Origin of the sequence: Flavobacterium covae (assembly GCF_001534645.1) — a bacterium.
GTDB lineage: Bacteria > Bacteroidota > Bacteroidia > Flavobacteriales > Flavobacteriaceae > Flavobacterium > Flavobacterium covae.
Genome location: NZ_CP013992.1, coordinates 2,300,139 through 2,415,481 on the forward strand (window position 1 = coordinate 2,300,139; position 115,343 = coordinate 2,415,481).

102 protein-coding genes, 6 tRNA genes and 1 pseudogene are annotated in these 115,343 nt (G+C 29.6%); 24 read left to right on the forward strand and 85 right to left on the reverse strand.

Annotated elements, in window-relative coordinates:
• The first annotated feature begins 56 nt into the window (after positions 1 to 56).
• From AWN65_RS10130 to AWN65_RS10145, 4 genes are read left to right on the forward strand one after another with little or no spacing between them, the layout of a single operon-like run.
• Positions 57 to 1,976 (forward strand): BatA domain-containing protein, encoded by a 1,920-nt coding sequence (locus AWN65_RS10130; protein ID WP_060383052.1) that lies wholly within the window; start codon positions 57 to 59, stop codon positions 1,974 to 1,976.
• Complete coding sequence (locus tag AWN65_RS10135; RefSeq protein ID WP_060383881.1) at positions 1,973 to 3,229, forward strand: dihydroorotase; 1,257 nt, start codon at positions 1,973 to 1,975, stop codon at positions 3,227 to 3,229. The genes AWN65_RS10130 and AWN65_RS10135 overlap by 4 nt, the downstream gene beginning before the upstream one ends.
• Positions 3,229 to 3,564 carry a hypothetical protein gene (locus AWN65_RS10140; protein WP_060383053.1) on the forward strand — a complete coding sequence of 112 codons (336 nt, stop codon included), beginning with the start codon at positions 3,229 to 3,231 and terminating at the stop codon, positions 3,562 to 3,564. The genes AWN65_RS10135 and AWN65_RS10140 overlap by 1 nt, the downstream gene beginning before the upstream one ends.
• Positions 3,564 to 4,214, forward strand: coding sequence for an alpha/beta hydrolase (locus AWN65_RS10145; RefSeq protein WP_060383054.1), 651 nt, complete (start codon positions 3,564 to 3,566; stop codon positions 4,212 to 4,214). The genes AWN65_RS10140 and AWN65_RS10145 overlap by 1 nt, the downstream gene beginning before the upstream one ends.
• 47 nt (positions 4,215 to 4,261) lie before the next feature.
• Here AWN65_RS10145 and AWN65_RS10150 read toward each other — a convergent pair whose 3' ends face one another.
• Entirely contained in the window at positions 4,262 to 5,197 is a 936-nt protein-coding gene (locus tag AWN65_RS10150; protein ID WP_123910347.1) for an FKBP-type peptidyl-prolyl cis-trans isomerase, read from the reverse strand.
• A 76-nt stretch (positions 5,198 to 5,273) separates the two neighbouring features.
• Here AWN65_RS10150 and AWN65_RS10155 point away from each other — a divergent pair, with 76 nt between their 5' ends.
• From AWN65_RS10155 to AWN65_RS10165, 3 genes are read left to right on the forward strand one after another with little or no spacing between them, the layout of a single operon-like run.
• Positions 5,274 to 5,669 (forward strand): RNA-binding S4 domain-containing protein, encoded by a 396-nt coding sequence (locus AWN65_RS10155; protein ID WP_060383056.1) that lies wholly within the window; start codon positions 5,274 to 5,276, stop codon positions 5,667 to 5,669.
• Positions 5,656 to 6,237, forward strand: a complete 582-nt coding sequence (locus tag AWN65_RS10160; RefSeq protein WP_060383057.1) for a class I SAM-dependent methyltransferase — start codon at positions 5,656 to 5,658, stop codon at positions 6,235 to 6,237. The genes AWN65_RS10155 and AWN65_RS10160 overlap by 14 nt, the downstream gene beginning before the upstream one ends.
• A 9-nt stretch (positions 6,238 to 6,246) precedes the next feature.
• Positions 6,247 to 6,744 carry a phosphoribosyltransferase domain-containing protein gene (locus AWN65_RS10165; protein ID WP_060383058.1) on the forward strand — a complete coding sequence of 166 codons (498 nt, stop codon included), beginning with the start codon at positions 6,247 to 6,249 and terminating at the stop codon, positions 6,742 to 6,744.
• Here AWN65_RS10165 and AWN65_RS10170 read toward each other — a convergent pair.
• Positions 6,732 to 7,253 carry a shikimate kinase gene (locus AWN65_RS10170; protein WP_060383882.1) on the reverse strand — a complete coding sequence of 174 codons (522 nt, stop codon included), beginning with the start codon at positions 7,251 to 7,253 and terminating at the stop codon, positions 6,732 to 6,734. The two genes, AWN65_RS10165 and AWN65_RS10170, sit on opposite strands and share 13 nt — an antisense overlap.
• 124 nt (positions 7,254 to 7,377) lie before the next feature.
• Here AWN65_RS10170 and AWN65_RS10175 point away from each other — a divergent pair.
• From AWN65_RS10175 to AWN65_RS10205, 7 genes are all read left to right on the forward strand, one after another.
• Positions 7,378 to 7,450 (forward strand) — tRNA-Lys (locus AWN65_RS10175).
• A 21-nt stretch (positions 7,451 to 7,471) separates the two neighbouring features.
• Positions 7,472 to 7,544: transfer RNA gene (locus AWN65_RS10180), tRNA-Lys, on the forward strand.
• A gap of 21 nt (positions 7,545 to 7,565) precedes the next feature.
• A tRNA-Lys gene (locus tag AWN65_RS10185) sits at positions 7,566 to 7,638 on the forward strand.
• 20 nt (positions 7,639 to 7,658) lie between these two features.
• Positions 7,659 to 7,731: transfer RNA gene (locus AWN65_RS10190), tRNA-Lys, on the forward strand.
• A gap of 38 nt (positions 7,732 to 7,769) precedes the next feature.
• Positions 7,770 to 7,854: transfer RNA gene (locus tag AWN65_RS10195), tRNA-Leu, on the forward strand.
• Between the two features lie 31 nt (positions 7,855 to 7,885).
• Positions 7,886 to 7,958: transfer RNA gene (locus AWN65_RS10200), tRNA-Lys, on the forward strand.
• Positions 7,959 to 8,387: 429 nt separating this feature from the next.
• Positions 8,388 to 9,335, forward strand: coding sequence for a M43 family zinc metalloprotease (locus AWN65_RS10205; RefSeq protein WP_081078431.1), 948 nt, complete (start codon positions 8,388 to 8,390; stop codon positions 9,333 to 9,335).
• Positions 9,336 to 9,515: 180 nt separating this feature from the next.
• Here the strand turns inward: AWN65_RS10205 and AWN65_RS10210 are convergent, their stop codons facing one another.
• Both AWN65_RS10210 and AWN65_RS10215 read right to left on the reverse strand, forming a co-directional pair.
• A complete protein-coding gene (locus AWN65_RS10210) occupies positions 9,516 to 10,259 on the reverse strand; it encodes a glycoside hydrolase family 25 protein (protein WP_317043930.1) in 744 nt (247 codons plus the stop codon).
• Between the two features lie 114 nt (positions 10,260 to 10,373).
• Positions 10,374 to 11,114: a CDP-alcohol phosphatidyltransferase family protein gene (locus tag AWN65_RS10215; protein WP_060383061.1), complete on the reverse strand. Its 741-nt coding sequence runs from the start codon at positions 11,112 to 11,114 to the stop codon at positions 10,374 to 10,376.
• Positions 11,115 to 11,227: 113 nt separating this feature from the next.
• Between AWN65_RS10215 and AWN65_RS10220 the strand changes: the two genes are divergently transcribed.
• Together AWN65_RS10220 and AWN65_RS10225 are read left to right on the forward strand one after the other, a co-directional pair.
• Positions 11,228 to 12,304, forward strand: a complete 1,077-nt coding sequence (locus AWN65_RS10220) for a putative type IX sorting system protein PorV2 (protein ID WP_145902559.1) — start codon at positions 11,228 to 11,230, stop codon at positions 12,302 to 12,304.
• Positions 12,305 to 12,362: 58 nt separating this feature from the next.
• Positions 12,363 to 13,511 (forward strand): lipoprotein N-acyltransferase Lnb domain-containing protein, encoded by a 1,149-nt coding sequence (locus AWN65_RS10225; RefSeq protein WP_060383062.1) that lies wholly within the window; start codon positions 12,363 to 12,365, stop codon positions 13,509 to 13,511.
• A 34-nt stretch (positions 13,512 to 13,545) separates the two neighbouring features.
• Here the strand turns inward: AWN65_RS10225 and AWN65_RS10230 are convergent, their stop codons facing one another.
• From AWN65_RS10230 to AWN65_RS10365, 28 genes are all read right to left on the reverse strand, one after another.
• Positions 13,546 to 14,937, reverse strand: coding sequence for an exopolysaccharide biosynthesis polyprenyl glycosylphosphotransferase (locus AWN65_RS10230; RefSeq protein WP_060383063.1), 1,392 nt, complete (start codon positions 14,935 to 14,937; stop codon positions 13,546 to 13,548).
• A gap of 84 nt (positions 14,938 to 15,021) precedes the next feature.
• Positions 15,022 to 16,029 carry a glycosyltransferase family 4 protein gene (locus tag AWN65_RS10235; RefSeq protein ID WP_060383064.1) on the reverse strand — a complete coding sequence of 336 codons (1,008 nt, stop codon included), beginning with the start codon at positions 16,027 to 16,029 and terminating at the stop codon, positions 15,022 to 15,024.
• Position 16,030: 1 nt separating this feature from the next.
• Positions 16,031 to 16,708 carry a class I SAM-dependent methyltransferase gene (locus AWN65_RS10240; protein WP_060383065.1) on the reverse strand — a complete coding sequence of 226 codons (678 nt, stop codon included), beginning with the start codon at positions 16,706 to 16,708 and terminating at the stop codon, positions 16,031 to 16,033.
• The gene (locus tag AWN65_RS10245) at positions 16,709 to 18,295 is read right to left on the reverse strand and encodes a hypothetical protein (RefSeq protein ID WP_060383066.1); all 1,587 of its coding nucleotides are present in this window, start codon (positions 18,293 to 18,295) and stop codon (positions 16,709 to 16,711) included.
• Positions 18,282 to 19,238, reverse strand: a complete 957-nt coding sequence (locus AWN65_RS10250) for a glycosyltransferase family 2 protein (protein ID WP_060383067.1) — start codon at positions 19,236 to 19,238, stop codon at positions 18,282 to 18,284. The genes AWN65_RS10245 and AWN65_RS10250 overlap by 14 nt, the downstream gene beginning before the upstream one ends.
• On the reverse strand, positions 19,228 to 20,133 hold the full coding sequence (locus tag AWN65_RS10255; protein ID WP_158447605.1) for an O-antigen ligase family protein: 906 nt from the start codon (positions 20,131 to 20,133) through the stop codon (positions 19,228 to 19,230). Before AWN65_RS10255 ends, AWN65_RS10250 begins: the two co-directional genes overlap by 11 nt.
• 425 nt (positions 20,134 to 20,558) lie before the next feature.
• Complete coding sequence (locus AWN65_RS10260; RefSeq protein ID WP_060383069.1) at positions 20,559 to 21,620, reverse strand: glycosyltransferase; 1,062 nt, start codon at positions 21,618 to 21,620, stop codon at positions 20,559 to 20,561.
• Positions 21,617 to 22,750 (reverse strand): glycosyltransferase, encoded by a 1,134-nt coding sequence (locus AWN65_RS10265; protein WP_060383070.1) that lies wholly within the window; start codon positions 22,748 to 22,750, stop codon positions 21,617 to 21,619. Before AWN65_RS10265 ends, AWN65_RS10260 begins: the two co-directional genes overlap by 4 nt.
• Positions 22,751 to 22,761: 11 nt before the next feature.
• Positions 22,762 to 23,751, reverse strand: a complete 990-nt coding sequence (locus tag AWN65_RS10270) for a glycosyltransferase family 2 protein (RefSeq protein ID WP_060383071.1) — start codon at positions 23,749 to 23,751, stop codon at positions 22,762 to 22,764.
• Positions 23,741 to 25,285: a glycosyltransferase family 2 protein gene (locus AWN65_RS10275; RefSeq protein ID WP_060383072.1), complete on the reverse strand. Its 1,545-nt coding sequence runs from the start codon at positions 25,283 to 25,285 to the stop codon at positions 23,741 to 23,743. Before AWN65_RS10275 ends, AWN65_RS10270 begins: the two co-directional genes overlap by 11 nt.
• Entirely contained in the window at positions 25,282 to 26,385 is a 1,104-nt protein-coding gene (locus tag AWN65_RS10280; protein ID WP_317224508.1) for a glycosyltransferase family 4 protein, read from the reverse strand. Before AWN65_RS10280 ends, AWN65_RS10275 begins: the two co-directional genes overlap by 4 nt.
• Positions 26,386 to 26,428: 43 nt before the next feature.
• Positions 26,429 to 27,307 carry a hypothetical protein gene (locus AWN65_RS10285; RefSeq protein ID WP_060383074.1) on the reverse strand — a complete coding sequence of 293 codons (879 nt, stop codon included), beginning with the start codon at positions 27,305 to 27,307 and terminating at the stop codon, positions 26,429 to 26,431.
• An 87-nt stretch (positions 27,308 to 27,394) separates the two neighbouring features.
• Positions 27,395 to 28,795 carry a glycosyltransferase family protein gene (locus AWN65_RS10290; protein ID WP_060383075.1) on the reverse strand — a complete coding sequence of 467 codons (1,401 nt, stop codon included), beginning with the start codon at positions 28,793 to 28,795 and terminating at the stop codon, positions 27,395 to 27,397.
• An 11-nt stretch (positions 28,796 to 28,806) separates the two neighbouring features.
• Positions 28,807 to 29,679 (reverse strand): N-acetylneuraminate synthase family protein, encoded by an 873-nt coding sequence (locus tag AWN65_RS10295; RefSeq protein ID WP_060383076.1) that lies wholly within the window; start codon positions 29,677 to 29,679, stop codon positions 28,807 to 28,809.
• Positions 29,669 to 30,829, reverse strand: coding sequence for an acylneuraminate cytidylyltransferase (locus tag AWN65_RS10300; protein WP_060383077.1), 1,161 nt, complete (start codon positions 30,827 to 30,829; stop codon positions 29,669 to 29,671). The genes AWN65_RS10295 and AWN65_RS10300 overlap by 11 nt, the downstream gene beginning before the upstream one ends.
• A complete protein-coding gene (locus tag AWN65_RS10305) occupies positions 30,830 to 31,903 on the reverse strand; it encodes an acyltransferase family protein (RefSeq protein ID WP_060383078.1) in 1,074 nt (357 codons plus the stop codon).
• Between the two features lie 2 nt (positions 31,904 to 31,905).
• Positions 31,906 to 32,766 (reverse strand): FkbM family methyltransferase, encoded by an 861-nt coding sequence (locus tag AWN65_RS10310; protein WP_060383079.1) that lies wholly within the window; start codon positions 32,764 to 32,766, stop codon positions 31,906 to 31,908.
• A complete protein-coding gene (locus AWN65_RS10315) occupies positions 32,759 to 33,550 on the reverse strand; it encodes a glycosyltransferase family 2 protein (RefSeq protein ID WP_060383080.1) in 792 nt (263 codons plus the stop codon). The genes AWN65_RS10310 and AWN65_RS10315 overlap by 8 nt, the downstream gene beginning before the upstream one ends.
• Before the next feature lie 349 nt (positions 33,551 to 33,899).
• Positions 33,900 to 34,778 (reverse strand): glycosyltransferase family 2 protein, encoded by an 879-nt coding sequence (locus AWN65_RS10320; protein WP_060383081.1) that lies wholly within the window; start codon positions 34,776 to 34,778, stop codon positions 33,900 to 33,902.
• On the reverse strand, positions 34,757 to 35,923 hold the full coding sequence (locus AWN65_RS10325) for a glycosyltransferase family 4 protein (protein ID WP_060383082.1): 1,167 nt from the start codon (positions 35,921 to 35,923) through the stop codon (positions 34,757 to 34,759). The genes AWN65_RS10320 and AWN65_RS10325 overlap by 22 nt, the downstream gene beginning before the upstream one ends.
• A 4-nt stretch (positions 35,924 to 35,927) precedes the next feature.
• A complete protein-coding gene (locus AWN65_RS10330; RefSeq protein WP_060383083.1) occupies positions 35,928 to 37,094 on the reverse strand; it encodes a glycosyltransferase family 4 protein in 1,167 nt (388 codons plus the stop codon).
• On the reverse strand, positions 37,087 to 37,743 hold the full coding sequence (locus AWN65_RS10335; RefSeq protein ID WP_060383084.1) for a methyltransferase domain-containing protein: 657 nt from the start codon (positions 37,741 to 37,743) through the stop codon (positions 37,087 to 37,089). The genes AWN65_RS10330 and AWN65_RS10335 overlap by 8 nt, the downstream gene beginning before the upstream one ends.
• On the reverse strand, positions 37,740 to 38,774 hold the full coding sequence (locus tag AWN65_RS10340; protein ID WP_060383085.1) for a glycosyltransferase family A protein: 1,035 nt from the start codon (positions 38,772 to 38,774) through the stop codon (positions 37,740 to 37,742). Before AWN65_RS10340 ends, AWN65_RS10335 begins: the two co-directional genes overlap by 4 nt.
• Position 38,775: 1 nt before the next feature.
• Positions 38,776 to 39,705, reverse strand: a complete 930-nt coding sequence (locus tag AWN65_RS10345) for an NAD-dependent epimerase/dehydratase family protein (RefSeq protein WP_060383086.1) — start codon at positions 39,703 to 39,705, stop codon at positions 38,776 to 38,778.
• A gap of 76 nt (positions 39,706 to 39,781) precedes the next feature.
• Entirely contained in the window at positions 39,782 to 40,915 is a 1,134-nt protein-coding gene (gene wecB / locus AWN65_RS10350) for a non-hydrolyzing UDP-N-acetylglucosamine 2-epimerase (RefSeq protein WP_014166574.1), read from the reverse strand.
• Positions 40,916 to 41,359: 444 nt separating this feature from the next.
• On the reverse strand, positions 41,360 to 42,244 hold the full coding sequence (locus AWN65_RS10355) for a hypothetical protein (RefSeq protein ID WP_060383087.1): 885 nt from the start codon (positions 42,242 to 42,244) through the stop codon (positions 41,360 to 41,362).
• Between the two features lie 10 nt (positions 42,245 to 42,254).
• Entirely contained in the window at positions 42,255 to 43,541 is a 1,287-nt protein-coding gene (locus AWN65_RS10360) for an ABC transporter ATP-binding protein (RefSeq protein WP_060383088.1), read from the reverse strand.
• A gap of 2 nt (positions 43,542 to 43,543) precedes the next feature.
• A complete protein-coding gene (locus AWN65_RS10365; RefSeq protein ID WP_060383089.1) occupies positions 43,544 to 44,407 on the reverse strand; it encodes an ABC transporter permease in 864 nt (287 codons plus the stop codon).
• A 119-nt stretch (positions 44,408 to 44,526) separates the two neighbouring features.
• Between AWN65_RS10365 and AWN65_RS10370 the strand changes: the two genes are divergently transcribed.
• Together AWN65_RS10370 and AWN65_RS10375 are read left to right on the forward strand one after the other, a co-directional pair.
• Entirely contained in the window at positions 44,527 to 45,264 is a 738-nt protein-coding gene (locus tag AWN65_RS10370) for a tyrosine-protein phosphatase (protein ID WP_060383090.1), read from the forward strand.
• A 241-nt stretch (positions 45,265 to 45,505) separates the two neighbouring features.
• Positions 45,506 to 46,696, forward strand: coding sequence for an acyltransferase family protein (locus AWN65_RS10375; RefSeq protein WP_060383091.1), 1,191 nt, complete (start codon positions 45,506 to 45,508; stop codon positions 46,694 to 46,696).
• 457 nt (positions 46,697 to 47,153) lie between these two features.
• Here AWN65_RS10375 and recQ read toward each other — a convergent pair whose 3' ends face one another.
• Positions 47,154 to 49,349, reverse strand: a complete 2,196-nt coding sequence (gene recQ / locus AWN65_RS10380; protein ID WP_060383092.1) for a DNA helicase RecQ — start codon at positions 49,347 to 49,349, stop codon at positions 47,154 to 47,156.
• Positions 49,350 to 49,583: 234 nt separating this feature from the next.
• On the opposite strand from recQ, the gene AWN65_RS10385 reads away from it, so the two are divergent.
• From AWN65_RS10385 to lptB, 4 genes are all read left to right on the forward strand, one after another.
• Positions 49,584 to 50,549, forward strand: coding sequence for a KpsF/GutQ family sugar-phosphate isomerase (locus AWN65_RS10385; RefSeq protein WP_060383093.1), 966 nt, complete (start codon positions 49,584 to 49,586; stop codon positions 50,547 to 50,549).
• Positions 50,550 to 51,368 carry a twin-arginine translocase subunit TatC gene (gene tatC / locus AWN65_RS10390; RefSeq protein WP_060383094.1) on the forward strand — a complete coding sequence of 273 codons (819 nt, stop codon included), beginning with the start codon at positions 50,550 to 50,552 and terminating at the stop codon, positions 51,366 to 51,368.
• The gene (locus AWN65_RS10395) at positions 51,361 to 51,705 is read left to right on the forward strand and encodes a carboxymuconolactone decarboxylase family protein (protein WP_060383095.1); all 345 of its coding nucleotides are present in this window, start codon (positions 51,361 to 51,363) and stop codon (positions 51,703 to 51,705) included. Before tatC ends, AWN65_RS10395 begins: the two co-directional genes overlap by 8 nt.
• A gap of 161 nt (positions 51,706 to 51,866) precedes the next feature.
• Positions 51,867 to 52,607, forward strand: coding sequence for an LPS export ABC transporter ATP-binding protein (gene lptB / locus AWN65_RS10400; protein WP_060383096.1), 741 nt, complete (start codon positions 51,867 to 51,869; stop codon positions 52,605 to 52,607).
• Positions 52,608 to 52,810: 203 nt separating this feature from the next.
• On the opposite strand, the gene AWN65_RS10405 is transcribed toward lptB, so the two are convergent.
• The 26 genes from AWN65_RS10405 to AWN65_RS10530 all read right to left on the reverse strand — a co-directional run bounded on the left by AWN65_RS10405 (position 52,811) and on the right by AWN65_RS10530 (position 86,166).
• Positions 52,811 to 53,791, reverse strand: a complete 981-nt coding sequence (locus tag AWN65_RS10405; RefSeq protein WP_060383097.1) for an FAD:protein FMN transferase — start codon at positions 53,789 to 53,791, stop codon at positions 52,811 to 52,813.
• A complete protein-coding gene (locus tag AWN65_RS10410) occupies positions 53,791 to 55,986 on the reverse strand; it encodes a PepSY domain-containing protein (RefSeq protein ID WP_060383098.1) in 2,196 nt (731 codons plus the stop codon). The genes AWN65_RS10405 and AWN65_RS10410 overlap by 1 nt, the downstream gene beginning before the upstream one ends.
• 7 nt (positions 55,987 to 55,993) lie before the next feature.
• Positions 55,994 to 56,470 (reverse strand): DUF2271 domain-containing protein, encoded by a 477-nt coding sequence (locus AWN65_RS10415; RefSeq protein ID WP_060383099.1) that lies wholly within the window; start codon positions 56,468 to 56,470, stop codon positions 55,994 to 55,996.
• A 3-nt stretch (positions 56,471 to 56,473) separates the two neighbouring features.
• Complete coding sequence (locus AWN65_RS10420) at positions 56,474 to 57,952, reverse strand: ankyrin repeat domain-containing protein (RefSeq protein ID WP_060383100.1); 1,479 nt, start codon at positions 57,950 to 57,952, stop codon at positions 56,474 to 56,476.
• A 92-nt stretch (positions 57,953 to 58,044) separates the two neighbouring features.
• The gene (locus AWN65_RS10425; protein ID WP_060383101.1) at positions 58,045 to 60,336 is read right to left on the reverse strand and encodes a TonB-dependent siderophore receptor; all 2,292 of its coding nucleotides are present in this window, start codon (positions 60,334 to 60,336) and stop codon (positions 58,045 to 58,047) included.
• A 558-nt stretch (positions 60,337 to 60,894) separates the two neighbouring features.
• Positions 60,895 to 63,264: a GumC family protein gene (locus AWN65_RS10430; protein ID WP_060383102.1), complete on the reverse strand. Its 2,370-nt coding sequence runs from the start codon at positions 63,262 to 63,264 to the stop codon at positions 60,895 to 60,897.
• A gap of 7 nt (positions 63,265 to 63,271) precedes the next feature.
• Entirely contained in the window at positions 63,272 to 64,048 is a 777-nt protein-coding gene (locus AWN65_RS10435; RefSeq protein ID WP_060383103.1) for a polysaccharide biosynthesis/export family protein, read from the reverse strand.
• 3 nt (positions 64,049 to 64,051) lie between these two features.
• On the reverse strand, positions 64,052 to 66,001 hold the full coding sequence (locus tag AWN65_RS10440; RefSeq protein WP_060383104.1) for a polysaccharide biosynthesis protein: 1,950 nt from the start codon (positions 65,999 to 66,001) through the stop codon (positions 64,052 to 64,054).
• Between the two features lie 44 nt (positions 66,002 to 66,045).
• Positions 66,046 to 67,173, reverse strand: a complete 1,128-nt coding sequence (locus AWN65_RS10445) for an aminotransferase class I/II-fold pyridoxal phosphate-dependent enzyme (RefSeq protein WP_060383105.1) — start codon at positions 67,171 to 67,173, stop codon at positions 66,046 to 66,048.
• Entirely contained in the window at positions 67,166 to 67,783 is a 618-nt protein-coding gene (locus AWN65_RS10450) for an acetyltransferase (RefSeq protein ID WP_201025131.1), read from the reverse strand. Before AWN65_RS10450 ends, AWN65_RS10445 begins: the two co-directional genes overlap by 8 nt.
• Positions 67,773 to 68,375, reverse strand: coding sequence for a sugar transferase (locus AWN65_RS10455; RefSeq protein ID WP_060383106.1), 603 nt, complete (start codon positions 68,373 to 68,375; stop codon positions 67,773 to 67,775). Before AWN65_RS10455 ends, AWN65_RS10450 begins: the two co-directional genes overlap by 11 nt.
• The gene (locus AWN65_RS10460; RefSeq protein WP_060383107.1) at positions 68,368 to 69,519 is read right to left on the reverse strand and encodes a glycosyltransferase family 4 protein; all 1,152 of its coding nucleotides are present in this window, start codon (positions 69,517 to 69,519) and stop codon (positions 68,368 to 68,370) included. The genes AWN65_RS10455 and AWN65_RS10460 overlap by 8 nt, the downstream gene beginning before the upstream one ends.
• Entirely contained in the window at positions 69,520 to 70,521 is a 1,002-nt protein-coding gene (locus AWN65_RS10465) for a hypothetical protein (protein ID WP_145902560.1), read from the reverse strand.
• A 112-nt stretch (positions 70,522 to 70,633) separates the two neighbouring features.
• Positions 70,634 to 72,526: an asparagine synthase (glutamine-hydrolyzing) gene (asnB, locus tag AWN65_RS10470; protein ID WP_060383109.1), complete on the reverse strand. Its 1,893-nt coding sequence runs from the start codon at positions 72,524 to 72,526 to the stop codon at positions 70,634 to 70,636.
• 11 nt (positions 72,527 to 72,537) lie between these two features.
• Positions 72,538 to 73,587, reverse strand: a complete 1,050-nt coding sequence (locus AWN65_RS10475; protein WP_060383110.1) for a glycosyltransferase — start codon at positions 73,585 to 73,587, stop codon at positions 72,538 to 72,540.
• 5 nt (positions 73,588 to 73,592) lie between these two features.
• Entirely contained in the window at positions 73,593 to 74,810 is a 1,218-nt protein-coding gene (locus AWN65_RS10480) for an O-antigen polymerase (protein WP_060383111.1), read from the reverse strand.
• Entirely contained in the window at positions 74,807 to 75,499 is a 693-nt protein-coding gene (locus AWN65_RS14925; RefSeq protein WP_158447607.1) for a hypothetical protein, read from the reverse strand. Before AWN65_RS14925 ends, AWN65_RS10480 begins: the two co-directional genes overlap by 4 nt.
• A 491-nt stretch (positions 75,500 to 75,990) precedes the next feature.
• Positions 75,991 to 76,863, reverse strand: a complete 873-nt coding sequence (gene rfbA, locus AWN65_RS10490) for a glucose-1-phosphate thymidylyltransferase RfbA (protein WP_060383113.1) — start codon at positions 76,861 to 76,863, stop codon at positions 75,991 to 75,993.
• 68 nt (positions 76,864 to 76,931) lie between these two features.
• Positions 76,932 to 77,981, reverse strand: coding sequence for a dTDP-glucose 4,6-dehydratase (gene rfbB / locus AWN65_RS10495; RefSeq protein WP_060383114.1), 1,050 nt, complete (start codon positions 77,979 to 77,981; stop codon positions 76,932 to 76,934).
• Between the two features lie 10 nt (positions 77,982 to 77,991).
• Positions 77,992 to 79,359 (reverse strand): UDP-glucose 6-dehydrogenase, encoded by a 1,368-nt coding sequence (locus AWN65_RS10500; protein ID WP_060383115.1) that lies wholly within the window; start codon positions 79,357 to 79,359, stop codon positions 77,992 to 77,994.
• Between the two features lie 25 nt (positions 79,360 to 79,384).
• Positions 79,385 to 80,656 carry a nucleotide sugar dehydrogenase gene (locus AWN65_RS10505; RefSeq protein WP_060383116.1) on the reverse strand — a complete coding sequence of 424 codons (1,272 nt, stop codon included), beginning with the start codon at positions 80,654 to 80,656 and terminating at the stop codon, positions 79,385 to 79,387.
• A 12-nt stretch (positions 80,657 to 80,668) separates the two neighbouring features.
• On the reverse strand, positions 80,669 to 81,634 hold the full coding sequence (locus tag AWN65_RS10510) for an SDR family oxidoreductase (RefSeq protein WP_060383117.1): 966 nt from the start codon (positions 81,632 to 81,634) through the stop codon (positions 80,669 to 80,671).
• A 1-nt stretch (position 81,635) separates the two neighbouring features.
• Entirely contained in the window at positions 81,636 to 84,101 is a 2,466-nt protein-coding gene (locus tag AWN65_RS10515; protein ID WP_060383118.1) for a polysaccharide biosynthesis tyrosine autokinase, read from the reverse strand.
• Positions 84,101 to 84,886, reverse strand: coding sequence for a polysaccharide biosynthesis/export family protein (locus tag AWN65_RS10520; protein WP_060383119.1), 786 nt, complete (start codon positions 84,884 to 84,886; stop codon positions 84,101 to 84,103). Before AWN65_RS10520 ends, AWN65_RS10515 begins: the two co-directional genes overlap by 1 nt.
• 142 nt (positions 84,887 to 85,028) lie before the next feature.
• Positions 85,029 to 85,649: a recombination mediator RecR gene (gene recR, locus AWN65_RS10525; RefSeq protein ID WP_060383120.1), complete on the reverse strand. Its 621-nt coding sequence runs from the start codon at positions 85,647 to 85,649 to the stop codon at positions 85,029 to 85,031.
• A gap of 82 nt (positions 85,650 to 85,731) precedes the next feature.
• Complete coding sequence (locus AWN65_RS10530) at positions 85,732 to 86,166, reverse strand: hypothetical protein (RefSeq protein ID WP_060383121.1); 435 nt, start codon at positions 86,164 to 86,166, stop codon at positions 85,732 to 85,734.
• Between the two features lie 282 nt (positions 86,167 to 86,448).
• Between AWN65_RS10530 and AWN65_RS10535 the strand changes: the two genes are divergently transcribed.
• Entirely contained in the window at positions 86,449 to 87,966 is a 1,518-nt protein-coding gene (locus tag AWN65_RS10535; protein ID WP_060383122.1) for a sodium:solute symporter, read from the forward strand.
• 155 nt (positions 87,967 to 88,121) lie between these two features.
• Here the strand turns inward: AWN65_RS10535 and AWN65_RS10540 are convergent, their stop codons facing one another.
• Positions 88,122 to 88,478, reverse strand: coding sequence for a CoA-binding protein (locus AWN65_RS10540; protein WP_060383123.1), 357 nt, complete (start codon positions 88,476 to 88,478; stop codon positions 88,122 to 88,124).
• A gap of 110 nt (positions 88,479 to 88,588) precedes the next feature.
• Here AWN65_RS10540 and AWN65_RS10545 point away from each other — a divergent pair, with 110 nt between their 5' ends.
• Entirely contained in the window at positions 88,589 to 89,224 is a 636-nt protein-coding gene (locus tag AWN65_RS10545) for a MarC family NAAT transporter (RefSeq protein WP_060383124.1), read from the forward strand.
• A 261-nt stretch (positions 89,225 to 89,485) separates the two neighbouring features.
• Here the strand turns inward: AWN65_RS10545 and ctlX are convergent, their stop codons facing one another.
• From ctlX to eno, 25 genes and pseudogenes are all read right to left on the reverse strand, one after another.
• Positions 89,486 to 90,421, reverse strand: a complete 936-nt coding sequence (ctlX, locus tag AWN65_RS10550) for a citrulline utilization hydrolase CtlX (RefSeq protein ID WP_060383125.1) — start codon at positions 90,419 to 90,421, stop codon at positions 89,486 to 89,488.
• Between the two features lie 87 nt (positions 90,422 to 90,508).
• A complete protein-coding gene (rocF, locus tag AWN65_RS10555; RefSeq protein WP_060383126.1) occupies positions 90,509 to 91,465 on the reverse strand; it encodes an arginase in 957 nt (318 codons plus the stop codon).
• 115 nt (positions 91,466 to 91,580) lie between these two features.
• Positions 91,581 to 92,864: a citrate synthase gene (locus tag AWN65_RS10560; protein WP_060383127.1), complete on the reverse strand. Its 1,284-nt coding sequence runs from the start codon at positions 92,862 to 92,864 to the stop codon at positions 91,581 to 91,583.
• Positions 92,865 to 93,200: 336 nt separating this feature from the next.
• A complete protein-coding gene (locus tag AWN65_RS10565) occupies positions 93,201 to 93,413 on the reverse strand; it encodes a hypothetical protein (protein ID WP_060383128.1) in 213 nt (70 codons plus the stop codon).
• A 76-nt stretch (positions 93,414 to 93,489) separates the two neighbouring features.
• A complete protein-coding gene (locus tag AWN65_RS10570; RefSeq protein WP_060383129.1) occupies positions 93,490 to 94,524 on the reverse strand; it encodes an endonuclease V in 1,035 nt (344 codons plus the stop codon).
• A 7-nt stretch (positions 94,525 to 94,531) separates the two neighbouring features.
• Positions 94,532 to 94,771, reverse strand: a complete 240-nt coding sequence (locus AWN65_RS10575) for a hypothetical protein (protein ID WP_060383130.1) — start codon at positions 94,769 to 94,771, stop codon at positions 94,532 to 94,534.
• 410 nt (positions 94,772 to 95,181) lie between these two features.
• On the reverse strand, positions 95,182 to 95,442 hold the full coding sequence (locus AWN65_RS10580) for a hypothetical protein (RefSeq protein ID WP_060383131.1): 261 nt from the start codon (positions 95,440 to 95,442) through the stop codon (positions 95,182 to 95,184).
• A 5-nt stretch (positions 95,443 to 95,447) separates the two neighbouring features.
• Positions 95,448 to 96,137, reverse strand: coding sequence for a hypothetical protein (locus AWN65_RS10585; protein WP_060383132.1), 690 nt, complete (start codon positions 96,135 to 96,137; stop codon positions 95,448 to 95,450).
• Between the two features lie 344 nt (positions 96,138 to 96,481).
• On the reverse strand, positions 96,482 to 96,709 hold the full coding sequence (locus AWN65_RS10590) for a hypothetical protein (protein WP_060383133.1): 228 nt from the start codon (positions 96,707 to 96,709) through the stop codon (positions 96,482 to 96,484).
• Between the two features lie 131 nt (positions 96,710 to 96,840).
• Positions 96,841 to 97,341 carry a hypothetical protein gene (locus AWN65_RS10595; protein WP_060383134.1) on the reverse strand — a complete coding sequence of 167 codons (501 nt, stop codon included), beginning with the start codon at positions 97,339 to 97,341 and terminating at the stop codon, positions 96,841 to 96,843.
• Between the two features lies 1 nt (position 97,342).
• A complete protein-coding gene (locus AWN65_RS10600) occupies positions 97,343 to 97,909 on the reverse strand; it encodes a hypothetical protein (protein WP_060383135.1) in 567 nt (188 codons plus the stop codon).
• A gap of 183 nt (positions 97,910 to 98,092) precedes the next feature.
• The gene (locus tag AWN65_RS10605; RefSeq protein WP_060383136.1) at positions 98,093 to 98,695 is read right to left on the reverse strand and encodes a hypothetical protein; all 603 of its coding nucleotides are present in this window, start codon (positions 98,693 to 98,695) and stop codon (positions 98,093 to 98,095) included.
• A gap of 142 nt (positions 98,696 to 98,837) precedes the next feature.
• Positions 98,838 to 99,356: a hypothetical protein gene (locus tag AWN65_RS10610; protein ID WP_145902561.1), complete on the reverse strand. Its 519-nt coding sequence runs from the start codon at positions 99,354 to 99,356 to the stop codon at positions 98,838 to 98,840.
• 953 nt (positions 99,357 to 100,309) lie between these two features.
• On the reverse strand, positions 100,310 to 101,014 hold the full coding sequence (locus tag AWN65_RS10615; RefSeq protein ID WP_060383138.1) for a hypothetical protein: 705 nt from the start codon (positions 101,012 to 101,014) through the stop codon (positions 100,310 to 100,312).
• 193 nt (positions 101,015 to 101,207) lie between these two features.
• Positions 101,208 to 101,363: a hypothetical protein gene (locus tag AWN65_RS14635; protein WP_235588310.1), complete on the reverse strand. Its 156-nt coding sequence runs from the start codon at positions 101,361 to 101,363 to the stop codon at positions 101,208 to 101,210.
• Positions 101,364 to 101,700: 337 nt separating this feature from the next.
• Positions 101,701 to 102,408 carry a hypothetical protein gene (locus tag AWN65_RS10620; protein WP_060383139.1) on the reverse strand — a complete coding sequence of 236 codons (708 nt, stop codon included), beginning with the start codon at positions 102,406 to 102,408 and terminating at the stop codon, positions 101,701 to 101,703.
• A 1-nt stretch (position 102,409) separates the two neighbouring features.
• The gene (locus AWN65_RS10625) at positions 102,410 to 102,964 is read right to left on the reverse strand and encodes an AHH domain-containing protein (protein ID WP_060383140.1); all 555 of its coding nucleotides are present in this window, start codon (positions 102,962 to 102,964) and stop codon (positions 102,410 to 102,412) included.
• A 736-nt stretch (positions 102,965 to 103,700) separates the two neighbouring features.
• Entirely contained in the window at positions 103,701 to 104,117 is a 417-nt protein-coding gene (locus AWN65_RS10630) for a hypothetical protein (RefSeq protein WP_060383141.1), read from the reverse strand.
• Position 104,118: 1 nt separating this feature from the next.
• Entirely contained in the window at positions 104,119 to 104,622 is a 504-nt protein-coding gene (locus AWN65_RS10635) for a deaminase domain-containing protein (protein ID WP_060383142.1), read from the reverse strand.
• Between the two features lie 57 nt (positions 104,623 to 104,679).
• Positions 104,680 to 105,234: pseudogene (locus AWN65_RS10640) on the reverse strand (REP-associated tyrosine transposase).
• 260 nt (positions 105,235 to 105,494) lie between these two features.
• Positions 105,495 to 106,082 carry a hypothetical protein gene (locus tag AWN65_RS10645; RefSeq protein ID WP_060383143.1) on the reverse strand — a complete coding sequence of 196 codons (588 nt, stop codon included), beginning with the start codon at positions 106,080 to 106,082 and terminating at the stop codon, positions 105,495 to 105,497.
• Complete coding sequence (locus AWN65_RS10650; protein WP_145902562.1) at positions 106,079 to 107,758, reverse strand: hypothetical protein; 1,680 nt, start codon at positions 107,756 to 107,758, stop codon at positions 106,079 to 106,081. Before AWN65_RS10650 ends, AWN65_RS10645 begins: the two co-directional genes overlap by 4 nt.
• Positions 107,759 to 107,765: 7 nt before the next feature.
• Complete coding sequence (locus AWN65_RS10655; protein ID WP_060383145.1) at positions 107,766 to 108,158, reverse strand: hypothetical protein; 393 nt, start codon at positions 108,156 to 108,158, stop codon at positions 107,766 to 107,768.
• Positions 108,159 to 108,166: 8 nt separating this feature from the next.
• Positions 108,167 to 113,329, reverse strand: coding sequence for a fibronectin type III domain-containing protein (locus AWN65_RS10660; protein ID WP_060383146.1), 5,163 nt, complete (start codon positions 113,327 to 113,329; stop codon positions 108,167 to 108,169).
• Positions 113,330 to 114,009: 680 nt separating this feature from the next.
• On the reverse strand, positions 114,010 to 115,305 hold the full coding sequence (gene eno / locus AWN65_RS10665) for a phosphopyruvate hydratase (protein ID WP_060383147.1): 1,296 nt from the start codon (positions 115,303 to 115,305) through the stop codon (positions 114,010 to 114,012).
• Positions 115,306 to 115,343 lie beyond the last annotated feature (38 nt).

The following is a 115,343-nucleotide window of genomic DNA, read 5'->3' on the forward strand; positions in this document are numbered from 1 at the left end:
AATCTATTCATAAGATTCAATCTAAAAAATGTATCTTTGACAAACTCAAAATATAAATGCAATTTAAACATCCTGAAATTCTTTATTTTCTTTTTTTACTGATTATCCCAGTAATTGTGCATTTATTCCAATTACGTAAGTTTAAAAAAGAATATTTTACAAATGTTCGCTTTCTAAAAGAACTGATTGTTCAAACACGCAAAAGCTCTAAAATAAAAAAATACTTACTATTAGCAACTAGGCTGTTATTATTAACAACTCTTATCATTGCTTTTTCTCAACCTTTCTTTAAGGCCGTGGATCAAACGGGTAAGAACAATGAACTGATCATACTATTAGATAACTCTTTTAGTATGCAGGCGAAAGGAAAAAAGGGAGAGCTACTTAAACGTGCCATACAAGATTTATTAGAAAACGTACCCGAAGAAACAACTTTCTCAATTCTAACAAATGATACTGATTTTTGGAACACTAATATAAAAACTATTTCCAAAGAACTTCAAAATCTAAATTATAGTCCAATTCCTTTTTCTCTTGAAAATTCTTTGATTAAAACAAAATCACACAATAATAACCAAGGAAAAGACATTCTTGTAATCACAGATGCAATTGGATTACAAACAGAATCTCTAACAAAGTCTCCCACAACTAATAAAACTTTTTTCTTAATTCCCGAAGCTGAAAAAACAAGTAATGCAGCTATTGATAGCGTTTTTATAAATCAAACTCTTGATCATTTTTATGAAATTGGCGTATTAGTTTCTTCTAATTTTGAAGAAGCTAGATCAATACCTGTTTCCTTATATAATCAAAACAATTTGATAGCAAAAGCAATCATGCCTCTAAACAAAAGTAAACAAACCTTACTTTTTACAATTCCTAAAGAAACCTTTAGTGGGTATGTTTCATTACAAGATAACAGTTTAGCTTTTGATAATACTTTTTATTTTAATTTTTTGAAACCTAAAATTCTAAAAATCCTGAGCATTGGAGACCCTTTTAAATCTAATTTCCTTTCTCGAATTTACACACAACCTGAATTTAATTTTTCTAATACTCCTCTTAATAGCTTAGATTATAGAAATATCGAAAACCAAGATTGTATTATATTAAACGAATTAGAAAATATTCCTTTAGCCATGCACACTAACATAAAAAAGTTTGTAGAAAAAGGAGGCAGTTTAATAATCATACCTTCTGAAAAAATCCCTCCTTCCAATCTAAATTCTTTTTTAAAAAATTTTGCAAACATCCTATTTCTTAATTCACAAAATGAAGAGAAGAAAATAAGTAAAATTAACTTTTCAAATCCTTTATATAATAATGTTTTTGAAAAAAAAATTCATAATTTTCAATATCCTATTACAAAACAATCTTTTGAAATAAGAAGTAATCTTCCTCATGCTCTTTCTTATGAAGATCAATCAGCATTCTTAAGTACATTATATAAAAACACAGGAACTGTTTTTATTTTCTCAGCCCCTTTAAACAAAGAAAACTCTAATTTTCAAAACGCACCATTAATTGTTCCTACCTTTTATAAAATGGGTACTTCAACTAATGAAAATGGAATACAATATCAAATAATTGGTCAAAATAAAACTTCTATAATTAATGTTGATCTCAACAAAGATGAAATAGTTTCTATTACCAATAAAGAAGAAAACTTTATTCCTATCCAGCAAGTTTTGGAAAACAAACTTAAATTTAGCTGTGGAGATAATCCTAAAAAAGCTGGTAATTATCACATCTACCAAAACAAAAAAAATCTTTACCCTATTAGCTTTAATTATGATCGTAAAGAAAGTCAATTAATCGCTACTAACCATAATAAAATCAATACTATAAACAGCTTAAATAACTTCTTTGAAACCCTTCAATTAGAACGTACTGACCAGCAAATATGGAAGTGGTTTCTTATTTTAGCTTTATTCTTTTTGATCATCGAATTGCTCATTCAAAAATTTGTAAAATGAATTTAATTATCCGTAATGCTCGAATTATTGAAAAAAACCATCCTCTAAATCAAGAAATCACTGATATTCAAATCAGCCATGGAAAAATAGAAAAAATTGGTAAAAACCTACCTATTCTAAACGATTATGAGGTCATTACATTCCCTGATTTACACATTTCAAAGGGGTGGATAGACACCAGTGTATCTTTAGGAGAACCTGGCTTTGAAGACTGTGAAACCATTAGTAACGGATTACAAGTAGCAAGTAAGTCAGGTTTTACAGCAGTTCTTCTACAACCTAACTCTTTTCCTATTTTAGACAATCAATCTCAGATATTTTTTGTAAAACAAAAAGCAAATCAAAATGCTACTGATTTATATCCGATTGGAGCACTTACAAAAAACAGTAATGGAAATGAATTAGCTGAACTTTTAGACATGAAAAATGCTGGGGCAATAGCATTTGGGGATTACAATAAAAGTTTAGATAATGCTAATATTCTAAAAATAGCATTACAATATACACAAGATTTTAATGGAAAGGTTATTGCCTATTCAATGGATCACAATATAAAAGGTAAAGGTATTGTAAATGAAGGAATAATCTCTACCCAATTAGGATTAAAAGGAATTCCTTCTTTAGCAGAGGAATTAATTATAGCTCGTAATTTATATATATTAGAATATACTGGAGGAAAACTCCATATTCCAACTCTTTCCACAGCTCATTCTGTAGAATTAATCCGACAGGCAAAAGCCAAAGGTTTACAAATAAGTTGTAGTGTAGCTGTTCATAATTTAACCCTAAATGATGAAGTTCTAACCAGCTTTGATTCTAATTATCGAGTAACACCTCCTATTCGAACAGAAGAAGACCGTAAGGCCCTTATTAACGGAATCCTTGATAATACAATTGACTGCATTACAACGGATCATAATCCTATAGACATTGAACACAAAAATCTAGAATTTGATTTAGCTAAAAACGGAACTATTGGATTAGAAAGTGGTTATGGAATCTTACAAAACATTTTACCTATAGAAGTCATTATCGAAAAATTAACTGCTGGTCGAAAAATTTTCAACATAGAAGAACCAAGTATAAAAGAAGGAGAAATAGCCAATCTGACTCTTTTTAGTCCTACTGAAAACTCATTTTTCCTAAAAGAAAATATTCTATCTAAGTCTAAAAATTCTGCTTTTATAAACCTTCCTACAAAAGGAAAAGTATTTGGAATTATTAACAACTATCAATTTATCAAAAACCAATAATGAAGACTGACTTAAACGATATTAAGAAAGGAAAAAGTACCGCCATAATAAGCTATATACTTATAATAGGACCTCTTATTGCCTTATCAATGAATAGTGGAGAAGACAAAACTCAATTTGGCTCTTTTCATGTACGACAAGGCTTAGGATTAACCCTTACATTTGTAGCACTAGGACTTATGTTATCCAATTTCAACGTACCAATGGCAACAATCAGTATGTGGTTTTTTATAACTTTATTGAGTTTTTACGGCTTGTACACTGCCGGTAAAGGAGAATCACGTCCATTGCCTTTATTAGGTAATTTATTTCAAAAATTTTTAAAAACCATCTAATGAATTTATCTCTATACCATTTAGTCAAAGAACCTAAAATTAAAAAAGACAAAAATCCCTTACTTTTATTACTACACGGTTACGGAAGTAATGAAGAGGATTTATTTTCGTTTGCCTCTGAACTCCCTGAACATTATTACGTTATTTCCGCCCGTGCACCTTATAATCTTATGCCTAATGCCTACGCTTGGTATGCCATCAACTTTGATGCAGATGAAAACAAATTTTCAGATTTAGATCAAGCGCGCAATTCAAGAGAATTAATCATTAGCTTCATTGATGAATTAATAAAAAATTACCCTATAGATCCCAATAAAATAACGTTAATTGGTTTTAGCCAAGGATGTATTTTAAGTTATGCCACCGCTTTATCATATCCTAATAAAATTCAACGAATAGTAGGTATGAGTGGTTACTTTAATCAAGAAATTGCATTAGAAAATTACAATCAAAATGATTTCAGTAATTTGCAAATATTTGCCTCACATGGGAGTGTAGACCAAGTTGTTCCTATAGAATGGGCTCGCAAAGCACAACCTATATTAAATAATTTAGGAATCCAAAACATTTATAAAGAATATCCTGTAGGTCACGGGGTAGCTCCTCAAAATTTTTATGATTTCAAAAATTGGCTTCTAGAAACTGAATAATAATAAAAAAGGGTGTCTTTTGTACACCCTTTTTTATTATTATTTTTTTATTTTCTTCTTCTATCTTCTTTATCTAAATAGTTGGGAATCCCATTACGATTATCATCCCCTTCTGCTTCATATTTAGTAAGTATTCCATCATTATCATCGTCACGATCAACATAATTAAGATACCCATCACCATCTGTATCACGCTTTAAATTAGTCCAAGGAGCATTTAAGTTTGAAGCATCAAAACTATATTCTTCTTCAAAAGTTGTATGACCATCAAAATCATGATCCTTTCTCTTCATTGACATTAATTTTACATTAAAAATTAAAGGCGAATATGCTGGAATATTAACCTGAGTAGTAGAATAATAAGCTAATCCTGAAGGCAAAAACAATACTGCTGCACCAAAATCTTTAAAATTCGGAACATTTGTAACAGCATCTACCTCTGCGGTTCCTGTAGTCATAAAAGATAACATTTTAGACCAACCAACTATTACCTTGTCTAAATCAAATCGAACTGGATACTCTGCTCGGTCAAACAATTGGTTTTTATTAAATGTTGTTTTCTCTTGATCAAAACCTGTTTTTTCTTTTAATAACATACCGTGATAGGCAACCAAAACAGAATCTATAGGACAAGGACTTTTAGAAATTTCAGGCTTTAACTCTCCCCCTCCGTTATGGTTAATATAATATACTTTAAAATCATAATCATTATGGCGTATAATTTTAAACTTTGGGGCATATTGATCTTTTATAGAAATCAGACCTGCTTTAGAGCCAATTCTTTTTACAAATTCAACATTTTTATCCCCATCAACATCCATGTGGTAATCTTCAAAAAACTTCTCTATTTCTAAAATTTCTCCAGGTATTTGCTCTGAATATGCTTTAGGAGGTACTATTTCTCCTGATCCATTATTTTTACTACAAGAAACTAAAGCAGCCATAAAAAAAAAGCCTCCTATTATTTTTTTTATTTTATTCATTCTTTTTAAAAATTTGTCTGCAAGATACAATTTTGAATTATTTTTGTATACTAATTTAACTAAGAATTTTGATTTTATGCGTATTGACAAATACTTATGGTGTGTACGATATTACAAAACTCGCAACATGGTAACTGAAGCCTGCAAAAAAAACCAAATAACTGTAAACGGAATTACAGCAAAACCATCTAAAGAGATTTTCCCTGGAGATAAGGTTACTTTTAGAAAAGATCAGATTACTTACAGCATTCAAGTTTTAGACATTCCTCCAAACCGAATAGGTGCTAAATTGGTTGACATATATCGCAGGGATGAAACTCCTGAAGAAGCATTTGCTCATTTAGAAATGCTTAAGCTCTCGAAAGCACATTATAGAAAATACGGAGAAGGCAGACCCACCAAAAAAGATCGTCGTGACCTAGATGAATTTGAATTAGATTTTGAAAATGAGTTAGAAGATGGATCTGAATAATAACTATTGGGAAAATCGCTACCAAAACAACGAAATAGGTTGGGATGTAGGCTATATTACGCAGCCTTTGAAAGAATATATTGACCAGTTAACAAATAAAGACCTAAAAATATTAATTCCTGGAGGAGGCAACTCGTATGAATTTGAATATTTAATACATAAAGGTTTCTATAATACGTATGTTCTTGATTACGCAAAAACTCCTATTGAAAACATTAAAAAAAGATTACCCTTAGTATCTTCTAATCAGATTATATGCGAAGATTTTTTTTTACATCATAATTATTATGATTTAATTATTGAACAAACTTTCTTATGTGCGCTTCCTCCTTCTTTAAGAAAAGAATATGTATCAAAAATGGTTTCGCTATTAAATCCACAGGGAAAAATAGCAGGTCTTTTATTTGATTTCCCTTTAACAAAACAGGGACCTCCTTTTGGCGGTTCTAGTAAAGAATATCAAATTTTGTTTTCAAATGATTTCTATATAAAAACACTAGAACCCGCCTACAATTCTATCAAGCCCAGACAAAACAAAGAACTCTTTTTTATATTCACAAAAAAATAATAACACACAATGAATACAAATATTATACTTAATAACATCGAAATAGAATTTAAAATTAAACGTATTGCCTACCAAATATATGAAACGTTTATAGATGAAAAAGAAATAATTATCGCAGGAATACAAGGAAATGGAAGCATATTAGCTCAAAAACTCATTATAATTCTAAAAGATATTTCTCCTCTATCTATTCGATTTTGCGAAGTTATAATTGACAAAAAAAATCCCAACTCACCTATACAAACAAGCCTACAAAAGGAAGATTACAGCAATAAAGGACTTGTTTTAGTAGATGATGTACTCAACACAGGAACAACACTTATATATGGCGTAAAACACTTTTTAGAAACTCCTCTTCAAAAATTCAAAACAGCTGTTCTTGTAGACCGTAATCACAAAAAATACCCCATAAAAGCTGATTTCAAAGGTATTTCTTTATCTACTTCTATATTAGAGCATGTACATGTTGTTTTTGAGAACAATAATCAATATGCCTATTTAGAATAAAGAGTTGCCAACTCTTCACAAATTTCATCAATCGTCTTATTATCGACAGAGACTATTTTTTTACAACTATTATAATAATAGTTTCTGTCAAATAGATGTTTTGCTATAAATTCAATCATCTCCTCTTTTTTTAAATTAGCTATCAAAGGTCTTTTATGTGATTCTACTATCAAACGGTCAACCAACAATTGAATTGAAGCCTTTAAATAAATTGAAAGCACATTATCTTCTTGCAACAATAAATGATTTCCCGCATAACAGGGAGTGCCTCCTCCTAGACTTAAAACAAAAGATTCTTTTTTTAGTAATTGAGCTTTCAAAATAGTATGTTCTAACTTTCGAAAATAGATTTCTCCTTCCTTTTCAAAGATTTCTCTGATCGTTTTTCCTGTTTGTTCTACGATTAGATCATCTAAATCTAAAAAATCAAGTTTTAACTTTTGGGCCAAAGTCTTTCCTATACTTGATTTACCAGCCCCCATATAACCAACTAATACAATTTTACACATATAAAACAATTTAAAAATCAACAACTTACAAAAAACTACAAAAAAAAAAGAAATAAAAGCTTCTTTTCTTTGAAAAATCAAAAATAAGGTAATATATTTGCACCCGCAAACAAGTAATGTTTACGACTCCGTAGCTCAGTTGGTAGAGCACATCACTTTTAATGATGGGGTCCTGGGTTCGAGCCCCAGCGGGGTCACAACATATTGCTAAGTTTTTTGACTCCGTAGCTCAGTTGGTAGAGCACATCACTTTTAATGATGGGGTCCTGGGTTCGAGCCCCAGCGGGGTCACAACATATTGCTAAATTTTTTGACTCCGTAGCTCAGTTGGTAGAGCACATCACTTTTAATGATGGGGTCCTGGGTTCGAGCCCCAGCGGGGTCACTACATATTGATATTTTTTTGACTCCGTAGCTCAGTTGGTAGAGCACATCACTTTTAATGATGGGGTCCTGGGTTCGAGCCCCAGCGGGGTCACTGAAGCCAAACAAAAGTTTGGCTTTTTTATTCTCAATGGCCATGTGGAGAAATTGGTAGACTCGCCATCTTGAGGGGGTGGTGTTGAAAGACGTATGGGTTCGAATCCCATCATGGTCACCACATATTTATTGAAAATTAAAATTAAAATATTGACTCCGTAGCTCAGTTGGTAGAGCACATCACTTTTAATGATGGGGTCCTGGGTTCGAGCCCCAGCGGGGTCACTAAAAAAGGTCATTCTATATAGAATGACCTTTTTTATTACCACAAGTTAATCAAATCTAATCTCTGATCAAGTCATAAACCTTAATAGACTAATAATTTTTTACAAAAAATAAGTTAAATAAAACATAAAAAAACAAAAGACAAAAAGCATAAAACCCTAAAATAAAGCAAATTACATTTCACAAACAAGACTAATTCTTTTTTTAACACATAAAAAAACATAAAGTATTATATCTTTGTGCAACCCAAATGGTTCATTATTCTTTTTGTTCTTCATAACAAAGAAACTCCAAATTTGGAAAATCTAATGACACCAAATAACAAAAGCTTTATTTTTTTAATGCTTATCGTTTTCTCCTTAATTGTTTTTTATAATAAATAAACGATAAACAATCAACATAGAATTAAACTAAATTAAATAATATCTTATGAAAAAGTTATTTATTACGATGCTATTTGCATCTTTAGGTGTACTTTCTTGCCAAAAAGAAAACATTACAGAAGATAAAACTGTAAATTATGCAAAAAACACAACTTTTAACAACCTAAAAAACAGGTATGATGACTCTTACGACTCTAAAAAGACTTATACCCTTACAGAAAAAAGAGAAATCCCAGTTCAATTTAATATTTTATACAAAAAAGGAAAAAGAGGAAGTAAAATAACCGATCAAGATATAAGAAAACAAATCGAAATTTTAAATAAATCTTTCGAAGGAAAAGACGACAATTTTGCTAATACTCCTCAGGAATTTTCTAAACTTGCTTCTGGAAATACTAACATTTCTTTTGTATTGAAAGGGATTAATAGAAAAGAAACTGAATTTGATGCTGTATTAGGTCAGCAAGAATGGTTTAAAACAAAAGAGCATGGTTTTCTTGCTGAAAATACTGAAAAAACATTAACAATATGGATTTTAGACAGTTTATATGATGAAGATGGTGATGATTTTGCAGGATATGCTTCTCCACTATCAGGTGATAGAAATTATTGGGGAATTGCATTAAATTCATTATATCTTTACGATTCTGCTCCTCAAAATCCAAGTATCATAAAATTTGGATATACTAAGGGAAAAATACTTGTTCATGAAGTAGGACATTATTTTGGATTATATCACCTTTCTGGACCTACTGGCAATTGTGGTGATGATTTAGTATCTGACACTCCTCTAGCTCCAAAAGAGCATTATGGATTTCAAAAGCATCCTTTAAAAGAGATTTGTCATGGCAAAGAGTATACTCAAATGTTTGTAAACTATATGGATTATGCTGCTGATGAACAAAGAACAATGTTTACAAAAGGACAGGCAAATAAAATGTTTTTTACTTTTCAAGATGGAAAGCCTCATCAAAAACTGGGATCAAAGAAATAAATATTAAAATTTTATTTCTATAAATATTATTCCAAAAAGGTTCATGTAAAAAAGTGGATGTACTAAAAAAATAGTAACTTAAGTTAGTTTATTACTTCAACAATAGAAGAAGCAATATAGTCTATGACAAGATTACAAACTTTTAGGACATCCTCTTTTTACTTAATTAAGGATCTTTTTTTATTTAATCAACAAATCTTTCATTGTTACAGAAGTTCCATTATAAATATTAACATCTACAGAACCTTTAATTCCTAGTATTTTACCATTTTCCGTTAACTGCCATATAGACCATTCTGGATCTATTTCTTTATAGAAGGCGGTATAATTGGCAATCCAAAAAGGGTAGTCTTCAAAATCTTCCTTCAAAAAGTCTTCGTAATAACTTTCACTACTATAAATAATAGGCTTAATTCCGTAATGTGCTTCCACTTTTTCTAACCATCGTTTCAATCCTACTTTTAAACGTTTTATTGATTGGGCTTTGGGTAATTTTTCTATATCTAATACGGGCGGAAAATCACCTTCTACCAAGGTAACTTGTTTTATAAAATTTTCGGCTTGTTCTATTGAATTTTCGTTAGGTCTATAATAATGATACGCTCCTACTAAAAACCCTTTTTCTTTTGCTTTTAGCCAATATTTTTTAAATTTTTTGTCTACTTTATTACTTCCTGCAGTTGCTCTAATAAAAACAAATTCTATAGGATACCCTCCTTCTATTTCTTTTACTTTCGCCCAATTTATATCATCTTGATATTCTGAAAGATCAATTCCGAAAGATTTTTCAATATGCGTATCTAATACTTTATCAATAGGCATAGATCGAGCTTCACTATAAACAATCTTATCTGTAGTAAATCCTAAATAACGAGCAATACTTCTTTTTTGACTATAAAAAAGCACTGCGACACTTAGTATCATGACTAATTTAAAGAATAAAGAGCTCGAAAAAAAAGATACTTGATTTTTTGTTTTTTTTTGAGATCGTGTATTAGTTCGCTTTCTAACTTCTCTAGAATATTTTTTTTGAGTCATTTACCTCTTCTTCAAAAATAAGTTATTAGCAACTGAAAGTAGCACATAGGCAATAATTATTAGAGGGATTCCTAGATATTTAAAAACTAGTAATAAAATAACGCTCAATATCAGAAAGAGAATTTGTAATGTGTTTTTAGACCAAGTAAATTGTTTTATTTTCAGAGAAAACAGTGGTATTTCGGCATTCATAACATAAGCACTTAAAACAGTAATTAATAAAAGAATGTAAGGATTCTGTAAGACATCTACAATAATAGAAATATCCGTAAATTTAATAACTAAAGGCAAACTCATTATAAACAATGAATTAGCTGGAGTTGGAACGCCTATAAATGAATCTGTTTGGCGAGTATCTATATTAAAATTAGCTAATCTAAAACAAGCTCCTAACGAGATAATAAAACCTAGAAAGGGAAGCAAAACAACCGAATTCTCTAAAGCAATATGATTTAACTCCTGCCCTCCGCCTATTGTTTTTAATATCATTTGAAACATAACATATCCTGGAGCAACTCCACTTGTAACCATATCTGCCAATGAATCTAACTGTAATCCTAATGGGCTTTGAACTTTAAAAAGACGCGCAAAAAAGCCATCAAAAAAATCAAAAAATATTCCTAAACACACAAAGAAAAAGGCCCACTCGAACTGTAATTCTGAAACAAAAACAATAGCTATACAACCTGAAAACAAGTTTAATAATGTAATTAAATTTGGAATTTGCGATTTTATTGACATAAAGATGATTTTGTAATTTTTAATTTTAAACTTACAAAGGTAATATAATAACTTTATAAGTTCTAGAGTTTAATATATCAGATTTTTATTTGATATTTGCCAAAACTGTTCCTTTGAAAAAGATATTAACCTTTAGTTTTTTAATTGTCTTCAAATCCTTTCAGGCTCAAACGGCTCGTAAATATTCTAACGAATTTATGAATATTGGTGTTGATGCTAGAGCTTTTGGAATGGCTAATACCATGGTGGCTCATACGAGTGATGTAAATTCTGGCTATTGGAATCCAACTGGTTTATTAAAAATTGAAGATAGTGAAGCGGCCTTTATGCACGCTAGTTATTTTGCTAACATTGCTCAATATGATTACTTAGCCTATGCAAAAAAAATAGATTCTCAAAGTGCTTGGGGAGCATCTATCATACGATTTGGGGTTGATAATATTTTAAACACTACTCAACTAATTGATGCTAATGGTACTATAGATTATAATAGAATTAGCTTATTTTCTGCTGCAGATTATGGGGCAACATTTTCGTATGCTCGTAATTTGCCTATTCAAGGCTTAAAATATGGCGTAAATGCGAAGGTTATCAGAAGAATTATAGGAGATTTCGCGAGTTCTTGGGGCTTTGGTTTTGATGCAGGCATGCAATTCGAAAAAAACAATTGGAAATTAGGTTTTCTAGTGCGTGATATTACGAGTACTTATAATATTTGGATTATTAATGACAAGGAATTCCAAAAGATTCGGGAAGCACAAACTCAAATTCCATTACAAAATCAAGAGTTACCTACAACATCTGAAATTACATTACCGAAGGCACAATTGGGGTTAGCTAAAAAATATAATTTTCATAATGATATGAGTCTTTTAGTTGCTACCAACTTAAATATGGAGTTTCAACGTACTAAAGATATTATTTCTTCTGATTTAGTAAGTATTACACCTGCTATAGGTTTTGAATTAGGCTACAACAATCTTGCTTTTTTAAGAACTGGAGTTGGCAATTTTCAAAACACACTAGGAATAGATGGTAAAAAAAGCATTGGTTTTCAACCGAATTTTGGTCTTGGCTTTCATTATAAAGGTATTTCTATTGATTATGCTTTAACTGACATAGGTAATCAAAGCGTGGCTTTATACTCTAATGTTTTTTCTTTAAAAGTAGATTTATCTATTTTTAGATAATCATAAAATCAGTTATATTACATTTACAAAGAATAAGGTTTAACTAATAGATTAAACAATGAAAAAACAACTTATCTTTTTATTAGTTTTAGTACAACTCTCTTTTTTTTCTTATTCACAAATTCCTAGTCTATCTGAAAAAGCGGTATTCAGCATCTTAACAGTAGATGTTGCTCAAGAATCTCATACATTATATGGGCATACTGCTTTACGTATTCAGGATCCTATGGCTGGGTTTGATGTGGTTTATAATTATGGAATGTTTGATTTTAGAACGCCTAACTTTATATTAAAATTCATTAAGGGTGATTTACAATATTATGCGGCTGTTTATCCTTATGCTGATTTTGAATACGCCTATAGAGACGAAAATCGGAGTATTTATGAGCAAAGATTAAATCTTTCTTCTCTTGAAAAAAATAAATTATTTGAAAAATTAAACCATTCTGTTTTTTCTAAAAGTAAATATTACACTTATAAGTTTATTGATCGAAACTGTACTACTAAAGTAATTGACATCCTCAATTCTACGTTAGAGGATAAGCCTATTATAAATACACTACATAAAGAAGAAACCTACCGAGAAGTGTTGTATAATTATCAAACAAAACAGTATTGGCTAAATTTAGGGATTAATATCATATTTGGTCATCGCCCAGATGAACAAGCAGAACTTTTATTTTTACCACTTGATTTAATGAAAGTACTAGAAGTAACGCAACATAACGGAAAACCTTTGGCTGAAAAACCTCAAACATTATACAAAACGACTCCAAAAGACAAACCTTTTTCTTTATTGAATAGCTGTATTCCGCTGATTATTGTATTACTTATTTTTGTTCTATTGAATAAAAAAGGATTAAATATAATTTTCTTTACTCTAATAGGATGTTTTGGAATATTTTTTATGATTGTAAATGTATATTCTCTTCACCGAGAAGTAACCTGGAATTATAATATCCTTTTATTTAATCCTTTTTACTTGGTATTGGTTTATTTTTTCTTTAAAAAACAAATTCAAATAGCTTCAAAAGTAGCTTTCCTTTGTTTTATCAGTATGGGGATCTATTTAGTTTATATGTTGAATAAACCACATTTATTTCTTATAAGTCCTTTATTTATCACAAATTTAGTTATTCTGCTAAGGTTTTATAAGAAGAACTTAGCAAAAAAAATAAGTTATGATAATAAAACGTTTTTTTGTTAGAAGCACAAAAGTAGGTTGTTATTTTTAATATATTTTACTGTCCACGGTAAAACAAAACTGTACTGATTGTTTTTATCATAATATTAAGATCTATGAAAACACCTCTATGCTTTATATAATATAAATCATATTGTAATTTTACTAAACTATCTTTTAATGATTCTCCATAAGAGTAGTTAACTTGAGCCCAACCTGTTAATCCTGGTTTAATAACATGTCTTGTTTGATAAAAAGGCATCATATTGTTAATTTTATCAACAAAAATAGGACGCTCAGGTCTAGGACCTATAATTCCCATTTCATTTTTTAATACATTAATGAATTGAGGAACTTCGTCTAAGCGTGATTTACGTAAAAATTTACCAAAAGAAGTAATTCGAACATCGTTTGGAGTAGCAAAAACAGCCCCATTCTTCTCAGCATTTACTAACATAGACCTCAGCTTATAAATATTAAATACTTTTCCATTCTTCCCTACACGCTCTTGTTTATATAATAACGGTCCTTGATTGCCTAGTAGGTTCCCAAAAAGTATAAAAGGAAGAATAAATATCCCTATTAGTAATCCTATAGAAGAGATTAAAACTTCCATAATTCGAACATAAATCAGATATAGCTGATTTTGATTATTACGAGAAAATGGAAAATAACGATAAAAATCTCTTTCTGCTAACTGAACGGGTATTCGTTGGGTAATAGCTTCATATACCTGCGAATACTCTCGTACAGAAAAACCATGTTCTACAAGATATAATAATTTTTCATATAATTCTACAGGCATTCCTACTGATCTTGAGGAAGCTACTACTATTTCTGAAATTTGATTTTTTTTAATATAATTAATTAAATCGTTTACTAAAATATTAGCCACCGTGTGATTCGTATCTTTCGCGTAAATTTTGGATAAATTTACATACCCTAATATAATGTAATGTGGATCATTTTTTCGAAGTCCATTTATCAACTCATCTATTTCTTTTTCTTCACAAATTAGTAATGCTTTTTTTACAAAACGATGCGATGCTAAATAATTGGCATACATTAATCGCCATCCCATTAAAGAAGTCGTGATGGCAAGATAAAACAACAGTATTTGCAATCTATTTTCGGGTAGAGAAGGCGTAAGAAAAGGGGTTAAAAGATAAACTAAAACGGTAATAGAACTTGTGAGTACTATACTTTTTAAAATACTGGTTTGATTACTTGCTGTAGGCAAATCGTACATTTCAAAAACAGTTCCAAAAAAAAGCAGATATACTGATAAAACTAACGTCCAATAGAAATTTTGATCTGAAATTTTTAAATAACTGAAATCAAAATGATTTCCTATAAAGTATAGAACAAAAACAACAACAAAAACATCAAAAAATCGAAGTAAAATTTTTCTTTCTGAAATCTCAAAATGCCAATGTTTTTTATTTATCATATTCATTTTTAAAGTTCCTCGCAAATTAAACAAATTCAAGGAGAGAAAAAAATAGAGTCAAATATATTGTCTAGCTTATTATTTTTAAGATAATATCTCTTTCCAAAGATTTTTTACTTGTTTCCAATCAAAAGCTTCGACTTTTTTTCTAGCCTGATTAGCTATATCTAAAGCTTTATCTGGGTTCATCAGTAAAAAATGAATAGCTGATACCATTTGTTTAGGATTGTTATCAGCTACTAACAAAGCATTTTCTTTATTTGAGAGCAATAAAGGTATTCCTCCAACTCTTGTACTCACTACAGGCAATCCTAACGCCATTGCTTCAATAACACTAACGGGTGTATTATCAAAATGGGTTGTATTTATAAAAATAGCATAGTTTTGGGAAATTGTAATCCATTGCTCTTTTGATAATTTTCCTGCAAAAACAATATCTACTCCCTGCTGATGGGCATATTTTTTTGTTTGTTCTAAACTACCGTCTTTATCAGGTCCTATCATACATAATTCTGCTAAGGGATATTTTTTCTTCAATTCAATCAGAACATCTACCGCCATTTTTGGATTATAAATAGAAGCAAAAGCTCTTACCCAAAGCAACTTGGGTTTTAAATCAGTCCTTAATTTAAATTGATATTTTTCTATTTCAATTGAATTAGGAATAAAAAAAATATTTTCAAAACCTGCTTCTGTAAAATATTTTAGCAAATAATTAGAGGGAGCAACATTTTTATAGGCATTTCCAAAAATCAATTGACATAATTTAGGATTTTTCCTTAAACGATTAGGCAAGTTACCTCCATGTAAAATAGGAATATATTCTATATTTAAAATTCTGGCTAATTGACTTGCTAAAAAAGCAAACCAAAATGCCGAAGTACTGTAAGTATCTATTAATAAATAATCTGCTTTTCTGTTTTTAAGAACTACAAACAACATATCCATTAATCTTAATAATGGATTTTTAAGAGAAGATGCTGTTACCAACCTATACCCTTCTAACTCTAACAGAGAACTTAATGTATCAATTGTCGTAACATTATACCCTTTCTTTGATAGTTTATTACCTATGTAAATAAGTTCTTTCAATTTATCCTTTTTTTGTTACAAAAACTTCAAATAGTGTAATTGGCCAAAATATTTTAGATAATATATGGATTTTAGATTTACGTAAAAAAACCTGCTTTATTTTAACTATATCTGTTTCGTGATAGTGTCCTGTAAAATCATTTCCTGCTAATTTTCTTCCTATTTTATAGATAACATTTTCTGTAGGACCTGATATTATTATCTCTCCATTTTCTTTTAAAAGATTAATAAAGAGCTCTAAATAATTATCTAATTCTGCTATAGGAATGTGTTCTAAAACATCTAAAGCTACAATATAATCAAACTTATTTTCTTTGAAGTCTATCTTAAAAATATCATTTTCTATAAAATGTATATTTTGAGGAAACTTTATTTTTTCAGAAAGAATCCTTACTGGCTTTAGATTTAGATCTATCGCTGTAACATGAGATCCTTTAGACGCTAAAGTATAAGAAAAAACTCCTGAACCACATCCAAAATCCAATATTTCTGTTTTTTCTTGTTTCTTTTTAATAATATAATTAACAACAATTTTTAATCTTTTCCAAAAAATATAGTCTATTAATGGATTTTTATGAGCATAAGCAGGAAAAGCAGCTTCAGAGAGTACTTCGTCAGTCCCTTCTTTAACCAAAATTTCTTGAATGGCTGTTTTAAAAATTTTTCTTTCTAATTTCATCTATAATTTATAAAGTTTATATGTTTTTGTTTCAATCAGTTTTTCAAGAAAATATTTTTCTTTACTTATTATATAATTAACCTTTTTTTGTTTTAAAAATTCTAATTGTTTTTGACCATTTAATTTAGTAAACTGATTATAATCATTGTACCAATTCATAAATTTTATTGGATTCCCTTCTATTAACATTCCTGCTCCTTTGCCATCTAAATATACGCTTCTATCTGCTCCAGCACGTACTAAAAAATGTCCGTAAAATAATTCATCTTTAGATGTATTTTTCTTAATATATTCAATAATTGTAATTAAGTCTGATTTTTTATGATTTGTTTTTTGCGTATTTATCCTAAAAATTTCAGGTAAAATTGATTTTCCTAAATCATCTCCAATAAGTGGTAATTTACCTATAACTCTTGTATGTGAAAATACTAACAGAAATACAAAACTAAATATTCCAAACATTTGATAACGTTTTTTAAGCTTAAATCTCTCTATAAATTCTATCAATAGAAAACCAAAACTAATCTCCAAAAGAATTAAAATAATTTTTTGAAATCGTATAAATTGAAAAGCCATCCTTAAACTTGTTCCTGCTATTTGATTTATAAAATTTTCTATATAATAAATTGAATTGGACATTATGAATATAACTATAATAGTAAAAAATAAAATTTTACTTATTTTCTTTTTATGAGATTGATCTAAAAATATAAATAGGAAAAAACTAAATAAAAAAAACCAAAATACCTTTCTATTCCATTGAACAATAAATTGTAAAGGATTAATGAAAACTTCTGGGATTCGGGTCAAAAAAGCATCATTAAAAAGTTGTTTATCCACTTTTACTATATTATCTATATGACTAAAATAATTAGTAATAAAGGGGAAAACGCCTATCGTAAAAAAAAGAGCTATTGAGATACTTTGACCAATTATTTTTTTTTCACATCGTCTTTCTTCTAAAAAACGATAGCTTATATACAAACTCAAGTACATTATAAATCCACCAATTCCCGAAATAGGATGAAAATTGGAAATAATCCCCAAAGATAAAGAAGGAGTTAATATTTTCTCTTTTTTTTGATACGTATAAATCAAAAATGGTAATGGTAAAAATGCTTGGAATAATGTACGAGGCATTATAGTCCATAGTTCTGATATTCCTAATAGTTCTCCTCCTGGAGGCCAAACTATTCCACGAACCAATATAGACATTAAAAAAGCAATCCAAGAAAATCTATACATTTTTAAAAAAGCTAAATACCATAATATACCAAACATGAAATGGGTTATTAAGCCTAATATATTTAATGCTTTTATATAATTGTGATCTACAAACTTAGCTATAAAACGAAGTGTTTCTACATAAAATGGTGTATAATATTCTACATCTTTTATATCTGCTAAAAATAAGTCTTTAGAAAACAAAGATGGATCATCTATTTTTTTACAAATAGGAATTATGTTAGCCAAATCACTTGACAAGTCTAAAACGGTTGCTTCTTTTTGTTGCCAATAAAAACCCGATGCAATCATCAGGTTAAAAAATACAACGAACCAAAAGGGAACATCTTTAATTTTCTTCATTTGCTTTAGGAGCTTGAGATATATCAAATTGGATTGCTTGTAACAGCATTTGAAACCCTAGTATAATGGAAAGTGTGATTATCATAATTGTACCTGTAGGAGCCAACACTTTTTTGAAATAATAGTATATCCAATTGTAAACTCCGTATGTAATACCGAAGAAAAAAAGAGGCACTCCAAAAAACAAATATACTGAGCCTATATTAAAATCATATAAAAAATATTGTTTTACTATTCTCTTAATAAATAGTTTCATTAGTTTAAAACTGAATTCAAAAGGAATTTTCCAAAGTTGCATTTGTGATTTTTCATTTGCATAAATTGCAGGCATAGAAATATCTTTTATTTTAGCACCTGTAAAATACATCTCGGAAAGCAATGAGGTTTCAAAAAAATATCTATTTGATAAATTATTAAAATTTATTTTTTTCAAGGTATTAATTTGAATTGCAAAATAACCATTGGTCGGATCAAAATTATTCCAATAACCTGTAGCCATTTTTGTAATAAAAGATAACATTAAGTTTCCTATTCTTCTAGCAAAAGGCATTTTTGATAAGGCTTTAATATCTCTAAAACGATTTCCTTTTGTCATTTGAATTTTACCTTTTTTCAATGGTTCTATCAGATCAGGCAAATATTTCAAATCCATTTGATTATCAGCATCTACTTTTATAACAATTTGAAAATCATTTTTTATTGCATACAAGAAACCTTGTATAGTAGCCCCCCCTACTCCTAAATTTCTATCATTTTTTAAATAAACGAATTTCACTTGATTATTAAGGTTTTCTAAAACTAATTTTTCAGGAAAAACATCAGGACTTTTATCATCAACAATAATTAGAGCATCAATAAAATCAGGAATTTGAGAAACAACATCTATAATATGCTCTCTTGCATTATAGTAAGGAATTATAATTGCTGTTTTGTCATTTCTCATATTTTTTTTCCGCAATATAACAAAAAACAGGAGAGCTTAACAAAGTTATAATTGAAAAAAATAATCCGAATAATCCAAATAAAGGTCTATATACGTACAAATGTTCTCCAAAAAAAAGTGTTACTATCATAGCAAGAACTATTCCTCTTAAAGCGTGTTCTAATTGAGTAAAAGGCTTTAATTTTAGTAACAAAATAGAAAAAAGCCATCTAAAATAAAAGAAAAAACCTACAAGTCCCACTTCGTTTATTAAACTTAAATAAATGTTATGGGCTGAAAAACCTATAATCAATCTATTATTAAAACCTATCCCAAAAGGTATTATATATGGTTTTTCTAAAAGGTAATTAATATATTCCAATGACAAACCTTTTCTTCCAGATCCCAAATCTTCATATAGTTCATTTACATTTCCTTCCCTTAAGACCTTAGGGTTCCTAATTTTATTTTCTATCCTTTTTTCAAAAGTTTCGCTAATTCTATCTATAATACTAGAATTATAAAAAGAAACGCTAACTAAAATTATGACTAGTAAAACCATAGAAATAAAGAACTTAGATGTATTTCTTAGTGCATAATAGACCATAAAAACAAGCACTCCTACATAAGTAGTTCGAGATCCACTTAATCCAATTGTAAGTAATGAGGTTGCAATTGCCCCTATTAACAGTATGGTGTTTATTGAAACTCTTTCATCATTTATTAATCCTAAAGAAAATACAAAAATAAAAAGAGCCGAAATTCCAACTACTATTTTATTGGGACCAAAAGTTCCTGACAAAAATCCGTGGTAACTTATTAAATATTTATCTGACCACAAAAAAGGAACTACATTTATATTTTGTAATATAACTATTACAAATGAAATAATTGATACAAATAAAATAAATGACACTATATTTTTTAAAAACTTAAGATCTGTTATAAGAATGGAAAGAAATACAGTAGTTAGATAAAAAACCCAAAAATGATATAAATAAAGTACTGATTGAACAAACCATAAAACCCTATCCATAAAAACAGAAAAGAGTAACGTAAATAATATCGTTAGTGTACACCAAAGTATGAACTGATGGAAATACCTATAATAAAAAATCTTATATATATATTTATCAAGCTCTGTTTTGTTTTTAAAATACAATCCAAGTATATAGATGCCTACAAAATCATAAATTCTTAATTCATTATCTCCCTTTAAACTATATCCAATTATGGGAAGATTATAAAAAAAAGAAAATATCATTAAATAGATAGCAATCTTTAATAACTTATTTGATTTTAAAAGAGTTGATATATCTGTTTGTTTCTTCTTTGATATTGTCATTTACAAAATTCAATAAATTTTTTTATTACTTCAGATTCATTAAAAAATTCGTTTACAAATTTTTGAAAGGCCAAACCTTTCTCTAAACGTTTGTCTCCATCTTGAATTAAATCATTTAATTCTTTTATAAATTCAGCTGTTTCTGTTACTTTTATAATTGCACCGAATTTTTCGTTAAAAAAATTCGGGATTTCCCCTACATCTGTTGTTACTGTGGGAAGTCCTCCTGCACCATATTCTAACAACGCAACGGGTAATCCTTCTGAAATTGAGGTTAAAATTCCTATATCACAGCCAGAAATAACCTCAGCTACATTAGATAATCCTCCGTATATAAAGATATTATTGTTTAAATTATAATCTACTATTTTTTCTTTTATAGATTTAGAATACGCATCATTTGTATCTTGTCCCACTAAATGAAAACTCCAATCTGGATGTAATAAAACAATCTCTTTTGCAATTTTTAATAAAAATTCATGATTTTTTTGAGGTCTTAAATTAGCCAGATGCAAAATCCTTTTCCCTTTTTTTCCTCTTAAATTAACTACCTCATTTGTAAACTTCCAATCAAAAAAATTGGGTATGTATATATTTTTTTTACAAAGTAATTTATACTTTGCCCAAGATTCTAATTTTTTATTTACTGAAATTATACTGGTAAAAAAACAAGAAAAATATTTCAAGAGGAGAAATGATCTTTCTTCTATATTTTCGCTAAACCCATAATGATCATGCCAAATAATTTTAATCTTTGGAACCGTTAATTTTAGTAAAACTGCCCAAAAAAAGGACGAACTATGAGCCTGAATATGGGTTATCCTATTTTTTATTAAATAATTCCGTGAAGATAAATACGGTTTAAAATCTAATACCTTCTTTCTATCGATAAACAAATAGTTTACATTCTTAATAATTTGTTCCTTTAATAGTCCTTCACTTCTTGTAGCTATTAGACCTGAAAATTCAACCGTTTTAGATAAAGCATTAGCATAATTTACTGCCATACGCTCTGCTCCACCTATTTCTAAAGTGTCTATTAGTTGTACTATTCTCATGGGATTAATAATTTACTAATTGCCAATTCAAATTGTTCAATGGTATAATATTGTGACCATATTTGTGCTTTTTCACTTTTCCTTTTTAAAAACTTTTCCTTTTGTAAAAAATCAATAATTCTTCTTACATCATCATCAATATCTTCCTTTAATAAGATTCCTCGTTCATCATTATTAAGCATATTAGAAACACATGAAACTCTAGTTACTAAAGGAATAGTACCCCAAAACATGGCTTCTGCTACTGCTTTAGGCCATCCTTCACTTTTAGATGGTAAAATTAAAAAATGACTTTTTATATAGGCTTCTTTTAATTTTTCTTTCGTTTGATTTCCTCTAAAAAAGATAGATTTTTGTAAATGGTTTTGTTTTACATATAATAATAATTCTTCTTTTAATATACCTTCTCCATATAATTCTAAAGAAATATTATATCCTTGTCTAAGTAATTCTTGAACTATTTGTATTGAGTATAGAGGATTTTTACCTAATGTTAAAGTTCCTACGAATAAGATTTTGATTTCTTTCTTTAGTACATTATTGAACTTTTCACTAAAATAACTTTTTACTTTTTCTTTTTCCTCATAAGTTGCAGTAAAAAAAGGTTTTATATTACTCGTTTGATTAGGCCATTCTCCATATACCAACACTTGCATATTTCTCGTAAGAAAAGTATTCGATAAAATCCATTTTTGAAATTTATAAGACCAAGGCTGTTTTGCATTTGGATCCCAATTTCCTGCATATTTTGCTGTTTTTTTCTTTCTTGGAAAAAAAATTTGTATAATAGCTCCCAATAACCCCATGTTTCCTGGACAACGTAAATGTATATGATCTGCTTTTCGAAAACCTTTATTGATCTGATAAATCAGAATAGGTAAACTGATTATAAAGTGAGCGATAGCCTTGAAACTAGTAAGATTAAAACTAGGTACTTCTAGCCATTTTTTTTTTTTATGCTCATAGGATAACCAAATAGGGTCAATATCCCCTTTCGATTTTGGAGCTATTAAAATTAATTCATCTGTATTTTTTATCCATAAATTCATTTCGCGTACATAGGGAGCATAACCATATATTTCGCCCTTTTTTTCTATATGTTGTACGTGAGTAATTATTACAAATCTCATTAACTATTCGTTTATTGAGGTATTTTGACAAATATACTAATCCATCCCCAAATTCTTCCTAAAGATTCCTGAAAGGCTTCTTTCTTTTTACTTCCTTTAAATATATTGGCAATTCTAATCATAAGTAATACACCTGTTATTACGTGCCATTTACATCTGTCTATAAATTTAGGATTAGGATTTTTCACTCTCCAAACATACCATCCGTTTCTTACTACCATTTTGCCATATTTAAACTTATTAGGTCTTCCCGAAGGTGCATGATAATGGGCTAATCTTGCAGCAGTATTACAATACAATTCCCCTAATTGAGAAGTTCTAATAGTAAAATCAGCATCTTCATATAAACCATACCCTTCAAAATAAGTTGAAAACTGAATCTTTTCAAATAGTTTCTTTCTAAAAGAAGAAACTCCTCCCATTAGTTGTTCTACAGGATATGTTTTTCCACTTGGAGGCAAAAAACTTATACTTCTTCCATGAGCAAATAAAGGCAAATATCCTGGAGGACAGTTAGTATCTAACTTCATTCTTTTACGAAATTTGAATCGACTGGGTTCTTTTCTTATAAATCCATCCCAATAAAAGTACTTTAATCCGATGTTTTCTTTTTGGCTTTTTTCCCACTTCACCTCATTGGTTATATAACCTCCTACTCCTAATGCGTCTGGAAAGGTTAGGTATGTTTTTAGTATTTCTTCAAAATAATTTGCTTCCAAAATAACATCATCATCTAAAAAACAAACAATTTCTGTTTCTTTATTTACTTTTGTAATACCAAAATTTCTTTGACGTGTCAGACCTCGTTCTTCTTCAGAAACTTGATAATATGTCAGATTTTTATACTGATGTGTAAAAAGTGTATCCTTTGTTTCGGAATCGGGCGAACCATCTACAATAATTATTTGATGAGGATATGTTTTTTGCGCTTTTATAGACTCTAATAAATTAGTTAAAGAGCTTTTCCTTTTATAGGTGCAGATAATAACACTAAATTTCATTTTCTTTTAATTTTTCAGCCCATTTTTCACTTATTTTCCATTGTTTTTTAAAATTTAAAAAGTATGCAAGGGGATTTTTTATATTTTGAACTTTATAAAATTTTAAAAACAATACTGTTTTATATCCCTGCAATTGCTTTAGAGAACTATATTTCCTTTTTACATACATTATAGTGGGCGATGGTTTAGGTTTATATACATCATTCTCCCATGAATGTACAAACTTAGTTCTAAATCCTCCAACCGGTGCCTTTAAATGTAATATTGATGGTTCTGGTAAATAGATTATATCACATCCTTTATTTCGTAACTGCATTCCAAACTCTAAATCTTCTCCAAAACCAAATTCTATTTTTTTATCAAAATATATAAAATTGTAGAATCTTCTATTAAAAATACTACATCCTGAACCGAAAATAGTGGTTTGTGATATTTCCGTACATTCATTTTTTTGATTTTTCTGTAAACAATTAAAAACTACCGAGTCTATTTTTAAATTGACAATAAATTCAAATCCTTTTTCTAAAAATTTTGGTTCTATTCTAATATCATCATCTGCTAAAAAACACCATTTACTTTTCACTTCTTCTAATGCTAAGTTACGCGCATTACAAGCTCCTACTTGATGAGTAAAAATATGTTTTATAAAAAAAGGCCAAGATTCACTATTAATATACTCAAGTTCCGAAACACTTCCTTGTACTGAATTTTGCTCTACAATAATAACTGTTTTGGGTAAATGTGTCTGTAAACTTAAATCTTTTAATATATCATATAAATATTTCTTCCTCCCTATAGTGGGAATAATCACATCAATCGTTTCTTCTTTATAATCAATACTTTGTGAAATTCTTTTAAAAATTAATTCATTTCCTTTATTTTTAGTCTTTGAATAAAAGAGAGTTTTTACAAGATTGAAAAGAGTTATTCTTTTTTCATAAACAAGATAATTTGTAAAAAGTAAATAACACCATACTATTTTATAGTGTTGACTTACAAACTTAAAAATTTCTCCTTGTGTTCCTTGTTTTTTTGAAAAGGAATTAATAGAATTTAGTAGCAACCTAGGTTCTGAATAACAAAACAAGCCTAATGGTTGATACAACTTAGCTACTGAATTAAGAATAAAATCAATTGAATTCTTAGAATACCATAAAGCAATAGGCATTTGTAATATAATACTACTATTGATAGCTCCCACTAAACTACTCATTTGCCAAGTGGGATATTTTATTTTTTTATTAATATTAATAAATGGTGAATCTTCAATATAGCCTATATCTTCTGATAAATAATTCGTATTGGGAGTATATGAAATCATTAATCGATCAAAAGACATAATTTTCAAAATATATTCTTTATTTATAAATTCTTGAGCGTCTTCATGACTCCATACTATAATTTCCTCAGGATTTTTTTTTGCTACTTTATAAATAACCTCTCCTATCCTCTTTTTTTTGAAAGGATCAATAAATACAGCATCATCATTAATTATTTTTGTAACAAATGAAAAATTATGTACAATTATAATCATAGTAAACTCTTGTAAAATTGCATATTTTTTTGTACTATTATTTTAACATCAAATTTAGAGGTTACAAATTTAGAGGCTTCTATTCCCATGTTTTTTGCAAAGTCTTCCTCTTTTAATATCCTATTTATTCTTTGAGCATATTTTTTATGATTGGCAGGGTAAACTAGAAATCCACTTTTTCCATCTTCCATTAATTCTTGCGCCCAACCAATATTACTATTTACTATGGCTTTTTGCATAGCCATTGCTTCTATAGTAACCATCCCTAATGTTTCTGCATACGTTGGAAAAACACATACGTTTGATTTTTGAATATAATCTTTTACTTCATTATAGGGAATTTTTCCTAAATATTCTATTTTATCAAAGATTTCTAATTTTTTGAATTCGTTTTGCAATAACTCCCATGTAGAAACTGAATTGGTTTTTATGTCGTAGGAATCATTTCCTATCAGTACTAATTTTGCATAAGGGTTTTCTTTAAATACTTTTTTTAAAATATAGGGAAGTTCAAAAACTCCTTTTTTTCTAATTAATGTTCCTATATATAAAATAAGTCCTTTATCAAATTCTATTGAGTTTGGATTTTGAAATTGCTCCAAATCTAAACCATAATATATTGTCGTAACTTTTTCCTTTGACAAACCAAAAAGTCTGGCGGAAAGTTCTCCTGCAAATTTAGTGGGGGCTATATAAGCTTGCGCCTTTTTAACGGCAAGTGTTTCAAAAAGTTTATTTTTAATTTTTTGCTTTCTTTTTTCTAAATGGCAAAAGTAAGTATCACTTCCATGAAAACGAATAATTAAAGGAACTTTAAAATTCATAAAAGCTGTAATTCCTGTCCAATCGGGGGCTTCTATTAAATTAATTCCTTCTAAATCAATTACTTTATTTACGTATTTTTGAATATATTTTCTATAAAGATACCATTTAACAAATAAATATTTTTTATCTTGAATAAGATGAAAATCAATTCCGTCTTCATTAAATATTTCATTTTTTTTTTGTCTATAAACAAATACCGTAACTTTCACTCCATTAATAACTAGAGCGTTTGCTAAGTTTTTAATACTGGTTCCCAAACCTCCTGTCTGTTTCATTTTGACATGCGGGTATTCTGGAGTTAAAAAAGCTATATGCATATTATTTTTTAAAAAAATCTTGAATTACTCTTTCTGTTAAGACTCTTGCGCCTTCTTCATTCATGTGACCACAACTAGAAAAAAAAACATCTTCATCAATAAATTTATCATAACGTATTATCTCTGGATAAATTTCTTTTATTTTTTTAAAATAATTCATTCCTTTTGTATTTGCACATATAGGTGTTGTTATAGCAATACAATTAATTTTGTTTTGTATACAAATTTTTTTTATTTCTTCATAGTATACATTCGTTTTAGCCTTTCTTAATCTTAGATCATAAGCTAATTCAGTTCCTTTTCCTATCAAAGGAGTAAAACCTCCATTTAACAAATAAGCTGATTTTTTTTCTATTAGGTTTAAAAAAAATTCTCTTAATCCTATTTTCGCTTCGTATTTAATATATCTATAAAAAGGTAGGTAACATAACCAATAGTAACTATCTATTTTATTTTCATAAAATTCTGAAATAACTTTTGTTTTTTTTATAAAAGGCATAAACTTTGCTCTTGTTCCCTCTGAAAATCCTTCCGTGCTAAGATTCAGATCTACTTCAATTAGTACATTTTTAATTTTAAATTGATTTTCTATCATTATCTTTAACAGCAATAGCGTTTCTTGTAACGTAGAACCGCTCATACCGTAATTGTATGTTTTTATCCCCTTATCTACAAATATTTTAGTAATGAAATGATTATTAGCTCTAGATGAGCCTACTATAACAAGATCATATTCTTTTTTTTTAGAATTAACGACATTAAAGATTTTATCTCTATTTATTGAATTTAAATAAACAGAAGTATATAAAACATCTAAAAGAAAAGCACTTAAAAAAATAAGTACAACTATTTTAAATACAAAAATTAAAAATTTCTTCATTCATTTAAAAACAAATAAGTTATCACCAACAGTATTTACTTTTTAAAACTCTTTTTTTCCAAGTACTTACTAATAAAATATTTTTTACTACTTTGTTAAAAGGGTTTTTATTTTATTCCAAATTTTTTCCGAAGCTAAAGTTGGTTCTTTTCCAACTACAATATCAAACCATTTTTTTCCTTCTGAAACATTTGATAGCTTCTCATCTAAAATATTTTTTACAATAGCTGTTAAATCTTTTTTGTCATGTACAAATAAAGCTGCTTCTTTGGAAGGCATGGAACGAAAATGAATGTATTTATAATTTTGACCAATATCGCGAATTCCTTTTTTTAGCTGTGGCTGCTCGTAATCAAAGAACAAGCATGAATTATTATGTGCAACAAAATCAAAAACCATTGAAGAAGCTATGTTGCCTACAAATTCCGTGTGCTCACAAATATTTGATTGTAGGGCAAAATCTTCTTTTGTTGGCATAATTTCGTTCCATGTTTTTCCTATGGGACGCCATAAAGGATCTATGGAAACGATAACGTCTTTATATTTATCTAATATTTTTTGATATCTATCTGTAAAATCTACAGGGCATTTACGATATATAATCCCCAGATTATATCCTTGTTGGTTCAATTCTTTAACTGATATTGCTAAGTCTTCTAAATAATATTGATCCAATGGTGATGTTACGATATCATCTCCAGAGAAGCAAATGTATTTTTTTTCTAAATCTAAATGATGTGTCTTATAAAAATCTTCTTTTGATTGCAACAAACTCGTATCAAAATGGCTTTCAAATTGTGGTGTTCCGGTGACCAAAACTTGTTCTGGTTTTACATAAGGACAGTATTGAATCAATTCGTTTTTCATGTAATCGCTCCAAACAAAATAATAGTCTGGTTCTATTAAGGTTGTTGCTTTAGGCAAATTATCCCAAGAAAATATAAAACTAGCTGTAGGTATTCCTAAATCCTGTGCTGCTAAAATAGGTGCTATGGCTTGCGTAGGCCTAGGATTGGTACAAAAAATAAAATCGGGTTTTTGTTCTTGTAGTTGTTTTTTGGAATATTGGTATTTTTCAGTTGTTCGTTCTAATTTTTTTATTTTTTCTCGAATTGTTTTTATGCCTTGTTCATTGGATTTAGTGGCTACTAAAAAATCGACGTATAAACTTTTAAAGGCGTTTTTGAATCCTTTATAGGATTGTGGAAAATTATAGGTGTTGTATACTGTTTCTTTATACTTTTTATCAAATAAATTTAACTCTGTTCTTTTTCTGGCTCTTGTAAAAACAGTAGTGAATGGATGTAATTTATTATTGGTAATTTTTATTTCTTCATATCCTATTTCTTTTTTGATATCAAAAGGGGTGTTGTTCCAATATACAATTTCAAATCCTAAATCTTTTCCTATTTGATTAAAATTTGTAAGTGCAAAATTTCGCAGACCAACCCCATCTGGTAGAAAAATAAATATTTTTTTTTGTGACATAAATGTCTTTTTTAAGCTTTTTTAAATTTTAATTTATCTCTTTGGATTTGTTCTATTGGTAAAATGTCTTGTTCTTTATAAGACAATGCTTTATGAACGGCTTTTAGATCTCTTGCTAATTTTCGCATTCCTTCTGGCTCTAAAGATGCTGCATGGTCAGTTCCTTTCCATGTTCTATCTAATGTATAATGACGCTCAATCACATTTGCTCCTAGAGTAAAAGCAGCTATATCTACAGCAATTCCTAAATGATGTCCTGAAAAACCAATATGTTTTACTTTATCACCGTATTTTTGTATTAAGAAATTAATATCTAAAAGACAAACATCTTCAAATGGGACAGGGTATCCTGATGTACAATTATATAATACAAGATCTTTATTTCTATTTTTTTCTACAAAATAGTTAACTAAAGAATCTACCTCATCCTTTGTGGTCATTCCTGTTGAAATATGTATTTCTCCTTTGTAGTTATCACACAACCATTGTAGCATTTCAAAATTATTATTGCATGCGGATGGTATTTTTATAAACTCTGGTTGTAGAGAAGCTATTTCTTTAGCGGATGTAGTATCCCATACAGAGGTAGAATATACGATTCCTAATTCTTCGCAATATTTTTTTAATTGGGCATGTTGATATACATCAAATTCTAAAAATTCTCTATGGGCTCCATAAGTATCGCCATAAGAATTTATAGGATTGGGATGTGGTGAATTGTATTGTTCTTCGGTTAGGAGTTCTTTGTTGTTTCGTTTTTGAAATTTTACGGCATCTACATTACAATATACTTTTGCCATTTTTATAAGTTCTTTGGCAATTTCTATTTTTCCTTTATGATTACATCCTATTTCAGCAATTACATAGGGTTTTTTAAATATCATATCTTTTATTGTATTTCATTATCCATTCACAGGTTTCTCTTATAGCTCCTTCAGAAGAATTTTTATTTAAAATAATGTCTGCGTTGTTTTTCAGCGTTACCGTGGCGTTTTGTGGTGTAAAAGACCAACCAACGGAACAAATACAGGTTAAATCATTTACATCATCTCCTACATAAGCTATATTTCCAAAACTAGTATTTTTATTTAAAACAAAATCTTTTAATAATGAAAATTTATCTTTTACTCCTAAAAAAAGGTTTTTAATTTGTAATTTCTTCATTCTCTCTTCTACTAGTTTGGAATTTTCAGAGGTTATTACAACAACCTCTACGTTATTTTGCCTAAGAATTTCTAAACCCATTCCATCACGCATATCAAATTTTTTCATTAATTCGCCTTCTTTGCTGTAATATACACATCCATCAGTAAAGACTCCGTCAACATCTAGCACTAAATAATCTATTCTTTTTTGTTCTTTTAGTTGTTTTTGTCTTTTAGCTAAAAGCATTTCTACTATTTCCCAATCTGTTAAGCTGTCGATTTCTGTTAATGATTCTTCTGGCATTTCAACTACTGCTATCTTACCGCTTATTCTATTATTAGATTGCAGAAATTCTTTTTTTGTAGTGGCATATATTGCACCATTTTCTATTAAGAGTCCTTCAAAATCTTGTCTTCTAGGTCTTTTAAATATATCATAATTCTGGGCTTCACCTTCATTAGACCAAATGAATCGGTGTGTTTTGACAACGCTTAAAGCAGCATCATAATTTTCATTGAGTTTATTTAAAACCTTATTAATATCATTGGATGTTGTAAATGGTGATGTTGCTTGTAATAAGCACAATATATCAAAATCGTAATTAATTTTTTCTGCTAATTCTTTTATGGCACTTTCTGTTGATGCGGTATCGTTTGCATTTTCGGCACTTCTTAAAAGGGGATATACTTTATTTGTCCAAGTGTATTCTTTTTCGATGAATGCTAGTATTTCTTCATCATCCGTAAAAACAAAAATCTTATCTAATTCAGAAAAAATTGCTTCTGTTAACACCCAACAAAAGAGAGGCCGTCCAAGCATTTTTTTTTTGTTTTTTCCTTTGATTCCTTTTGATCCTTTTCGTAAAGGTATAATGCCTATTTTTTTCATTTATTTACTTTTAAAATAATATTCTCTAACTTTTAAAAAATACTTTTCTATATAATGAGTCATAAAGTAACCTAAAAAACAACTACAAAACACTACAAAAATAAAGTTAATATAATGATTTTCGATTTTGAATTGATGAATCCAGAATATGACAAAAGTATGAATAACATAAATTGAATAAGAACAGAAGCCTATCTTAGCTATAAGATCAACAAGAAACTTAGATAAAACTCTATCTAAAATTTCATTAATGTTAGGAATGAGCAAAACATAACATAATAGGACTCCAAATGCAATATAAACCATCGTAAAACCTATTGTTTTTACAAAAAAAGAATTTAATGGTTCTATAAAAGGAGTAAATATTAAAAATAGTACAGCTATAAAAAATAAATAATATCTTAAGTTGTTAAATTTTTTTCTAAAAAAATGTTCCTTAAAATGATACAAATAGGAAATCAGAACACCAAATAGCAAAGCATCGATTCTCAAATGAGTCATTGTAAAATTACGAATAAACTGTCCTTCAAAGTAAACATTTGAAATAACACGAAGCAATAAAATTAAAACTAAAATTAAAACTAAGATTTTTTCTACAAAAAAATCAGTCTGTACTTTTTTTATATCTTTTAATTTATCATTTGAAATAAAATAAAATATAAAAACCAACCCAAAATAAAAATGTTCTTCGACTGCCAATGACCAACTTGCAGCATAAGCATAGCCCCAACCTGTTGCATAATTCTGTAAAAACAATAAGTCTGTTATTATTTTCCTAAAATCTAACGTCGTACCATTCATAAAAAATGGCACCATATATAATAAGTAAAACAAATAAAAAATCGGATAAATTTTAAAACCTCTTCTTATTAAAAAAAGTTTCCCATCAATCTTATTATAAATTTTATATTCTTTAAAAAGTAATCCCGAAACAAGAAAACCACTTAAAACAAAAAATAAATCAACTCCAATCCATCCCATATTTTTTGTCCAATAAAATAAAAATTGATGGCGAAACAAAACCAATAAAATTGCAATTCCTCTAAGAAAATCTAGTTCTCTTAATCTGTTCATAACTAATCGAGAATTAAATTTTGATTTATTCCTATTGTTAACTCTCCATAATTTGTTAATTCAAAACCATAATTTGCTAATAATGTCATAATATCTTCGCGACAATCAAACTCATCATGAATTTCAATTGCAATACATTTGGTCTTTTTCAGAAAATCTATGGATCCATTTTTACTAAAAATCTGCTTTTCTGAACCCTCAATATCAATTTTTAAAATATCAATATTTTTAAAATTGGTATCTTCCAGAATAAAATCAACCGTAAAAGCCTTTAAATCTGACTGAATTTCAGACTCTTCAACTCGGATAGCCCAATCAGACTGATCTCTAAAATCATGCACAATTTTTAAACTCGTATTCTTATTCCATAATCCTCCTTTAAACAAATGAGCATCAATGTTATTCTGAAGAAAATTATTTTGAATCATACAAAAATTAGTGCTGCTAGGCTCTATAATAGCTAAATTAACTTTTGGAAAAATGCTTTTAAAATACACAGAAGTGTACCCAACATTCCCTCCTGCATCAATTATATATTCGGGATTTGTTCCAAAAAAAGTACAATATAATTCTACAACTTTTTTATATTCATTTCCTCTAAAAATTTGTCCAAAAACCTTTACATCGCTAGATGGAAATTTTCTTATATATAATTCAATTTTAGAGTCAAATAACCTTACTTTATATTTTTCTGGATCTTCAAAAACTAAAATCCCATTTGAAACAATTAAATGATGATAAAGCTCATGTATTAGTATTTGTTTTTGAGTGGGCTTGAATCCAAAAATTTTTAGTACGTAATAAAAAAATAAGACTATTCTATTTTTAAAATTAATTCTATATAAACTTCTTAGTTTAATCATTTTTTTTATTTAATTGATTAACAATCTTAAATTTAATTTTAAGAATCATAAAATCTCGTTTTAAAGTTTTAAAATATGAGACTGTATTTGATATAACAATTTTTTTAACAAAAGAGAGAAGTATTTTTAACTTATTGGGAAATTTTAGTTCTGTATGTAATTGAAAATGTGCTAAAGTCTCATTTTTCAGTCTTTCTAATTGGGATTTTTCATTTCTTTTTATATCATAAAAAAAAGTTTCATTGATATCGTAAATACTATAACCTAATTTGGTAACACGATTTGACCATTCTTTATCTTCACTAAATACTAATGATTCATCAAATTTTACTTTTTCCCAAACTTCCTTTGAAACTAAACAACATGCTGCCATCAAGCCAAAATCTAATGGTTGTCTCACTTCAAAATTAAATTCTAATGCACGTTCAAAATTTTTTGCAGAATTAATAAAACGAACACCTGCCCAATTTTTTTTATTTTGAATAAATGAAAGAGAATTTTTAAAAAAACTATTTCCCATAGGTATTACATGAGCGCTTAATAATAAAATTATATTATTCTTAGCAGATTTAATTCCCATATTGATTGCTTTTCCATAAGTAAACTTATCTATAAAAATAATTTTACAATTATATTTTTTTGCTATTTCAACACTATTATCATTAGAATAATTATCGACTAAAATAATTTCATCAATATCATCATTGTAAAACTTTGTTAGAATTTTCAAAGTTCGTTCAAGTAATTTGGCTTCGTTTTTATTTCTAATAACAATACTTATCATAGTTTTATTTATTTTATGTAAATTCCTTTAGAAACAATTCTCTCTTCTAATAGTTTCAACTACTATTTTCTTTTAGGTATGAAATTATTTCTGGCAAGAATTTACGAAATGTAAGTTTTTTTTATCTTTGATACAAGTTAAACGCAACGCTTTTTTTAAACAGATACTTAACTTATTTGCAAAAGGGTAAATATTTTTCGTTTAAATATGAAATAACATAAAGTTCATTATTTTGGGATGATATTTATTTCAATTTATGGTAATATTTACTTTTTAAAATCTTTTTTTGTTAGAAGCCAATAGGGATAATATTAATAAACTAAATAAAATTAAGGGTATAAAAGTATATTTAATAGGTTAAGGATTTTACTTTTCTTATTTTATCTATTGTAGTAATAGCTATTGGTTTTCTAAATTTTTTCTTTTTTTTATAGTTTATAAAAATATAGTGTAATGCTTTACAATATAGTTTAAAAAACATTACATCTTGTAGTGCATATTTTTTAAGATTATGTAATAGTAACTTTAAGATAGATACGGCAGGTTGTGGATAATAGTTTAAAAAAATAAAAAAGGTGTTTTGTAATTGCTTTTGAAAACGGTAATAATTCTTTCCTTGTTTTTTTCTCTTAATAAGATCTACCCGATGATTTACTATGATCTGATTAGTATACCATATTTCATAACCTAAATTTAATACTTCTAAGGAGAGACAGGTTTCTTCTCCATAAATATCAATCCATACAGGAAATCCTTTCGTTTTTTCATAAACTGATTTTTTTATGGCAAATCCGCATCCTATAAATTCGTTTGTTTCGTACCATTGAACAGGTTCTTGATAGGAATCTAAGGCAGCTTGATCTGTTTTAAAGATCCCTTTTACTTCCTTAAACGCTAATATTCCAATAACTGAAGTTGTAAACAAAGTTCGTATTTGTTCCTTGTAATTCGTTGAAATTAAATGAGCGTCATCATCTAATCCAATTAAATATTTACCCATGGCATGAGGGTATAAAAAAGCTCTGGCAGGTGAAGCTGATATTCGTGTTTTACCAGAGTACCACTTTACCCATGAAAATTCTTCTTTTAACGTTTCTGTTTCAGGACAAGCATCAATATAAACTAAAACTTCGTCATTTTTTAGATCAATAGCTTGTTTTAGAATTAATAACGTTTTGCTTAGATCATCAGTACGATTATGTGTTACTATGAGGTACGAGAACTCCATTCATTTGATATTTGAAGGTACAAATCTACTATTTTTGACTTAAGAAAGACTCTATCATAATGGTAATTAGCATTGACTATATTTATTTCTTGGGCTTTTTTACGCAACTGAAGATCTTGTAATGCTTGTAAAATTAAATTAGCTATTTCTTGCTCATTTTTTGCATCTTGAATTAAAAATCCATTTTGTCCATTTTGAATCACTTCTTCTGTTACACCTCCTGGGTTTGACTGTATGGGAAAAGCTCCCATTCCCATTGCTTCTAGAAGAGCATTGGGCATACCATCAGACAAACTATTGGCTAAATGTAGTGCACTTTTACCCATATAATCTAACAAAATGGCATTGGGTATATATTTTTTTCTGGCGAAAATTTGCACTTTTTCTTGATTAAATAACGGTTTTGACTGCAAATAATTTACAACAACAGCATCTGCACTGTATACTAACAAATCATATTTTTTGAATAGAGTTGGAATGTATTTTTCTATAGATTTCAATATAACTAGGGCTTTCCCTACTCCATCTTCATATCCTTTTACCATTATAGTTGTTCTATTTTCAACAGCCAAGATTGATTCTTTAGGATAGTCAATTCCTCCATTACCTGGATAAATACCTAAAAAATTGGATTTAAAACCTAGTTGTAACGCTTTTCCATAGTCTCTACCACAATCTGTTATTAAATAATCTACTCTATTTAAAAATTGTTGTACAAAAGAAGTGTCAAGTCCTAGACGTTCGTATTGAAATAAATCACTCCCCCATGAGGAATAGACTAAAGGAATGGTCTTGTTTTTTTTTAATACGGAAAAGACAGGATGCCCTGCTAATTGCATTTCAAATACATGAATAATATCAGGTTGTATTTTATTGATTAGCTGCGAAAAAACAGTAGTTACAGATCGTTCATTTTTTTTTTGAATGGTGGAATAAAAACTTGGCAAATATTTTTTAATTTTTTGTCGAAATGGATAGTTCCATTTCATTTTCCAACCTGGATATTGTTTTACCCAACTAATTTTATCCGAAAACCCTGCACCATCTGTAATATCAAACCAATGTACTTCATAGCCTGTTTCTTTCAATTGATTAGTCCATTGAAAAAAATGATGATTGGGTATGGCGACTAAAAGTATTTTCATCCGACTAATTTAAAAGTTTTTGATAAGCTTCATTAAATTGCTGAATTGAAAAATGAGCCCGCGCATATTTTCTACAATTATCACTTAATTCTTGTATTAATGAAGGCTGCTTAATTAAATGACATAAATGTGTAACTAAATTTGCTATAATTTTATCTTCTTCTAATTCATCTATTAAATATCCCGTAATACCATTTTTAATATGAGAATCAACACCCCCAACATTTGTGGTGACAGGAATACAACCAAAACTCATCCCTTCCATAAAAACCATCGGAAAACCTTCATAAACAGAAGTTAATACTAAAATTGAGGTAGACCGATATAATGTTTTTAATACTTCAATATCACGAATATCCCCTAAAGGTTCAACGCCATAAGATAAAACCAAATCTTTTCTTAGACTAACTCCACTACCTGCCATATAAAATATAGTTTCAGGATATTTTTGTTTAACGAGTTGAGAGGCTTTCAAAAAAAGTTCGGGTCGTTTTTCCTCAGACCATCTACCTATAAAACCAACTCGTATTTTATTTGCAGACTTTGCTGGAACTTTAGATGGTATAGCAACGCCATTAGAAATAACCTGAATATGGGAAGTAAAAGATGATATTCCGGCTCTCAAATAATAATTTGTAATAACAGATTTAGCAACTTCGTTAATTACAACTCTTGTGGTAATAAAACGAGCACTATCAATAATTATTTTTTCTCGGCAATCATCTATACTAAAAGCATGAAATAAATCAATTTTTTTGATATCAACACTTATAAATGGTAAGATTTCATAGTAATAATCAGAATTGGAGCCGAAAACTTTTGTAATATTTTTACTTGCATTTATTTTATTTGCAATACATGAAGTTAACATCCGTATTAACCTAGTATTTTTTTTATTTAGAATATCATTAAGCTCTAAACAACAAGCAAATTGGGTAAAAAAAGGAAGCATATTAGAAGTTGCGGAAGCTTTGGTAAAAAAAACAACACATTTCTTGGGGTGTATTGCTTCTAATATAGCCGCATGTACTTTTTCGGCACCTCCTGTGTGGTAATAAGGAAAAAAGAAAATAACTTCAACATCAGGTAAAACCCGAATCAATTTGAGGTTCAAACAAAATAAATGATAATAACCTATAAAAAGTTTTATTATTTTTTTTAACTTATACATTCTTTTTTATTGCCTTACAACAAACCATAGTATCTCTTTCTAGTAATATTACTTCTTCTACTTGTAATGAAGTGTATTTATGAATAACATTTTTTAAAGTAAATGGGCTGAACCAATAATTATGATCTGGGTGAACTATTTCTATAAACGAATCATCTTCATAATGATTACGATTTATATGACGTTTAGAAAAACAATTTGGTGCGGTAATGTAAAACGTTTGAGCATTTATACTTTCTATTCCTTCTAAAAAAGTTCTAACATTATCTACATGTTCAATAGTTTCTGGAACTATACATATATCGTAACGATTCTCTTTTAAATCGTTAAAATTAGAAAAATAAGGTTGATTTACGTGAGCTTTTAAATGCTCAAGTCCTTCTACATCTACATCAAAACCATGAATAGATCGAGTTACTTTTGACAAAAAAATATGTAAATTATATTCTGGTTTAAAAATGGGCCAATCATTACATCCGAAATGAATTATATCTTTTCCAGCACATATTTGCTTGAAAAATTCAAATCGGTTTTCTACACTCTTTTTATCCACATATTGTACCCAAAAACCATCAATTCTTTGGTACATGGGTAATTCTTTAACAAAGATTTTTTTGTATAGTTTTTTTAATTCGTTAATCATAATCATTTCCCAATAAAATTAAATATTTGTTCTCGGGTTAATCCTTTTTTTTGTAGTATATATCGGGTAACTCTTGTCTTTTTTAAAATTCGTTTAAACAGAATTTGTTTCAAATAAAAAGCTATTCTAGTTCTTTTAAGCATTGGTAAGTGGGTATAAGAACGATACCTGATAACTTCTTGATATAATGAGTCAAAACGTTTTTGCATCCATGGCTCATATATATTTCCTAAGTGAAAAGCAAAATTGTCATCAGTTGATAAACGATACCCGTCATTTTTTAAAACGGGTAAGTCTGTATATTTATACTCACTATCTCCCAAAATTTTGTAAATACTGTTTTCTTTTGGTAAATTTTGAAATACTTCGCGTTTGTAGGTAGCGCAAAAATGAGGACATCCTACTACTGCTTTTACTCCATTGGTAGCATGTAATTTTAGAATGGTATCTTTCCATGTGGGTTCTAGCCATAACCATCCTAAACTTTTGGCAAACATTTCCAATTCCTCTTCATTAGTCACGGATTCAAATTGTAATTTTGAGCTAAAAAAATAATCAAACCAAATGTTATGGGTAAGTTCAAAATGCTTTCTAAAAACAGGAACTGGACTAACTGCCCCTGCTTTTGGGAAAGATTCAAATATTTTTATTACTTGTTCTTCCCATTCGTTTTGAAACAATACATCAGCATCTGTAATGGTAATCAATCGTTCTTCTGCTGTTCGTAAAGCTTTCAAAATACTGTTTATTTTACCTATTCCTTCTCTTTCTATTATTAATTCATCTATAGATCCTTTGGAATATAAAATGCTTAAACGCTGATTAATTAGTACTGAACTGCCATTGCTTATCACTGAAATCTTTAAAGGTGAATAAGCTGTTTTACGAACGGAATGTAAACAAATTTCAAATATTCGAAAAGCATCTTTGTAATAGTCTTCTTCATGTGGAATATGTAAAGGAATTATGACACGATGATCACAAGCAGTTCGTTCCACCAGTTTCCCTATTTTTGTGGGATTGTCTCCTAAACGCATATTAATTAGGTTTTTTATAAAAGGCTGTCAATTTAGCTATCCCTTCCTCTAAAGTTATCAAATCTTTATTTAATATGGAAAGCATTTTTGAATTATCGGGACATCTTCTGGCCATATCTCCTTCTGGCAGAGCGGGTAATAATACTATTTTACTTAACGATTGTGTATGCTTAATAATTTCTTCTGCTAAAGACAGAATTGTTTGTTCTTTATGACTTCCAATATTAATGACATCGTTCATACAAAGTCCTTCATTTAATATTTTTACGCAAGTTGTAATATTATCATCTACATAACAAAAAGAACGGGTTTGCATTCCGTCTCCATAGATATAAATGGGTTCATTCTTCAATGCGGCTTTAACAAATCGGGTAATTACAAAATCCTCGCTCTGATTAGGTCCATAGGTGTTAAAAAATCTAAAAATAGTATAATTTAACCCGTATTCTTGTTGATAGGACTTAAAAAAGGCTTCCCCTACATTTTTTACAATTGCATAAGGCAATCTTGAGTTTAATGGTGTTGTTTTTTCATTTTGAGGAATTTCAAAAGGTTCTCCATATACCTCTGAAGAGCTTGAAAAGAATACACGCTCAACACCTGAATTTTTAGATAAACTCAAAATATTTTTAATTCCTTCAATATCTTCTAGAACAGAAATTGGATTAGCTAATGTGCGTTTTACTCCTACTACAGCTGCATAATGAAAAACATAATTAAAATCATATCGTCCAAAAATGGGTACGATATCGTTATATACATTACAATTGGCTTTAATAAACTTCACATTTTCTTTTTGTGGAATCTTATGCAGTGAACCCGTAGATAAGTTATCTATAATAACTATATAATTTGAGTTGTCTTCTGCTAGTTTACTTGCTAAAGCACTCCCTACATTTCCTGCTCCTCCGGTAATTAAAATATGTGTCATTTATTGTTTTATTTTGACTTATTATTTACTTTAAAACTCTAAAAATAGAAATAAAAATGAATTACTCATAAGATTTTTATTCCTTTAAAAAAGAAGATTTATTTTTATTTTCTATTTTTTGTAATTCTTTTAGTATTTTACTTGATGTAGTTCCATCTCCATAAGGATTCACAGGTAAAACCTCTCCTTGAAATTTATCCAATAATTCAATTGCTTTTTCAACAATTAATTTTTTGTTTGTTCCTACTAAAAATGAAATTCCCGCCTTAACACCTTCTGTTCGTTCTGTAAAAGTTCGAGTAACTAGAACAGGCTTTCCCAAAGTAGGAGCTTCTTCTTGTATACCTCCTGAGTCTGAAATTATCATAAAAGATTGTTCCATTAACCAAATAAACAATGGGTATTCAGCAGGTTCAATTAGTAGAATATTTTCTTTTTTTTCTAATAAAGATGTTACAGGAACTAGAACTTTTGGATTTAGATGAACTGGATATACGATTTGAACATCTGCCCTTTTTGCTAAGGTGAGTAATGCTTCGCAAATCTGAACTAATCCTTTACCAAAATTTTCCCTTCTATGCCCAGTAACTAATATCATTTTCTTAGTAGGATCTAATTGCTCTTTTAGTTTAGATATAGCCTCATTTTCATATCCTATTTTGATTTTATTTACCGCCCACTTCAAAGCATCAATTACAGTATTACCTACTTCAAAAACAGCTTCTGGGTTAATAAGTTCTCGTTGTAAATTTGAAACCGATTGAGAAGTAGGAGCAAAATGATAATCCGCAAGCTTAGCCGTTAATTGCCTATTCAATTCCTCTGGAAATGGAAAATATTTATGAAAAGTTCTTAACCCAGCTTCCACATGTCCTATTTTAATTTGTTTATGAAAAGCCGCTAATGCCACTATTGAGGAAGTTGTTGTATCTCCATGTACTAACACTAAATCAGGTTTCACTTCATCTAAAACAGGATCAATATGTAATAATATTTTGGCACATAATTGATTCAAACTTTGGTTAGGTGACATCAAATTTAAATCATAGTCAGGTATAATTTCAAAAAAATCTAACACTTGATCTAACATTTGTCTATGTTGTGCCGTTACACATACTTTTACATCAAATGCTTCTTCTTTTAACACATGATATAAAGGTGCCATTTTAATAGCTTCTGGCCTAGTCCCAAAACAAATTAAAATTTTCATCACTTTTTTTTATTCGTTACAAGAATACTTATATTTTATCAATTTTTCCGAACAAATCTAAGTTTTCTACCTAAATATTTCCTTCTTTTTTATTTTACAATTATTTTAAAACAAATAATTAATAGCCTATTGAAAATTTCAAATCTTCATTCATATTTTTAAACAAATGCAAATACTTCAAAATTCTATATCTTGAAAAACAGTGACTCTATTGAAATTTAAAAAATATGTTATTAAAATAATCTCATTCAAAAGCTAAAAATTTGATTAAAAAGGAATAGCTTAACTTATCATCAATTTAAATATAAAAATATGATAAAATACGAAGAGATTTCTACTTTCTCACTTTCAAAAACAGTCAATAACATATCTCTTTATACAAATTTATTTTATTAAGAAGCAATCAAATAAGTATTACAAACTAAGCTAGAGATATAGAAAAGATTAATTATTGTATTTTATCCATCTTTTAATATATTTTTTAATCTTTTCACTTAATGGCTTCTTATAGGTTGTTAACTTTTGCCACATTTTAATTTTTTCAACCCAAACATCATCCAACCAAACTTGTAAATAAGCCAAAGAATATCCTGAATCAATAAATTCCTTTGCTTGAGAAACCAATGTAGTACTGTAAATATGAAATGCAGGAGATTCTGTATTTACAAAAATATCAAAATCCATTACTGCTGCACGTGTACAAAAATGTTTGTCTTCTCCTAACCAAGTCATATTTTTTATAGGTTGGAATCGAACACCTGATTCTAATATTTTTCGAGTCAATAAAGTACAAGCCCCTGTAAAACCTACTTCATAAGTTCCTGGTATTATATACGTCATCATACGTTCTAACGAATTCCCCTCTTTATCCCAACAATTAGGCATATAAGAAGCTGCGTACGAAAAATGTGTCCAAAATATCTCTGCAACAAAATCTTTTTTAGCTTGAAATAAATTAATAATTGTTTTTGGATGCAGGACTAAATCAGCATCCACAAAAAATAAATAATCATAATCTTGATTTAAAAAATATCGAATCGCGCTATCTTTTATCAAAGTAATTCGATCGTATAAATCTTCTTCCCAACGCTCTTTTCTTTTTTTAGTATCTGGTTCTATATCAAAAATTGCATTCAACAACAAAGCTTTATTTTGTTTAGATACAAATTCATTTAATATAACAGTACTTTGAGGATCAAGGTTGTCATCAAAGAAAGAAAAAGTAAATTCAAAATCAGCAATCTCTAAATCTAACAATGAGTGAAGATGAAGTTTAACGATTTCATTTGGTTTTCTAACAGGAGAAAAAAGTAATATTTTAGTTTTCATTCTATTTGAATTAAACTTTTTGAATAGACCAATACTGGGGTAGAAGATGTACTCCATGAAGTCTAGACTTAAATTCTCTTTTTATCTGATATTTTTCACTTTTTATTACTTCGAAATACAATAGTTTGTCAAATATCGTGTATTTAGATTCAACAATTGCATCCATAACAATAACAGAAATAAAATACTTACTTGGTACATAATTAATATTTAAGAAATCACAAGCAATTTGAAAACATCCATCTTCTTCAATCTTTACTTCTTCTGCCATAAGGTAAGTTGAGCCTGTAGTCAAAATCTTATCTTCATAATTGTAAATTTTATATTCTATAATTAAAGTCCCTTTAAATCCTTTTGACTCTAGACACATTACAACTTTAACATCTTTATTAAAACCTACTAAATCAACATTTTCAAAAGATTCATTAGCAACGTAAGAATCTATCACAACTAAATTTTCATCAAATGTTGCCAAAGGAAAATTTATCTGAGAATTATATGTTACTTTTAAATATTCGGATATAATGAAATCAGTCTCTCCGATCATTTTAATAGTTCCATGCTCTAGTAAAATAACTTTTTTACAAAGTTTTTTAATTGTAGACATATCATGACTAACAAAAAGAACTGTTCTTCCTTCTCCTTTAGCTATATCTTGCATTTTTCCAATGGCTTTCTTTTGAAATTCTGCATCTCCTACAGCTAACACCTCATCTATAATTAGAATTTCAGGTTCTAAAAAAGCAGCTACAGCAAAGGCTAACCGAACAGTCATCCCACTACTATAGCGCTTAGTAGGAGTATCTATATAACGCTCACATCCACTAAAATCAATAATTTCATCAAGCTTAGAGGTTATTTCTGTTTTTGTCATCCCTAAAATGGTTCCATTCAAATAGATATTTTCACGCCCTGTAAGTTCTGGATTAAATCCTGTTCCAACCTCTAATAAAGAAGCTATTCTTCCTCTTGCTTTTATAACTCCTGTTGAAGGGGTGGTAACTTTAGATAAGATCTTTAAAAGAGTAGATTTTCCTGCTCCATTCTTACCAATGATACCTAATACTTCACCTCTTTCTACCTCAAAATTAATATCTTTTAATGCCCAAACATAATCACTCTCCCCTTTAGTTGTTCTATCATTTGATCCTCCTATTTTTAAATAGGGGTCTTCTTTTCCTCTTATTTTATACCACCAACGATTAATATCATGACTTAAGGTACCCGTTCCGATAACCCCCAGACGATATTGCTTAGAAATATTTTCGACACGTAATATTATATCTCTTTTTTCCATTTTTAAACTGTATCAATAAAACTTTTTTCTGTTTTATTAAAAATTACTAATCCTAACACAAAAATCATGATTGTTACAAAAATTGTATATACTAAACCAAAAATGGATATTTCCCCTTGATTAAGAAGAATAATTCTAGAGGTTTCAACAATATATGCTAGCGGATTATATTCTACAAGCCAACCATATTTAGGCAATTTTTGACTTATTAATTCTATAGGGTATACCACAGCCGATATATACATTAATAATTGCACACCAAAAGAGATCAAAAATGACAAATCTCTGTATTTAGTTACTAATGAAGATATTATCATTCCCAAGCCTAACCCTAAAAGTCCCATAAGAATTATAAGAAAAGGAAAAAAAATTACATTAAAATTTATTATATTTTTCATTCCTAAAAACAAATAAAACAAATAAAATCCAATATAAATAATTATTTGAATTCCTAATTTCAGTAAATTTGTTATTACAGTTGATAATGGCATTATTATTCTGGGAAAATATACTTTACCAAAAATATTTGCATTTTTCTTAAATGTATCAGCCGTTTCATTTAAACAGGATGTAAAATAATTCCAAACTATTATTCCTGCCAAATTAAAAAGAAAAGAAGGTACTTTTCCTGTTTCAATCCCTGCTACTCTATTAAAAATAATGGTAAAAGTTATTGCAGTAAATAATGGTTGTATAAAATACCATAGTGGTCCTAAAATGGTTTGTTTGTAAACCGTAATAATATCTCTTTTTACAAACATTCGCAGCAAATCTCTGTATCTCCAAGCTTCTTTTAAATTTAGATCAAAAAGTGAAGATTTAGCTGTAATAATCTGATCCCATTTATCTTCTTGAGAAATATTCATTTTTTCTTTGTTAGGAGCGCAACTTAATAAAATATACTATTAAATACAATAAAAAGAAAAATTATCATTATGTAAAGATTGTCTAAATCCATACCTTTGCTAGAATATAAAGAAATTTTATGCTATTTTTTACTAAATCAAAACCTCTATTAAGAGAATTTACTGAAAACCAATTTATTGATCTGCATTCTCATATATTGCCTGGAATTGATGATGGTGCTAAAAATATAGAGGATACTGTACGTTTAATAACAACTTTATCAGATTATGGTTTCACTCAATTCATGGCAACACCGCACACTTTTTCAGGGTATTATGACAACACTTATGAATCTATAGCTACAAATTATCACAATACCGTTAATGAATTGAATCAAAAAGGGCTTTCTTTCACTATGAATTTCGCATCAGAATATTTAATGGATGATTATTTTGTATCTCTCTTCAAAAAAAAGGAAATTCACACCTTAAAAGATCAATATGTTTTGGTGGAAATGTCTTACCTAAATGCTCCCATTAATTTATTTGATATTTTATTTGATTTACAAGTAGCAGGATATACCCCTATATTAGCACATCCTGAGCGTTACTTGTTCTACCATCAGCAATTTGATTCTTATAAAAAGTTAAAAAATGCTGGATGTAAGTTTCAATTAAACTTGTTGTCTACTGTTGGTTATTATGGAAAAGAGGTGAAAAATATTGCGGACCAGTTATTAAAAGAAGATCTAATTGATTTCACAGGAAGTGATGTTCATCACGAAAAACATTTAAAAGCTTTTTTATCAAAAATAGAAATTAAAAATACAGACGCATTGAAAAATGCTATTCGAAATAATGATTATTTCAAAATATAATGTTTTATTTTTTATAACCTTATTGTTTATGCTATCCTGACTATAATCAGATTTATTTTTAAAATTATTCCTTTTTTATCTTTATGTATTAGTCAAAAAACTATAGAATACTGGCAGTTTTAATAGAAATCAGATGATACTTGAGACTATGCTTTGATAAACATTTTTAATTATTTATTCCTAAACATAAACCTACTTAAATCTAAACAAATCATATTTCTTAAATCCACCTACTGCTAAAATGAATCCTTTAAATCCTTTTTTTGCAATTATAATTTTCTTTATTGCTTTTACAACGGCCTATATTATAAATTTAAAATTTAAAATAACAAATAACGACACAAGATACGAAACAATAGATGGAATAAGAGGTTTTCTTGCCATAGGTGTTTTTATTCACCATGCCTCTATATGGTTCCAATATTTACAAATCAAATCTTGGGTAGCTCCCAAATCAAACTTATATAATCAATTAGGACAAACAAGTGTTTCTCTTTTTTTTATGATTACTTCTTTTTTGTTTATAACCAAGTTATTGAACTCAGAAAATCAAAAAATTAATTGGCCTATTATATTTATATCAAGATTTTTTAGGTTAGTACCTATGTACCTTGTTTCAATATTTTTACTAATATCAATTGTATTTATAATTAGTGATTGGCAACTCAATGTTCCTCCTTTTAAACTTTTAAAAGAAGTGCTGCAATGGGGTACTTTTACCATTTTAAGTAGTCCAACCATAAATGATTTATCATTTACTCATATAATAAATGCAGGTGTTGTATGGTCACTTCCTTATGAATGGCTCTTTTATTTCAGCTTGCCTATTATCTCTATTTTAATTTTCAAAAAGAAAACATCCTTTTTTTATACTGTAATTAGCCTTTTTTTCATTCTTTGTTTTTTTAAAATTTATGGATCAAGTATTCCTCATCTACTTTCTTTTTTAGGAGGTGTGATCCCTCCTTTTATCATTAAGTATAATACAAAAAAAATTAATTTTAATTCAAATTTTTACAGTATAATAATTTTATTATGTTTGGGATTAATTTTACTTTTTCATACTTCAGACAACTATATCTGTAAGCTTTTAATAATAATAGTATTTAACTTAATTGCTTTAGGCAATGAGATGTTCGGAGTTTTAAAAAACACTACATTAAAATTCTTAGGAGAAATCTCATATAGTACTTATTTAATTCACGGAATAATTATATTCATAACGCTTTATTTTGGTTTTAGTCTAGAGGTAGTAGAAAAAATGCCTCCTTCAACATTTTGTTCTATAATATTTCTCATTACCCCTATTATCATCTTAACTAGCTTTTTATCTTATAGAAACATTGAAAAACCGTTCATGGATTATTCAAAAAAAATTAATTATGATAAAATAAAGCATAGCATAACAGAATTTTACAAAAGAAAAGCGTAATTATAAAGACAAATTGGTAATGAATAATACCATTTAAACTTAAAATATACTGATTAAAAAGAAAATTCTCGATCTGTTTTTTTTATTTTAAAAATAACTCAAACAAACGGTTGAGTATATAATTGAAATCATCGTTAGTTCAAGTGCGAGGCGAATAGAGAACCAACGATGATTTTATTGCTTTTGTAAGATAGTACCTAAATCAACATGCGTTTTGTCACTCCAACGTAAGGAGGAGTCTCATAATCCGTATTATGTAATTTCTCCCTTTGGTCGATAAGATTACAAACTTTTTAGACAGTCTCAAGGTTAAAAAAATAGTATTATGTAAAAATTTCAAAGTTTAAATGATATAACTTTATTATTTCATAAAAATCATTAAGTAATAAAGTTTGTTTTTCAGGAAAATATAAAAAAACGGAATAAGACTTTTATCATATTCCGTTTTTTATATAGATTAATTTGCTACTTCGCTAATAAATTTAATCCTCATAAGTCGTAATTCTTCTGTATCATAATCCCCATCAAATTCATCTAAAGCATCTTGAATTTTATCTGATTCAGAATCCATAAAATAATCATGAATTTCTTGTTGTTGATCTTCATCTAAAATTTCATCAACCCAGTAATTAATATTTAGTTTAGTTCCTGAATATACGATTTGTTCCATTTCTTTTAACAAAGCATCCATATCTAAACCTTTGGCTTTTGCAATATCATCCAAAGGTAGTTTTCGATCAATATTTTGAATAATATAAAGTTTTAAGCCTGAATTAGCTCCGGTGGACTTAACAACCAAGTCATCAGGTCGTATAATTTCATTTTCTTCTACATATTTAGCAATGAGATCTACGAATGCTTTTCCATATTTTTTAGCTTTTCCTTCTCCTACACCTTGAATATTGCTTAACTCTGCAACGGTAATAGGATATTTTAAAGCCATATCTTCTAATGAAAATTCTTGAAAAACTACATAAGGTGGCACTCCTTCTTTCTTTCCTACTTTTTTACGCAAATCAACCAACATAGTCATCAAAACCTCATCTGAAGTTCCTGAAGATTTAGAGGATGTCACGATTGTATCGTCTTCGTTATCATCAAATTCATGATCTTCTGTCATCATAAAGGATACTGGCGTATTTAAAAACATATATCCTTTATCTGTCATTTTTAAAACGCCATAACTTTCAATATCTTTACGAATATAGCCATCAACCATTACCTGACGGATTAATGCCATCCAGTATTTTTCATCCTGATCTTTACCTGTTCCAAAAAAGGACAAGGTATCTGTTTTATGTGCTTTGATAACAGCGTTTACTTTTCCTATTAAAGCTAGGATGATTTCTTTTGCTTTATATATTTCCTTAGTATCCCGAATTGTTTCTAATAACTTGACTACATTGTCTTGGGCTTCTGTTTTCTTTTTGGGATTACGCATATTATCATCCATATCTCCACCTTCTCCCGTTTCGTTATCAAACATTTCCCCAAAATAATGCAATAAAAATTTACGGCGCGACATAGAAGTTTCAGCATACGAAACAACCTCTTGTAGTAAAGCAAAACCTACCTCTTGCTCTGCTATAGGTTTTCCTGCCATAAATTTTTCTAGTTTTTCAACATCTTTATACGAATAATAGGCTAAACAATGCCCTTCTCCTCCATCTCTACCTGCTCTACCTGTTTCCTGATAATAACTTTCTAAAGATTTGGGTATATCATGATGAATTACAAATCGTACATCAGGTTTATCAATTCCCATACCAAAGGCAATAGTTGCTACTACCACATCTACCTCTTCCATCAGGAACATATCCTGATGTTTTGCTCTTGTTTTAGCATCAAGACCTGCGTGATAAGGTACAGCTGAAATACCATTTACTTTTAATACTTCTGCTATATCTTCTACTTTTTTACGCGAGAGGCAATAGATAACGCCTGACTTCCCTTTATGTTGTTTTATAAAACGAATAATATCTGCTTCTACATTTTTAGTTTTTGTTCGTACTTCGTAAAATAAATTAGGGCGATTAAACGACGCTTTAAAGACGTTAGCATCTGACATTTCTAGATTTTTAAGAATATCTTCTTGTACTTTGGGTGTAGCTGTTGCTGTAAGTCCAATAATAGGAATTTCACCCAGAGCTCTAATTATATTTCTTAAATTTCTATACTCAGGTCTAAAATCATGCCCCCATTCCGAAATACAATGTGCTTCATCAATTGCTACGAAAGAAATTTTATGTTCTTTTAAGAAATCAATATATTCTTCTTTTGTTAAGGATTCAGGTGCTACATATAATAACTTTGTTAAACCAGATGCTATATCTTTTTTAACTTGATTAATTTCTGTCTTATTTAATGAAGAATTAAGAACATGTGCAATCGCATCCCCTGAGCCTAAGCTTCTGAGGGCATCTACTTGATTTTTCATTAACGCAATCAGAGGCGAAACCACGATAGCTACGCCATCTTGAATTAGCGCAGGTAACTGATAACATAACGACTTTCCACCACCTGTGGGCATAATAACAAAAGTATTTTCTTTAGATACAATACTTCTTACTACTTGTTCTTGTAATCCTTTAAATTGGCTAAATCCAAAATACTTTTTTAATTCTTTGTGTAAATCAATTGGGTCAGAACTCATTCTTCAATTATTTTCTATTGATAAATTAACGAAATGATGAAAATCAAACAGCTTTTATACTATCCCCAACTAGTAAAAAAAAATGTGTTTGGTATTTTTGAGAAATTTTAAACAAAATTAATAAAATTTCAATCAAATAAAAAATCCTTTCAACTAGGTATTTTTATAAATTTGCACTTAATAAAGTTACAAATTTCTTTATCATTATACAAATTTTAAAAAGAGACTCTTGTTTTGATAACCAAAGACACCCTTCTTGCCACTGCTAAAGCCTCCTTATTAGAACAAAGTGAAGCAATAGCTAACTTAGTAAATTATTTGACAGATGATTTTGCACAAGCAGTTGAAATCATATACAATACAAAAGGTAGACTCATCGTTACAGGAATAGGAAAAAGTGCCATTATTGCTCAAAAAATGGTTGCTACTTTTAATTCTACAGGAACCCCATCTATGTTTTTACATGCCTCCGAAGCAATACATGGTGATTTAGGTATGGTACAAAGTGGCGATGTCATTATTTGCATATCAAAAAGCGGGAATAGTCCCGAAATAAAAGTATTAGTTCCTTTATTAAAACGCTTTGGAAACCAATTAATAGGAATGACTGCTAATCTTCACTCTTTTTTAGGCAAAGAATCTGATTTAGTCTTACATGCTTATGTAAGTAAAGAATCTTGCCCTAATAATTTAGCGCCTACTAATAGTACTACTGCACAACTGGTATTAGGTGACGCATTAGCCATTTGTTTAATGAAAAAAAGAGATTTCAAAAGTGAAGACTTCGCTAAATATCATCCTGGTGGAGCATTAGGAAAAAAACTTTTATTAAAAGTTAGTGACTTATTAGACAAAACCCATAAACCACAAGTTACACCTGATTCTCCTATAAAAGATGTAATTGTAGAAATATCTGAAAAAAGACTTGGTGTGACAGCAGTCATAGAAGAGAAACAACTAATCGGTATTATTACAGATGGAGATATTAGAAGAATGCTGAATACTACCGAAACTATATCTGGATTAAAAGCAAAAGATATTATGACGAAAACGCCAAAAACAATTGCGTTAGATGCCATGGTAATGGATGCGTTTCATACAATGGAAGATTTTTCGATTACACAATTAGTAGTAGAAACTGATGGAAACTATGTAGGAATATTACATATACATGACATTTTAAAAGAAGGAATTATATAAATGGCTAAGAAAAATTTATCAGAAATGTCTTTTTTAGACCATCTAGAAGAACTTAGATGGCTACTTATAAGAAGCACTATAACGATTGTTATATTAGCAATCGTAGTATTCTTTTTTGCTGATTTTATATTTGACCAAATAATTTTTGGTCCTACACGAGTAGAGTTTGTTACATATCGTTTTTTTTGCGATGCCTCTCACTATCTTGGTTTTGCTGATACAATTTGTATTGAAGAACTCCCTTTTACCATTCAAAACACTAGTATGGAAGGGCAAGTAAATGTGTTTGTATGGATGTGTATTACAGCTGGGTTTATTTTAGGATTTCCTTATATATTATGGGAATTATGGCGTTTTATTAGCCCCGCCCTTTATGATAACGAAAAAAAATATGCCAAAGTTTTTATCATTTCAGCATCAATTCTTTTTTTTATTGGTGTTCTATTTGGTTATTATGTCATAGTTCCTATGTCTGTAAACTTTTTAGCCTCTTTTTCTATCAGTAGTGTTGTCAAAAATGATATTGATTTAAATTCATATATAGGAATGGTTAAAACATCTGTATTAGCAGGTGGTATTTTTTTTGAAATGCCCATCATTATTTATTTATTAACTAAACTAGGACTGATTAAACCAAGTTTTTTACAAAATACTCGAAAATACGCTATCGTAATCGTATTAATCATAGCCGCCATTGTTACCCCTCCTGATGTGGTAAGTCAGGTAACTGTTGCAGTTCCTATGCTTTTAATTTACGAAATGAGTATTATTATTTCCAGAATTGTATACAAAAACCAATTAAAAGAGCAAAATGGCTGATTTAGTAAAAGATTTTAATGATTATCGTTCTAAAATGAACGAAAAGATTTTAGGTGATGACAACAAGGTTATCAAAAGAATTTTTAATCTGGACACAAATACTTATACGGAAGGTGCTTTAGATACCAAAACAAAAGAGTTAATGGGACTAGTTGCATCAGCTGTATTACGTTGTGATGATTGTATCAAATATCACCTAGAAACTTGCTACAAACTAGGCATCAACAAAGCTGAAATGATGGAAGCTATGAGCGTTGCTACATTAGTTGGAGGTACTATTGTAATTCCTCACTTAAGAAGAGCTTACGAGTTTTGGGAAGCCCTTGAAAATAATTAATTTATTTTAAAATTAGTCATTTTGAAAAATTGAAATTATAATTTTATACTAATTTCTCTTTTTCTTTGATTAATTTTAAGTTTATTTGTCAGATTGGATTTAAAAAATGATTTTGAGTATTTTATTCATTTTCAAATTTTTCAAATTTTCAAATTTAAAACATGGTATTAAGAGCAGATAATTTAGTCAAAACATACAAAAAGAGATCCGTTGTAAAAGGGATATCTGTTGAAGTTAATCAAGGTGAAATAGTTGGACTTTTAGGTCCTAATGGGGCTGGAAAAACAACTTCCTTTTATATGATTGTAGGCTTAGTAAAACCTAATTCGGGAAACATTTACTTAGACGACATGAACATTACTGATTTCCCTATGTACAAAAGAGCTCAAAACGGTATTGGCTATCTTGCTCAAGAAGCTTCTGTCTTTAGAAAGATGAGTATTGAAGATAATATAATGAGCGTCTTACAATTGACTAATCTTACTAAGGATCAACAGGAAGAAAAAATGGAAGCTCTTATTGAGGAGTTCTCATTAAATCATATCCGTACAAACCGAGGTGACTTACTATCGGGTGGTGAGCGTCGTCGTACAGAAATAGCACGATGTTTAGCTACTGATCCTAAATTCATTTTATTAGATGAACCTTTTGCGGGTGTTGATCCTGTGGCTGTAGAAGACATTCAACGTATTGTGGCGAAACTTAAAAATAAAAATATTGGTATTTTAATTACAGATCATAACGTACAAGAAACTCTTGCAATTACAGACAAAACATATCTAATGTTTGAAGGAGGTATTCTAAAAGCTGGAGTTCCTGAAGAATTAGTAGAAGATGAAATGGTACGTCGTGTATATCTAGGACAAAATTTTGAATTGAGAAGAAAAAAATTAGAATTTTAACACAAATACTACGATCAACAACTTAAAAAAAATTTTTAGGTTGTTGATCTATTTTTATTTTGTTTTTTTTCAGTCTCAAGATAAAACCAACATGCAAATATTGATGTAGGTTGAATATTAACATAAAAACTAGGTTAATTATTGATTACAAAGTTATTTTTGGGTTAATCATAAATATAATCCAAAGATTTAGACTTATACTGTCAAAATTTTTTTTTGTTTTTCTTAAAATTCTTAGATTTTATAATCCTCCCTTTATCCGTAACTAAAACATAGGAATAAGCTGGATAATTAGCTAATAACTTGGTTCCTTCTTTTAGTCCTAAAACCATTATAGAAGTACTAAAACCATTGGCAATTTCTGCACTAGGACCAAAAACAGTCGCACTACAAATACCTTGGCTTGGATAACCTGTTTTAGGATTAATAATATGGGAATATTTTTTCCCATTTATTTCTACATATTTTTCATAGCTTCCTGAAGTAGTTACAGCATATCGTCCTAATTTCACAATATCTACAAATTCTTCTTTTCCAAAAGGATTAGTAATTCCTATGCTCCATTGTTTTCCGTTAGCTTGTTTTCCCCAAGTAGTCAAATCACCTGATGCGTTAATAATTCCCCCAAAAACTCCTTTTGTCTCTAAAAGGGTACGTACCCGATCAGCCGCATAACCTTTTCCTATAGAACCAAAACCAATCTTCATTCCTTTTTCTTTTAAAAAAATAGTAGATGTTACCGTATCTATTACGATGTTTTTATAATTTACTTTTTCTATAGATTTTTTTATAGCAATTTCTGTTGGCATTACAGTCATAGAACCATCAAATTTCCATATTTTGTCCATTGCTACTATACTAATATCAAAAGCTCCTTCTGTTATTTTTGAAAAATACAATCCTGACTTTGTGAGTTGTATTACTTCGTCATCTACTTTTACGGGTTGTAGACCTGCATACTGATTAACTTGTGAAATTTGTGTAGTAGGTTTCCATTCTGAAATTAGATTTTCTATGCGATCTATTTCAGTTATGGCTTCATTAATTCTTTTTTCAGCCAAAATGCTATCTATTTCTACTATGGTAATATCAAATCTGCTTCCCATAAGTGTAACAGTTCTATGGCGTTGTACCTGTGCATACTGCAAAAAGGGAAAAAGTAGGATCAAGACTAGTATTTTCATTAATAACAATCTATTAAAATTTGCTCTTTTGATTTGTAAAAATCTATTTTTTTAGTATTATTTCTTAAAGCATAATTTTCCAACAAGGCTTCTATGTCTTTTTGCATGGCTAAAGATCCACAAATCATCAATATTCCTTCTTCCTCTAATATCTGAAAAATAAAATCTAAATCGCGATTTACTAAATCTGTAACATAAGATTGATTTCCTTCTCTAGACAAGGCTAATTTAAATTCTTGTAATCTTTCTTCTTTTTTAAACTCTTTTATCTGAGCTTCTATTTTTTGTACAAAAGAACTTTTTGCTCTAAACCCTGCATACAAATATAAGGATTGGTTTGATGTAGATTCTGTTATGATTCCTAAAAAGGGAGCAATACCTGTACCATTAGCAATCATCACTACTTTTTTATTTTTAGGTCGATTAAATTTAACATTTTTTACAATAGTTCCTTTTAGCGTTTGTCCTTCTTCTAATTGATATAAATAATTAGATCCTAATCCTCTGGGATGTAGTTTTATCATGAGTTGTATTGTATCTCCAAGCTTACCTATAGAATATAAACGCTCTTTTTGAGAATCTTCTGGGTCTATAGCTAGCAAATCACCTGAACTTACTTTTATTTTTTTTTGAGGTTCTAATACCAGTATAAAATTGGAACAATTTCCTTCCACTTGGCTTTTAGAAATCACTTTAAACAGGGTTTTCTTTTTATTCTTATCTAAATACGTCGTTTCTAAATTACTTAATTGAATGGTAGTAGTCTTATTCCAATTTGATATCCAGTGTAGCCAATCGTTTATAGATTGATCATTTATTGTGTGTAAATCAATTATTTTTTGATTCCAAGATTGTTTTTTTAATAATGTTTCTACTTGTTTAGCATATCCACAAAAATCTGGATATTGGGACGAACCAAATCCTACTACGGCTGTTTTTATGGTATGTAATTGCTTGTATTTTTGAATTAATTCTTTAAAACGACTGGCATTAGCAGGCGCATTACCATCACCGTAAGTGGAGGTTAAAAACAAAATGGTATGTGCATTGGGTGCTGTTTGATACTGATTCATAGATCCAACAAAGGATTTGATTCCTTGTTGTAAAAACTGATTATGAATGGCATTGGCAAACTTCATCGTACTCCCGTTTTCTGATCCAACTAATATGATTAATTCCCCCTCTTCTAAAGTATAATTATTGGTCTGTCTATGACGTAACCGTTTATATGAAATCACAAATCCTGAAACAATAAAAACTAAAATACTGAATACGCTAATTAATAATACAGACGACCAAAGAATAGATCCTCTTCCTGTATGTAGATCTAAACTGAGGTTTTCTAACCTCGTCCATTTTGATATTGGAACTTCATTCAATATATTTCCATTCCATTGATTAATTAAGATTACTCGATCTTTTAAATTTAGTGTAAAGTGTTCTTCTACTTCGTCTGCAAACGGAAATTCTAACTTTTGAACATCTGATAATAATACCTTTTTAAAAATGGGAAAATCTTCTATTTTTTTTTGAGAAAGCGGTTTTTGAGAAACAATTTCCTTATGATTTAGTAAAGAATCTTTCTCTAAAATTTTAAAACTATATAGTGTTAAAAAGGCTCCTGTTAAGGTCATAATCAAAATAGGGATAGCCATCCATCTACTTAGTAATACATGAAGATAGGAAGACCAATGATCTTTTTTAATTTTTTTTATAAGACCTATGAAACCATTTTGACGTTTTAGTAATAAGGCAATTCCTGTACTGGTTATAACAGCCAGAAGAAAGGCATTGATTCCTAGAATAATTCGTCCTGTTTTATGCAAAAAAAGCGATCGGTGTAAAGAAGTTACCCATTTAATCCATTGTGTTGTTCTTTTAGGAGTTCCTATTATTTTACCTGTATTAGGATTAATAATAGCTTCTACTTCATTAGCTTCTATGTCTAATCCTTTTATTATTACATACTGGCTAGGAGAAACGGTTAATTCTGTTACTTTGATGAACTCTTTTTTTAGAGGGGTTAAAACTTTTGCAAGTTTGATTTCCTTAAAATTATCAACTTTATAGGATGGAATTTCTTTATTTATGGTATCTATTGCTAAAATTCCTCCTGTTACAGAAGCTAGTATTAGAAATAGAGAAGCTATAAGAGCTAAGGCAAAATGGGCCAGTCGCCAAATAGATAAGGTCATTGCCTATTTATATTTTATTTAATTTAACAAAACGAATATACCCTTTTCCTTCTACTTTATTTAATAAAGTTTCTGTGGTTAACGGAAATTCTGCATCTGTAATATGATATTTTTGATTTTCTACGGCTGATTCGAAACGAATTTTATATCCTGTATTTATTTTAGAGTCTTCTATTTCTAAAACGGTTACACTTCTATCTCCACCTGCCACGGAAGCTCCTGTTTTAGCATCTACTTTATTTTTTTTGCTATAAAATTTATACCATTCTTTGATATCTTTATACCATTTTTTGTCATCTCCCATTACATATAATGTTTTCTCATATTCTCCTTTTGGGTTTATTAATGATGCTACAATATAAGCTCCTTCTCCTACATAGTTTGTCATTTGTAACATACATTTGTATTTAGAGGTTTGAGCTGTTATGCTATTAAAAAACAATGAAAAAACAATCAGTCCTAAATATCTTGTATTCTTATTCATCTTTTATTTTAAAAAATCTAAATTTATTTGTTTTTTAACTAATACTTCATTTTCTCGGGCTAGTGAATAAGCTGTTTCATCTAGATCCGTTTTTGCCTTTTTATCGGCTCCTAGAGTAAGTAAATAGTTTATTATATTTTCATCTTTGGCTACCATGGCGGCTTTGTGCAAAGCGGTTAATCCTGCTTCATTTTTAACATTTATATTTATTTCAAAACCTTCTAACTTTTTTAAATATTCTAAATCATTTTTTATTACGGCAAGATGGTAGAGCGTATCTCCTTTTCTTAAAGGTTTTTTTAAATCTATTCCTTTTTCTTTTAACCATTTTAGTTTATCTAGAAAATCATCATTTTCGTTTTTAGGTGCTCTATAATTTTGCACTAAATGGTAAGCTAAACCTTGTCCTTCTTTATCCAACAAATCAATAGTAGCTCCTTTATTTACTAGTGTATTCATTGTTTCTACTAAGCCTGATTTAACGGCTTGCATTAAGGCAGATTCCCCCTTATTATTGGTTTTACTTACATCAACTCCTTTTTCTAATAGAAAATTCACAAATGCTAGATCACGCATTCCTGCTACTTTATGTAAAACGGTATTTCCTTCATTATCTATTGTGTTTATTAAAACACCTTTTTGTAAAAAATATTGAGCAATTGGGACTTGATTTTGCTTCTTAGCTATCAGGTGAAGAATGGTTTCTCCATTTGCAGTCGTAACAGTTGGTTTTAATTTTAAATCGTCAATAAGATATTGAAATATTTCTAAAGAATTAGCAGATCGTCGAGTAGCCTCAGCAGCTATTAATAATGCATTAGAGGTCCATTTACTTCCCTTTTCAATAAGTTTTTTTAAATTAATAATATTACCGGTTCTGGCAGCATAATCAAAAACTGTTTTTCCTAATGCGTCTTGATCTTTTACACTTAATCCTTTTGTTTCTAAAAATTGTGTAACGGACAAATCTTTATCATAAGGTACAGCTAACATTAATAGGGTTGCTTTATCCTTATATAATTTTTTAGGGTCTAAACCTGCTTTAAAAAAAATTTCTATTAATTCTTTTTTAGCATTACCACTAGCCAAAGCATAAGCCAAAGGTGTCGTATTATGAGAATCTTCGTGATTGATATTAGCTCCTTTATTTATAAGATTTTGTACTAATTCTATATTTCCTTTAGCAGCAGCCCAATGCAAATAAGTTCTTTCATCATGTGTGAGTTTATTTATTTCATTTCCTTTTTGTTCCAATAAATAGTAAATTATTTCATTTGATACATCATTATTAATAGCTAATGTAACGGGATCAAAAGCGGAAGAGTTTAGCTCTGAAGCATTATTACCTTTGGCTATTTCAGCTTGAACGGTGGTTAGATTTGGATTTTTTTTCCAAAAATTTCCATCTAATAATGTATTTTTTTGTTGGGCAATTGACACTATATTAAATAGTATTGCTATTATTATATGTATTCTTTTCATTTCTAACTTTTATGTATAAGTAATAAAAAAATATAAAGGCAAAAGTATAGTTTTAAAACTATACTATTTGCCTTTCACAAAAACAAAACCTTTTAAAATTGATATTTTAGTGTTGCCATAAATTGTCTTGGCGGTATTGGATTAATACTGTAATTTTCATGTACTGTATAATTTAAAGTATTAGCCACATTAGACAATTTACATAATAAACTTATATTTTTATAAGTATATCCTAGGGTTGCATCCGCAACTGCATAACCACTAACTGGAATCTCACGTTCTTCTATAAATACTGTTCCATTTTTATCTTTTGCATAACGGTTATTCCAACCTCCTATACGATTTCCTATATAGTTACTTATGGCTCCTATTGAAAGATTTTTGAAAAATCCGTTTTGTACTGTATAAAAGAAACTTAAATTAGCTGTTTGATCAGGTGTACGAGCCAAACGATCCCCTTCTACTGAACTACCTACTAATCCAGATGTTTTCACAAAACGCATATCGTTATAACTATAACCTGCATTAATTTTAAATCCTTCAATAGGTGTTATGGTAACATCTAATTCAATTCCTTTGCTTCTTGTTTTACCTGATAGTTCTTTGATATTCGAATTAGAATTGGCTTTACCATCTAAGGTTGTAGCTGCCATTTGGACTAAATTATTATTTTCAATGCTATAAACAGTTACTCCTGTTGTTAAATTACCTTTAAAAAATTCTGTTTTTACCCCTGCTTCATATTGATTTATAATAGAAGGTTTTATAGGATTGTTATAAATATCAACACCTGTGTTGGTAGTGAATGAATTTGAATAACTTCCAAAAATTGCTATTGATTGCATTGGTTGAAAGACCAAACCAAATTTAGGAGAAAATGCTTTATCTACTTGTATAGCGCCTTCAATTGGTGTATTATCTTTATCTGCTTCATGATTAAGCACAAAAGGAGTTTGTCCTTTAGGACTTGTATTATTTCCACCATCAATTTTGGCATTATATACAGTACTTTGAACTTCTTGCCATGACCAACGTAAACCAGCAAGTACTTTTAATTTTTCATGAATAGATATTAAATCTTGAGCAAAAAAGCCAAAACGTTTTCCTTGATTCTTTGTTAGTACTGAATTATAATTTTCTTGTGATCCTTTTTCGTTTGAAAATGTAATAGGATCAAAAATATTGATCTTATCATAATCTGTTATAGCAATAAATTTACCATCTTTTTGTTTTGTATAAAACAAATAGGAATAACTATCCGTATAACTAGTTTCTCCATCTATTCCTGTAAATAGTTCATGCTTGAAACCAAAAGTTTTAAAACTTCCTTGTAATCCTAATTGTTGTCCTAATAGTGTTTCAACATTTTTGTTCTTACCTAATTTTCTAGTTAAATCACCCGTTATGTTAGAAGGTTGAATTCTGTCTGTTCCTTCAAATTGTCTTGAATAGTTTTGAAATGACATATTTGCAATAAACTTCCAAGAATCATTAATCTGATGTTTTAAAAGAGCGGATAATGATCCTTGGCGTGTTTGTCCGTTAGACCAATTAGCACCTAAATAGCGACTAATAGGAACATCAAGAATAGTTTTCCCAAAAGCACCCGTTCCAAAATCAGGTGTCCAATTATCGTGTAAATAATCCATTTGAAGAAGTATATCTGTTTTTTGAGTTGCCTTAAATAGAAAAGAAGGATTAATATAATAACGTTCTCTATTTACTACATCTCTAAAACTTTTTGATTTTTCAAAACTACTCACTACTCGGTAAGCAATTGATTTACTAAGAGGCCCATAAAAATCAATTACAGGTTTGTAAAAATCATAACTTCCTGTTTGAAAAGATAGCTCTCCTCCTCTTTCAAACAAAGGGGTTTTGGTTACTAAATTTAAAATTCCTCCTGGTGCTACATTTCCATATAACAAGGCACTATTTCCTTTTAAAAATTCTACTTTTTCTAATGAAATCACCTCAGGCATTGCCCCTCCATTTTGACGAAAACCATTTTTAAAAATATTATTCGTACCCATATCATAACCTCTTGACCAAAAGGATTCTTGTGCTCCACCACGTGCTGAGCCTACATAAACACCATTTGCATTTTTTACTACATCGCTCAAACGAACTGATTGTTGTTGAGAAATCACTTCTCCTGCAATAGATTGTAAGCTCTGAGGGTTATCAAAAGGTTTTAACCCAGTACGAACGGTAGAAACAAACTTTTTTTGTTTATGTTGTCTTATTTCTATTTCTTTTAACGAATATCTTTTTTTTCTAACCGTATCATTTTCAACGGTATTTTCTATTTCTCCTTGAAACTTATCTTGACCAAAACTTTGCCCTGACAAGAATAATAAACATCCTAACCAATATAACTTCATTTTATTTAGACTAATTTTAAATTGTTTTTGGATTGCAAATATATGATTAGAATTTTAAAAAAGAAAATTATTTTTAATTATTCTAAATAAAATTTAAACAACTTAACTATGTTATCAAGTAATCAAGTATTTGGTACTTCTAAAATTTAATATTATCAGATTTTCTATAATTATTCTAAATATTTTAAAGTAAGACTAAAAAAATATGAAACATTTAAAGAGTGGTAAATCCAAACTATGAAATAGAAATTTGTTTCAGATAAAATAATTTTAAATCTAAAAAAGAATGTTTTTTATCCTCAATGTAAAATTAGATTTTTTGAAAAATTCTCATATTTTTTATTCTTTTCACCTTCATCATTAAGCATAACACATAAGTCTAATTTTAGCTTTCTTTATAATTTTCATTCAATTTAAAATATAAACGACATTAAAAGGTATTTCTAAATTTTCACAAAAAAAGGCTATCCTAAACTTTTTAGGATAGCCTCTTAAAATAATATATCAGATAAATTTTTAATTCATTTCTTTATTTTTAAATTTTCAGAATTTAGTTCTTTATCTTATAATAAAGAAATCTCTAAATTTTTCCCAAAAAGTTTTTTCTTTTACTTCCTGACCGTATCCGTATCCGTATCCGTATCCGTTTATAACATCAGTATCATTTAGCACCATAGACATATTTGGTAATTTACCTTCTTTATAAATAGAACTTGGAATTTTTAGTAATTCTTTCTCTAAATATTTAGCTCTTACTACATATATAAAAGCATCTGCATTTTTAGCAATAAGTAAAGTATCTGTTACTAGACTTACTGGAGCTGTGTCAACTACTACATAATCATATTTTTCTTTTAGATAGTCAAACATCTTTTCTAACTTTTGACTCATTAATAGTTCTGCAGGATTAGGAGGAATGACACCTGCTGGGAGAACATCAAAAGAATCATAATTAGGTAGTTTAACTATATAATCTTCTATTTTTTCATCAATAGTTGTAAGATAATTAGTAACTCCTCTATTAGGTAATTGTAAATAATCGTCTAAACGGGGATTTCTAATATCTAATCCTACTAACAAAACCTTCTTTCCTGTTAGTGCTATAGTCCCTGCAAGATTTACTGTTATAAAAGTTTTCCCTTCAGCAGGTAAAGTAGAAGTTAAGAAAATAGTTTTAGCATTGGTTTCTAATTTTGAATTTAAAATAAATTCAAGATTGGTTCGTACAATACGCATAGCTTCAGCTGCACTTGAACGACTTTCTAATTGAATAATTTCTTCGTGCGAATCGGAATGAGGCACATCCCCAAGAAACGGTATCCCTAATTTATCTAAATCTGCTTTTGTTTGAACCTTTGTGTTTAATAAATCTTTTAAATAAATGATTATAAACGGAATTAATAAACCAACTAAAATTGCAACAAAATAAATAATTAAGGGTTTTGGTGAAATAGGATTCTCTAAAGCATAAGCTTTATCTATTATTTTAGAATTAGGTGCTGTAGCTGCTAAAGTAATTGCTGTTTCTTCTCTCTTTTTAAACAAATATAAATATAACTCTTCTTTTATTTGTTGTTGACGAAATATACCTCTATATTCTCTTTCTAACTTTGGAATTTTATTTAGTTTTGAATTTAATGAATTGCGTTCTCCTAGTAAATCGCTATTTTTAAATTCTAGAGCTGATTTTTGTTTTGATAAACTTTGAGCTATAGAACCTTTTAGAGTTAAAATACGATCATTTAATTTTTCTATATTCGGATTATCAGATGTTGCACTTTTTAATAATCTATTGCGTTCAATTACTAACAAATTAAACTCATTGATTAAACCAGCCGCTGACGCATTATCAGAAGGAATTAAATTTATAGGTAGGACATCTATCTTATCGCTCTTCAATTGAGCGATCATCATATTTATTACAGTAAGCTGAGTCCCAACAGAAACTTGCTCTGCATTAAATGCAGATTCTGTTTTCAAATCTAATTCTACTTCAGCAGAAATATCAGTCAGATCGTTATTTTTTTTATATTTTTCTATATTTTTTTCAACTCCTTGTAGTTCTTCTGTAACGATAGCTAAACGATCATTAATAAATTTTGCCGTTTTTTCTGATATTAAATTCTTATCAATGATAGCGTCCTGATTATAGTTTACTACTAGCTTATCTAAGAAATCAATGGCTCTTTGAGGCACTGGATCTGTAAATGTTATTTCCACTACATTTGTTTTTTTATTGAGTGGTTCAACCAATAATTTCTTTTGAACTATACTAGTTTCTCTATCTATATTTTTAATACTTATCTGATATACCCCTTGATCATAATTTCTTAATTTTCCGTCATTGGTGTAAACAGGTAATTTTTCTATAATAAAATTACCTAATTCTACAGATTTTACAATCTGATTATAACGATACTCTCCTATTAAATCTTTATTTTGATTGTATAATAAAAATTTATGAGTTCCTTTCAACGATACTACAAGAGTTGTATCTAAATCCGACTTTTCTTTATTTTCAAAGAAAATCTTTATAGGACTTTTTCCATAAATATCAGTAGTTTTAATCCTTCCAACAGCATAATAATTTATATTAAAACCGCCAGAGAGCAAGGTCTTTTTTACAATATTTCTAGATTTTAAAATTTCAATTTCATCATCAATCTTATTTTTAGCTCCTCCAAAACTACTGATGTCCTCCAAAACAGAAAGCTCAGATGCCAAACCTCCTGATTCTTTATCTTTTATTAATACCGTAGTAGATGCCTTGTATATGGATGTTGCATAACGTAAATAAACTTTTGCTAGGGATAGTGACAGTATAACCAGTACAACAAACCAATACCAATTTCTCAAAAATTTATTTAGTATCTCCTTTATATTTATTTCACTAATATTTTCTTCTTGGGACATGAATTTATTTTGCATTTTATCATTATTTTTTAAACAATAGTACTAGTGATATAAGAACAGAACTCAATGAAATCCAAACGGGTATATTTTGATTAAATGTAGACGCGTTAGCTCTTGCTTTATTAGGTTCTATATAAATTAAATCATTCTGTTTTAAATAATAATAGGGCGAATTCATAAAATCAGACTTCGTCAAATCAATTCTATGATATGTTTTCTTCCCTTCATTTTCTCTTATTAATAAAACATTTTCTCTTTTCCCATATATAGTCAAATCACCCGCTAAACTTAATGCTTCAGGCAAGGTAATACGCTCACTAACTACGTTAAAAGTTCCTGGCTTTGCGACCTCTCCTATAACGCTTACTTTAAAATTCATTATACGAACATTTACAATAGGATTCTTTATATATGCTTTTAATTTATTTTTCAACAAATTAATTGCCTCTTCTTTTTTTAATCCTCCAAAAGTTAAAGTTCCTATAATTGGAAATTCTATTTGATTTTTTTGATCCACCAAATATAATTGCTGCTGTCTCTGACCAGGCGCACTTTGATTACCAACATTTGGTGCCATTGTACTTTCTAAACTAAATGGAGCTGCTGCCTCAGGATCTGGTGCAGAAACCGTAATTAATAATAAGTCATCAGGTTGTATTTTAGGTTCAAAAAAAACTACATTTTCAAAATTCGAATTACTAGACAAATCCGAATAATATGCTATCTTCTTTTGCTGCGAGCATCCTAATACAAAAAAAGAAATTATTCCAAAAATAATTAAATAAATTTTACCTCTCATATATCAATTTTTATCTAAAATTTCATAATCTGAATTTAAACTTTTAAATTCTGGCACGATCATTTTCATATATCCTACTATATCATTATTAGAATAATTAAATGTAGTATCAATCAATAATTTAATATTTTCTTTTACACATTTATAGTCTTCTATCATATCTTGAGCCACTAATATTTTTTCGTGGTGAGTAGGCAAGGTTTTTGAGTCATCTTTTAGTAATTCTTCGTACAATTTTTCACCTGGCCTTAGCCCTATTTCTTTTATCTGAATATCTACATTTGGAATTAAACCTGCTAAACGTATCATTTTTTCTGCTAGACTGTAAATTTTAACAGGTTTTCCCATGTCAAATATATAGATTTCCCCTCCATTTCCCATAGTTCCAGCTTCCAATACAAGTTGACAGGCTTCAGGAATAGTCATAAAATATCGAATTATATCTTTATGAGTAATGGTTACTGGTCCTCCTTCAGAAATTTGCTTTGTAAACAATGGTACTACAGAACCATTAGATCCTAAAACATTACCAAAACGAGTTGTAATGAATTTTGTACTTTTGATATTATTTTTTAATAATTCAAAGTGTAGTGACTGAACGTATTTTTCTGCAATTCGTTTACTTGCCCCCATCACATTACTTGGGTTTACGGCCTTATCTGTTGAAACCATTACAAATCGTTCTACTTTGTATTGAACGGCTAAATCAGCCAGATTACTAGTTCCCATTACATTAACAAAGATTGCTTGTGACGGATTTTCTTCCATCAAGGGAACATGCTTATAAGCCGCGGCATGATAAATAATATCAGGCAAATATTTTTTAAAAAGAATATCTAAACGCTGTTTATCTCTGATATCTGCAACTTTTGTTATAATTTCTATGGAGGAGGTATCATACTTATCTAATTCTATTAATAAATTATGTAAAGGACTTTCAGCTTGATCTATCAATAACAATATAGTAGGTCTAAAGGCTATTACTTGTCTAACAATTTCACTTCCTATAGAACCAGCGGCTCCTGTTATTAAAACTGTTTTATTGGTATGTGTACTAGAAATCGCTTTATTATTTAAAACTATTGGCTTCCTATCTAATAAATCTTCTATCTCAAAATTCTTAATTTTCTTTGAAATTTCTTTTTGATTCTCCCAATCTGTAACAAGAGGTACCGTAAAAACTTTAACACCTACTTCTAGGCATTCTTCTACTATTTGAATCTCTTCTTCTCTTGTTAAACTCTTATCAGCAATAACTAAACCTGAAACATTATTTTCTTTCAATAAATCTACTATATTTTCTCTTATAGAGAATACAGGTAATCCCAAAGCTCTTTTAGAATCATTAGATTCATATCTATCTATAAAACCTTTAATATGAAATCTTTTAGGTATTTCTGACAATAAAGCATTTGCAACAGCTATGGCGTTTGCATCTGAACCATAAATGAGTAATATTTCTTGTTTCCCTACTAAAATATTAGAAAAATATATTTCAAATACTTTTTTTACAAAAACTCTATAAAAAAAAAGTAAACAAAAAACTATAAAAGAGTTTACTAACAAGGCAGTCGTAAAATATAAATCTACGGAAAAAAAAGTTTTACTAAAAGCATCTATTATTACTAATGATGAAAAAGCAAAAAATTGTGCAAAAAAAATTTTAACAGCATCTACTATAGAAGAATGCCTAATTATACCTGAATACGTTTTGAATATCCAAAAGAAGAAAATATTAACGAAAAAATATAAGGGAATTTTAATTCCTTCGTATTGCGTTGTTATAAATTTAAGATTAATTCCTTTAAATAAATAATAGGTTAATGCCGTAGCAAAACTAATTACTAGAATATCTAGAAAAAGAACAGACCATCTAGGTAAATAACCTACATTATTTAAGTCAATTTTAGACAGAATTTTATTATTAATTTTTTTATTTAAGTACTCTCTCACTTCTTTAAGAACATTATTTTAATTTAGTTTTTTCGGGCTACAAATTACTGAAAAAATAATTGAAGTTCCGAGAGAATTCTCTCTTTTTCACTTTCTGTCAAATTAGAACCTGAAGGCAAACATAAACCTCTTTCAAATAAATCCTCTGATATTCTCGCTCCGTAATAAGGGTATGTTTTAAATACTGGCTGAAGGTGCATAGGCTTCCAGAGTGGTCTTGTTTCAATATTTGCTTTTTCAAATGCTAAACGGAGTGCTTCTCTTTGTTCATAAGACTCTAATACAACTGCACTTAACCAGTGATTTGAATAAAAATAATCCGTTGGCTCAGTTAAAACAATTATATTCGGAATATTTACAAAAAATGTTTTATACAACTGATTCATATCTCTCCTTAACTCAACATGTTTGTTTAAAACCTCCATTTGTCCACGTCCTATACCTGCACATATATTGCTCATTCTATAATTATAACCTATATGACTATGCTGATAATGAGGTGCATCATCACGAGCTTGAGTTGAAAGAAACACTGCTTTTTGTTTAATATTCACATCATTTGTTACCAGTGCTCCCCCACCAGAGGTTGTAATAATTTTATTACCATTAAAAGAAAGTATACTAATATCTCCTAATGTTCCACATTTTTGTTTTTTATAGGAACTTCCTAATGCTTCTGCACTATCTTCTACAACAGGAATTTGATATTTTTGAGAAATTGCTTTTATTTGATCGTGCTTGTATGGCATCCCATATAGATGAACCGCTATTATTGCTTTTGGTTTTTTCCCTTTAGAAATTCTATCTTTTATAGCTTCTTCTAAAGCAATTGGACACATATTCCACGTTTCTGATTCACTATCCACAAAAATAGGAATTGCCCCTTGGTACACAATAGGGTTTGCTGAAGCCGAAAATGTCATACTCTGACAAATTACTTCATCACCTGCTTTAATATCTAAAAGAATTAAAGCTAAATGTAAAGCGGCTGTTCCTGAACTTAAGGCAGCAACGCTTAAATTTTCACCTAAGTATCTTTCTAAGTCTTGCTCAAAACCATTCACATTAGGCCCTAGTGGTGCTACCCAATTGGTTTCAAAAGCTTCATTAACATACTTTTGCTCATTCCCTCCCATATGAGGAGAAGAAAGCCATATTTTTGTATTATTCATTTGAATTATATTTTATTACTTTTCCGGGATTTCCTACAACAACAGCATAATCTGGCACATCCTCTATGATAACTGCTCCAGCACCAATAGTTGACCATTTCCCTATTTTTATCCCTTGTATAATGGTAGCGCCAATACCAATATGACTTCCTTCTCCTACAAAAACATTTCCTGCCAGTGAAGCATTTGGTGAGATATGCGCATAATTTTCAATCCAACAATCATGATCAACAGATGCAGAAGTATTTATAATACAATGTTTACCAACCTTTACATGAGCATTTAAAACTACACCAGCCATTATAACCGTCCCTTCATCTACACTAGAAAATTTAGATATTATAGCTTTTGGATGAATAGCGATAACAAAGTTAACATTTAGAGTATTGACAATTTTTTTTCTCGTTAAATTATTACCAATAGCTATTATGCAGTTATCAAAAGGATGAAATTTAAATTTTTTAGAATTAATAATTGGAAAATCAAAAATAGTTTTTAATTTTTCCACATCATCAATAATAGTTTTTATTTGAATTTTGTTTTCAAATAAAATATCTATTATTACTTTACAATGCCCACTAGCTCCGTATAATATTATCTTATTGTCCATTAAATGGTTCTATTGTAGCCGAGTCAACGGCATTTATCCCTTCTTTTTTAATTACTTTCAAAAATGTCAAAAATAAAATTTTCATATCAACTAAAAACGAAATATTATCAACATACCAAACATCATATTGAAATTTCTGATCCCATGATATAGCATTACGTCCATTTACTTGAGCCCAACCAGTAATTCCTGGTTTAACCTCATGTCTTCTGTTCTGAAAATCATTATACAAATGTAGGTATTGAGTTAATAATGGTCTTGGACCAATTAGACTCATATCTCCTTTTAAAACATTAAACAATTGAGGTATTTCATCTAATGATGTTTTTCTTACTAGATTACCTATAATAGTTAATCGATCCGCATCTGGCAAAAGTATACCATTCTCATCGCGTTCATCCGTCATTGTTTTAAATTTATATATTTTAAAGACTTTTCCATTTTTCCCTGGTCTTGGTTGCACGAAAAACACATTCCCTTTATTTGCAATAAACAAGCCAACAAAAACAAGGACAAAAAAAGGACTTAGAATTACAATTCCTATGAGTGTTGCTAAGAAATCTAACAATCTCTTTAAAAAAAAATTATACATGTTCTAAATTTTCATATTCATTTCGGATCGCTTCCCAAATTATTTTTTGCTCATATCTTGAAACTATCATCTGACGAGCATTTGATTTAAGTTGATCAAACAAACTTTTTTCTTGGTATACTTTTCTCATTGCTTCTTCAATTGCTTTACTATTCTTCACTGGAATAATCAAACCATTTTTTCCTTCTTCAATGATTTCGTTACAGCCATTAATATTAGAAACAATAGCGGGTAATTCCATAGCACCAGCTTGCATCACTACATTCGGAAAACCTTCACGATAACTAGGGAAAACCAATACATTAGCAACCTTAAAGTAGGGTCTAACATCGGATTGGTAGCCTACATTTATAATATTTATATTTTCTTCAATTTCAGTTAACGTTTCAGGCAATAGAGGATCTAAATCAGATTCCAACGCCCCTACTAACAATAACTTTGTTTTACTTAAATTCAAATTGGTAAAGGCAGTAATCAACTCATTAATTCCTTTATCTTTTACTAACCTCCCCACAAAAATAAAAACAAAATCATCTTTTGCAATATCTAACTGTGCTTTTAACTTTAAGGTTTCTTCTTCAGAAATTTGTTCAGGTGCAAAAAATGCTGTATTGATTCCATTTGAACTCCCATTTCCTATAATTTTAATCTTTTCTTTTGGCGCAAAATTATTTTCCAAAATAAATTTTTCAAGTCCTTTCGAGTTTGGATAGACTTTAGTAGCACAAACGTAAGTTAATTTTTCTACTAGATTTAAAATTTTTCTTTTTACTCCTACTGCTTCCATCAACGGAAGTCCAGCAACTGTATGCAACCTATGAGGCACTCCAGCAATTTTTGACGCTATCATACCCACCATACCCGCTTTAGGTGTATGGGTATGTACAATTTCTGGTTTATTTTTCAATAGAAAAACAATCAATCTAAAAATTGCTATTGTGTCTTGTATTGGTGTAATTTTACGAGTAAGATTTAAACAAAAAATAGCCACTTGATTTTCCTTACCGAATTTTTCTAAATTCTCATTCTCAGACGAAATAGCTACTACATCATAATATTGACTCATATAGGTCAACTGCCCCGTTAAAAGTTTTACTAGAGAGATAGGAACTGTAGTTATCCTAACTATTTTTTTCTTTACCATTCAGTTTAGTTTATCATTTTTTAGACTCTGCGCCATGACATAAAAGAACAGAGGATAAAACATTAATCGCATTCTGGAAGCTAACCCCAAATTATAAATATAAGTACTTAGAAACAGAAATATCAAAATTGATGTATAAAGTGCAAATTTAACATCTAATTCTAACCAATTGCTAGTCCGGTTGTAGATTTTTTTAAAAAAGAAATACATAATAAAAATCAAGATTAAAGCATTTTCAATTGATGTTACATATTGCAAATCATTATTCACTTTATAAAATAATGGCAAACACAACAACATCAACACCCTCCCTATATAACCCAGATCTGCTAAATAGTTTGAGGCGGTGTGTTTTTCTACATAATTTTGATATCCTTCGAATTTCAACAGTATCGATTCAACACTAAGAGACTCCAATTTTACAAATTGGGTCATAAAAAAGACTACTCCAAAAAAAGAAAGTAGTACAATTGGAATCCAAAACTTTTTATCAATTATATTCTTATATTTTTCAAATAAGACAAACACTAAAGACAACAATACTATTACTCCTACGTAAGGGCGCACTAAAAACAAGAAAAATAATGCCACTAAAATACTCCAACTTAATTTCATCTTTTTTAATTTGTAAAATATAAATACTAACGTTACAAATACCACACAATCTTTACCTGGCAAGACGCTCCAAAAATGAAAAGAGGGCACTAACAGAGTATACTGTAACCAATGTATTTTTCCTGAATCTAATTCAAAATATCGTTTAAACAATAAGAGAAATGGAATAAAACTCAAAAAAACAGAGAGCAAATACAATAACTCAAAGTTAAATCCTATTTTAAAAAGCAAACGATATAAATGTATAAAAAAGTTATGTCCAACAAAATTAAATCGATCTTTAGAAGATGTATTTGTTACTTCTATCAGATAACCTTGTATATCCGATATAGGATTTTGAATTATAATTTCATACCCTAAATAACCTATAACAAAATGCTCTAACATTAGAAAAAAAAGAAAAAAAATCTGTTTTTTATTAATTATATTGAAATAAAGTTTTTTGAGAAATAAACTAATCAATAGAACTTCTATCAATACAACTAAATCAATAGAAAAATCAGCTATCATAAGTCTCAAAATACCATTTTTGGAAACAATAAAAAGTCCATACTCTAAAAGTATTATCTTTTTTCCCACTTAGATGATTCGATACTAACTCCTGAATATATGCGGCATTAAAAAGATCTTGCTTTAAAAGAAATTTAGTTTCAACATAACGCAAAAGCTCTGGCTTTAAAACCCCTCTTAACCAATCTCCTACTGGTACTCCGAAGCCTTTTTTAGATTTATCTAGAAATTTTTCAGGAAAATATTGTTTAAATGATTCTTTCAAAAGGTGTTTTTTGTCAAATCCTTTCAAAAGGTAATGTTCGGGTAACTGTGAGGTAAAATTCCAGAGTTTTTTATTCAAAAATGGAGCACGAGATTCTAAAGACGATAACATAGTTGTTCGATCAACTTTTACTAGCATATCCCCTTCCAAACTCAACATTCTATCAATACTTCTAAATTCTGTAAGTCCTAAATTTTCTTTAGTAATTTTAGCTTTGTAATAACTTAAAGCATCTGCATATTGAAATTTGGAATACAATAAATTCTCTAATTCATTTTTTTGAAATGCTAAAGAAATAATATTATAATAGTAATCTCCTTCATAATTCATTGCATTCATAAGCCTATTTAACTTAAATGCAAAACCACGTTGATCATCTTTATTAACTACAAATTTTGACACTCCTGTTTTAATCCAGTTATTTACACTCTTAGGTACTATTGAAGTATACTTTTGGTTTAATTTCCCCATATAATATTTATTATATCCCCCATATACTTCGTCACCGCCATCACCTGTTAAGGCAACGGTTACTTTTTGACGTGTTTTATGTGCTACTAAAAAAGTAGGCAAAGCAGAAGAATCAGCAAAAGGCTCATCAAAATTCAAAAGAATTCGATTTACATCTTGCATCAAGTCTTTCTCAGAAATAACAAATTTATGATGGTTACTACCTATTAAATTGGCAACAGTAGTTGCTTTTTCCGACTCATCAAATTCTTTTTTGTCAAAACCTATCGAAAATGTATCAATTTTTTTATTTGATTGTTGCGCTAAACATAAAGAAACAATTGAAGAATCAACCCCTCCAGACAAAAATGTCCCCAAAGGAACTTCTGACTCAGAACGACTTAAAACGGACTCTTGAACCAAATCGTGATTTACCTTAACTGCATCAGACTTTGATAGCTGGCTGTAATTTTCATATACTGACTCTTTGATAGTATGAATAGAAAAACTTGTATTACTCAAATTAATTTCCAAATAATTATTGGCTTCTAATTTAGAAATCCCATCATAAATAGTAAAAGGGGCAGGTATATAAGTCAGTTGAAAATAAAGATTTAATCCATGTTTTGAAATTTCAGGTTTACGAGATAACTGATTGACTATTGATTTCAATTCACTTCCCCAATACACACCTTCATCTGTTTGTGAATAATATAATGGTTTCTCGCCAAAATAATCTCTAGCTATAAATACTTTATTTCTGATTTTATCGTAAATACTAAAAGCAAACATACCATCTAGCATACTGAAAGCATCTACACCGTAGTGAATATAGAGATTCAAAATAACTTCGGTATCTGATTTGGTTTGAAACTGATACCCTAAATCTAAGAGTTGTTGTTTTAGTACACGATAATTATAAATTTCGCCATTAAACACAATGGTATAATTACCATCTGTACTAGATATAGGCTGTTTACCTGATGACAAGTCGATAATTGATAATCGTTGCATGGCAAAACCAAGGGTACAATTTTCTAAAGACTTAACAAAAAAACCATTTTGATCAGGTCCTCTATGATGTATAAGAGCATTCATATTCCCTAACTTATTCATAGCTGCTTGTTCATTTATAGATTGTATTACAAAACCATTTATTCCGCACATAACTGATATCTTTATAGTTTTTTCAAAATAGATATATATTCATTTTTATTGTTTTCAACACAATAAAAATCAAGAAAACAATTATAATTATCCATTCCTACTCGATTAAAAACTTCTCTGTTTTCAAAAACTTTTCTAATTTCAATCTCCCAATCAAAGCTAGAATTAGCATGAAGATTTTTTCTATTTCTATTAATTTTAACATTAGCTTCTAGAGGCGTAGAAATTGTTGGCTTAGCACAAGCCATATACTGAATTAATTTAAACCCACATTTTCCTTTATTGAAAGAATTATCAACAAGAGGCATTATACCAACATCAAATTTATTTATCCAGTATACTTCTGTATCAGCAGACCAAGGTATAATTTTATAATTAATTCCTTTCAACTTATATTCCAAATCAACATCAAACCCAACTAAATATAAACAATAATCAATATCATCAATATTTTTAAAAACCTGAACTAGGTCTATTAAATTAACACTAGTAGATTTTGATCCAATCCAGCCCACAATAAAATTATTCTTTTTAATTTTTAAATTTGGTTTAGGATATTTAATACAACTAACAGAAGTTGGAATTTCTTCTACATATATATTATTTTTCTTTGCATAATATGTCAAATATGGACTACCTGTAATTACCTTTTTAGCGTTTTTAATAACTTTCTTTATTTTATCTCCAAATAAGAATCTTATTATTATATTAGAATGTGAATCATAATTATGAAAAATCGCATCATCAAAATCAACAATATATTTAATTCCAAAAAGATGTAATAAAACCTCAAAAAAAGGAAAGAAATATGGAAATAATTCATATTCAATATATACATTTTTAATTTGTATAATCTTGAATAATTGAACTAATCTAAGAAAATATCTTCTCAGAACATAAACAACTTTTCCTCCTCCCCTTACAGTGAAATATTTCTTATCAAATAAAGGATAGACTTTACAAATTATTCCTTCAGCCTCATAATGTTTTATATATTGATATATCCTATACCGACTACTAGGTCCCGACTCATCATATTTTGTAAAAAAAATAAACTCCATGAATATTATTTAAACTTATATTTTTTCTTTGTACTTATCATAAAATATACACCAATCATTAAAAATAGCCAGATTGGAAAATTATTTATTTTAGGGGTAAAAAAAGCCATTAAATTAACATAACAAACATTTGAATAAGCATATAAACCAAAAGGATTTGCCCCTCTCAAAAAAAAGAGTCCTAAGCTATTCAATAAAAAGGAGTGTAAAAAAATGGCAAACATTACATATAGAAAACCTCCATCTCTATAAAAAGGTTCTAAAAAAGTTCCTACATTAGTAGGTGAGGGAATAAAATAAAACTCGTTAATTAAAGAACTTGGCTCTTCTGTTAATCCTAATGAATTTGTAATTTTCAATAAAGGATACATTGTTCTATCTATATTTAGCTCATCTATATTTTCGTTCTCTATGATGTGATTAAAATAAGCAAAAGATGAAGTCCCATAGTATACAAAACTCTGAGCTGATGGAGAAATATCCCATCCTTTATACATTTTTTCATCAGTATCTTTACCTGCCAAAATTGCTATTGCTGAAAAGAGACCATACACCATTATCATAAAAAATAAAGAGTAAAATATAATTTTAAAATTATTAATCTTATGATAAACAAATGGAAGTATAGCAATCAATGAGGTAAAAATAATCCATATAGGTCTCGTCCTATCAATAAAGAGTAAATTTTCAAAAAATGTAATCAAAATAAAAAGATAATATATTTTCTTACTTTTCATTTCTTTTATAACACATAAAGAAACAGAAACCGCTAACCATGAAAAATAACTAAGCTGAATTCCTATTGAATCCGAAAAATTATCCCCTTCAATTCTAATTTGTTTAGAATCATCTGAAAAAATCATTCCAAGAAAAAAACTAACTCCTCCAAAATAAGAAATTAATTTGACCAAATACATAATGAATCCAATATTTCCTAAGCTATAAAAAACAAAAACAAATCTCTTAATTTTATTTATATCTAAGTATTGTAAAGAAGAATAAAAATTAAAATCATTAACAATTCTATTTTTGTACAATTTTAAGTAAAGAAAACTTGATACAAAAAAAAACAAAGCACTTATAATAAATATAAAGTGAGAATAATTATTACACTCATTATATTCTATTATACCCAATATATAAGAAACATAAAAAAAAGTAAATGTTATAAATCCATAGAAAGAGGGCACATATATTAAAAATTTCAAATCTCTTCTCATCATTTTTTTTTAAATAAAATTAAAACAATAAAAAATAACATCTGTAAAGGAACACTCCATAAAACAATAGATTTTATTTCTAAGAACATTAATAAAATTTGAAATATAATACTCAAAAAAATACTCAAAAACAGATTAAAATTCAGATTGTTAACTTTTTTAACTTTCAACATTCCCAGAGTAATCATATTAACAAAAATAATCATTACCGAAATTAAAAAATAAGGTAATACATCATAATAAGTTATTATTGAATTACCTTTCCAAAAAAATAAATACACAAAAAAAAATAAAGCCAGCAAAAAAAAATAAAAAATTATACCTAATCTATTTTTATTTATATGATTCAAAAAATCTTCCTTTTTAGTAACAACCATTTCTGAACCATATAAAAAAACTAAAGAAACTAGTACACCTGATATTAATTCTGGAAATCTTGTCAAAAAAAGATATTTTTGTAGTTCATCACTATTATACCCGAACCATATCATAGAAACAGTTCCTAATGAAAATATTATTTGATCATATTTAAATAATATATAATTCAGTAATTGCTGAATCCCCAACTTAAATTCAAGTTTAGGATTTAATTCAATAGCAACAATTTGATTATAAAATTTGAGAGTAATCAAAAATCTAATAAAGGAACATAATAAGAAAATCAATATAAATTCACTTTTATTAAGATTCATAAAAAATTCAAATATAAGAAATACAATAAAAAATAATGGATATGATAAAAAATTAGATAAAAAAACTTGTCCGAATAATCTTCTAGCTCCCAATTGAACAATTATAAGTATTGAAATCACATCTAATACTAGCAATAAAAAAACTAAAAAGGAATTTAATAAATCTTTTTCTAAAAAATAAATTATCAATGAAAAAAACAAAGCTAAATATACCCCATTATTTTTCATATAACATAAGGGATCATATTTCTTTGAAGCATCAACTAAAAAACTAGCATACAACTGATTATCAACACCAAACTTACAAACGGTCAAACCAATCATTTGATATTGGGCAAAAAGTATAAGTTGTAAAGCCATATCCGATTTTATAAAGCTCAATCCACCAGAAGCCAAAACTATAAATCCTATAGACGTTAGTAAACCAGAACTCAATAACTTCAATGAATGACTTAAAAAATCTTTTACAAAATTTAATTTTTCTTTATAAATCACAGGGTTAGTTTTCTCAAATACTCCGCATACGAACTTTTACCTAAGCCATCTGCACATTTATTAAACTCTTCTTTAGAAATAAACCCTTTACGATAGGCCACTTCTTCAATACACGCAATCTTTAATCCCGTACGTTTTTCAACTGCTTTAACAAATTCAGTCGCTTCGGTCAATGATTCATGAGTACCCGTATCTAACCAAGCGAAACCACGTCCCATTAACTGCAAGTTCAATGCGCCTTGTTCTAAATACGTTTGATTAACGGTTGTGATTTCCAATTCACCGCGATGAGATGGCTTAACATTTTTAGCAATCTCAACTACTGAATTTGGATAAAAATACAAACCTACTACTGCGAAACTTGATTTTGGATTTTCTGGTTTTTCTTCAATAGAAAGTACTTTTCCATTTGCATCAAATTCGGCAACACCATAACGCTCTGGGTCATCTACATAATAGCCAAAAACAGTTGCTTCATTCTTTTCTATTACGGTATTAACCGCATTATTCAATAAATTTTGTAATCCTGCTCCGTAGAAAATATTATCCCCTAAAATCAAACACACATCATCATCGCCAATGAACTCTTCACCCAATATAAAAGCTTGCGCTAATCCATCAGGAGAAGGCTGTTCCACATAAGACAATTGCATTCCTAACGGACTTCCATCACCAAATAAGCGTTGGAAATTAGGTAAATCGTGAGGTGTAGAAATGATTAATACCTCTTTAATACCTGCCAACATCAATACTGATAGTGGATAGTAAATCATGGGTTTATCATATATCGGTAACAATTGCTTTGAAACCACCTGCGTTAGTGGATGCAATCGGGTTCCTGAACCTCCTGCTAATATAATTCCTTTCATAGAAATTTAGAAATTAGAATTTAGAAATTAGAATTTTTCAATTCTGATAAGTCTAAAAACGTATTTGTTTATTGATATTGTTTTTCGTAATAGTTAGCGTATTCTCCTGAGGTTACGTTATTCAACCATTCCGTATTTTCTAAATACCAATTAATGGTTTCTTCTAAACCTTCTTCAAAAGTTACAGAAGGTTTCCATCCTAACTCTTTATTAATTTTAGTTGCATCAATAGCATAACGCAAATCGTGACCTGGACGATCTTTTACATAGGTAATCAATTGAGCTGACTCACCTTCATTTCTACCTAACTTTTCATCCATTCTTGCACACAATAGCTTAACTAAATCGATATTTTTCCATTCGTTAAACCCACCGATGTTATAAGTTTCATGATTTTTACCTTCGTGGAATACTAAATCAATAGCTACTGCATGATCTTTCACAAACAACCAATCACGCGTATAATTTCCATCGCCATAAACAGGCAATGGTTTTTTATTTATAATATTGTTGATGAAAAGAGGAATTAATTTTTCTGGAAAATGATATGGCCCATAGTTATTAGAACAATTTGTTAACACGTAAGGCAAACCATAGGTTTCACCATACGCACGAACAAAATGATCGGAGCTTGCTTTCGATGCCGAATACGGTGAATTAGGATCATAAGCTGTACTTTCTGTGAATAATCCCGTTTGCCCTAGGGTTCCATACACCTCATCTGTAGAAATATGATAAAAACGTTTTCCATCGTAATTGCCTTTCCAAATCATTTTGGCTGCATTTAATAAATTAACTGTACCAATGATATTGGTCTTAACAAAAGCTAAGGGATCTTTAATAGAACGATCTACATGTGATTCAGCTGCTAAATGTAAAACGCCTTCGAATTGATACTTTTTAAAAATTTCATTAATAAAATCAGCATCTACTATATCGCCTTTTAAAAAAGTGTAGTTTTCTTTATCTTCAATGTCTTTAATATTTTCTAGATTACCTGCATAAGTCAAAGCATCTAGATTATAAATATGATAGTTGGGATATTTATTTGTGAATTGTCTTACAACATGAGATCCAATAAATCCCGCTCCTCCAGTAATTAAAATATTTTTTTTCATCTTTTTTAAATTATTCGTTTGAAGAACCTACAGCATTATAAACAAACCCAATTTCTTGCATTTTTTTTCGATCTAATATGTTTCTACCATCAAAAACAAAGGCTGGTTTTAACATACTGTTATATATTTTCTTCCAATCGTATTCTTTAAATTCATCCCATTCTGTAAGAATAGCAATAGCATGTGCATTTTCACATGCAGAATAGGGATTTGTTACAACCTCTAATTCTTCTGTTCTTTGCCCCATCATATCGATAAAAATCTGCTTTTCTGAAACCTTAGGATCATAAACCACCACATTTGCTTGTTCCATTACTAAGTCCTTAGCTACATCAATGGCAGCAGATTCACGCGTATCATTGGTGTCTTTTTTGAAAGCCCAACCTAGCATGGCTATTTTTTTTCCTGAAACGGTATTATAAAGTGTTTTTACTATATTTTTTGCAAAACGATGTTTTTGATGATCATTCAGTATAATCACTTGCTCCCAATAATCGGCTACTTCATTTAAACCGTATGTTTTTGCGATATAAACCAAATTTAGAATATCTTTTTGAAAACACGATCCTCCAAAACCCACAGATGCTTTTAGAAACTTAGCTCCAATACGAGTATCCATTCCAATGGCTCTAGCTACTTCATTAACATCAGCCCCTGTTTTTTCACAAACTTCTGAAATAGCATTAATAGAAGATACACGTTGGGCTAAAAAAGCATTAGCTGTTAGTTTAGAGAGTTCCGAAGACCATACATTTGTGGTTAAAATTTTTTCTATGGGTACCCAATGTGCATATATCTCTACTAAAGCTTGAATTGCCTCTTGGTTTTCACCTCCTATTAACACGCGATCAGGAGTGTGGAGATCTTGAACTGCGGTTCCTTCTGCCAAGAATTCAGGGTTAGATAGTATATGAAACGTTACTCCATTTCCTGTATGATCTAGTATACTCTTCAAAGCTTCCGCTGTTCTTACTGGAAGTGTTGACTTTTCAACTATAATTTTATCTGTCTTTGCTACACGTGCAATTTGACGTGCACAAAGTTCTATATATTTTAAATCAGCTGCCATACCTTTACCTGCACCATAGGTTTTGGTTGGGGTATTTACAGATATAAAAATCATATCAGCCTCGTCAATAGCTTTATCTACTTCAGTAGAAAAAAATAAATTTCTACCTCTAGCTTCCATTACTACTTTATCTAATCCTGGCTCATATACGGGAAGTTTTGAAAGTTCAGAATTATTCCATGCTGCAATTCTTTCTTCATTTAAATCAACAACTGTTACTCTTATATTAGGACATTTTTGTGCAATTACAGCCATAGTAGGTCCACCAACATATCCTGCACCTATACAGCAAATATTCTTAACTTTCATCATTTTCTTTTATGAAGCGGCAAAGTTACAATTTTCCGTCTACTTTACAATGTAATATTCCTTTTACATCATAAATAATTGATTTTTCTTTTTGCAAAGTAGCAAAATCAAGACTTAAAAATTGTTGATGAGCTACTCCTAAAACGATTCCATCAAATTTATCGGAAGGCAATTCTGTTAATGCTTCTAAATTATACTCGTATTTAACTTCTTCAATACTAATCCAAGGATCATAAACAACTACTTCGACTCCATAGTCTTTTAAGGCTGTAATTACATCTATAATCTTTGTATTACGAACATCAGGACAATTTTCTTTAAATGTAATTCCAAGCATTAATACTTTAGATCCATTAACTGAAATTCCTTTTTTTATCATCACTTTAACCACTTGTGATGCTACATATTCTCCCATGCTATCGTTTAAACGACGTCCTGCTAAAATTATTTCTGGATGATATCCTTTTTCTTGTGCTTTTTGCGCTAGATAATAAGGGTCCACACCTATACAATGTCCTCCAACCAAACCTGGTTTGAAGGGCAAAAAATTCCATTTAGTACCCGCAGCAGCTAACACATCTTGTGTATTTATATCTAGTAGATTAAAAATCTTAGCCAATTCATTTACAAAAGCTATATTAATATCACGTTGTGAGTTCTCAATTACTTTAGCTGCTTCAGCAACTTTGATGGTAGGAGCTAAATGTGTCCCTGCTGTAATAACTGAACTATAAAGTGCATCTATCTTTCGTCCTACTTCAGGTGTTGAACCTGATGTTACTTTCAATATTTTTTCTACTGTATGTTCTTTATCTCCAGGATTGATTCTCTCTGGGGAATAACCTGCAAAGAAATCTTCATTAAATTTCAATCCACTTAGTTTTTCTAAAACAGGCACGCACTCTTCTTCTGTTACTCCAGGATATACTGTAGATTCATATATTACAATATCTTCTTTTTTGAGCACTTTCCCAACCGTTTCACTGGCTTTGTACAAAGGTGTCAAATCTGGTTTATTATGTTTATCTACTGGTGTTGGCACCGTCACGATATAGTAATTACAATTAGCTATCTCTTCTATTTCTGATGCACAAAAAAGCCCCAAGCTATCATTATTCTCAGTTTTTAGCACCGATTTTAAAAGTTCAGAGCTTACTTCTAAAGTAGAATCTTTTCCCTTATTTAAATCGTTTACACGCATTTCATTTATATCAAAACCCACTACATTATATTTAGTAGCTAACAATCTAGCTAATGGTAATCCCACATAACCTAATCCTATTACTCCAATCTTCATTTTTTATGCTATTTATTTTAAATTATTATAATACCAATTCACTGCTTCTGCCAGTCCTTCTCTTAAAGAATACAACGGATAATATCCTAAAATATCTTTTGCCCTATCTATAGATGCTAAAGAGTGTGGTATATCACCTGCTCTAGTAGGTCCATAAACAATCTTTACATCTGTAATTTTAGGATCTTTTTTTGTCAATTCTTCCTTTAAAATATGAATCATGTCATTCAATGTTGTTCTTTCTCCAAATGCTGTATTGAAAACTGTATTTATGGCCCTAGAATCCTGAGTTAACATAGCTAATTCATTCATTTGAATCACGTTGTCTATATAAGTGAAATCTCTAGAATAATTACCATTTCCATTTACCACAGGACTTTCATACTTCATAAATTGCATTACAAATTTAGGTATCACAGCGGCATAAGCTCCATTTGGGTCTTGTTTTCTCCCAAATACATTAAAATAACGTAATCCTATCGTTTCTATTCCGTAGATTTTCCCAAAAATATCGGCATAAAGTTCATTTACATATTTTGTAATGGCATACGGTGATAATGGTTTCCCTATAACTTCTTCGATTTTTGGTAAACTTTCCGAATCTCCGTAAGTAGATGAACTTGCTGCGTATATAAATCTTTTAACTCCCGCTTCTTTAGCAGCCCATAACATATTTAAAAAACCATTTACGTTTACATCATTAGATGTTAAAGGATCTTTTATAGAACGAGGGACAGATCCTAATGCCGCCTGATGCAACACATAATCAGCTCCATCACATACTTTCTTACACATTTCGAGATCTCTAATATCTCCTTCAAAGAATTTAAAATTTTCATTTAACATCAGGCCTTCTATATTCTTCAAATGTCCTGTTGCAAAATTATCTAACCCAACTATCTCGTAGCCTTTACTTAAAAAATATTCCGTTAAATTAGAACCAATAAAACCTGCACAACCAGTAATTACAATCTTCATGTTAAGATTTTTTATAAATATTTACAATTTTATTTATGATCGTTTTTACAAACGTTTCTTTTTTATCTATCTCTAAATATCCATTCCCATAGGCTCCGTAGCTATAACCATAGCCATCTCCATAACCATAACCATATTTTGATTTATTGTGATACCCATTAAATACTATACTTATACTTTTTAAGACACCTGTCTTATGTTTTTCGTTTACAATACGTAACATTTCTTTTTTAGTTACTCCTTGTCTTACAACATAAATAGAAGCATCACAAAAAGGAGTTAATTCTAATGCGTCTGCTACTAATCCAATCGGAGGTGTATCTAATATTATATAATCGTAGTATTGTTTTAACTCATTAATTAAACTCTCCATACCTTCGCTAAGGATTAATTCTGATGGATTTGGGGGTACAGGTCCTGAACTTATCAGATCTAAATAAGGTATATGTGTATGTTTTATTACTTCATTTAAACTTTTTTGTCCAATTAAATAATTTACAACACCTTCATTATTTGTAAGGTTAAAATCTTGGAATAACTTAGGTTTTCTTAAATCAAGTCCCACTACTACTGTTTTCTTTTCACTTAGTGCGAATACGGAGGCTATATTAAGGGAACAAAATGTTTTACCTTCACCTCCTACCGAAGAAGTAATCATCAAAACTTTAGCTCCTGTTTGAACCTGTTTTTTGTATAAAAATTGCAAAGACGAACGGATTCCTCTAAAACTTTCAGCTAATGGTGATTTTGGTTTTTCAAAAACAGCTAAATTAGATTGCTTGTATTTAAGTCCAATAACTCCTAAAACTGGAATTTGAGTTAATCTTTCAATATCTTCTACTTTGTTAATTGAATTATCTAAAATTGTCAATACAAAAATTATACTCAAAGGAAATAAAACACCTATTAGAAAAGCTAAAACATAATTTGTGCTTGTTTTAGGTCCTATTAATCCTCCTCCTACATCTTTAGCTGGATCTATAAACTGAATATCTGAAAGATTTGCCGCTTTTACTATGTTCGCTTCACTGCGTTTTTCTAAAAAAGAATTGTATATATTTTTATTTAAATCATATTTACGATTTATCTTTACTAATTCTTGTTGTTGTTCTGGTAGTTTATTAATCAGGTTTTCTGCTGTTTCTATTTTTCTATTTATAGCAACTAAATCAGAGTTTACTGAACGCTTGGCTGATTCTATATTTTCCAACAGAACTCTTTTCAAAGCCTCCATTTGTGCATCAAAATCTTTAAATTTTTTATCGTTTTTTAAAATATACGATAATTCTGCTCGTTCCGCTGATAATTGTGTTAATTTAGCAACATTAGTTAATATATTAGGGTCATCAATACCCGCAACGGAGGGTGCTGGTAATTTAGAAAAATCAGAATTTCTGATTAAGTAACTCTTTAATGAATTGTAATAACTATATTTTCTATTTAATAGTTCTTTTTCTACATCATATTCTGTTAATTTATCTGAGTATTTGGTACCTCCTTCTTCTAACTCAAAAATATTTTTTCCTTTTGAAAAAGTTCTTAATTCGTTTTCAGTATTTTTTAAATCTCTTTCCATAGACACTAAAGTACTATCTATAAAGTCTATTGTATTTTGAGCGAATTGATTTTTTGACAATAATTGACTTTTGATTAAATACTTAACTGTTCCATTAAGATAGTCTACTAACCTTGGCTTATTGGTTCCTTGCAAACTTAATCTAACAATAGCGGATGTTTTTGAATCATTTTCTACTTCTATTCCTTGATAAGTGGCTACTGTGCTATTAAAATCAGCAAAAGTGATTATGTATTTATTTTTTTCATAAAAACCTGGATTCTTAACTAGTTTTAATTTAAGATTTAAAAAAGGTAAAACAACAGGTTCTCCTATTTTAAATTTTTTTGAAAACATTCCTTTATTTACTGGTATTGTGGTAAACTCGTCAATTGAGTAATTATATAGAGTTGCACTGGTTTCATCAAATTGAGTTGAGAGAATAAATTCTTGTTTAGTTACAAACTCTATTATTAAATGTTTTCCTAATAATTGAGGATAATTTATATTAGCATCTACAACAAAGGGAGTTGTTCCGTATACATCTTCTAAGTTATATTTTCCTTCTTGTAAATATTGAATGTAAAAACGTAATTCTTTAACCACTTTTTCATTATGAGATCTTGATTTTAGAGTACTCATTAATGTTTGTACTTGATCTGAGGTTCCTCCCCAGTTAAAAATCAAACTTGTATTAGAAGTAAAAAAAGGATTACTTTCTTCTTTATAAGCTACAGTAGTAGTCATACTGTATATTTTTTCTTTTCTAATATTTATCTGATAAGCTACAAAAAAGGTAATTAATAATGTTATCACAAACCAATACCAATAACCTAAAACTCTATTTAAAAAAGATTTAACATCAAAATTAGTTTGAGATTCCAAAAAATTAAAATCTTTAATATCTAACATTACTTAACGTTTTTTACTAATAAAAAGGTTGTAAACAATAATGATAATGCACTGACAATGGTAGTAAACGATTGTAAAGCATTTGTTCCTAATCCCCAATTTTTTTGTTTAATAGGCTTTATATAAATATAATCATTTGGCTGAATGTAATAATAGGGTGACTTCAGCAGATCAACATTTGTAAGATCAAGTGTATGTATTTCTGTACCTTGAGATTGTTGACGAATCAACATAACCTCTTTTCTATCTCCTGTAAGAAGAATATCTCCATTATTTGCTATTGCTTCTAAAATTGTCACTTTTTCTTGCATTAACACTTTAGTTCCTGGTGATTTTATCTCCCCATTTATCGTATAACGAAGACCTCCTAATTTCACCATAACAAAGATATCTGCTTCTTTATGAAAATATTCTGAGAGCAGTTGTTTTTCTATCTTAATTCTCAATTCTTCTAGCGTTAAACCAACTACTTGTAAATCACCTAAAACAGGAATTCTGATATATCCATGATCGTTTACTAGATATCCATCAAAATACAATTCATCTGCTGAAGTCCCTCCTTGCGATACACTAGAGACATTAAACATTTCTACTAATTTAGGATCAATAGCTTTAATTTTTATGGAAAGTACATCTGAAATCTGAAGTCTATAAGGCTTAAGTGCAACTTGCTCTAAGGTAACAGATTTTCTATTTCCTTGTAAGTAAATCACGTCTTTGTTTGATATACAAGAAGAAATTGTAAATAAAATAAAAGTTAATAAATATAAGGATAGTTTATTCATTTTAATATTATAACATCAGTTTATATTTCACTTACAATAGAAACAGGTTTTTATTTTTGATTAAATTTTAAAAAATATTCACTTCAAAAAAACAAATATAGTTTTTCATTTTGTAAATAGAAAAACTTTAAAAATTAAATTTTCAAGAAGTTCTTAGCGAGTTTTCAAAAGGAATTCGATTTAAAATACTACGTCCTAAAGTAATTTCATCTGCATATTCTAATTCATCTCCTACAGAAATCCCTCTTGCTAATGAAGAGATCACTAAAGGATAATCTTTTATTTGTCTATAAATATAAAAATTAGTGGTATCTCCCTCCATAGTAGAACTCAAAGCAAATATAACTTCTTTAACATTACCTGATTTTATTTTTTCTACTAAAGAATTAATTTTTAACTGACTTGGCCCTATTCCTTCTATGGGCGAAATTTTACCGCCTAATACATGATATATTCCTCTGTATTGCCCCGTATTTTCAATAGCCATTACATCCCTTACATCCTCTACTACACAAACTAATGTTTGATTTCTATTATCGTTTGAACATATTTCACAAAAGTCTAGATCTGAAATATTATGACATGATTTGCAAAATTTTATTTCATTTCGCATTTTTAATAATGCGCCTGTCAAAAAGGTTGTTTGTTCTATAGGTTGTTTTAACAAATGCAAGACTAAACGCAATGCTGTTCGTTTTCCAATTCCTGGCAATTGCGCAATCTCTTGCACTGCATTTTCTAATATTTTTGAAGAAAAATCCATAAGGCAAAATTACGCTTAAAAAAAAGAAAAATCCAAACACTTTCATATTTGGATTTAAAAAATCAATTAGATGAAATTAAAATCATTTCTTTTTAAATTTTATCTTTCTTTCTCCTTCTACACCTTCATAAATAATTTCTAAATCACCTACTTCATCCATATAAATTTCGCCTCCTTTTTTAAACAAGTAACTTAATTCAGCAAATTCATTATTTATCGTTCCTCCTAAAAAATCTATTTTACATTTTGAAAAGCTATACTTTTTTTTATTTCCTACTTCTTCAACTAACTCTAAAACTAGATCTTTTACTTTAAATTGACATCCTGACAACCCCGATACTTCGTACTTATCAGTTCCTTTCTTCATAAAAGTAATTGAACTTCCTTGAACAGTAGTATAAGTAGCTCCATTAAAGAAAAACTTCATTAAATATGTATAATGTATCTCACCGTTTGAATACGCAATTCCACTACACAGGAATAACGCTATGATTAGTATTTTATAAAATTTTTTCATATTAAAAATCATTATTTGTACTACAAATATACACAGAAATTTTCACAAAAAAAACGAAATAAAAAAGTTCTACACATTGAATTTTCATCTATAAAAAATTATATTCAAATTCTTCTTTTTATGCTTATGTATTGACTAGAACTTCTAGTTTATAAGGGATTCTTCAAAACAACAAATCTTTCACTTATGTATTCAAATTCCTCAAAAAAAGAAGCTGTTTTTTTAAGATAATTCAAGTTTTTTCTATCTTGCAATACAAAACTAAAATTATCCATTTAACTTATGTCACCATTTGCAATTCTTTCTTTAATCATTATCTATTTTGGGATTTTATTTTTCATTTCCCACTTCATGAGCAAAAACAATAGTGGTAATGATGCCTTTTTCAAAGCTAATAAAAATTCTAAATGGTATTTAGTTGCATTTGGGATGATAGGAACCGCATTATCAGGTGTTACATTCATCTCTGTACCTGGAGAAGTAGGCAATCCTGAATTACAATTTAAATATTTTCAATTCGTAATAGGCAATGCTTTAGGTTTTATCCTTGTGGCTACAGTATTATTACCTCTATACTACAGAATGAACTTGACTTCTATTTATGGTTATATAGAACAACGTTTAGGTAAAATTAGTTATTTGACAGCTGCTTCTATCTTTTTGATTAGTCGAACAATTGGGTCTGCCTTTCGTCTTTATCTTGTGGTTATAGTTTTGCAACGATATGTTTTTGATTATTATGCAATTCCTTTTACAGTTACTGTATTCCTATCTTTATTTTTAATTTTTGCATACACTTACAAAGGAGGTCTTAAAACTATTATCATTACGGATACCTTACAAACGTTTTTCTTGGTATCTTCTGTTTTTCTTACTATCTTTTTTATTTGTCAAAGTTTAGATTTATCTACATTACAAGCTTTTGAAAAAGTTAAAAATAGCTCTTATTCTCAAATATTTTTCTTTCAAGATTATTCTAAAGGCAATTATTTTTGGAAACAGCTTTTAGGAGGGGTTTTTGTAACTATTGCCATGGTAGGTCTTGATCAAGACTTGATGCAAAAAAACCTGAGCTGTCCTAACATAAAAGAAGCCCAAAAAAACATGTTTACATTTACAGGAATTTTTGTGATCATTAATATTTTTTTCTTAGGTGTAGGAGCATTACTGTATATGTATGCAGAAAAAAACAGCATTGCCATTCCTATGGTTGACAACGTAGTTCGGACAGACTTCTTGTTCCCTGAAATAGCCTTAAAATCATTAGGATTAGTTCCGGCTATTGTTTTTTTATTAGGTCTTACAGCTGCCACCTTTGCCACTACTGATTCTGCTCTTACTGCTTTAACCACATCATTCTGTATTGATTTTTTAGGAATGGAGAAAAAACAATCCGAAAATGGCGACAAAAATTTAAATAATGATGTAAAACTTAAAAAAACACGTCATATCGTTCATTTGTTTTTTTCTGGATTAATATTTTTAGTAATTGTTTTTTTTAATACTGTAAACGATGCTTCCGTTGTAAAAATGATTTTTAAAATTGCTTCATACACTTACGGCCCTTTATTAGGCTTATATGGTTTTGGTTTATTCATGAAAACCAAAACTGTTCGAGATAAACTAGTTCCTTTTATTTGTCTAATTTCTCCTATCATTTGTTATTTTTTATCAACTCACTCTGCTGAATGGTTTGACGGCTATACCATCGCGGAAGAGTTAATAATCTTTAACGGATTAATTACTTTCATTGGCTTATTATTTATTAGTAAACCAGCAACAAATAGTACACGTTTCTAGAAAAATATATTTCACACATCAAAGAGGTGCTTAGAAAAGTTCTAGAGAGTAATTGACACTTTTTATCACTAAGAGAAATCACACAAAATACGCGATGTGATTTCTCTTTTATTTGTAAAGTTCTGAATATCAAAAATTCTTTCTAAGTATCTTTTTTAATATTGTTTAGTACCTAAAAGTACCAGTGTACAAGCTACTTCTATTATGATATTATTTTTTTTTAACAAATCATAAAACTCAGAATTTTCAGTACCTGGATTAAAAATAACTCGCTTAGGTTTTAATCCTATTACATAATCATAATAGTCTTTTTGACGTTGCGGATTTAGATACAAAGTAACTGTATGTATATCTTCTAAAAGAGGAAATCCTTTCTGAATTTCTATCCCAAAAACACGTTCGTTTTTTACTCCTAAAGCAATTACTTCATGTTCATATTGCAACAATCTACTCATCGCTATAAACGAGTATCGCTCTGGGTTACTAGAAGCTCCTAAAACTAAAGTTTTCATTTTTACTATTTTTAAAACAATAAATTTACTATTTTTAAACTTAGCAAACTAGAACTTAACATTTTCTTTACTAATAAAGCCGTTTAGAATTTTAATTTTACAAAAAAACTATGGATCTATTTTTTTACATTTTTGCTGCCTTATTTTCGGTACTTAATCCTATTGGTGCTATTCCTGTTTTTGTTGGACTCACGAATGGATATACGCGTCAAGAACTTACCAAAACATCTAAATGGACCGCAATCAACGTATTCATAATTATGATTGTGTCATATTTTTTAGGCGAATATGTCTTGCACTTTTTTGGTATTAGTTTAGAAGCCTTACGAATTGCAGGAGGTATGATTATAGCCAATTCTGGTTTTGGTTTATTGTCAGGAAAGGTTAAAAAGCGCAAAGGAATAAACAAAAAGGTAGAAGATGAGGCACAACAAAAACACGCTATCGCTCTTACTCCATTAGCCATGCCTTTGTTAGCGGGACCTGGTTCTATATCTTTATTAATAGCTTTTTATCAAGAACATAATAACTGGATAGCTATAAGTTTAGCTATAAGCGCTATTTTAGCAGTAGCTGTTTCTATTTTCTTAGTTTTAAACAGTGCTCATTATCTAGTTCGTTTTCTTGGAGAAGCAGGCATTGTGGCTATCTCAAGAATTGTTGGTTTTTTTGTAATTGCAATAGGTGTTCAGTATATTGTAAATGCTATTCTAAAAATCATAGAAAACAGTCATCTAATTAAGTAATGAATACATCAAATTTAAAAGAAAATCCCACAGATTTGAATAAGTTAAGTTGATTAAATTCGTCTTTTTTTTATTTACTTTTCTTTGCTTTCAAAGTACGTAATCAAATTTTATTAGTCTAAATTAGACAGAATATCAATAAATAATAACAATCTAATTAATCCTTTTATATTTTCTTTGTTATAATATTTAACCTAATTTTTGATTCAAAAAAGGCATATAAAAAAATCCCAAACTTTTTTGCTTGGGATTTTTTATATTTTATTGTTTAGGCAAAAAGATCTCTGCCATCATACAACGAGCACTACCCCCTCCATAGGTTTCTATAATCTCTAAATTTGAATATAGAATAGCCGTATGTTTTTCAATTTGTTCAATTTGTCCTTTATTCAGTGAATTATAAGCTGATTCACTCATAACTAAATATGTTTTATCATCATTCCCTTTTACTTGTAACATATTACCAGCAAAGGCATTTACTTGACTTTCGGAAATATAAATAATTTCTTTTCCATCATTTTTTAGATTTTCTACTAAATTTTTCTTTTCCGTTTTATCATCTATACATTCTGAACAAAGAACTGCAAAAGTTTCACCTATAGCCATCATTACATTTGTATGATAAATCAATTCTCTTTCTTCATCAACTGTTTGAAAGGCATTAAATAAAACAGGAGTAAACTCAAAATCTTCACAAAATTCAATAAATAATTCTTCATCGGCACGAGGAGATAAAGCACAATATGCTTTTTGATGTACGCGATCTAAAACCATACTACCTGTTCCTTCTAAAAAAACGCCATCTTCTTCTGCAAGTGTGTAATCCATTATTTCCTGAATAACAAAACCTTTTTCTTCTAATATATCTAGAATATCTTCTCTCCGTTCTAAACGACGATTTTCGGCAAACATAGGATATAGTACTATATCTCCATTTTCATGAAATGAAATCCAATTATTAGGAAAAACCGCATCAGGTGTATCACTATCTATCGTATCTTCTACTACTATTACATGAACTCCTGCTTCACGAAGTTTATAAACTAAAGCATCAAATTCTTGTTGTGCTTTAGTCGTAATAGTTGCTGGTAATATTGTGTCTTTTTGTTTTTGATAATAATTGTTTACTGCCGTTTGTTCATTCATTCTAAATGAAGCAGGTCGCACCATTAATATAGAATTTGTTATTTGTTGCATATTTATTTAGTAAAAAAAATTCTCTCAAACACTACTGATAGTTATTATATTTTAGTGATTGAGAGAACTTTTTATTTATAAAATTAATCATCTGTTTTTTACTACATTTACAATAGAATCTACTATATCTAGAGCTATTTCCGCCATTGTATTTATTTTTTCATCTAAACAAGGATTTACTTCCACTACTTCTACACAAGCCGTTTTAGGATTAGAGGTTAAATGTACCAATAAATCTTTTGCTTCTTGTGGTGTTATTCCGTTAGGTACTGGAGTTCCTGTACCGTGTGAAGTCAAGAGGGGATCCATAGAATCAACATCAAACGAAATATAAATGATATCACATTGATGCAATTGTGTATTAATATTGTTTACTAAGGTCCATATTCCTAAATTTCTGACATCTTGTACTGTATACCATTTAAGACCTAACTTTTCAATAACAGCTTCTTCTTGAGACTCTGTATCACGTACAGCTATATAAACTAGATCTTCTGGGTTAATTTTTTTTGTTATACCTCCAACATTTTTTAGACGGTTCCAATAATCAATTGTTTTTTCATCTACTTTATTTATTTGACATTCTAAGTTATCGATATCCATTACAGAGGCTAAAGGCATTCCGTGCATATTTCCCGAAGGTGTGGTATAAGGCGTATGAATATCTGCATGAGCATCAATCCAAATTACCCCAATTCTTTTATCTGGATAAGCAGATTTAATACCTGCTATAGTTCCACCAGCAGAACCATGGTCTGCGGCTAAAATAATAGGAAATTGTTTTTTTTGTAATAGAGAAGAAACCTTTATATTTAGCTCCTCATAAATAGAAAGTAATCCATCTATACGTTTTGCAAAAGGAAATTTTGTTGACTTATCTAGGTAAGTGTTTACATCTTTAATTTCTTGAAGATCATTCTCACCAAAAATATAATTTTCTTTTTTCCTTGCTGTGGTTATAATGGCTTCTGGGCCTAAAGAAGCTCCACGTGTACCTGCTGTAATTTCTGATTTGTTTATTAGAAAAGTAATTGACTTACCCATAAAGTTTTAGATTGGATGATGATGATTGATAACATCTATTTCATCTGTTTCGATAGCAAATATAAAAAAAGCCCCTTGAGAGAAGAAGCTTTTTTATGTTTTATTTATTTTTAAATTATCTTTTATCCATGGATACAAATGGTCGTAATGGATAACCTGTATAAACTTGGCGTGGGCGTCCGATAGGTTCTTTATTTAAACGCATTTCTTTCCATTGTGCAATCCATCCTGGAAGACGACCAATGGCAAATAACACAGTAAACATATCGGTTGGAATCCCTAATGCTCTATAAATTATACCAGAATAGAAATCCACGTTTGGATATAATTTTCTATCTACGAAATAAGGATCTACTAAAGCTGCCTCTTCCAATTGTTTAGCAATATTTAGAATTGGATCGTTTACTCCTAATTCTGCTAACACTTCGTCTGCTGCTTTTTTAATAATTTTTGCACGAGGATCAAAGTTTTTATATACTCTATGTCCAAAGCCCATTAAACGGAAAGGATCTTCTTTATCCTTAGCTCTTTCTAATGCTTTTTGCGCATCTCCTCCATCTTTTTGAATTTGTTCTAACATTTCAAGCACTGCTTGATTTGCTCCCCCATGTAAAGGTCCCCATAGTGCAGAAACCCCAGCAGAAATAGAAGCAAATAAACCTGCATGTGAAGATCCTACAATTCTAACTGTAGAAGTCGAACAGTTTTGTTCATGATCAGCATGTAGTGTAAATAATTTATCTAAAGCATCTATAACTGTTTTATTAGTGGTATAGGGGGCTGTAGGCAATTCAAACATTAAACGCATGAAATTTTCCACATATCCTTTCGTGTTATCATAGTAGTTTAATGGAAATCCCATCATTTTACGATATGTCCAAGTAGCAATTACTAAGAATTTCCCCATAGTTTTACAGATTGCCTCGTACATCTCGGTTTCATTTTCTACATTTACTACTTTAGGATTAAAAGCAGTTAAAGCAGAAGTTAATGATGATAATACTCCCATTGGGTGAGCTGTTTTAGGAAATCCATCAATAATATTCTTCATTTCTTCGTTTACCAAAGTATATTTACGAATATCATTTTCAAATTTTTCTAATTGAGTTTTTGTTGGTAGTTCTCCAAAAATAATCAAATAAGACACTTCTAAGAACGTAGCGTTTTCAGCTAAATCTTCAATAGCATATCCTCTATATCTTAAGATTCCTTCTTCACCATCTAAGAAAGTAATTTCACTTGTACAAGAACCTGAGTTTTTATACCCTGGATCTATCGTGATCGCTCCTGTTAGGGTGCGTAATTTTTCAATATCGATAGCCGTTTCATTCTCAGAACCCACCATTACAGGGAACTCGTATTTATTGCCATCAAATTCTAATATCGCAGTTTTTGACATAATTAAGTTTATGGTATTTATCTTTTTAAATTGGTTTAACAAAAATAGGGATTTGATATTAAATTCAAAACTTACCCAATGCTTTTCTCCAAATTTAATAAATGTTTTACAATAAGTTTACAATTTTAGAAAAGAAAAAAACACCATATATAGATTTTTTTTCTAGAAGGTCATTCCTCTAAAGGACGTAAGGAAAATCAGATAAATAAAACAAAATTTAAAAACTGAATTTAAACTAATTAAGACCTTAACTTAATAGCATTGTACGCGCGGGAGTTGCATTTACATTAGAACTAAACCATGTTACTAGAAAGAATAATATTTGAATTAACAACTTCATAAAGTGTTCTGCTGTTTAATTTTATCTGCAACTATAATATTTATCATCTCACTAAAACTATAAGCCACTTTGCTTACACCTTTTGGATAACCCCATTTGCTTGAATCTGGGACATACTCATCTCCACAATAAAACAACTCCGTTTCAAAACGATAAACGGACGGATTATTTCCATCATCTACAGTTTTTCCAACATAGATTATTGTCATTGCAAATTTTTTTAAATCAGCCCACCCTCACTTATTTTGATTTTTAATGAAAAAACACACCAAACAACCTAGCTCATCATTTTATAATTCCGTATTCATTAGGTTCATCATTCATAAAATCGATTCTGAATTGTTCTGGCATCTGTTGGCGAGCAATCTCAATTGCCTTTTCAAGTACAAAAGGAAGTCTTGTTGATTGCGTTGTTTCTAACACCCAATTTACACTTGTCTCTAAAGAAATCTTATGTCCTATAGAAACATATATTGGGTTTGTATTTTCTTTTGTTCGGAGGGCTTTTCCAACTACTTTTTGGTCAAATATAAGTTCTATATGATCTGCTCTTTTATCCCCTAAATCTTCCTTTTTGTAATACCCTACAAGACGTTTTTTAGCGCAACCTATAGTGGGCATATCCAGTTGAATGCCCAAAAAAGTAGCCAAGCCCATATTTTTAGGGTGTTCTATACCGTGTCCATCACAAAAAATAAGTTGGGGTTTTATGGTTAATTTTTCAAAAGCTTTGATTGCCCATATCGTTTCATTAAAACCAAAAACATCTGGAATATGCATAGTGATCTTGTCCTCAGTATAAATTGCTTGGTCAACGATTTCTTGACTATTTCCATTCATAACTGTGATAACGGCTACAATTACTTGGGTAATATCGTGATAAGCTACTGTTACTCCTCCAATAAATTGCACATCAGTTGGCAGTTGATCCTCGTTTATTGTTTTACCAATTTGTTCTTCTTGCCACACAAACTTTTCCATAAATGTATCAGGAATTGTTTTTCCTAGGTATTCTTTCATTTGATTATGAATGGCATAAGCGACAATAACTTTTGAATATCTTTCAACATCTCCATGTACATAAACAAATGTATCTAGATCTATTTCAATATACCCTTTTTCATCATAAGAATGATACTTATCTATTATATCTTGATTATTTGCAATTAACTTTTCATAATCCAAATCATTACGACTAATCAACATTTCAGTTGAACCCACTTCTCTTTGTTTTCTATCACGATTATTAATAGCAAAATTATTTAATAAAACAAAATCATAACACAACTCATATTCAGTGCTATAAATTTCTTTAGACATACGAAACCTAAAAATGAACCTTTTTACCCCATATATATATATATATAGCCAAATATAATTCACAATCTTTAAAACCACATTGCAAAGAACAACCGTGATCTATTCCATTTACATAAGTTTCTTTACTACATGAGTTATTTTCTAAATTTATATTTTCTTTTATTCCTGTAAATGATTTACCATTATGTTTTATAGAACCATTCACTTTTAATTTTTCCCAGTTTTGTAGCTCAAAATATTTTATCATTTTATTTACTATTAGGAAAGAAAACCCCTTCCGTTATATAAAAACAATGAGGACAAGTAACCATGTGTTTAAAAATTTGACCTTTTACTTTCCATCTTATAACAATTTTAATATCCGATCGCTCAGATTTACTCAACGTATTTTTCAACGCAACAGTTTTCGCAGAATTTCATTCTGTGCCCACAAGCTGTTCAAAGTCTCCCGACTTTGAGCTACCACAAATTAAACTATTTTTTCAATAAATCACTTATTTTGATTTTTAATGAAAAAGCAAAATTTAAAATATTGTTACATTATTATCTTAACGCAAAGTCAGGAGACATTTGCGTAGCATGCATATCTTTAAATTATGGCTCAGACTCTGGGCAGCCGAGTACATATGCGAAGCATTTACATCTTTAAATTATGGCTCAGACTTCGGGCAGCTGGGAGCTAACTGTTGCGTTAAAAACTAGACGCTTAGATTTGGATTGTGTAAATCCGAGCGATCGGGTAAAAAAAACTCTATCATTTACAGGAAAAAGAGAAAAAACGATTTTATAAGATATATCATTTTTTGGTTTTAAGAAAATTGCAAAATAATCTTCAAAAGAGTTTAGCTCAAACCCTAAAGAAGTTATGCCCATCAGATAAGATATTTTATGTTGTATTTCTTCGATTTTATTGTTCATAAATTCTATTTTACTCCTCCAAAACTTGTAGCAGAACCACCGCTGTATATTTTAATAAAACTGCCAGATTTAGACACTGAAGCCCCTTTTTGAAAATTAGGCAAAGGATTTCCTTTTATAGGATTACTTCTTGATTCAGTTGGGATTGACCTAATATAATATTTTGATAAATTCATTGCTGCTTTTTGATTTTTAGTAAAATCCGTATTAACAGATAGTTTAGTGTCTTCAATTCTAGCATCTAATATACTTGTATTACCAACTTGAATTTCTTTCACAAATACAAAGTCTGCTATAAAATAATCGCCCTCATTGGTACAGTTACCTGTTTGATCTCCATTAATACAAAAATATACTTGTGTATAGATAGATCGTTCTGATAAATCTGGAATTTTTTGTTCTAATGCTTTATATTCCAAAGATTCTGGAGAAGATAGTTTACTTATAATATAGTTTTCAAAGTCTTTACCCATCTTAAAGTAATTTCTCCTATTGGCATCTTCTTTCGAATACTTTAACCATTCATTAATAGTTGTTATTAGATTATTATCTAATGGTATTTCCTCTATAGATTCTGGAGTAAGCAACTCATAATCTTCTGCTTTATAAAGAGGATCTTGTTTGTGACCAACAAAACCACGTGCAAACTGAGGATGTTTGTTTAGAAAACCCGATCGCTCAGATCTACTCAACATATTTCTCAACGCAACAGTTAGCGCAGAATTGCATTCTGTGCCCACTCCTATTGGCTTTCAAAACAAATATAAAAGTATCACTTCTAGATCATTTTCTAAACCAGCACAATTTCTAGCAGAACTAAAATAATAATCCTCAGGTAAATCAACCTACAGTTATAATGGTAATGAAATAGCAATCTTCTGTTGTTGTGGCTTTGTATTTTGTCGACATGACTTATCTAAATATTTATTACAAAACTAAAAAAACACAATTTATAATTGTGTTTTTTTTAGTTTATTTTCTCGTCATTGTGGGCACAGAATACAATTCTGCGCTAACTGCCGCGTTGAAAACTAGACGCTTAGATTTGGATTGTGTAAATCCGAGCGATAGGGACAAGTGCTTCGGCACTGGTTAAATCATTACAAGATAAAAGTACAATCTCTTTTTTATTTGGATCCAGTTTTTTAGCTAAAATCTCTGCTAATTCCTCTGGGCTTACTTCAATATTATCCCATAAAAAGTTGCCATTATCTAAAGCATGTAAACTTAAAGCTACTTGATCTGAAGAACCCCAGCTCCTGAGCAAATCCTTTCGAGTGGAATTGTGTTCTTTAGAAAAGGGAAAAATATATATTCCCAGTTGTAATCAAATATACTATTTTGTTATATAAAAATCCAGTGATTAAAATGCACTGGATTCATTGTTTTATAATTATGTTACATTTTTTTACCACGCGAAAGGATTCGCGCGGGAGCGAGGGTTTCTATTTCTTTCAACAATTTCTTTAATCCTGCTTTTTGGGTCAAAATCAATGTATCGTGTTTTTGATTATCTTTTTTTTCATCATAACCTGCTAACTTCTTTAATATCTCATTAGGTATCTCATTTTGAAATTTCAAAAGACAAATACCGGAGTATCCCTTAGGCAAATAATCTATTTCGTATTTAGGATTGACTGATACGTATTTCAATTCAATAAGATTTTCAATATATTCGTTAGGATTTTTACTTGGGAAAATCACATTAAATAGGCTTCCTATTTTCAAATCCTCGTTGTACCCCCTTGCAAATACAAACAATTCATTTTTTATTGGCTTTACTGGAATATTTTTAAGCATATCCGCATTAGGTAAATCCAATAGGTAGAGAGTTTTATTTTCATCAAACAACCCTTCGGATTCAACTTTTAAATATATTTTCTCAAACTGTCTTTCCATTTTACTTAATATTATACTGTAGAGCTTTCTGATAAAATTCAAATGCTTTATCCAAAGATGATTCTGGTATGGTTTCCAATAACTCATCAGCATAATTTCTAGACAAATTAGATGGTAAATCTACTTCATAAACCTCTTTAACAAGTTTTCGTGCATTTTCAACTGAAATTTCCACTTTAGACAAATTGGCAAAATTATTCGCTGGAGTATTTAAGACAACTTCTAATTCTTTTGCTACTCTATAATTGGGAGCAGAAAGAGCAATGTTTCTTAAGTCATTGGGTAATCCAATTTGTAAAACTCCTTTATAAGCCCCATTACTTGTTGCACTTTCTATTGAAAAGATAGTTGCCTTTATTGGATCTGTCGAAGTTGAAATACCAAATGCTTGTGAATTTGGATTGCCAGGAAATAATGCATTGTCGGCTTTACTTCTAGTTGTGCCTCTGAAAAATGATTTTATACCTTTTTGTTCCAGCTGAGCTATTGTAGTTGTTTCATCAATTGTATTCAAAAATGCTTTAAGTTCAGCACTTGTAGTAATCTTCCCTGCCCCTGTAACCCCCATCTCAACCCCTTCACCTGTACAAGTCGAACATTCTTTAACAGGCGGAGAAGATAGTTCTATTGCTGTACCGTCTGAGGATACTTCATACCATTTCGTATTATCAGCGCGTTTTATACCATTTTCAAAGATCGTTATAGCACCATCAGTGGTATAAACTTTTTTACCAGTAGCTTGGGGAAAAAGTTATACTAAACCTATCTCTAATTTTATAACATAATCGTCATTAGAATCAAGTACATTGCTCTGTAGTTTTAAAATATTTTCAATAAATTCTTCAGTTATACGAGTATAAAATCTAACAATATTAACCACTCCAACTCCTTCAAGAAGCTTTAAAACATCAGCTTTTACAATTTTTTTTTCAAAACTACCTAAAATAATTTTTTTTTCATACAAACAACTACCTAAAACATCTTCTATATTCAAATTTTCAATATCATTAGACATAAAAAATATTGGCAAGGATAAATCATTTAGGTTATTATATTCTATATTCATAAAAAAACGTGGTTCGACTTTTACTACAAAAATATTTTTATTAAATTTATTGAATAGGGAAATAACATTATAATCTGTAGAACAAAAATTATCTTTTTCTACAATATAAATTGAATACAATTGAGAGACATCATAACTTCTAAAAAACGAAGTAATATAATCTGTATTAATTACATCTAGTGAAATATTATATTTTCCACACCCTGAATGTAAAGTTTCTATTAACGGCACTTGACTGCATTCCGTAATGAATTTTTGTGAAATTATGTTATATCTTAATTTATCCATATTACATGCTCATGTAGTTTCAAATCTTCAAATTTTAATTCATCAAAAATATCTAATGAAAACTCTCCAAAATTATAATGTTCTTTATTAACCCCTCCACCTATTAAATTTTCCGCAACATCTGGTGTAAACTTAAAGTAATTTAAGTATATGAATTATTAATAAACAAATAATAATTATTATCCAATATGGATGCAAAAAGAGGTTTTAATGGGTGTTCAAAAAATGTGAAAGCACCCTTAAATTGTGTATACTTTAATTCTAATTTTTGCTCTAATTCATAGTTAAATAAGTCAAAAAAAACCCATTCTAAAATCTCTTGAAAATCTTGTTCTAAAAGCTCTTGTTTGAAACTCAAAATTTTAGACTCTACAATTAACATCTTTTGAAAATCAATATAGTTAGATTTCACAATACTGCAAATCAAAAATTCTTCTATAGAACTGAAATTGGCAATATCAGATTTCAAGATTATTAACTCATCATAAATTGCATCTTGGATTAGAGAATCTAATTCCTGCTGTGTATATAATTTTGACAAACAAGAATTTTCTATTAATTCTTGTTTGTCAATGAAAATAAAATATTTTTTAAGATTGAAGTTTTTAATTATTCTATTAGTTTCTATAAAGTCCAATTTCTCTACCTTACAATTTTGCATATAGTTCATAATCAATTTTAGGTTTTAATTAATAAGGAAAAACTGTGTCAAAATTTAAATTGCCGTTTGGTCCAGTTAATCTTACTTCGATCTTAGTAACCCCGTCAGTTGCTATCCCTTGAAACTTTCTAATATTTCCACCTACTTGATTAGTAGGATTTTTCATGATTAAAGCTACTTCTTCTAAAACTCTTGACTCGTCTCCTGAGCAAATCCTTTCGAGTGGAATTGTGTTCTTTAGAAAAGGAAAAAATATATATTCCCAGTTGTAATCAAATACCCGATCGCTCAGATCTACTCAACATATTTCTCAACACAACAGTTAGCGCAGAATTGCATTCTGTGCCCACTCCTATTGGCTTTCAAAACATATATATATAAAAGTATCACTTCTAGATCATTTTCTAGACCAGCATAATTTCTAGCAGAACTAAAATAATAATCCACAGTTAAATCAACCTACAGTTGTAATGGTAATGAAATAGCAATCTTCTGTTGCAGTGGCTTTATATTTTGTTGACATGGCTTATATACTATTTACTACAAAACTAAAAAAACACAATTTATAATTGTGTTTTTTTAGTTTATTTTCTCGTCTTTGTGGGCACAGAATACAATTCTGCGCTAACTGCCACGTTGAAAACTAGACGCTTAGATTTGGATTGTGTAAATTCGAGCGATCGGGTATTTCCACCTACTTGATTAGTAGGATTTTTCATGATTAAAGCTACTTCTTCTAAAACTCTTGACTCGTCTCCTGAGCAAATCCTTTCGAGTGGAATTGTGTTCTTTAGAAAAGGGAAAAATATATATTCCCAGTTGTAATCAAATATACTATTTTGTTATATAAAAATCCAGTGATTAAAATGCACTGGATTTGTTGTTTTATAATTATGTTACATTTTTTTACCACGCGAAAGGATTCGCGCGGGAGCGGGGGATAAGATACTTTTTTAGGACATAACAGCTTTATAATCTACATATTCATCCTCTTTATCGTACGGTATTCCGGTGTGGGGAGACCTAATTATTAATGTATTCCAAGGCTTCCAAACATCTAAAAGTTCAGTATTTGTTATTTTATGATGCTCTAAAACACCTTCGATAAAATAATCCTTCAATGGCATTTTCAAGACTCTTTCAACTCCATCTTTGATAAGGACTATTTTATACTCCAATTCATTATTTTTATTAATGTAAAAAGTAAACACTCCACCATCCCAAGAACTCAAGTATTCTAAATCTCCATCATTATCATATTGTGTTGGTAACAAATTATTATCTTTCTCATACTCAAATATCATAGACATCATTCTGTCATTTGCCCATTGATAAAATACTTGTGCATAACTTAAAAGGTTTTGCTTTTGTAGACCAGAATCCCACCAGTAATGTTCTAAAAATTTTCCATCGGGATAAATCTCAATTTTTGCCTTGTTAAATTTTTCTGATGTATCTAATATTTCTTTTTGCTTTTTATGTATTATATCAGCTATGTCAAACAATTCAAACTCTCCCCATAAATATTTTTCACCGCATTTAATTACTGTAAGTTTTGGTTCATAACCACCTGCTTCAGTAAAATTTATTTCAATTAAAATTTTATCCCAAACTTTTTCTTTGAAAAATTTATTTATAATAACTAATACTTCTTCCATAATTAATTTGAAATTAAATAGTTTTTCTTAACAGCTCCATTTTCTGATAATCTTACACGCATACTTATAGGTCGTTTTGAGCTACCTGCAAAAACGAAAACCATTCCCCGCTGCGCAAAGTCTCCCGACTTTGAGCTACTAACTAACATACTTATCAAAAGATGACTTTTTTATACACAGTCAATATTCTTATTTAAACAATCATTCCCTTATTTGCTACACAATAATTTAAACATTCTATCACACAATCTCTATACACTTGTCGTGTAAATACATCTATCCAATCTACAACTGTAGCTGTAATGAAATGTGCTTTTTCTTGATTTCTTAAAATGTAACATTCTTTCATTTTATATATCGTTGCTCAAAGTCGGGAGACTTTGCGCAGCGGGTGAAAAAAAATGCTTAGAATTTAGATGTGTAAATCCGAGCAATCGGGTTACGGAATGCAAGTTTGCGCCATCGGGTTTTATTATAGTAAAATACAAATCTCTTGAAAATACATCACTCCAATTAACAATAACCAAACTTACAAAATAAGCATCTTTTTTTTATTGAATTTATATTTCCGACTCATTAGATTTTAGGCAAATACAAACAAAAACCACAAGCTCCTACTGATTGTGGTTCTTTACTTGGTTGCGCAATTTTATGAGTACTAGCTTGAAGCTCGCAATAGCCTAAGATTACTTAATGCTCGGACTATCGGGTGATGGATCTATAATTATCTCGTAATCTAATTCTGAAAATTCAAAGCCTGTAATATTATTTTCTTCAATGGCTTCTTTTAGATTTTCCGAAACTATATTGTCTATAAAAAAACTTTGCATAGGAAAATAATCTAGCTTCTCATTCAATACTATTTTTTTTTTTACAAAATCTATATCTTTTTCAAAATATAACTCTTCACTTTTTTCAATATAATCATCAATATTTTTAAATGAAACTAAGGTTTTTAAAGCAGGATTTAAAAACTCTGATTTTGAAAAACTAATATATTTTGCCAATTCTTTAAATAATAATTTTCCTGTAAATTGAAAAATAAAATAATCATATTTATCATTTTCAAAAATTAGGTTACTACTATAAAAATAATGTGGATTTGAGATATTAAATTTGTCAAATATTGTTTTAGCCTTTTTAGATATAAGTAAAGAACCCAACATACTACTCGATTCACCAATAAATGGATGAACATCAAATAATTTCCAATCCCAATATTTTTTTTTATCAAAGCTTTCTAAAAAAAAGTAATCAAAAATTGGTGCATCAATAATTATTTCTCCATCACCAATTTTTTTAAAATAATTTTCATTTAGATTATTAATAAAATTTGCGCTTGAAACTATCCTGTCTCCATAAAAACTTCTAATTGCAATTTTGTAATATTTCATTTTATAAATTAATTATTTCATTTACATCTTTACTTCCTAATAAAACATCATTTTCTAGCTTCATTTTAGTGTTATTTATTAATTTCTTTATTTCGTTAAACTTTCTTATTTCTGAATAAGAATCGTTACCTAGAATCTCATTTAATTTTACAGTCATAGCTTGATCATATTTAGGATGGTTTGTATGCCCGTTCAAATCAATAGCAGCTTTTTTCTTTTGCAAAGGCATTGCATTATCTAATCCATTAAACTCAAAACTTTTTCCATTGTTTTCAGCCCAGAAAAGTAAATCTTTTAGTTTTTGATTTTTTTCTAATACTTTAATAGGAATAACATGATGTACTTCAAAATTTAGATCATCGGCAACATTGTATTTTTTTGCATAAACCCACCACTCTTCAAAACTTTGGTTTTTAACATATTTGTCAAAGTATTTTCTTGCATAAATAACTGCTTCTTCTGTCTCTAAAACATCACGAACAGTATGTCTATAGTATTCTATTTTCTTGTATAGATCCTCAGGAGTATTTAGTATGAACTCTTTTGGTTTCCCCATCTCAACCCCTTCACCTGTACAAGTCGAACATTCTTTAACAGGCGGAGAAGATAGTTCTTTTGCTGTACCGTCTGAGGATACCTCATACCATTTGGTATTATCAGCGCGTTTTATACCATTTTCAAAGATCGTTATAGCACCATCAGTGGTATAAACTTTTTTACCAGTAGCTTGGGCAAGTGCTTGGGCACTGGCTAAATCATTACATGATAAAAGTACAATCTCTTTTTTATTTGGATCCAGTTTTTTAGCTAAAATTTCTGCTAATTCCTCTGGGCTTAATTCAATATTATCTCATAAAAAATTTCCCCGATCGCTCAGATCTACTCAACATATTTCTCAACGCAACAGTTAGCGCAGAATTGCATTCTGTGCCCACTCCTATTGGCTTTCAAAACATATATATATAAAAGTATCACTTCTAGATCATTTTCTAAACCAGCATAATTTCTAGCAGAACTAAAATAATAATCCACAGTTAAATCAACCTACAGTTGTAATGGTAATGAAATAGCAATCTTCTGTTGTAGTGGCTTTGTATTTTGTTGACATGGCTTATATACTTTTTACTACAAAACTAAAAAAACACAATTTATAATTGTGTTTTTTTAGTTTATTTTCTCGTCTTTGTGGGCACAGAATACAATTCTGCGCTAACTGCCACGTTGAAAACTAGACGCTTAGATTTGGATTGTGTAAATCCGAGCGATCGGGTTACAAACCGCGCGATTGGATTTTATCTATTAATTTTATCAGCTATATAATATAACTTGTCTTGTATTTCCCCTTCAATATATCTCAAATAGTCATTCTCATCTAAACCTATGTTATATTTATCCCAAGGAGATACCAGATTTTCATTTTTTTTTAAATATGAATTAATTAATTCTAATATAGCATTTCTATTAAACTGTTCTCCTCCATAGTTTACAATCTTCTCAAATTCATCATAATTATTAATTGTATTATACATTAGTAAAAGCTGATGTTTAAAATTATTTTCTCCAAATAATTTTATGGAGTTTTCTAATCTAGAACTTGATAAATCTATTAAGTTAAAAATAGGTGTGTAAATATTATAAGGTTCTCCCCATTCAAACTTTTTCCCTTCTATCTTACAGTTTGGCGCTGTATCATTATCTATATATGTCATATCATTTTATGGCTTTTATTCCATCAACAAGATAAACTTTTACATTTGGAAACATGGTTGCAAAATCTTGAATTACTCCTTGACAAGAAATACAATATGGGAGCTCAGAAGAAATTATAATCTGTCCTTTAACATTAGGAAACTTTTGTCCTTTTTTACCTCCTAACTTGCGAGCAATTTCACTCAAACCTACATATTCTGTATCAAACTCTCTACTCCAAGCTCCGTCTGTTCCTATTCCACCATCTTTATCTACTTTATATGCATCAAAAATAGATTCTCCTTCATACTTAGATCCACTTATTTTAATATCATTTGAATCTAAATCCACATTATCAATCTTACCTTCAAAATAAGCTAAATTTCTTTTATCAAACTGTTGAATTTGCTCTAAAAGTTGTTGTCCCGAGAATTGCCTTTTTAATTCATATAATCTTCCTTCTCTAAATTGCTTAAAAGTTATTTTAGCTTTTGCATAACCCGATCGCTCAGATCTACTCAACATATTTCTCAACGCAACAGTTAGCGCAGAATTGCATTCTGTGCCCACTCCTATTGGCTTTCAAAACAAATATAAAAGTATCACTTCTAGATCATTTTCTAAACCAGCATAATTTCTAGCAGAACTAAAATAATAATCCTCAGGTAAATCGACAATCTTATCTTTTACAGGATTATGATGAATCTATTCCAATTTTTGTTTTATAAATTTGTTGCTAAAAATATGCTCTGCATGATATCCATTTTGCCAAACTTTATACGTCTGATCCCTTTTTAAATGCTCACACGATTTTTTAAAATAATCCAATATCCATTCGCGTCTGCTCTCGGGTTGGTCTATGATAGTTTGAATAATTTTCTTGGAAGTAAATTTTTTGAAATCACGAATAACATCACTTAGTATAAAACCTACTGTAGCTTTACAGAGTATATGTATGTGATTTGACATAATGCAATAGGCATAAATCTCTAAACCTTTGTTTGATTGGCAGTATTGTAATGCGCTTATGATATTTTGCTTTTGATTTAATCTTGTAAAAACATCTATCCAATCTACAGTTGTAATGGTAATGAAATGGCAATCTTCTGTTGCAGTGGCTTTATATTTTGTTGACATGGCTTATATACTATTTACTACAAAACTAAAAAAACACAATTTATAATTGTGTTTTTTTAGTTTATTTTCTCGTCATTGTGGGCACAGAATACAATTCTGCGCTAACTGCCGCGTTGAAAACTAGACGCTTAGATTTGGATTGTGTAAATCCGAGCGATAGGGTACAATTCTGCGCTAACTGCCACGTTGAAAACTAGACGCTTAGATTTGGATTGTGTAAATCCGAGCGATAGGGTGCGAAGGGTCTCATCCTAAAAAAGTTAGCTTTGAAAAATCGCAGAATTAATAAACTTAACTTTCAAATCACTTACAGTATTTTTCCAAGAATCTAAATGTGGATCAGGAAAATTCACTTTCTCTAAATAAGCAAAATACTGTTCTGAACAGATAATTGTTTGTTCAATAAAGTCCTTTTTGGGAACCATTATTTCTTGAATCATATAATTTGTATATGACCAAAAAATCCCTTCTTCTTTATCATTTTCATAAGTTTTACAACCAAAATGTCTTATTCGAACACCAATATCTCTACAATCAATAAAATCAAACTCTAAATAATCTTTATACAGCACTTCTAAGTTATGTTTATAAATACTTTCATCCAAAATACTGCTTGCTGCACTTACATAACAATTGAGCAATACAGCAGCAATGTATTCTTCATTAATAACAAATGTATGCTTAAAGAACTGAACCGTCACTCTACCTATTTCAGATCTTGAATTTTTATATTTTGGTTTAGATAATTTAGCTTTTAGTTCTGCATCGTAATCCACCTTTTCCATTAAGTCTTCAAAACCTATATAAGAGTTTTCTGCAAGCTCTACCTCAAAAAAAATCTTTGTCATTGTAGTTCATTTATTATTTTTAATATAGATGATTTTATTGTTATTCCGCCTGTTCCTGCTTTAGGATAAAATTGACCTATTATATTCGCATTATTAGGAAAAACTCCAGGAGCATTAAGTAATTTAACTCCTAGATTAGAGCCTATAAATACTTCCATTCCATTAGATAACTTTACAAGTTCAGCATTGCCATTCAAAGGATAGTTAGCTCCTTTAGTATTTTTCAATATAGTCAATGCTTCATCAATGTATGCAGAAACTTGTTGCTGTGTAGTTCCAATAGGAAACATATCAATATCATTTGAAATTCCATTTACGTTAAAATCGAAGCATTCTGCACTATGTTTATCCATAATGTGTTTCATATTAATATCATCAAAGATTCTGTTAGCTTGAGTAAAATAATTTGGCTTTACATTAGAAACAGGTATTTTTTTAAAAGCTAGTAAGTATATATCTACTAATTCTATAAATTGATTGTATCCTCCTGATAGCAAATTTTTGTCAAATAAATTATTTATTTTCTGAACGTCATTTTTAGCATAAGAAATCATTTTCTCAAGCCTAACAATGTCGTCATTAATCTGAGTTTTTTGAAGAAGTCCTCTTACATCAAATCCTGCATTCTCAATTCTTCTATATGCTCTTATAAAATCCATATCAGATAGTGACGTAAATTTACTCTTAAATCGTTGCAGATACTGAGTTTCTTTTGATGTAATAACAATACCATCTACAACATCTTTCCCAATAACATACCCTTTCCATTTTCTAATCAACTCTGCATTACCATTAGGAATGTCCTTTATTGTAATTTTTACTTTACCTTCTTCAGCTAGCTTATTCCACGTTTTAGGTCTGCCTGTCGCAGGGTCTTTGGGGATGTTCCATTTCATTTGTTTCCCTTGTCCTTTATATCCAAACCAAGGAATAACATCAGCAAGTTCACCATCAAAACCTAAATCTTCAAGTATTTCAATTTCATAATAAAAAGTATAATTGGATTCAGGTATATTTAAAGCTCTGGAAGAAAAATCAAAGGGCTGATCATTTATAATAGGACTCGTAAAATTGCCTCCCAATAGCGGTTCCCCTACTCCATCCCAGTTTCCTATAGGGTTAGCAAAACGATCATATTTTTTATACTTTTGGAGTGAAACACCACTTTCAATATTGTATCCGCCATTGTATGGAGGCCAATTTCCATTGATTTTATACTCCTTAAAAATCTCTTCTAACCGCTGCCATAAATGTAATTTATTCTCATTATTTGCCTTTTTATAATATTGATAGGCTAAAGATCTTAAATGTTTAGGAAGATTCGAAACATCAACTGTTTGTTCAAATTTTTGCTGACTATCTAAAAACGGGATAGGAACATTTCTTTCTTCACTCGATAATTTGTCAATCCATTTTTGATACCCGCCAGCATTTTTTACTTCTTGAAAATTTTCGGCTACTATTTTAACTTCAGAAAGGCTATTTCTTAAAGAAGGCTTTTCTTTATTTAACAAATACCAAGCATCAAATGCTTTAGGATCGCTTTTTACAAAATCTTTTAAAGTTCTATTGCGAGAAAAATCTTTTGCTAATTCAGAAAATGTACATTGTGTAAATCCTGATGTTACAAAAAACAAACTCCATAAGGCTATAACATAAAAATATATTTTTTTCATATCTATTTTATTTTTCTTCATAACTCCAAACTCCAGCTATTTTGCATACAAAACGATTCGGATTATGTTCGCCTAAACCAAAAATAATTAGGCTTTTTTGTGAACAAAATTCACATTCTTTAGTGATATAACGAGAGGAATATAACGTTCTATCCACAACTAATTCACCTGTAGAATTCTTAATTAACATTTTATGATTCAAAATCTCCTCTTCCGTTAGTATCTGATTTTTTACAAGTTCGTCAGTATCACTTGAAATTTGAAAAAAATCAATACTTACTGTATTCAACGCATTACAATTGGAACAATAATAATTAAAAACAGCTGGTTTTTGATCGTGATTTTCAAACAATTTGATATTTGTTTCAAGTTTTTTAAGGATTCTTATTTTTGTTTTCATCTAAAAATCTATTTTGTACAAATTGGTAATTTTCTTTCAGTTAATAGTAACCAAGAGTCTACAACATCGTCTGCATCTGTTTTAATTAATTTAAGCATTTCGGGATTTCCTTTAACGTCTTTTACAAACAATTTAATTTCATCATCAGAAATTCCTTTTGCCTTCAATTTAGATAAAACTTCTTTAGAAAGCTCAAAAGCTCCACCATTAATCTTATCAATTGTCTTTTCAATTTTATTAGCCAAAACAACATTATCCATTTTAGAGAAAACAAATAAATCTTTTTCTAATAATCCTACAATAGCAGCACGAGTATCTTTTGAAAACAAATTAAGCTGCTCTTCACTCAAATTTTTCAATACAAAATCAGCATATTCTTCGGTAGCTTTTTCAACTTTCCCTGCATCAGTAAGATATTCACTTTTTATAATATCATTAATTGGAGATTTAATAAGATTTTTTGAATTAATAACTAAATCTGTAGCTGAAATACCTCCAGTAATCAAACTTGTTTTATTGAAAAACTCTGCCAAAGCAGGATTTTCCTCTCTAAACGCGGTTCCAGCCATACTACTTACTGAACTGATTTTATCTGCATAAAATAAAACCCTACCTAGTTTTGTAAATTGGGCAGCTGGAATAGCAAGGGATAAAACATCAAGACTTGTTTGAATAATATCCGTTTGTGTTTGCAAGCTACCTACATCGCTACTATACAACATCAAAATTGCAGGAACCGGTATTGCCAATGGATTCCCATTTGCATCGAAAGAAGTTTTAAAATCAGATAATAAATGCTGTTCAGAAATATTTTTGAACAAAGCAAAATCAAATGGCTTTAATTTTTCTTTTCCAAGCGGCATTTCTGCTACAAGTCCATCTTTTATAACCTGATTTACTTCAATCTCATATAAATCACCAGTTTTAACTACTTTTGAATCTAAACTTAAAAAAGCACTACTGGAATTAATATAATTATAACAATAACCAATAGATGGAGTCATTGTTAGTTTTTTTAAATCAGCCCATCCTCGTTTGAAAATATTTTGATAATCATAAGTATAATTTTTTATACCATTTTTAGAATCATTTAAAATTTTAGTTAGATCCTCAGGTGTTTTTGCTCCATATTTTTCGATAATTTTAGTCAATTCGTTTTTATACCTTTCAGAATTGATAAAATTTTTATATAATATTTTCATTAGTTCCTTTCTATTATCACCAGAAAAGAACATACTACTGTCATTAATTTTATCATAAAGTAAAACCCAAATAGGCACTTCGTAATTGTACAAACGAAAATAGACTTTCTCGTTTTCAACAAATTCTATGATTTCATTTGATTTAAATTTAACATACTTGAATAAGTTAATAGCGATTTTTTCTTTATCGTTAGTATTCAACGTCGTTCTAACTAATGATTTGAATAAATTTTTAGCCTTATTTACGTCTATTTTCTGATATTCAATTTCGGTAGCATATTTGAGGCATTCTAATTGACTATCTGTTAAAGCCTTATCTGAATCTATATTATTCAAAACATTTTCTAAACATTTATTTAAAGTATTTTTTCTTTTTTGAATAAATGCTTTTAGATTTATTAAATATTTTTCAAAGTATTTTCTCTTATCATTTTCTAATAATTGTTTTAACTCTGAGTATTTCACATATTCTGCTGAACTATAATTAGTAGTTTCATAGCTTCTCCAACTTTGAGAAAAATCTGGTGATATTAAAAAATTTTCAAACCAGCTTTCCCACACACTATCCTTTCTAAATTCATCAAAAAATTGAGGGTAAACATTAGCTATTTCAGCTACTTTATCTATATATATCTGTTGAATTTTTCCAATATTACCATTTAATAATTTTAAAGTTAATTCACTTCTACAATAAAGACACTCACTGTAAATTTTGTCACTTAGTAAAACTTTCTTATCAGATAAACCAACAGTGTATGGTGAAACTTTATTCAAATATTCTAAAAGAACAACTGAATCAGGGCTTTTGCTTATTTTTTGAAGTTGATTAGACCTTGTTAAAGGAAGTTTATACAACCACCATTTATTACTTTCACCAGTCATTAAAAACAAAAATCCATCAATAGTATCGAAATTAGTTTTATCTTCATAAACATCTTTTTCATTGGAAACATTCACATAACCGATGTTTGCTTTATAATTGTACTCAATATTTGTATTGCCTTTTTTTAGCTTTATCTTTCTTAAACTACCATATGGCAAATCTGGATTATAGCTCAAATTATCTTGTGAACCAGAAACACCCCCACTAACTAGATTATACTCAACAATTTCATTTTTATTAAAACTCACCAATTGAGCATCAGGTGTAACAAATGTTACGGATTTACCATCTTTATTTAAGAAAGTATCGCTTAATTTATCATTAACTGCATTCTCCCCCTTCTCACTTCCATCCAACACATACACCCCAAATTTAGGGTGGCTAATGCGTTGCCAATGTGGATACGCTAGTTTTGTGCCCAAAGCATAATCCATTAACCAAGGGGTATTACTGTTTTTATCACCTGTCGAAAATTGTTCCCATGGGTGCTGCAACTCGAATACGCCGTGTCCTAATTCGTGCCCAATTATTGTTGCTAGGTCATTGCCTGCTTTTACCTCTTCTCCACTTTGATTGGTAAACACAAAACCAAATTGTGAATGGCGTGGCATGAAACCTGAAATGGCTCTGCTAGGGGTAATCCCCTTGGTAACAAACACATAGTATTGGTCTTTTTGGATCTCTTTGCCGGCTTTGTATTGCTCTACAAATTGCGATTGGTCTTCGGATAATTTTTCTAATAGGGCATCTTTACCACATTCTAAGGTGTTTTTTGCTACCTCATGGTTGGGCGCAATTGTCACTTTAAATTGTACTCCAGCATCTGCATAAATGGCATTAAGTTGCGTAGCGATCCCATCAGGTATAGTCGCATTATTTACGGGTACTAAGGTTATATTTACATCCGTTTGTGTTTTGATTGGAATAATTTTTGCCGCGCCTAATACTTGGTGCTTGGCTCCGTCTTTTCCTGGTATTAGTGCCAATAGTTCCTCAGGGGTTGAGCTATGATATACGGGTACTTCTAGTCGTTGATAGGCCTTGCCATTTTTCATAACCAGCCCCCCTATTTTTTTAGCCACGCTGCCTTTGATATTAAATAGGATACTCTCAGGCTTTATTGTTGTACCATTAACGGCTATTACTGCATCTATAAAATCAAAACTACGACTTCCTTTTCCTTCATTTTGGATTCCTTTATGATATAAAGTATAAGGTGTCGCTCCGTCAGCAATGGTTTTGTATAGTTTTTGAATGTCAGGATGTGCTTTTGCAGGCATTACATCGTCAGCATACTTACTTTCTGCCGATCGCTCAAAAGTAACACGAGCGGCTATAGGAGCTAGCTTTGTTACCATGCCTGCGCTGGTAATACCTTGTGTATTAGAAGCATCAGGAATAAATCCTGCGGCTTGTCCTTCATTTAAAACCACGGGCTTATCGCTTCCTGGGGGCACTGCATATACGTTTCCTTTGGGGTCGCGGATGATTATGAGTTCTTTGGGGTCTAGATCAAAACTTTGGGTTTGTCCATTAGTACCGGTGACTACTACTTCATTACTGTTTACTGTAATATGTGACAGATCGGGAATATCAAAATTGGTTTGAAATTGATGTTCTTCGGTATCGGGGGAAAGAAGATCAAAACCGTCTTCTATTTGATCGTATAGGCTACTGAGATCTATTATATTTTTCCAACTTGGATCATATAGGGCTTTGATTTCGCCTTTTACTAGCCTAAAGTCTGTATTAAGGGTAATGTCTTTAAATTCTACGCCTATTTTTACAAAGGATAAATAAGGGACGTTCACGTAGCCTTTGCCGCTATAGCTTCTTTTGCCTCTTACTTCGGTGAGTTTGATGGAAAAATCGCCTGCAAGAATGATTTGATCATTGGGTAATTCTCCTTCAAAAAGGGTTGTATTACTTAAATCTATATTGGGTTTTATGCCACATTTGATGGCTATTTCTTCTTTACGGGGTTGGGTAAATTCTTCTACGGGGGTATAATTTATAAGTCCTCCTATGCACTCTCCTCCTACTCGATATTCGTAGGTTGCTCCTGCTTCTAGATCGTATAGTTTGGCTTCGTTATTGTAGTAGGCTGTTGGGTACCAACTATTGGTTCCTTTTTTACGGTATTCTATTTTATAATCTACAAAGTCGGGATTGGTTTGCCACGTAATTTTGGATTGGGTGGCATTAAGGGAAATAGCTACTACGAATTTTGGAGGGGGGCAATTACCTGGGTAGATAAAATCAAAAATTTCGCTATAACCATTGTTATTAAATATGGCTTTATCGCCAAATCCAGGTTGACTTAGGGCTTTTACGCGCCAAGCGTATTTACGTCCTGCAATTAGTTGGGGCTCTACGGGACCGTAATGTAAAACGGTCGTGGAGGTGGTGGTTTTGTATAAGGGTATGCTGGTTAGAAAGGCATGGTTAGAGGGTACTTGCTGGTCTAGGAGTTCTACTAGTTCAAATTCGTATTCTATATTTACGGCATTGAGGTGTCGCGGGGTCCAGGTAAAAATAAGGTTTTGGGGTTCTTGAAAACCAACCAGTTCATGATTACTAGGGCTATTCAGTAACGGGGGTTCATTGTATACAAAATAATAGAAGGTACAGGATTTTTGTGAAATTCGCTGGTTGGTTATAAAATCATATACTTCTATACAGTATTTGTAATTGCCTTGTGGTAAGGTACTGCTGTATTGGTTTTGATTAATTCCGGATAGGTTTTCTAATTGAAAATAAGGGGCTAGATCTAGATTGGATAGTTGTAGGGTTTCGCCTCCGTTTAGGTACATAATGGGAGCTCCTTCTACTATTGGAAGCGATTGGGCTTGAATACCATTTCCTTCTATGTATAGCTGTAATCGTACTTGACGATGAACAACATTTAGATCCGCTGTGTAGATATTGACTAGATATTTTTGATCAACTGTTGTAGCATAGCTCGACAAACTGGATAAATAAGGAGGAAATACGCTGCTGTTTACTTGTACTGGGTAAAGTTGTGACCATCCTACGCTATTTAACAGTAGTAACAGAAGGTAGAAAAAATATTTTAATCTATTCATATTCAATTTTTTATTGAATTTTGTTTGTTTATTTTTTATCAGTTATATGGAGTGAAAAATGACTCCTGTCTTTATGACTTATTTTTAAATTTTTCTTTGTAGTTTTTTACATAAGTGTCTATTCCTTTAACTACTAATGCTTCAACGATTCCTAGCGGTTCTTTTGCCTTTTTGAATTGTTGGTAATATTGGTTTTTTAAACTTATTACTGTTTTGTTGTAGGAATTGTTTAAATCTAGATTTTCTTTGGGTCCTAAAATCTTCTAGATTAGACACTACGAATTGCACAACAATAAGTTTCTTTATCTTTTTTGTAAAAAACTATGAATCCTAGCTTATATCTATTTTTTATAAACTCTATTTTGTTCCTTATCTTGAACATCAAAAACAAGCATCCTTTTTGATTTATAAATATTATACTTTTCTAATTTGAATTCATCGAAATGTGATCTTTATATTAAAAAAGTTTTTATTTTCACTTAAATCATATTATTATGATTATTTCTTTGGGGATCTATGCTCTAAAAAGAAGTAAGTATAATTATCATAAAATAAAATTCAAATTTTAAATAGCATACGCATAAACATTTCTAGCTAGAATCGTATATCTTTGGACTTCATCACAATGTTCAAATAAAAAATCCTGACTAGTCAATCAGGATTTTAAAATATCAAAGTTTTTATTTATTTATTTTAAAAGCATTTTCTTTTGGAAAATAGGCTACATCTCCTAATTCTTCTTCGATACGTAATAACTGGTTATATTTTGACATACGATCTGAACGTGAAGCTGAACCTGTTTTGATTTGACCACAGTTTAAAGCTACTGCCAAATCTGCAATAGTATTATCTTCTGTTTCTCCAGAGCGATGAGACATTACAGAGGTATATCCTGCGTTATGTGCCATATTTACGGCTGCAATTGTTTCTGTTAACGTACCAATTTGGTTTACTTTAATCAATATTGAATTTGCTATACCTTCCGAAATACCACGAGATAAGCGCTCAACATTAGTAACAAATAAATCATCACCTACTAATTGTACTTTATTACCAAGTTTTTCTGTTAATAATTTCCAACCAGACCAATCATCTTCATACATTCCATCCTCAATTGAAATGATTGGATATTTAGCACATAAATCTGCCAAATATTCTACTTGTTCTGCAGAAGTTCTTATTTTCCCTTTTTCGCCTTCAAACTTTGTATAATCATAATTTCCGTTTACATAAAACTCAGAAGCGGCACAATCTAAAGCAATCATAATATCATCACCAAAAGTATAACCTGCTTTTTCTACTGCTAATTTGATTGAATCTAAAGCATCTTCAGTACCACCCGCTAAATTAGGAGCAAAACCACCTTCATCTCCTACTGCCGTAGAAAGGTTTCTATCGTGTAAAACTTTCTTTAAATTATGAAAAATTTCAGTTCCCATTTGCATAGCATGCGTAAAAGAAGTTGCTTTTACGGGCATAATCATAAACTCTTGAAAAGCAATAGGCGCATCTGAATGCGAACCGCCATTGATGATATTCATCATAGGTACAGGTAGCGTGTTTCCAGACACTCCTCCTACGTAACGATATAAAGGCAAGCCTAACTCGTTAGCCGCCGCTTTAGCTACTGCTAATGATACTCCTAAAATAGCATTAGCTCCTAATTTAGATTTATTAGCTGTTCCATCTAAATCGATCATAATTTTATCGATAAGGTTTTGTTCGAAAACAGAAGTACCTACTAAAGCTTCTGCAATAGTTGTATTTACATTTTCAACGGCTTTCATAACACCTTTCCCCATGAATGCAGTACCGCCATCACGTAATTCAACGGCTTCATGCTCGCCTGTAGAGGCCCCAGAAGGAACTGCCGCACGACCTAAAATACCGTTTTCTGTTACTACATCTACTTCAACCGTAGGGTTTCCTCTCGAGTCTAAAATTTGTCTTGCATGGATTTTTATTATAATACTCATTTTGTTTAAGTTTTTAGATCTTAGAAATCAAAAATAGA

Excerpts from the sequence above, each read along its gene's own strand:
- AWN65_RS10130 (WP_060383052.1), top strand. The coding sequence starts at position 57 with ATGCAATTTAAACATCCTGAAATTCTTTATTTTCTTTTTTTACTGATT.
- AWN65_RS10135 (WP_060383881.1), top strand. The coding sequence starts at position 1,973 with ATGAATTTAATTATCCGTAATGCTCGAATTATTGAAAAAAACCATCCT.
- AWN65_RS10140 (WP_060383053.1), top strand. The coding sequence starts at position 3,229 with ATGAAGACTGACTTAAACGATATTAAGAAAGGAAAAAGTACCGCCATA.
- AWN65_RS10145 (WP_060383054.1), top strand. The coding sequence starts at position 3,564 with ATGAATTTATCTCTATACCATTTAGTCAAAGAACCTAAAATTAAAAAA.
- AWN65_RS10150 (WP_123910347.1), bottom strand. The coding sequence starts at position 5,197 with ATGAATAAAATAAAAAAAATAATAGGAGGCTTTTTTTTTATGGCTGCT.
- AWN65_RS10155 (WP_060383056.1), top strand. The coding sequence starts at position 5,274 with ATGCGTATTGACAAATACTTATGGTGTGTACGATATTACAAAACTCGC.
- AWN65_RS10160 (WP_060383057.1), top strand. The coding sequence starts at position 5,656 with ATGGATCTGAATAATAACTATTGGGAAAATCGCTACCAAAACAACGAA.
- AWN65_RS10165 (WP_060383058.1), top strand. The coding sequence starts at position 6,247 with ATGAATACAAATATTATACTTAATAACATCGAAATAGAATTTAAAATT.
- AWN65_RS10170 (WP_060383882.1), bottom strand. The coding sequence starts at position 7,253 with ATGTGTAAAATTGTATTAGTTGGTTATATGGGGGCTGGTAAATCAAGT.
- AWN65_RS10205 (WP_081078431.1), top strand. The coding sequence starts at position 8,388 with ATGAAAAAGTTATTTATTACGATGCTATTTGCATCTTTAGGTGTACTT.
- AWN65_RS10210 (WP_317043930.1), bottom strand. The coding sequence starts at position 10,259 with ATGATACTAAGTGTCGCAGTGCTTTTTTATAGTCAAAAAAGAAGTATT.
- AWN65_RS10215 (WP_060383061.1), bottom strand. The coding sequence starts at position 11,114 with ATGTCAATAAAATCGCAAATTCCAAATTTAATTACATTATTAAACTTG.
- AWN65_RS10225 (WP_060383062.1), top strand. The coding sequence starts at position 12,363 with ATGAAAAAACAACTTATCTTTTTATTAGTTTTAGTACAACTCTCTTTT.
- AWN65_RS10230 (WP_060383063.1), bottom strand. The coding sequence starts at position 14,937 with ATGATAAATAAAAAACATTGGCATTTTGAGATTTCAGAAAGAAAAATT.
- AWN65_RS10240 (WP_060383065.1), bottom strand. The coding sequence starts at position 16,708 with ATGAAATTAGAAAGAAAAATTTTTAAAACAGCCATTCAAGAAATTTTG.
- AWN65_RS10245 (WP_060383066.1), bottom strand. The coding sequence starts at position 18,295 with ATGAAGAAAATTAAAGATGTTCCCTTTTGGTTCGTTGTATTTTTTAAC.
- AWN65_RS10250 (WP_060383067.1), bottom strand. The coding sequence starts at position 19,238 with ATGAGAAATGACAAAACAGCAATTATAATTCCTTACTATAATGCAAGA.
- AWN65_RS10260 (WP_060383069.1), bottom strand. The coding sequence starts at position 21,620 with ATGAGAATAGTACAACTAATAGACACTTTAGAAATAGGTGGAGCAGAG.
- AWN65_RS10265 (WP_060383070.1), bottom strand. The coding sequence starts at position 22,750 with ATGAGATTTGTAATAATTACTCACGTACAACATATAGAAAAAAAGGGC.
- AWN65_RS10270 (WP_060383071.1), bottom strand. The coding sequence starts at position 23,751 with ATGAAATTTAGTGTTATTATCTGCACCTATAAAAGGAAAAGCTCTTTA.
- AWN65_RS10275 (WP_060383072.1), bottom strand. The coding sequence starts at position 25,285 with ATGATTATAATTGTACATAATTTTTCATTTGTTACAAAAATAATTAAT.
- AWN65_RS10280 (WP_317224508.1), bottom strand. The coding sequence starts at position 26,385 with ATGAAACAGACAGGAGGTTTGGGAACCAGTATTAAAAACTTAGCAAAC.
- AWN65_RS10285 (WP_060383074.1), bottom strand. The coding sequence starts at position 27,307 with ATGAAGAAATTTTTAATTTTTGTATTTAAAATAGTTGTACTTATTTTT.
- AWN65_RS10290 (WP_060383075.1), bottom strand. The coding sequence starts at position 28,795 with ATGTCACAAAAAAAAATATTTATTTTTCTACCAGATGGGGTTGGTCTG.
- AWN65_RS10295 (WP_060383076.1), bottom strand. The coding sequence starts at position 29,679 with ATGATATTTAAAAAACCCTATGTAATTGCTGAAATAGGATGTAATCAT.
- AWN65_RS10300 (WP_060383077.1), bottom strand. The coding sequence starts at position 30,829 with ATGAAAAAAATAGGCATTATACCTTTACGAAAAGGATCAAAAGGAATC.
- AWN65_RS10305 (WP_060383078.1), bottom strand. The coding sequence starts at position 31,903 with ATGAACAGATTAAGAGAACTAGATTTTCTTAGAGGAATTGCAATTTTA.
- AWN65_RS10310 (WP_060383079.1), bottom strand. The coding sequence starts at position 32,766 with ATGATTAAACTAAGAAGTTTATATAGAATTAATTTTAAAAATAGAATA.
- AWN65_RS10315 (WP_060383080.1), bottom strand. The coding sequence starts at position 33,550 with ATGATAAGTATTGTTATTAGAAATAAAAACGAAGCCAAATTACTTGAA.
- AWN65_RS10320 (WP_060383081.1), bottom strand. The coding sequence starts at position 34,778 with ATGGAGTTCTCGTACCTCATAGTAACACATAATCGTACTGATGATCTA.
- AWN65_RS10325 (WP_060383082.1), bottom strand. The coding sequence starts at position 35,923 with ATGAAAATACTTTTAGTCGCCATACCCAATCATCATTTTTTTCAATGG.
- AWN65_RS10330 (WP_060383083.1), bottom strand. The coding sequence starts at position 37,094 with ATGTATAAGTTAAAAAAAATAATAAAACTTTTTATAGGTTATTATCAT.
- AWN65_RS10335 (WP_060383084.1), bottom strand. The coding sequence starts at position 37,743 with ATGATTATGATTAACGAATTAAAAAAACTATACAAAAAAATCTTTGTT.
- AWN65_RS10340 (WP_060383085.1), bottom strand. The coding sequence starts at position 38,774 with ATGCGTTTAGGAGACAATCCCACAAAAATAGGGAAACTGGTGGAACGA.
- AWN65_RS10345 (WP_060383086.1), bottom strand. The coding sequence starts at position 39,705 with ATGACACATATTTTAATTACCGGAGGAGCAGGAAATGTAGGGAGTGCT.
- wecB (WP_014166574.1), bottom strand. The coding sequence starts at position 40,915 with ATGAAAATTTTAATTTGTTTTGGGACTAGGCCAGAAGCTATTAAAATG.
- AWN65_RS10355 (WP_060383087.1), bottom strand. The coding sequence starts at position 42,244 with ATGAAAACTAAAATATTACTTTTTTCTCCTGTTAGAAAACCAAATGAA.
- AWN65_RS10360 (WP_060383088.1), bottom strand. The coding sequence starts at position 43,541 with ATGGAAAAAAGAGATATAATATTACGTGTCGAAAATATTTCTAAGCAA.
- AWN65_RS10365 (WP_060383089.1), bottom strand. The coding sequence starts at position 44,407 with ATGAATATTTCTCAAGAAGATAAATGGGATCAGATTATTACAGCTAAA.
- AWN65_RS10370 (WP_060383090.1), top strand. The coding sequence starts at position 44,527 with ATGCTATTTTTTACTAAATCAAAACCTCTATTAAGAGAATTTACTGAA.
- AWN65_RS10375 (WP_060383091.1), top strand. The coding sequence starts at position 45,506 with ATGAATCCTTTAAATCCTTTTTTTGCAATTATAATTTTCTTTATTGCT.
- recQ (WP_060383092.1), bottom strand. The coding sequence starts at position 49,349 with ATGAGTTCTGACCCAATTGATTTACACAAAGAATTAAAAAAGTATTTT.
- tatC (WP_060383094.1), top strand. The coding sequence starts at position 50,550 with ATGGCTAAGAAAAATTTATCAGAAATGTCTTTTTTAGACCATCTAGAA.
- AWN65_RS10395 (WP_060383095.1), top strand. The coding sequence starts at position 51,361 with ATGGCTGATTTAGTAAAAGATTTTAATGATTATCGTTCTAAAATGAAC.
- lptB (WP_060383096.1), top strand. The coding sequence starts at position 51,867 with ATGGTATTAAGAGCAGATAATTTAGTCAAAACATACAAAAAGAGATCC.
- AWN65_RS10405 (WP_060383097.1), bottom strand. The coding sequence starts at position 53,791 with ATGAAAATACTAGTCTTGATCCTACTTTTTCCCTTTTTGCAGTATGCA.
- AWN65_RS10410 (WP_060383098.1), bottom strand. The coding sequence starts at position 55,986 with ATGACCTTATCTATTTGGCGACTGGCCCATTTTGCCTTAGCTCTTATA.
- AWN65_RS10415 (WP_060383099.1), bottom strand. The coding sequence starts at position 56,470 with ATGAATAAGAATACAAGATATTTAGGACTGATTGTTTTTTCATTGTTT.
- AWN65_RS10420 (WP_060383100.1), bottom strand. The coding sequence starts at position 57,952 with ATGAAAAGAATACATATAATAATAGCAATACTATTTAATATAGTGTCA.
- AWN65_RS10425 (WP_060383101.1), bottom strand. The coding sequence starts at position 60,336 with ATGAAGTTATATTGGTTAGGATGTTTATTATTCTTGTCAGGGCAAAGT.
- AWN65_RS10430 (WP_060383102.1), bottom strand. The coding sequence starts at position 63,264 with ATGCAAAATAAATTCATGTCCCAAGAAGAAAATATTAGTGAAATAAAT.
- AWN65_RS10435 (WP_060383103.1), bottom strand. The coding sequence starts at position 64,048 with ATGAGAGGTAAAATTTATTTAATTATTTTTGGAATAATTTCTTTTTTT.
- AWN65_RS10445 (WP_060383105.1), bottom strand. The coding sequence starts at position 67,173 with ATGAATAATACAAAAATATGGCTTTCTTCTCCTCATATGGGAGGGAAT.
- AWN65_RS10450 (WP_201025131.1), bottom strand. The coding sequence starts at position 67,783 with ATGGACAATAAGATAATATTATACGGAGCTAGTGGGCATTGTAAAGTA.
- AWN65_RS10455 (WP_060383106.1), bottom strand. The coding sequence starts at position 68,375 with ATGTATAATTTTTTTTTAAAGAGATTGTTAGATTTCTTAGCAACACTC.
- AWN65_RS10460 (WP_060383107.1), bottom strand. The coding sequence starts at position 69,519 with ATGGTAAAGAAAAAAATAGTTAGGATAACTACAGTTCCTATCTCTCTA.
- AWN65_RS10465 (WP_145902560.1), bottom strand. The coding sequence starts at position 70,521 with ATGTTAGAGCATTTTGTTATAGGTTATTTAGGGTATGAAATTATAATT.
- asnB (WP_060383109.1), bottom strand. The coding sequence starts at position 72,526 with ATGTGCGGAATAAATGGTTTTGTAATACAATCTATAAATGAACAAGCA.
- AWN65_RS10475 (WP_060383110.1), bottom strand. The coding sequence starts at position 73,587 with ATGGAGTTTATTTTTTTTACAAAATATGATGAGTCGGGACCTAGTAGT.
- AWN65_RS10480 (WP_060383111.1), bottom strand. The coding sequence starts at position 74,810 with ATGATGAGAAGAGATTTGAAATTTTTAATATATGTGCCCTCTTTCTAT.
- AWN65_RS14925 (WP_158447607.1), bottom strand. The coding sequence starts at position 75,499 with ATGAATCTTAATAAAAGTGAATTTATATTGATTTTCTTATTATGTTCC.
- rfbA (WP_060383113.1), bottom strand. The coding sequence starts at position 76,863 with ATGAAAGGAATTATATTAGCAGGAGGTTCAGGAACCCGATTGCATCCA.
- rfbB (WP_060383114.1), bottom strand. The coding sequence starts at position 77,981 with ATGAAAAAAAATATTTTAATTACTGGAGGAGCGGGATTTATTGGATCT.
- AWN65_RS10500 (WP_060383115.1), bottom strand. The coding sequence starts at position 79,359 with ATGAAAGTTAAGAATATTTGCTGTATAGGTGCAGGATATGTTGGTGGA.
- AWN65_RS10505 (WP_060383116.1), bottom strand. The coding sequence starts at position 80,656 with ATGAAGATTGGAGTAATAGGATTAGGTTATGTGGGATTACCATTAGCT.
- AWN65_RS10510 (WP_060383117.1), bottom strand. The coding sequence starts at position 81,634 with ATGAAGATTGTAATTACTGGTTGTGCAGGTTTTATTGGTTCTAATTTA.
- AWN65_RS10515 (WP_060383118.1), bottom strand. The coding sequence starts at position 84,101 with ATGTTAGATATTAAAGATTTTAATTTTTTGGAATCTCAAACTAATTTT.
- AWN65_RS10520 (WP_060383119.1), bottom strand. The coding sequence starts at position 84,886 with ATGAATAAACTATCCTTATATTTATTAACTTTTATTTTATTTACAATT.
- recR (WP_060383120.1), bottom strand. The coding sequence starts at position 85,649 with ATGGATTTTTCTTCAAAAATATTAGAAAATGCAGTGCAAGAGATTGCG.
- AWN65_RS10530 (WP_060383121.1), bottom strand. The coding sequence starts at position 86,166 with ATGAAAAAATTTTATAAAATACTAATCATAGCGTTATTCCTGTGTAGT.
- AWN65_RS10535 (WP_060383122.1), top strand. The coding sequence starts at position 86,449 with ATGTCACCATTTGCAATTCTTTCTTTAATCATTATCTATTTTGGGATT.
- AWN65_RS10540 (WP_060383123.1), bottom strand. The coding sequence starts at position 88,478 with ATGAAAACTTTAGTTTTAGGAGCTTCTAGTAACCCAGAGCGATACTCG.
- AWN65_RS10545 (WP_060383124.1), top strand. The coding sequence starts at position 88,589 with ATGGATCTATTTTTTTACATTTTTGCTGCCTTATTTTCGGTACTTAAT.
- ctlX (WP_060383125.1), bottom strand. The coding sequence starts at position 90,421 with ATGCAACAAATAACAAATTCTATATTAATGGTGCGACCTGCTTCATTT.
- rocF (WP_060383126.1), bottom strand. The coding sequence starts at position 91,465 with ATGGGTAAGTCAATTACTTTTCTAATAAACAAATCAGAAATTACAGCA.
- AWN65_RS10560 (WP_060383127.1), bottom strand. The coding sequence starts at position 92,864 with ATGTCAAAAACTGCGATATTAGAATTTGATGGCAATAAATACGAGTTC.
- AWN65_RS10565 (WP_060383128.1), bottom strand. The coding sequence starts at position 93,413 with ATGACAATAATCTATGTTGGAAAAACTGTAGATGATGGAAATAATCCG.
- AWN65_RS10570 (WP_060383129.1), bottom strand. The coding sequence starts at position 94,524 with ATGTCTAAAGAAATTTATAGCACTGAATATGAGTTGTGTTATGATTTT.
- AWN65_RS10575 (WP_060383130.1), bottom strand. The coding sequence starts at position 94,771 with ATGATAAAATATTTTGAGCTACAAAACTGGGAAAAATTAAAAGTGAAT.
- AWN65_RS10580 (WP_060383131.1), bottom strand. The coding sequence starts at position 95,442 with ATGAACAATAAAATCGAAGAAATACAACATAAAATATCTTATCTGATG.
- AWN65_RS10585 (WP_060383132.1), bottom strand. The coding sequence starts at position 96,137 with ATGTTGAGTAGATCTGAGCGATCGGGTTTTCTAAACAAACATCCTCAG.
- AWN65_RS10595 (WP_060383134.1), bottom strand. The coding sequence starts at position 97,341 with ATGGAAAGACAGTTTGAGAAAATATATTTAAAAGTTGAATCCGAAGGG.
- AWN65_RS10600 (WP_060383135.1), bottom strand. The coding sequence starts at position 97,909 with ATGGGGGTTACAGGGGCAGGGAAGATTACTACAAGTGCTGAACTTAAA.
- AWN65_RS10605 (WP_060383136.1), bottom strand. The coding sequence starts at position 98,695 with ATGGATAAATTAAGATATAACATAATTTCACAAAAATTCATTACGGAA.
- AWN65_RS10610 (WP_145902561.1), bottom strand. The coding sequence starts at position 99,356 with ATGCAAAATTGTAAGGTAGAGAAATTGGACTTTATAGAAACTAATAGA.
- AWN65_RS10615 (WP_060383138.1), bottom strand. The coding sequence starts at position 101,014 with ATGGAAGAAGTATTAGTTATTATAAATAAATTTTTCAAAGAAAAAGTT.
- AWN65_RS14635 (WP_235588310.1), bottom strand. The coding sequence starts at position 101,363 with ATGAAAGAATGTTACATTTTAAGAAATCAAGAAAAAGCACATTTCATT.
- AWN65_RS10620 (WP_060383139.1), bottom strand. The coding sequence starts at position 102,408 with ATGAAATATTACAAAATTGCAATTAGAAGTTTTTATGGAGACAGGATA.
- AWN65_RS10625 (WP_060383140.1), bottom strand. The coding sequence starts at position 102,964 with ATGGGGAAACCAAAAGAGTTCATACTAAATACTCCTGAGGATCTATAC.
- AWN65_RS10630 (WP_060383141.1), bottom strand. The coding sequence starts at position 104,117 with ATGACATATATAGATAATGATACAGCGCCAAACTGTAAGATAGAAGGG.
- AWN65_RS10635 (WP_060383142.1), bottom strand. The coding sequence starts at position 104,622 with ATGTTGAGTAGATCTGAGCGATCGGGTTATGCAAAAGCTAAAATAACT.
- AWN65_RS10645 (WP_060383143.1), bottom strand. The coding sequence starts at position 106,082 with ATGACAAAGATTTTTTTTGAGGTAGAGCTTGCAGAAAACTCTTATATA.
- AWN65_RS10650 (WP_145902562.1), bottom strand. The coding sequence starts at position 107,758 with ATGAAAAAAATATATTTTTATGTTATAGCCTTATGGAGTTTGTTTTTT.
- AWN65_RS10655 (WP_060383145.1), bottom strand. The coding sequence starts at position 108,158 with ATGAAAACAAAAATAAGAATCCTTAAAAAACTTGAAACAAATATCAAA.
- AWN65_RS10660 (WP_060383146.1), bottom strand. The coding sequence starts at position 113,329 with ATGAATAGATTAAAATATTTTTTCTACCTTCTGTTACTACTGTTAAAT.
- eno (WP_060383147.1), bottom strand. The coding sequence starts at position 115,305 with ATGAGTATTATAATAAAAATCCATGCAAGACAAATTTTAGACTCGAGA.